A 115343-nucleotide genomic window follows, 5' to 3' on the forward strand; every position below is an offset into this window, starting at 1 on the left:
AGATAGCCACGCCCAATCAACAGCCCCTGCCCCCCTTGGTATGCATCATTTAGACGACGGCCATCTTTAATATACACGACCCGGTTACCGCCAATCCCGCGTACAGTAATCGCCTGCGCATTGCCCGCACTGCCTTGCGTGCTCATACCTGTCTGGTAGCGAAGCGCTGTTGCCAGGTCAATACTGGCTTCCTGTTCCATGGCCTGCTCTGTCACCACGCTGACGCTGCCTGTCACATCCGATAGCTTTTGCGCGATCCGCGAACCACTAACAACAATAACCTCAGCGGACTTTTCAAATTCATCGGCCTTTGCATCGGTTGTACCAAGAAGCGCCGCCACTATACCAAGCGCAATACTGCTGTGCTTTAGAGTCATAGAAACCTCATTCAGAGAATTGATCAGAACTATTTTGCTGTGCACTATAATGTCCCTATAACTCAATTGCAAATGATAATGGTTTTCATTTTTATATTTATATAGATTTAATTTAATTCATTCAGTAGAATCAACCCCTCGTGGGGGAGCGACCTCTTTATCAGCGCTCGCCCTGGCATTAAGAAAGTGTGACTTAGGCGATACTTTCGTTTAAAACCATTGAACTTAACGGGATAAATAATGCGTAAACTTGTATTCTTAATCTTAATACTGACAATCAGTCAGCCACTGCTTGCTGCGCAACGGATCGTCGTCGCTGGCGGTTCATTGACAGACATCGTATTTGCTCTGGGTGCCGGAGGAAATGTCGTGGCTGTTGACACCTCCAGCACGTCACCAATTGATGCAACTAAATTACCTAAAGTTGGTTATTACCGGGATCTGGCCGCTGAGGGCGTGCTGTCACAGCACCCCGGACTGATCCTGGCATTGGAAGGCAGTGGCCGACCCGAAGTATTAACACAGTTACGCAGTACCGGGGTACAGCTGAACCTGTATGACAAACCGAAAACTATCAACGAACTGTTCAACCTGATAGGTCAGCTTGGCCGAGATCTGAACCGCCAAAGTCAGGCACAACGGCTGATCACCGGCCTCAAAAAAACCTTACCAGTCAAAGCACCTGCCACCTCACTCAGTGCCCTGTTTATCTTATCTGCCGGCGATCGCGGCGTGACTGTAGCTGGCCCAGAAACAGTACCCGACCTCTTATTTGGCTATACAGGGATACGTAATCTGGCAACAGCACCCGGATATAAGCCCTTTAATCGTGAGGCTATGCTGGTCAGCGCCCCTGATTTTCTGGTTGCACCCAGTCATGTTGTCTACAGCCTCGGTGGACCCGAACAATTTTGTCAGCAAAGTGCGCTGGCCTTGTTACCGGCCGCACAGCAATGCAAACTGCTGGTCATGGACTCACTGATGTCGATGGGAATGACGACTCGCCTGCCTGAGGCGATTGCACAGCTTGCTACATACCGTGATCACTCAGCACTATGAGTCAGACTTTTGCGATTTTAACTGCGCGTCATCACACTGTCTGGCTGTGGTTATGCAGCGCTACACTCATTGCACTGGCCTGGCTGTCTCTCAGTAGTGGACCGGTTGGCTGGGACTGGCGCATCCCGCTGGCGGTCTTCCTCCCTGACTCGGCAATACAAGGGATCAGTGAAATACACATGACCGTCGTTACCCAAATCCGTCTGCCAAGGTTACTGCTGGCGCTGCTGGTAGGATGTGTCCTGGCCTGTAGTGGTGCAGCCAGTCAGGCGTTATGTCGCAATCCCCTGGCAGATCCGAGTTTGATGGGAGTCACAGGCGGTGCGGCTGTTGCAGCCATAGCAGTCATTGCACTGTCACCCAAGGTTGCTTTTATCAACGAAACAATGGTCGCACCGGCTGCCTTTCTGGGCGCCCTGGCTATCACTTCTTTGTTGTATCGTATAGCCAGTCATAATGGTCAGATCCAGATCACAGTATTACTGCTGGCCGGGGTGGCAATCAATGCCGTTGCCATGGCCCTGATAGGATTGTTCAGTTTTTTTGCCGATGACACGTCTTTGCGCCTGATGACATACTGGCAGATGGGTGCTCTGGCGGGAGCAAGCTGGTCTGCCATGCAATATGGTGCTCCCCTCATCCTTATTTGCGTCGTGATGCTGTTCATGCGACGCGAGCAAATCAATGCCCTGATGCTGGGAGAACGGGATGCAAGACACCTGGGTGTTAATGTCCGTCGGTTAAAAAACGAGGTGATTTTTCTGGTTGCGCTGGGCGTTGGTGGCGCCGTTGCTATGTCCGGCATGATTGGCTTTATTGGTTTGCTGGTACCTCACCTGGCACGCCTGCTGGTCGGCCCAGATCTGCGGCGTATGCTGCCTTTGAGCATGTTACTGGGCTGCGTAGTATTACTCATCGCAGACTGGCTGGCACGCCTGGTTGTTGCACCTTCAGAGCTGCCGATTGGTGTGATCACCGCCCTGTTTGGCAGTCCGTTTTTTGTCTATTTACTGATACAACAAAAGCGAGGTAGCCATGCTTGAATGTCGTAATCTGACTGTCACCCGTGCTGGCAAACTGGTACTAACAGACTTGTCGCTGACACTTGAAGCTGGCCAGTTCATCGTGCTATTGGGTGAGAATGGTGCCGGAAAATCGACTTTGCTCAGTGCAATTTGTGATGATATCCCCTACCAGGGTGCGATCTTATGGCATGGCGAACCACTCAACAAACACGACGCATTCACACTGGCCACAGAACGCGCCGTGTTATTGCAGCATAACCGGGTCAATTTTGCTTTTAATACCACCGAGCTTATCGCCATGGGCCGCTACCCTTATCAGGAAAGCACAGCTGAACAGGCTCGAGTCGTTGATGAACTCATCAAACAACTGGCACTAGAAGAGCTCGCCGGACGCGACGTTACCCAATTGTCCGGTGGCGAATTTCAACGTGCCCAATTTGCCCGCTGTCTGGCGCAACTGAATGCGCATGACCCGGCCACCCGTAACAAGCTGATGCTGCTGGATGAGCCCACTTCCGCACTCGATTTACACCATCAACACCGGGTGCTGAGTACCGCCCAACGCTTTGCCCAGCAGGGCAATACCGTGATTGCGGTATTGCATGATTTAAACCTGGCTTCGTTGTATGCTGACCGGATACTCTTGTTAGATCAAGGCCAGATCCGCAGTGACGGCACACCACAAGACGTACTCAGGCTGGATGTATTACAACCCATTTACCAAACAGGCATGCAGATTAACCTGCATCCCGGATATAATATACCTATGATATTCTCAGAACCGCTAACAGGAGCTCCCAATGCGTGAACAAGCTGTTTTTGAAGCGCGCCAGCTACTCAGACATTCTACCGTCTGTGTCATGTCGACACTCTCTAAAAATCTGGCGGGCTACCCGTTTGGCTCGGTCACACCGTTTATGAGTGACGATGAGGGTCGGCTGGTTTTTTACATCGCAGGCATTGCACAGCACTCGCGCAACCTGACAGAAGACAGCAGAGTTTGCGCGACAATTTTTGATGCTGCACAAAGTGGCGATCAAAATGAACATGCCCGTGTCACTATTGTCGGCGACGCCGCCCCGGTACCGGATGAGGAAGCAGCCGATCTACTGCTGCGCTATGAGCGTCACTTTCCTGAAGCCATCAGCTACCGGCAAGCACATGACTTCAAATTATGGCGTATGGAAATTAAACGCGTGCGCTATATCGCAGGCTTTGGGCAGATTTTCTGGTTAGAAGCAGACGAATGGACACAGCCAGCTGCGAATTGGGACCTGGCCAGTGAAGCACATATGGTCAAGCATATGAATGACGACCATCAGGATGCCAATCAGTTGATCCTCAAGTTGGTGCATAATGTTGATGCCGCAGAGGTGACTATGACGACGATCCTCAATGAGGGCTGCTATTTCAGAGCCAATGACAAGCCTTATTACGTACCCTTCGAAGCGCGCTGTGAAGACGCTACGGCGGTGCGTAAAGCGCTGGTGCGCCTTACCAAAGCCGCCCGCGCACAATTTGATGAAGCCGTAGAAAGCTAATACCAATTTGCTTAATTAAGTGGTCTATTTTGAGGCGAGAAAATAGGGTCGATAGCAAGGCAAAAATTCTGCTATTTAGTTGTTCTAAATGAAAAATTTTTAACGCTGTTAGCGTCCTATTTGCTTCTTCAAATAGACCAAGTATTAAGTGAAATTGGTATAAGCATTAAAAAAGGACAGAGTGATTTGAATCAGCCTGTCCTTTTCTCAGTTTGAGTCTGAATTAAAACTTCGGACCGCCGCCACCGAACATGCCTGGTGGCATCATGCCTTTCATATTCTTCATCATTTTCATCATGCCGCCCTTACCCTTCATCTTTTTCATCATTTTCTGCATCTGGGTAAACTGCTTTAGCAACTTGTTGATATCCTGAACCTGAGTACCGGAACCAGCCGCAATCCGCTTCTTACGTGAACCTTTGATCACTTCCGGGCGTGCACGCTCATGTGGTGTCATAGAATTAATAATCGCTTCCATCTGATTAAAGGTCTTGTCATTCACCTGACCTTTAACAGCATCAGGTAAGTTAGACATGCCAGGTAGTTTATCCAGCATCGACATCATACCACCCATGTTTTTCATCTGGCGCAGTTGCTCAGCAAAATCTTCGAGCGTGAAGCCATCGCCTTTAAAGACTTTCTCAGCAACTTTAGCTGCTTTGTCTTTATCAACCTTAGATTCAACTTCTTCAATCAAAGACAGCACATCGCCCATGCCTAGAATACGTGACGCAACACGATCCGGGTGGAATGGCTCCAGCGCATCCGTACGTTCACCCACACCAATGAACTTAATGGGTTTGCCAGTGATATGACGAATCGATAAAGCCGCACCGCCGCGCGCATCACCATCTGTCTTAGTCAGGATCACACCTGTCAGTGGCAAAGCTTCGTCGAATGCCTTTGCTGTATTTGCGGCATCCTGACCCGTCATGGAGTCCACGACAAACAGGGTTTCGATAGGAGAGATAGCTGCGTGAAGATCTTTGATCTCACCCATCATCTCATTGTCGACGTGCAAACGACCAGCGGTATCCACCAGCACCACGTCAATGAATTTTTTCTTTGCATGTGAAATAGCGTTGGTCGCGATGTCCACCGGCTTTTGTGAAATATCACTGGGGAAAAATTCAACCTCTACTTCCTGGGCCAGCGTTTCAAGCTGCTTGATTGCCGCAGGGCGGTATACGTCAGCACTGACTACCAGTACAGATTTTTTCTTGCGCTCTTTTAAAAATTTAGCCAGTTTACCCACACTGGTTGTTTTACCCGCACCCTGCAGGCCAGCCATCATGACGACTGCAGGCGGCTGCGCAGCCAGGTTAAGCTCCTCGTTGGCCTCACCCATGGCTTTTTCGAGTTCTTCACGAACGATCTTGATGAAAACCTGGCCTGGGCTAAGGCTCTTAGTCACTTCAACACCAACCGCACGTTCTTTAACCTGCTTCACAAAGTCTCTGACCACAGGCAAAGCTACGTCCGCTTCAAGCAGTGCCATACGCACTTCACGGAGCGTTTCTTTAATATTATCTTCGGTTAGTCGGCCACGGCCGCTGATGTTTTTAAGCGTTTTTCCTAAGCGTTCTTGGAGGTTCTCAAACATTTATCGCTTCCAGTATGTCGTAATTGCCCAGCATTATACTGATATGCGCGTCACTAATACAGTATTCAAGTCAGTTAAGAAACTTTTTCCCTGCCCCTATGCAAGAACCCGAGCTTAAAATACAATAGCCTACAAAAGGAGCATGTAAGTAGAAAGCCATTCATGTTGATCATCAGTTTATCGTTGTTTGCCAGTCTGTTTTATGTACTTGCCACAGGGCATGTATTGTCGCGCCTATTTCATAAAGAAGGCCCTAGCCAAAAGCTGACCATTATCTTCAGCACAGTGGCGATCCTCAGCCACATGCTGGTACTGGTAAACTCCGTGTTTACGCAGGATGGACAAGACCTCAGTACCATCAATGTTGCTCTGCTCACCTGCTGGGTCATTGTGGTATCAGTAACAACTGTCTCCTTAAAGTTCCCAGCCACTTTATTACTGCCCGTTGTCTATGGGTTCGCGGCGATACTCCTCGTTGCCAGTTTGTTTGTGCCCCACCACATTGTAATGAAGTCACTGGAAGTCGACATTGGCTTGGTGGTTCATATTTCTCTGTCACTTCTGGCATATTGTGTACTCATCATCGCCACGCTATACGCTGTGCAGTTTTATTTCATTGACCGTCGCCTGAAAGAAAAGGATTTGGCTATCATGCACAGCCACCTGCCACCATTAATGCAGGTTGAATCGCAACTTTATCAGCTGCTTACTGTTGGTACTGCACTGTTAACCCTGGCGCTGTTATCTGGCTTTGTGTTCCTTGAAGGCATGTTTGCTAAAGAGTTTTTACACAAAACCGTACTGTCACTCATCGCCTGGTGTATGTTCAGTGCTGTCACCATTGGCCATCATCAGTTTGGCTGGCGGGGTAAATCAGTGGTGTTCGCAGTATTAGGCGCCTCCGGTATCGTTACGTTGGCCTATTTCGGCAGTCGATTTGTTCAAGAAGTGATCTTAGGTAAGTTTTAATCTAAGTTTTAACTTAAGTTCATGCTTTTTGACTTGACTCTGAATTCTGGCTAACGCTTAATACTCCTTCGTAAGCAAAAAAGGGATCCTCTGTTGGACGACATATCAACCAGCGCCTTGTTTATTATTCTTGGCGTGCTTGTTCTGCTCTCGGGTTATTTTTCCAGTTCGGAAACCGGGATCATGTCTATTAACCGCTACCGACTGCGCCATTTGGTAAAAGAAAAACACAAGTCGGCACAGCGCGTAGACGAACTTCTGAAGCGCCCAGACCGCTTAATTGGTCTGATCCTGATCGGTAATAACCTTGTTAACATCGCTGCTTCTGCGGTTGCCACTGTATTGGGTATGCGCCTGCTGGGCGACGCTGGTATTGTTGTTGCCACCTTTGCATTGACCCTGGTTATCTTGATCTTCGCTGAAGTCACGCCTAAAACGCTGGCAGCGCTATACCCAGAGAAAATCGCATTCCCAAGCTCTGTGATTCTGAAAATTCTGCTAAAAATACTCTTCCCTGTGGTTGTTACAGTGAACTGGATCACCAATGGTATGTTGAAGCTCATTGGCGTATCGCCGGAGCAAATAGAAGAACACAGTCTGAGTAAAGAAGAACTCAAAACAGTATTAAATGAGTCCGGTGCCATGTTGCCAACCAATCACCAGGACATGATGACTTCTATTCTGGACTTAGATCACGTTACGGTTGAAGACATTATGATCCCACGCAGTGAGATCAATGCCATCGACATCAATGACGACTGGAAAGACATTTCTAAACAGCTGACCAATGCGCAACACACTCGGGTGCTGCTATATCGGGACCAAATTGATGATGCCGTTGGCTTTATTCACTCACGTGATGCATTACGCTTATTGACCAAAGAGCAGTTTGATAAACCGTCGCTGTTGCGTGCTGTACGAGAAATCTACTACATCCCGGAAAGTACCTCACTGAATACTCAACTTTTGAAGTTTCAGCAAAATAAAGAGCGTATCGGTCTGGTGGTTGACGAGTATGGTGACATTCAGGGCCTGGTGACTCTGGAAGACATCCTCGAAGAGGTTGTGGGTGACTTTACCACAACTAAAACACCTGCCCCAAGTGACGAAGTCGATGTACAGAACGATGGCTCGGTCGTGGTTGACGGTGGTGCCAATGTGCGTGACCTCAATAAAGAAATGCACTGGCATTTGCCAACAGAGGGGCCTAAAACACTCAGCGGTCTGATTGTTGAACACCTTGAAGATATTCCTCAGACTCAGCTTGGTCTGAAGATAGCAGGCTACCCAATGGAAGTGGTCGAGATTAAGGAAAACATGATCAAGGTGGTCAAGGTTTATCCCCAAAAGAAAAGTAAATCTGTCATCGCTGAATAATAAAAAAAGCCGCAATAGCGGCTTTTTTTATGTCCTATTTTTGATTACTAGGAAAACGCATGTTAAGAAAACAAGCGTTCAAACCAGTTCTTATCTAAGTCTGCTTCGCAGCGCTTGAGCTGAGCGCCATACCGCGAAGCCCGATGCTTCACTTTATTCGCCACTTGCATCAGCCACTTTTTCTTTTTGTAAGTGCCACGGCGATAACCGCCCCACCCTTCGTGATAGTTGAGATACTGTGCATAAGCGTCCCACTTGGAAACGCCATTAATTTTATGCGTTTTATAAACAAACCAGCCCATGAAGTCGATGGCGTCCTCAAAGTCGTCGCGATCTGCACCTGAGTTGCCGGTTTCACGAATATAGTCGCTCCAGGTGAGTGTTTTTGCTTGAGAATAGCCATAAGCACTGCTGGCACGACCGATGGGGATCACCCATAGAAAGTATTCCATTGGCGGTGCAGCATCATGTCTGAAGGAGCTTTCCTGATACATCATGCTCATCAACACATGTTTGGGCGATCCCCACTTTTCTTGTGCGTCTTTTGCATCAAAATACCAGTCGTCTTTTTCCTCAAAAATCTTACAAATATCATTCGGCTGCTTCGGAGGTGCCGTCGCACAGCCGGTTAGTGCAGCCAACAAAGGTAATAAAATTATTTTTTTTCTCATTTTTTTATGAACTCGTTGAACTTTTCTAAATTGTGCCGGTCTTACTCTCTGAATGCAGCAGTTTAGCATTGTTTCATCCCTGAAATTTATTTACGCAGCCTCTCGGCTGCGTTTTTTTATGCCCTAGAAAAATAATCCCGCAAAAACGCATTAAACGACACGCTATCGGCGGTAACTACGTCTTGTTCATCTAAAAATGACTGCGCACTCATGGTATCCAGCTTGTCAGCCCCAAAGGTCTGATAGTCATCCGCTGCATGGCTATGCTTGTATCGCTTTGCCAGCGACAACGCAAGTTCACCGCTGTCCTGATCCTGCTCAACCAGACTCGCAATAATACGGCCTGAGAACGTCAGCTCTGGCTGGGCTACCCAGGTATGCAACTTAGCAATCACCGGGGCATAGCGCTGTGAACCATGCGCTTCATCCATTAAAGCGGCCACTGCGCTCAATTGTGCAAAAATATCCTCACCCCATTGCTGTAGCGAGCACGCTTCACCATTTCGCTGTAACATGACCTGCGGATTTCGCCCTTCATTAATCACTTGTTGTAAGTTTGCGTCACAAGTTTGCTGCTCGTCCCAGCTCAACTCAGGAGAATCTTGAAGTAAACAGTAACTGAGGAAGACATCCAGGAATAGGATCTGGTCAAGGTCTATGCCCGTTTCGCTGAATGGATTCACATCCAGCGCTCGGATCTCAACGTATTCGATCCCCCCGCGGCTTAATGCCTGAGTTGGCGTTTCACCGGAGCGGCCGTTACGTTTTGGTCGGATAGGTGAGTAGAATTCGTTCTCAATCTGCAGAATATTCTTATTAAGCTGTTTAGGCGTTTCATGCTGATAATCCGGGATATGATCATATAAATCTGAGCGACAACGGATCGCTTTTTGCAGACCGGTAATATACTCGTCCAGACTATTATAAGTAACACGCAGCGAGGACTGCGCACTGTTGGTGTAGCCCAAATCTCCGAGCCTCAGCGCCGTGCCGTGTTCCAGATACAATGTACCTTGTCCCAACTCCTTGAAAGGCAATTGGCTGTTTTTCCCTTGCAAAAACGAGCTGCATAAAGCTGGTGACGCGCCAAATAAATAGCTAATAAGCCATAACTCACGCTTAAAATTACGGATCAGGCCGAGGTATTGGGCCGATATGAAATCCTGCAAAGAACCTGAATCACCTTCTAACTGTTGCAAACTCTGCCATAAGCTATCCGGAAAGGAAATATTGAAATGCACACCCGCAATGGCCTGCATCATACTTCCGTAACGATTTTTAAGACCTTCCCGGTATAGAGTTTTCATTCGGCCAATATTAGACTGGCCAAACTGAGCCAATACGATGTCGTCTTCTTGTTTGATGTAGCATGGCATGCTCATTGGCCATAACAGTTCATCGCCCATATGGCTTAGGGTATACTTTTGCAGATCTTTTAACTGAGCGAGTGTTTCTTCGGGAGATTCACTCACCGGCGTTATGAATTCTAATAAAGACTCGGAAAAATCAGTTGTGATTGCACCATGGGTCAAAGCATGACCAGCGCCCTTTGGGTGGGGTGTCTTTGCTATCTCTCCGGATGACTTAATTCTCAGCGCTTCCCGTTCAATCCCGCGCTTAATACCACGCAAAGACTTCAGATGTGCCGGTGTCGCAAGCGCTTTTAACTTGCCTTGTAAATTTAATTTGTTCAAAAACTAATACCTCGAAGCCCGGTGCTCAGTAATACACAATGCTACTGTCAATTGGGGCAAATTACGAATACTCAAGCGGTGATGATCACTTTGCCACAATGAATACCCTGTTCCACGTAATCATGTGCCTGCTGAATGTCATGTAATTCAAAACTCTGATCAACCACCACCTTTATCTGGCCAGCTTGTTCTGCATCATACAACCGGGTCAGTTGCGCCTGATTTGCTTCAACCAGTATTCCGCGCCCTGAAACCTGTTGCGCCCGGGCAGTTTCTAATACCTGATCTTTGGTGACTGTTGGCACAGTGACTAATTCAGAGCCCACCTGCAGGTTTTTAGTCATACGCTGGCCAAACTCTCCCCCTACCAGATCTATCAGGATCCCTTTGCGGGGCTGTGCCAAATAATCCGTAGGCGTGATAGCATGTATATCCAACGCTGCAAACAGCGCATGCTCAATACGACGGCTCACCGCAATAGCCTCGAAGCCGCGCAACTTGGCGACTTGCAACACAAGATGACCAACACCGCCTGTTGCAGCATTGACATACACAGGCCGGCCGTCTGGTTCGAATTCGGCCAGAGCCTGCCATGCAGTCAGCCCTGCCAAACACAGACCGGCCAAACTCGCATCCGCTTTCTGATTAACCTTAATTAACTCGCTGGCTTTGGCATAAGTATAGGTTGCATAACAACCAGGGTGTGCGGCGAAGCCAACCATACCTATTACCCGATCACCGGGGTGCAAGTCGGTCACATCGTCGCCAACCTGCACAACTTCACCCAGCACATCGTAGCCTAAGGGTAAGAAGGCGTCGGCAGGTTTTCCGGCTGCTACATAGCCCAGACCACTGCGTGTTTTGATATCGATAGGATTAACAGACGTTGAAATAACTTTGATTAGCACCTGCTGATTATCAGGTGATGTCAGCGGCAGCTCCTGAGCGCACAGTTCAGTGCAGCCACCAAATTGAAAGATGCCATACTGGCGAAAGTACTTTTCCATGGAAAATGCAGGTTTAGATGCTGATAAGATACTCTAACATATAGCAGGAAAAGCCCCAACCTCAGCACGTTGAAATTAGGAAAAGGACGGGCAGCTCGGCGCTGCCCGTTGCGTGATCCTTAACGCGTAAATACAATGTCGTCTGCATTTACATCCACTTTAATCACGTCGCCAGCGTCAAAGTCCCCTTGTAATAACTGCTGTGCCAGCGGATTCTCAATATAGTGCTGCACTGCCCGTTTGAGGGGGCGCGCACCGTATACAGGGTCAAAGCCACTGGCTGCTATTTTATCCAGTGCGGCATCGGTCAGTTCAAAACCAAACCCTTTTTCATGCAAACGTTGACGCAACTTCGCCAGCTGAATATCTGCAATTTGCTTGATATGTTCATTAATCAACGGGTGGAACACCACAGTTTCATCAATCCGGTTTATGAACTCAGGCCTGAACTGAGTAACCAGTACATCCATAACACGCTGTTTCAGCGTTGCATAATCATTGCTGCCAGCCTGCTCCTGGATCACATCTGAGCCCAGATTAGAGGTCATAATAATCACAGCATTTTTAAAATCAACGGTGCGGCCCTGACCATCCGTCAAACGCCCATCGTCCAGCACCTGAAGCAAAATATTAAAGACATCCGGGTGCGCCTTCTCCACTTCATCAAGCAATATCACAGAGTAAGGTCGACGGCGAACCGCTTCGGTCAGATAACCGCCCTCTTCATATCCGACATATCCTGGGGGTGCCCCCACCAGCCGTGCGACTGAATGTTTTTCCATGAACTCTGACATATCAATGCGTACCATGGCATCTTCGGTATCAAACATAAAGCCTGCCAGCGCTTTGGTCAGCTCAGTCTTACCTACCCCGGTTGGGCCCAGGAATAAGAATGACCCAATCGGTCGATTCGGATCGGCCAGACCCGCACGAGAGCGGCGAATGGCATTGGCCACTGCGCTCACGGCTTCATCCTGACCAATGACTTTTTTATGTAGTTCATCCTCCATCTGCAATAACTTATCACGCTCTCCCTGAAGCATCTTAGCCACCGGAATGCCAGTCCAGCGCGATAAAATTTCTGCAATTTCATCTTCTCCGACTTGGTTTTTCAGCAGGCTCATTTCCTGCATTTCTGCCTGAGATGCCAGGTCAAGTTTACGCTCTAATTCAGGAATACGACCATACTGGAGCTCTGACATACGTTGTAAATCACTGGCACGACGTGCGACCTCCAGGTCAAGCCTTGCTTGCTCAAGTTCAGCTTTAATCACCTGCGTGCCCTGCAACGACGCTTTTTCCGCATTCCAGACTTCATCCAGTTCACGGTACTCCGTTTCAAGCTGCTGGATCAGTGCCTGCATTTCACTTCGTCGCTTCTGACTGGCCTCGTCTTTTTCTTTCGCCAGCGCATTGTCTTCTAATTTTAACTGGATAATACGACGCTCCAGCTTATCCAATTGCTCTGGCTTAGAATCAATCTGCAAGCGAATTGACGAGCCAGCTTCATCAATCAAGTCAATCGCTTTATCTGGCAGTTGTCTGTCACTGATGTAACGATGCGACAACTGCGCAGCGGCCACAATCGCAGGATCGGTAATATCCACAGAGTGGTGCAGTTCATAACGTTCTTTTAAGCCACGTAAAATAGCAATGGTGTCTTCCACGCTGGGCTCTGCGACAAACACTTTCTGGAAACGTCGCTCCAACGCGGCGTCTTTTTCAATATACTGACGATACTCATCCAGCGTTGTAGCACCGACACAGTGCAACTCACCCCTTGCCAGTGCGGGTTTAAGCATATTGCCCGCATCCATGGCACCATCGGTTTTACCTGCCCCTACCATGGTGTGAATTTCATCGATAAACAGGATCACCCGGCCTTCTTCTTTGCCCAGCTCATTAAGAACCGATTTTAGACGCTCTTCAAATTCGCCACGGTACTTAGCGCCGGCGACCAGTGCCCCGAGGTCCAGGGACAATACACGCTTGTCTTTGAGTCCCTCAGGCACCTCACCATTGATAATACGTTGGGCCAGACCTTCAACGATCGCGGTTTTACCGACACCTGGCTCCCCGATCAACACAGGGTTATTTTTGGTGCGGCGCTGTAATACCTGTACCGTGCGGCGGATCTCATCATCACGACCAATCACCGGGTCAAGCTTACCCTGCTCGGCACGCTCAGTGAGATCTATGGTGTACTTTTCCAAGGCCTGACGAGTATCTTCCGCATTCGGGTCATCCACTTTCTGTCCGCCCCGAATGGCCTTGATGGCCTTTTCAATTTTTTCCTGAGTGATGTTCAGTGAACGAAAAATCTCACCCAGTGGCCCTTTGTCTTCGCATGCAGCAAACACAAACAACTCACTGGAGATGTACTTGTCCTTGCGCTTTTGAGCATATTTATCACATAGATTAATTAATGAGATAAGGTTATTCGACAGCTGTACGTCGCCACCGACCCCTTCTACCTTGAACAATTTCTCAATAGCCTGAGAGAGTTTAGTGTTGAGCTCATCAGCGCTCACGCCAGCCTGTGCAAACACGCCCGGACACTGGAACCCGTTTGTTGCAACAAGGCGTACATTAAATGTACAGGTTCAATAAACTGATGGTCACGACCTAATGCGAGAGACTGCGCATCAGACAGCGCCGCTTGAAATTTACTGGTAAATCTATCAATTCGCATACACGAAATAACCTTATAAATAACTTAGTTATCTATAAAATGGGTATCAGAGGGAGTTTGATCAAGGTGCAGATGACAAAAGAGCGGGATTTATACTAATTTGCTTAATCAAGTGTTCTATTTTGAGGCGAAAAAATATGTTCGATAACTAGGCAAGAATTTTGATATTTAGTTGTTCTAAATGAGAAATTTTTAACACAGTTAGCGTCATATTTGCTCCGTCAAATTGAACAGGTATTAAGTGAAATTGGTATTACTTGCGCCAAATCAAACTGGCCATGCGACCACACTGACCATCACGACGATAAGAAAAGAACTGTTGAGGGTTGGATACTGTACATTGCGCATGCACAGATACGGATTGCACGCCAAGCTGCGTTAATTGCTGTGTTGCCAGAGTATAAATATCAGCCAGATAGCGACCATTTGCTTGTGCTTTAAAGGCACTCAAATGCGCCTGCTGTCGGGCAACAAACTGCTCTCGCACTTCTTCGCCCACTTCAAAAGCCCGAGGGCCAATTGCCGGACCTAACCAGGCATGTATTCGGGACCTAGGTGCGCTGAAGAGTGCTATTGTCTCGGCAAGAATATCCGCCGCCAAAGGGCGCCAGCCGCAATGGACCGCGGCGACCTCCTGGCCATCGTCGCTGGCCAGCAGCACAGGCAGACAGTCGGCAGTCATAATTGCCAAAGCAATTTGACTGGAACGGGTAAAGATTGCATCGGCCTGAGGCGTATGAGTAATATCGTACTGATCTTCAGCCAGAACCACGGTATTTCCGTGTACCTGCTCAAGCCATACGATAGGCACCGGGACCTGGGCCTGCAACTGTGCTCTGTTGTGTGCGACAGCGTGCGGATTGTCTCCAACATGACAAGCGAGATTGAAACCATCAAAAGGGGCCGCCGAAACGCCCCCCTGACGCGTTGTTGACAAGGCGCCGACAACCTCTTTTAATGGCCAATCCGGGCGCAGCATATTAGTAATCTATCTGTGGATTAAGCTTAAAGTCTTCACGCAATGCAGCAGTCAATTGCTGCATATCTTCCGGGATAGGTGCTTCCCAGGTCATGATTTCGCCGCTCACCGGGTGCGCTATGCGCAGCTTGACGGCGTGCAGTGCCTGGCGCTTAAAGCCACGCAAGGTGTCGAGGAATTCCGGAGACGCATTGCGTGGTGGGCAAGGACGACCGCCGTAAAGCTGATCACCAATCAGCGGGTGCTTAAGATACGCCATGTGAACACGGATCTGGTGCGTACGACCCGTTTCAAGGCGTAAACGCAAGCGGGTGTGCGCACGAAACTTTTCGGCCACCCGGTAATGGGTAATCGCAGGCTTACCCATTTCATGGATAGCCATGTGCGTACGCTTTGTCGCGTGACGACCAATAGGCTTCTCTATCATCCCACCGGCAGTCATGGTGCCGTTACAGATGGCTTCATATTCACGGGTAAAGTTTTCACGTGCCTGCAGGTTTTTCACTAAGTGGGTTTGCGCCACTATAGTTTTGGCCACCACCATCAATCCTGTGGTGTCTTTATCAAGACGGTGGACAATACCCGCACGCGGCACATTGATGATCTCTGGGTGGTGATGTAACAACGCATTCAGTACAGTACCATTTGGGTTACCCGCACCGGGGTGCACCACCAGGCCCATCGGCTTATTAATAACCAGGATGTCATCATCTTCATAAACGATGTCCAACGCGATGTCCTGCGCTTCGTATTCCCGCTCTGCCTCAATTTGCGTTTCCACCGCAACGACTTCACCGCCCAGCAACTTTTCCTTAGGGATCGCCAGTACGTCACCATTGACGGTGACTTTTTCATCAAGGATCCAGGTTTTTATTCGAGAACGTGAAAAATCGGGGAACAATTGCGCCAAAATCTGGTCTAGACGTTTACCGCCCAGTTCCACTGGCACATCGGCTTGTAGAGAAATTTGCTCAGACATGTGTAACTTTACCTAAAATACCAGTGCAAGCCATGCTCGACTGGGTTAGAATCGCATAAATGCATAGTTTACTCGGTTTTGCCGACTTGGCCTAGCCTGATAACGAAGGTAGTAAAATAAAATGATAAAGACGTTGGGAAAACGCGCTTTTGCAATCGTACTGAGCGCATCTGTATTAGGATTAGCCGCTTGCTCATCCGCCCCAGAACAAGAAGAAATAGAACGCGTACCAAATAAATCTGTGCAGGCATTGTACGAAGACGCCAAGCAAACACTCGACTCAGGCCTGTATGCACGTGCCATCGAGCTCTTAAGCGCCATTAACTCCCGTTACCCATTTGGGCCATACTCTCATCAAGTACAAATGGACCTGGTCTATGCTTTTTATCAAACTGGCAATACCGAGCAGGCACTCGCGACAGTTGACCGCTTTTTGCGCCTGAACCCCAATCATAAAAACCTCGATTACATGTATTACATGCGAGGATTAATTAACATTAAAGCAGATGAGAACGGCTTTCAGGAATATTTCGGTATCGATCGCGCAGACCGCGACCCGAACCGTACCCGCGTTGCTTTTCAAGACTTATCAACTCTGGTCAAAAACTACCCGCAAAGCACCTATGTGCCTGAAGCCAAAAAACGCCTGGCATGGTTGCTTAACAAAATGGCCCGTTATGAGCTAAAAGTGGCCAACTATTATTTTGAGCGAGAAGCCTACCTGGCAGCAGCCAATCGAGGAAAATATGTGGTTGAGCACTTCTCACAGAGCAGTTATCTGGTCCCAGCGCTTGAAATGATGGAAAAGAGTTACGCCATGTTGGGCCTTGATGAACTTAGCGACAACGCGCGCAAAGCGAAAGAGTTAAATCAACAGCGCTAAAACACCAGTACTGAATACAACAACGCCGGATTGCACCAAGCATCCGGCGTTTTTTATTCTACAAATAAGCATCAGGAGATTAGATTGCTTCTTCGTCTTCTTCTCCGGTGCGAATACGGACAACCCGCTCCACTTCAGTGACAAAGATCTTACCGTCACCAATCTTACCGGTTTGCGCCGTTTTCAAAATAACGTCGATAGCCCGATCTACGTCTTCTTCAGCAAGCACAATATCAAGCTTCACCTTTGGCAAAAAGTCGACCATATACTCTGCGCCACGATACAGCTCAGTGTGCCCTTTTTGGCGGCCAAACCCCTTGACTTCACACACGGTCATGCCGGTAATACCTATGTCGGACAGCGCCTCGCGAACGTCATCCAGCTTAAATGGTTTAATGATGGCTTCTATCTTTTTCATGGTTGATTGTTATCCCTTTGGTAATGCGTCGATTTTAGACAATCCCACAAAACAAGGCAAACAAAGCGATTGAATAAATAAACAAAAAGACGCACTATATTAGGTAGTAGTTATTCTTGTCTTTGGCTGTATACCATGAAAAAAAATACTGGCTTTACACTGTTTGAGTTAGTTATCACTATTGCTATTTTAGGTGTACTGGCCACGCTGGCCTTTTCATTCAGCGGCAGCCTGACTACCTCAACCCGCGCAGAGTCCTATCTGAGAGAATTAAAACGCACAGTGACCTTTGCCCGAGCGCAAGCAACGGCGACTGATGAGATCATCATCCTGTGTCCGGCCACCGCAACCCTGGTTGAGACTAACAGTAGTTTTGTCTGTCAGGACAATTGGCAAGCTAACCGCGTTACCGTTTTTCTCGATAGAAACAATAACGGCACCTACAATACAGGCACCGATGACTTGCTACGTGTTATGGAGCAGGTTCCCAGTAATGATGGCCTGACATTCCCGGCGTCCAGCTTGCGTTTCGATTCGAGTGGTCGCACCGCCATGCTCCAGGCAAGCAGCTTTATTTATTGCCCAGCCGCCACGGACTTTCCTAATCAGCAGCTTGAGGTAAGTGTCGTTGGTTCAGCACTGTATCGCGGTGACACAACCCTCACTTGCAACTAAACTATTTGTAACCCGAACGCTCACCACTATGCCTATTAAACAGTGAGTTGCGCCCGTTAACGAGCCCCTCACCAAATAACGGGACTGATCAGCGACGTGATATTTATTCATAAGCCTTGCAGTTCAAGCCACGAAGACTAGGCTGACACTATGGCTGATGCACGGATGCATGCTCATGACATTATGGAATATACGCGGGTTTACCCTATTTGAACTACTCATTTGTATTGCGCTTTTTGGCGTGCTTTTACTACTCGCAGCCCCGGCTGTACACTCTATTACCGAATTGGACAGAGCTAAGCAAGCGCTAATAACGCTAGACAGACATCTGACTTTAACACGACTGCACGCAGTGACTCACCAGTTGCCTGTCACCATTTGCCCCTTGGTTAATAACCGATGTACGCACCTTTGGCATCAGGAGTTAACAGTATTCACAGACCGACATGAACGCGCGGCTTTTGACAAAAAAGACGTGAAACTGATGGTGCTCTCAGGGATCCGTGGCACTGACACCCTCGATTATCCGAGGTCGGCCATCACATTTAAGCACACAGGCACATTAAAAGGGTTTGGCAATGGTACCTTTGTGTATTGCACACAAAGGCTCTCAGGTGCGCCTATTGGACTCGCGCTATCAGTCAGTGTGGTAGGCAGAAGCCGACTCAGAGAGACCAATAAATGTATTTAAATACACAAGGCTACCAGCGCTCATTCACAGCGGTTGTGCTGGCGCCCTCCTTGACACGCTGGGTCTAACGACCCCAACACCGATCGGCAGTGAACGTGCCTGTGCTGCCACGGACATTAAGATTATTTATCGTGAGTGTTGTGCATTCAGGGTCATTTGCAAGCGGCCCTCCGGTTGCAGACGCCCTGATCACAAAAGTGTTAAGGTCATTGCCCAGTACAATTTCCAGCGAAAAGTAATCGTTTTCAGTTGTTGTGGGTAATCCCAGTGCAGCCAGAGAACTGGCATACTCGCGATTATCGACAAAATACTGCTCTTGCTTATTGGCAGCGTCGAGCAAAGTTGCCGCAGCCTCTGCCCTGGCCGCTCGCCTTACATACTCTGAATAACTGGGGTATGCGATACTGGCCAGGATCCCCAAAATAGCGATGGTGATCATCATCTCAACCAGGGTAAACCCCAGCACAGTGCGACTAGTTCTTTTCATCATGCTCTTCTTTTTTGTATATGTACAATAACCGCGTTTGCATTTTGATTTCTACTTCATTCTCTGCTTGTACGCCCCCGGTAGAGCCATCTGCTTTTTCGTATGGCGCTGCAGCAGATGGCTCTTTTAATGTCACTTTACCATCAACCACGTCCGAACCAGAACCGCCGCCAGAACCGCCGCCAGAGCCACCACCAGCGCCTCCATCAACAACAACGACTGGGCTGATCAACTGAGCTTTAATCGTGGTACTGCCGTCTTCATTGGCATGTTCACTGTAATGTACTCTGGGTGTATCCGGCACTTCAGCGGTGGTTTGATAGCTGCGCTGATCTAGCATCTGCATGCCATAGTTTAAATGCAAAACATACAATCTACCTTTACCCGCGGTAATCGAACATTCATTCACCTCGACACTGGCCGGTGTAAAAGTCGTGTAATAGGCCACGCCTGCAACGACCGTAGCAGCTGCCATAGACTTTTCTCCGTCGCCCAGTTTCAACTTCCAACCCTTGGCGGAGCCAAGCTCAACCTCTTTTTCGACAAAGCGATCAAAATCGTTTAGACGAGAATAAAATGGATCACTCGTCACATTCAGTAAGTCTGAGGACCGAATTACAGCCGGTGCCGTTTCATTATCAAAGGAGCGGGTTTTAGTATTTTCATCCCGAACCATATACAGAAAATCCTGCACTGAAGTTGACGTAGGCTTAGCCCGGTTACCACTGCCAATTAACAGGCCCTCGTAAGGAATATCCCGGCGTATGGTGATAGTCTGCCCGTTCACTGTTTCGGTTGATACCTTAGAAAAATAGGTACGCGCCACAACGGGACGATAGAAAAAGCGTCGTTTGTTGTTATCAGTGCCACCGCTCAGATTGGCCAACTGAAAATGCGTCCAAGGGTTATCTCTGTCGTTTGGATTGGTACCAGGCAGATCAAATCGCCACACACCGCCTCCGGTATCCGTGGCATAAATACGATCTGTATACCCGTCATAGTCAGAGTCAACCGTGCTCAGATCAGAGGCAATACTGTGTTTGCCCTTAAAGCCATTCTCTGCTGTTAAACTCCAAAACGGCTTTCCGGTTTCAATGTCAACAATGTAAATGCCGCGGCCTATACTGTCATTTGAAAACAAAGCATTGTCTTTATTGGTGTCATAACCGGCACCAAATATCATGACTGGCATATCAGGTTTAGCTTTGATGAAAGTGATCTGAGGCTTAGACCAGCTTTGTGCCAATTGTTCATAGGGTGCCACACCACCGCGGATAGGGCCGCCCCATAGCAGTCGGGGGCTGTCCGGGGAGGTAATATCAAACCCATAATATTCGTTACCCCCACGACGTAAGCCTACTATCAGCCAAACACGCTCACCGCTACCGACCTTGCCATTATCGTCTTTATCCCAAAAATAAACGGTAATGGGGCCATCGACCCCATAGAGCTTAGTGTCGTCCTGTCTGTCCATTTGCGGTTTGAGGACATCCAGCAAAGATCCAGGCACAAAAGCCCAGCTTTCATTCACTGTCTCCCCGTTGTCCTTAAACATGTGTAAAAAGCCAGCATTGGTTCCCACAATCACGCGCAGGTCGCCATTGCCATAATCTATGGTTACCGGCCTGGAATGCAACGGATCGCCAAAAATGGTTTCGCGTCTATCCTGTCTCGAGTTATTGCTATTTTCATCATTAACATCAATACCTCTGGCCCAGCTAATCACATTAGGCACAACACCTGCATTGTCCACGGAAAATAAAGTGCTGAGTTTCGACAAATCCCCGCCCGCAGCAATTAATGCTGTAGCATAGTCAAACGACATTAAGGTGCCTTTGCCATAATCTGAGTAGATTTTGCGGGTTGTCTGTCTGGAGAGCTGATAATTAACACCGCCCTCGCCGACCTTAGCGCCGTCTTTGGAGCCAGGCTGAGACCAGTACGTCGTCACATTGTCAGCGATGGTGCCCTCTTCATTGATAGCATGACTACTGCTGCCCATGCCATGTATCACCGAACCTTTTACTTTGAGCTTTTTCAGGTTGCCGCGCCAACGGGTATGGGTTTCCGGGTAAAACATGGTGTAATAGATTGAATCACCACTACGGCTCAGATCTGAACTGCTGGTCGACACCGAAGGTGACGAAAAACTATCGCTTTTTTCACGAATATTAGTGATGGTAGACTTTAATGCCTCTGACAACTGAGACGCTGTATTTGCATGTTTATACTCGCCCCCACCATCCAAAGCGGTTTGCTTCAATAAGGTGATACCCGCATCCGACATACCGGTACCAAACCCGATGGTATAGGTACGGGCAAAATCTTGTTCCTGAGGTGTGTTAGGGTAAAGATCGACCTGAGTTTCAGGCGTGCCTCTCATCACTTTAGCCAGTGAATTCAGATAGTTATTAGATACTCTGCTCGGCGCAGAGCCAAATGTGGACACATATTTATTGTAGATATCTGTGTTACGCGCCGAGTCACTCGTGGGGTCACCATCCGTCATCAGGATAATATTAGTGGAGGTATCACAGCGTTTAGGGGCAAGCGGGTCCGGCTTAAACGGCGAAATATACACCCCATTGCTTTCAATGCTGCGATCCCGATCACTCTTGTTCTGGCCATATAAAACTTTTTTGCCTGTCAAATAGAGGTATGCTTCCCATAAAGTCTCTGAAAGCGGTGTATTACCACTGGCGGGCAAACTGGCTATTTTACTATTCAAAGCAGCCTGACTAGCCCCTAGCCCATTCAGAACATACCCACCTGAACTGGAATAGAGCCGCATCAGACCAATATCAAAGTCGTCGTTTTCTTCCACTAGCTTGGTAATGGCATCCTGTGCAACCTTTAAACGGCTATCACCACAGTTTGATTCCCGATACCAACCATTACGTACCTTATAACAGCGTTTGCTGGTTTGTGATGAATCAAAGCAGTTGATACTGCGAAACCGACCACTACGATACTCGTAGCATCGCTTGCCATCTTTAACATCCCACGCCATACTGCCCGAGGTATCAAAGATCACCAGTACCCGGGATTTTTCTGAATTCGAAATATCGTGCTTTACAAATAACTCTATGTCTTCTGCCTGTGTGCTGAATACCAGTAAACCACTCAGGACCAGTATGATTCTATACCACATTATTGATTCCCCAGGTTACCAATGACTTCCTGCGCAACGCCAATCACCACAGTCACCTGATGTCGGGATTGATCGCCATACTGAACACTGCTTTCCACTTCGGTAATGACACAGCTGAGGCCCTCGGTAAAATTAAAAACACGTGGACATTCTAGTAATAACTGACCACTGTTGAGGTTTGCCTGCATACTCTCTAGTTCAAGCTCTTCGTCTATGTGGATGCTTCTTCGCACCATTTGACCGTCGTCGTTTGTGAACTCACCATTACGTGACTGAAACACGCTTTCATTTACACGTGCTTTCTCCTGAGAGATGATCCGCTGCACTTCGCCCATCAGTAAGGCCTCCGCGGCTTCTCGTTCCTGAGCTGCGTTTGTCACTTTAATATCTATGGTACTGCTGCTCATTAGTGTCACGGCAACGCTCATTACTGCCACAATCAATACCATAGAAACGATCAACACCATGCCGCGCTGTTTATGTGCCGTTACCATGTCGAGATCCCCATGTTGTACAGCTGAATGGTGGTCGAAAACACCGTACGCCGATAGTTATCATTAAAGGTCAGAGTACGCCTGTCCGGATCGTTACCAAGCGTATAGGTTTGACTTTTTAACTCCAGACCCGCATCGGCTTCCAATACCCGAACCAGTGCAATGATCTGCACTGTTAATATCCCACCTGAGCGTTCCCAATCACCGGCCGTCATATCCTGAGTACTGCGATAAGTATCTACACGACTGTCACCATTGGTATCTAACCCAAACAGATAGCGAATATCTTCAACCCCCTCTATCACGGCCTCAGTCGTCATGCCACCACCCACAGTTAAACGCCGGCGCATTAAAATTGGAGTGGTAATGGTTTGGCTATTAATCCGAATAGGTTGCTCTTCGATATAATAAGCATGGTGACTGTATGGCCACAAAGTCGAGTTATTCGTCGGCCGCCCGCCATAGCTATTCCCTGCCACAAATGTGCCCTGTTCCTGTTGGGCGATAAAGTAGTAACGATTACTTTCTACGTCGTTATCGTCTGTAATTTGTCGCCCTTCAAGAAACTTAAGTTGCAATACTTCGGTGTTGTTTTTGGCACCTGAGATGCAACTCAAAGCGGCACCACTGGTCTTTTCGGCGTAAATAGAACGAAAGTTGGTTTGCACCGCATTCGGGAAACTACCATTATTCAGACCACCAAAGCAGTCATTGCTTGGGTTTGCTGGGCTCACTGAATTGGCTGTCGTCAGGCCCTTGTCATAAAATGTGCCCCAGAACCCTACCTGCTCCAAGTCACGTCGCAATAAAGTCAGGGTTAAGCGCCCGACTTCCTGAAGTTCGCCGATGGCCATGGTATCTCGGGTGGTGACTTTCATGCTAACATAAGCAGTGATGACGCCGCCGAGCAAAAGCGCACCAATAAACATGGAGATCAGTAACTCGACTAGGGTGAAACCGGACCGTATCATCTCAATCCCTCACCAAAATATAGCTATTAATGCTCACTACTCGGCGATAATCATTATTCTCACCACAATTGATGGCCTGATTAGTCGCATTCATTTCAAATGCCTGGCGGCCAGCCCAAGCCACACTCACAGTTACATTGAACCCTCGGCCCTGAGAACCCGCAACTACCGCGGTGGTGATGCACACTGTTGTGTCATCGAGCGAGCCGGTATTTTCTTTAGCCTGGATTGCCATGATCCATTGCTCCAGATCCATTGCTGCAATTTCAGCATTGGAACATATACTGCTGAAACAGCGATTATTACCGTTCACAGTTGCTGTGCTACTAAACACTTGTTGGTACTGATTACCAAGATTGAGGGTATCATTACTGCGGATGCGCTGCATAATATCACCAGCCAGGGCGACTGCTGCAGCGCGTTGCATCGAATCAAAACTGGCTTGCTTCGCTTTCGCTTGCAGTGCCACAGCCCCAAGCAGACCAAAGCTCAGCACCATAAACGCGATAAGCGATTCTAAAAGAGTAAAGCCGCGATTTGTGTTAATACACACAGTGTTTGCCATCATTTTTCAAAGTCAGTTTGCTCCACTACATAATATAATGAATCACTTCGTCATGAACCTGATCGTGGGCTCAACGGTCAATCAGTCGGGTTTAATGGTCAGAATAGCGATTTAAAGTTGGCGGCAGCACGTCGGCTCACAGTAATGGGCTCAGCAAAGCCATCCAGCCTGACTCTGTGACCACCATCAACAGATTCCAGGCTCAGCACAGCCTGTTTTTTTACCAGGGTGTTTCTGTGCACCTGCACAAAATGCCGCGGATAAGTGGCCAACAGCTTCTTTAAAGGAATATCGATGAGCGCTTCACCGTCCTTGAAATAAATGTGTGTGTAGCGCTCGTCACTCCTGGCAACTAAAATATCAGATACGGCGACCCAACGCGTGTCATGACCAACCTGGTATTGCAAGCGCTGCATTTGTTCACCGTAAATATGTTCCAGTAAAGCAGCCAAACGCTCTTTGTCTATAGGCTTAACCAAATAGCCCTCAGCCAGCAAATCAAATGCCTGCAAAGCGTGTTCGGCAAAGGCTGTCACAAAAACGATTTTACAGTCTGGCATTTGCTGTCTGAGTACACCAGCAACCTCGAGTCCATCAATACCAGGCATCGCGATATCCAGAAACACCAATTCTGGCGCGGTGCGTTCGCATAACTCTATTGCCTGCGTGCCATCTGCGGCCTCCGCCACGCAATCAAAATGTTCAAACTCCGACATCAAGCGCCGTAATCGCCGCCTGGCGATCGGCTCATCATCCAAAATCAGATAATTCATAAGCTCCGGTGTCAGGTAAAAGGATGGTTGCTACGAATTTATCATTATCTTGTGCAATCCTCAAACTAGCCCTGCGTTGATAATACAGAGAAAGCCGTTTATCTATGTTTTTAGTTGCAATCCCGTTGCCATTGGAATGGTGGGTAGAATGAGGCAATGGATTGGTGACACGCAATGAAAACGTATCGCGAACCTGCTCAATTTGGATAGTAATGACGCCACCCTCAACGCGTTTCTCAATGCCGTGTAACACAGCATTTTCGACCAGTGGCTGAAGCGTCAATGTCGGGATCGGCACAGCCAGTAAAGCATCATCAATTATCCACTGCACCTGTAGCCTTTGCTCAAAGCGAAAGCGCTCCAGGCTGAGATAGTCTTTCGTTAAAGCCACTTCATCCGCAATGGTGTGCCACTTTTTTTCTGCCAGTGATACGCGCATCAGGCGTGCCAACAATAATGCTGCTTTTTCTGCGTCCTCAGCATTCTCGTGCGTCAACTCGGCAAGAGTGTTTAGAGTATTGTGCAAAAAGTGCGGCCTGATCCTGGCATGTAACGCGTCAATTTCTGCTCGAGCGGCCAATTCAAGTGCATTCACATTATCAATATAGATAGACATAAAATACAACAGGATTACCACCACAAAGCAGCAAATTGCGCTATGGCTAAACACCGGTCCCCAGTCTACAGCAACGTGAGAAGTTAAAGGGGTAAACTGGATCCCAATACTCAGCCCTATACAGACACTGATGAAAACCACAAAGACGATGCTCAGCTCAAGCACCCCATTGTGCTGTGGTTTAGACACATTTAAAACACTAATAAGTGAAATGATGGCCAAAGACAATAAGGCATTGCTGTGGGTGAATAAACTCACCAGGCCCAGGGTCAGCCAGAAATCATCATAATCGGCGAGTGTATAAATAAAAGAAAGGGACTGCGAGGCGATCAGCATAGCCAACACACCTCGCTCAGAAACCATGGCTTTTAACAGTCCCAGGCCAATCGCCTCTGACTTATCCATGGTCTGGGAATATTACCTAAGCTCTACAGGAACAGCGAAAACCACGTTTTCTTCCTGCCCAGGGTTTTCCACGACGGTTTGTCCACCCAGTGCTTTAAGGCGAGCAATCACTTGCTGTACCAACACTTCAGGTGCAGATGCGCCAGCGGTAACACCAACTTTGCCAACTCCTTCAAACCAACTTGCTTCCAGACACTGATCGTCGTCAATCAAAAAGGCCCGGGTGCCCATTTTGTCTGCCAGCTCACGTAATCGATTGGAGTTGGAGCTGTTCTTCGCTCCGACCACAAGTAGCAAGTCGACCTTGTTAGCCAAATCTCTCACTGCATCCTGACGATTTTGTGTGGCATAGCAAATATCATCTTTGCGGGGACCATGGATCTGTGGAAATTTCTCACGCAGTGCTTCAATCACATCTGAGGTATCATCAACTGACAAGGTCGTCTGACTGCAGTAAAACAGGTTACTGGGATCTTTCACCTCAAGCGTTGCAACGTCTTCTGGAGTTTCAACCAGGTAAATCCCGCCCGCCGAGTTATTGTATTGGCCCATAGTGCCTTCTACTTCCGGGTGCCCATGATGACCGATGAGGATACATTCAGTGCCTTTTCGGCTTGCACGTGTGACTTCCATATGTACTTTGGTGACCAGAGGACATGTTGCATCAAATACTTTCAGTTCACGACGTTTGGCTTCCTGTCGCACCTGCTGTGACACGCCATGCGCACTAAAGATCACAATACTGTCGTCAGGCACCTGGTCCAGCTCTTCCACAAATACCGCCCCACGAGCGCGCAATCCGTCAACCACATACTTGTTGTGTACAACTTCATGACGAACATAAATCGGTTTTTCAAAGATATCGAGTGCACGCTCAACAATACTAATAGCGCGATCAACCCCGGCACAAAAGCCACGCGGATTGGCGAGTAAGATCTCCATTAGTTTTTTACCTCTAAAATATCGACTTCAAAGGTCACCTTTTGCCCGGCCAGTGGGTGGTTAAAGTCGACTGTCACTGAATCACCGGCAACTTCACGTACCAGGCCAGGAAGCTCAGTGCCATCAGGCTGAGTAAACGCAATAATACTGCCTACTTCCGCAGGCGTATCAGCACCAAACTTACTGCGGTCAACATAATAGATATTATCCGGATTTGGCATCCCAAAGGCATCTTGTGGCTCAAGCTCGAACGATTTGCTGTCGCCCGCTTGCAGTCCTAATAAGCACTTCTCAAAGTTCTCCGTCAGGCTGCCATCGCCCATAAAGAGCTTTGCAGGCTTATCATGCACTTTCGTTGAGTCCGCTGCAGATCCGTCAGCCAGTTTTATCGAAAAATGAAATAAAACTTCAGATTGTGGGCCTATTAGCTGCTCGCTCATGCCTTTTTCTCCTGCGTATCCGCGTTGTCACCAAAAATGGCGTCAAATAACAATAAACCAGCACCGCCAACAATGGCCATATCTGCCACATTAAATGCCGGGTAATGCCAGTCTTGATAATAAAAGTGTAAAAAGTCAACCACATAGCCTAAAGTAACCCGGTCATACAGGTTACCTAAAGCACCAGACAAAACGAGCGCATATGCACTACACAATAACCAGTTATTGGCAGGTAACTTCTTCAACCAATACACGAGCAAGCCACTGATGGCCACGGCAATTGCACTCAAGAACCAACGTTGCCAACCGCCCGCCTCACTTAAAAAGCTGAACGCTGCGCCATAGTTGTGCATATAGGTAAAATTAAAAAATGGCAGCAACTCAATAGACTCATAGAGTCGCATATTTTCGACTACCAGTGCTTTCGTGCCGAAGTCTACTGCAAAAAGCAGTAGACTCAGCCACAACCACACCAGACCACTACGCTCGGTCGATTTGGTCATGTAATACTCCTAGGTTAAGCAAACTGACGCTGTTCACCAGCGCCGTCAACATTGGTCACACAACGGCCACACAACTCAGGATGCGCATCGTGCTGACCTACATCCTCACAATGGTGCCAACAACGGTCACACTTAGGTGCCTGTGTTGCCGTCACTGAGATAAACAAACCGTCAATCTCCGTTGAAACTGCGCCTTCTGGCTTAGCATTCACCACTTCCACCTGAGCTTTAGACGTTAGCAACACAAATCGCAATTCGTCTTGCAGGGTTTGCAGTTTCTCAGCCAGGTCACCCCCAGTGTAAAGTGTTACTTCCGCCTGTAAGGTCGCGCCGATGATCTCTTCTTTACGCGCACTTTCCAGCACCTTGTTCACTTCATCGCGAACGGCCAATAGCTCTTGCCAGAAATCATTACTCAGTTGACCTTCGCTCACCTGTGTCAGGCCATCGTACCAGACATCAGTAAAGACAAACTCGCCACGCTCACCTGGCAATACTTCCCAGATTTCCTGAGCAGTAAAGCTCATGATAGGCGCCATCCAGCGTGTCATGGCTTCCGCAATATGATATAGCGCACTTTGACAAGAACGACGCGCATGGCTGTCACTCTTAGCGGTGTACTGACGGTCTTTAATCACGTCAAGATAGAAAGAACCGAGTTCTCCGGTACAGAAATTCATGAGTTTCTGTGTTACAACCAGCATTTGATAGTTATCGTACGCCTCTACTATCTCCTGCTGTAATTGCGCTGCACGGCTAACAATCCAGCGGTCCAGCTCAATCATATCTTCAACAGCCACCAAGTCCGTTGCAGGGTTAAAACCGCTCAGGTTCGACAGCAGGTAACGACTGGTGTTACGGATACGACGATAACGGTCTGCGGCACGCTTGAAAATCTGATCTGAAACTGTCATTTCAGCCGTGTAATCAGTTGAAGCGACCCACAGACGAAGAATATCTGCACCCAGCTTATTCATGATGTCCTGAGGTGAAATCACGTTACCCAGCGACTTTGACATTTTGTGGCCTTTCTCGTCCACAGTGAAGCCATGTGTCAGAACCTGACGGTAAGGTGCATGGCCGTTGATGGCCACGGAAGTCATCATCGACGACATGAACCAACCACGGTGCTGATCCGATCCTTCCAGATAAAGATCAGCTGGACCACTCAGCTCTTCGCGCGCATCTACAACACAGGCATGAGTTACGCCTGAATCGAACCACACGTCCAGCGTATCCTGTACTTTGACATACTGTTGCGCATCAGCCTCGTTAAGCAAAGTTGCAGGCTCAAGGTCATACCAGGCTTGAATGCCTTTTTGTTCAACCAGCTTAGCGACTTCTTCAATCAAGGTCTCGGTGTGCGGGTGCAGTGCACCTGTATCTTTGTCAACAAACAAAGCGATTGGTACACCCCAAGTACGCTGACGAGAGATACACCAGTCCGGGCGTCCTTCAACCATGTTTGCAATACGGTTTTCACCCCACTCAGGGATCCACTGAGTTTTGCTAATTTCTGCCATAGAATCCTGGCGCAAGTTCGCCTGATCCATGCTAACGAACCATTGTGGTGTCGCACGGAAGATAATCGGCGTTTTGTGACGCCAGCAGTGTGGGTAACTGTGAGTCATAGCATGATGATGGACCAAAGCACCTTTTTCTTTTAAATGCTCAATAATGGCATCATTTGCTTTAAACACATGCTGACCGGCGAACACTGGCGTATCTGGCAGGAATACACCATTTGCCCCCACCGGATTTGCCACTTCCAGATCATAAGCCTGACCTGCTGCAAAATCCTCTGGGCCATGGCCAGGTGCGGTGTGAACAATACCAGTACCTGAATCAGTTGTTACGTGCTCACCCAGGATGACTGGTACGTCAAAGTCATAGAAAGGATGCGCAACACGCAGGTTTTCAAGCACCGCGCCTTTGGCATAGCCCAGCACGTGATAACGATTAAACCCAAACCGGTCCATCGCATCTTTAACCAGCTCTGAGCCCAAAACCATACGTTGCTCTTGGCCTTCATCTTCGATTTGTACCAACGCGTACTCAAGTCCACCATGAACAGCCACTGCGCGGTTGGCAGGCAGGGTCCAAGGAGTCGTTGTCCAGATCACAGTGCTGACAGCACCGCTACCCTGATGTTCGTCATCCAATGCAAAGGCGCTTACTAACGCCTGTTCATCGACAAAATCGAACTTAACATCAATCGCAGGAGATTGTTTGTCCTGATACTCTACTTCCGCTTCCGCCAAAGCCGAGCCACAGTCTGTACACCAATGAACAGGCTTAGCCCCTTTGTGCAGATGACCATTTTTAATGATGCGACCTAACACACGTAGTGCATTAGCTTCGAAATCAAAGTTCATTGTCAGGTAAGGGCGATCCCAGTCACCCAAAACGCCCAGACGTTTAAAGTCTGTCTTTTGTCCGTCTACTTGTTTACGCGCGTAGTCACGACACTTTTCACGAAACTCAGCAACAGATACTTTTTTACCTGGCTTACCAACTTTTTTCTCAACTTGTAGCTCAATCGGTAGCCCGTGACAGTCCCAGCCCGGCACGTATGGTGCGTCGAAGTCGGAAAGTGTCTTTGACTTAATAATAATATCTTTAAGAATTTTATTTACAGAGTGACCTAAGTGAATATTACCATTGGCGTAAGGAGGCCCATCATGCAAAATAAATGGCTTTTTGCCTTTTTTGGCATTGCGGATCTGACCATACAGGTCTTGCTCGTACCATTTTTTAAGCATTTTGGGCTCGCGTTGTGCCAAATTGCCACGCATTGGAAACTCAGTTTCCGGTAGATTTAACGTATGCTTGTAGTCGCTCATTTACTTTACTTTCCGTATCGGCTACTTAAAATTATTGAAAAAAGTGTTTTGCAGCAATGACGTCCTGAGCAATTTGCTCAGTTAACTGCTGCAATGACTCAAATTTTTGTTCATCACGGAGCTTATGGAGCAGCTCCACTTTTATGAATTGACCATAAATTTCCTGGTCAAAGTTGAAAATATGTACCTCTAGTAAGGCTCGCTTACCATTCAAGGTGGGCTTTGTACCAACGTTGGCAACACCACAGTAAACAATGTCATGCACCCTGACACGCACTGCAAACACGCCCTGAACAGGGCTAACCTGGCGTTTAAGCGCTACATTGGCGGTTTTAAACCCCAACTCACGGCCTTTTTTCCAGCCATGGATCACCCGCCCTGAAATCGCATAAGTGTGGCCTAGCATTTCATGGGCCAGCCCAACATCGCCTTCAGCCAGTGCAGCACGGATCAGAGTGCTACTGACCCGGCTATTCCTTTGTCTGAAGCTCTGCGTGTCCGTCACTTTCATGTTCAACTCACGACCCAGTCGCTGCAACATCGAAAAGTCCCCGACCCGGCCTTTGCCAAAGCGGAAGTCATCACCAACGGTCAGGGCTCTGACACCCAATTTTGCGCTTAGCACTTCACGGACAAACTCTTCGGCCTGAAAGTTAGCAAATCGCGCATTAAAACTGACACAAATCACACGTTCAATACCAATGTCCGCCAATAATGCGAGCTTATCTCTCAATCGGGTCAACCGCGCTGGCGCTTGCTGTTTGGCAAAAAACTCTTGTGGTTGTGGCTCAAACAGCATAACCGTACTTGGCAGGTTATGTACCCGAGCATCTTCCACCAGGCCTTTTAGCACTTCGGTGTGCCCCAAATGTACGCCATCAAAGTTTCCTATCGTCAACACACAGCCATAGTGGTGGGGTCGAATATTATGGATCCCTCTGATCAATTGCATACAACTAACACCTGTGATTACTAAAGCAGTATAAAAGCCCGATTATACCCAAGTTCCCGGCAAATGCGAATAATGCCTACGCAGTGCTTGCAGGAACGGCAGAACTATCCCTAATCGTACTCAGTCGAACCCCTGTAAGGTACATAACAACGAAGTAAGTCAGTATTGCGGCCATCAATTGTAGACCCAATATACCGATTTGCTCCATGAATGCTCGCCCCTGCCATGGCAACACTTTGTCCAGCCACAGTAAGACACCCGACATCACGACACTTGCGAGCAGACATTTAGCAGCAAATCTCAGGGTAAAGCCTGATACTCGATATACCCCAGCCTGATTGAGGTATCGATATAGCAACGCGGCATTACAGGTGGCTGATAATGCCGTTGCCAGTGCTAAGCCGAGATAGCCAATAAAAGGCGCAAGCATCAGGTTAAACAGCATGTTGAGTGACATCGCAATGATACCGATTTTTACGGGAGTTTTCGTATCCTGGCGGGCAAAAAAACCGGGGGCCAGAACTTTAATTAACATGAAACTGACCAGACCAACCGAATAGGCCGTAACGGCGCCGCTTACAGCACCAATGTTGTCCTGCTCGCTCTCAACAAACGCGCCATGACCAAACAAAACAGAGATAATGATCGGACTGATGAGTATCAAACCGGCCATCGCAGGGATCCCCAGAAACAGTACGAATCGAACACCCCAGTCCAGTGTTTGCTGAAATTCCTGAATACTATCTTTTGCATGGAGCTTAGACAATGCAGGTAAAATCACAGTAGCAATACCAATGCCGAACAATCCAAGTGGAAACTCAATTAGCCTGTCAGCATAATACAACCAGGCGATAGACCCGGTTGCCAATGCCGCAGCAATAATAGTATCAAGCAGCAGATTGATCTGACTGACAGATACCCCAAACATAGCCGGGAGCATCAGCTTACGAACTTTTACTACCTCAGGTGCATGCCAGGCAAATGTGGGCCTTGACAACATGCCGAGGCGGGCCAGAAAGGGCAGTTGAAATAAAAATTGCACCAGCCCGCCCAGAAACACACCGATGGCCAAAGCATATGCACCCTGCTCAAACTGGTCGTGGAGCAAAAGTGCACTGCCAATGATAGAGATATTCAATAACACAGGTGTGAATGCCGCCACAGAGAAGCGGTTATACACATTCAGTACTGCGCCACTCAGTGCAACCAAAGAGATAAAGAACAGATATGGAAAAGTCAGCTTTAACAAGGCACTGGCCAGCACAAACTTTTCTGCATTTTCACCCCCCTGCCACCAGTCAATAAACCAGCTTGTCCCGAACAGCCCGGCTATGACAGGTGAACCGATGACGCCAATCAAAGTCACCAACATGAGAATGGTACCCAAGGTCCCTGCGGCTTGTGCAACAAACAGCCGAACCTTGTCATCTCCATGTTGCTCTTTTATCTCAGCGAGTACTGGCACAAATGCCTGAGCAAAAGCACCCTCGGCAAAAAGGCGGCGCATAAAGTTCGGGATGCGATTTGCAAATAAAAACACATCTGCGGCAAGCCCTGCCCCGAGCAAGTTTGCCACTACCGCGTCTCTGACCAGCCCCATCACACGGGATATCATGGTCATCGCACTCACTATCATGCCCGATTTAAATAACCCCTTCGCCACTCGATTTCCTCACAGTATTATTTGCGCGGAATTATGCCATAAGCCAGTCCAGATAAATACTCACACACCAGTTAGACATAGCTAAGTAAACGCCACTCAGATGGGTATAGATATACATCTAACAAGTTCCCCTCAACGCGAGCCCGCCATAAAGGAACAACACAAACACTCTAGTAGAGTGGTGGGGGATTTGCTACAATGTCGGCAGTGTGCCAAGCGGTGTGCCCAGATAGGCGCTAACTTGGTATAAGATCTGAGATTGTGATTATCCCAATCGTTTCAGACTCGCTATCGTGCAACCCAACTAGCCGCTTATGGCTGCGAGGGGCTAGGGACAAGCACGATATGCAAACAAATTGACCAGCCGAGGGGAATTTTTATTGACTTTAAAGAATAAAAAGGGCATATTCCTCGGCCTTTAAACTAAGCTTATTTTAAGATTGTTAGGAGCATACCTTGGCTAACATCAAGTCTGCAAAAAAACGCGCTATCACTAGCGAAAAACGTCGTCAGCACAACGCAAGCCGTCGTTCAATGATGCGTACTTACTTCAAAAAAGTAATCGCTGCAATTGAAGCTGGTGACAAAGAAGCTGCACAGCAAGCTTTCGCTGTTGCTACACCTATCCTGGACCGTTACGCAACTAAAGGTCTTATCCACAAAAACAAAGCTGCTCGTCATAAGAGCCGCCTAGCTGCTAAAATCAAAGCACTATAATTGTGGATTTGGATATGAAAAAGCCGACGTAAGTCGGTTTTTTTATGCCTGAGAGTTAGCCCTGAAGTGGGCAAAAACACATAGCAGTCGCCGGACTGCCAAAACTACCCACGGCGGTATCACAGGGTGAATAATACACGCCACCCTGATTTCAACATAAGTTAGGCTAACTCGAGTTTGGGATAGAACTTTTTCAACATTGCGGCTATTTTCTTGGGTGAAAATGGTTTAACCACAAACCCCTTGGCTCCCCGTTCAATCGCATCCTTAACGTTATCAACCGTTGAGTGTGCCGACACCATAACCACATTAATATCCGGGTTAATTTCAGCCAGCTCAGCGATCAGCTCTTTGCCATCTCCATCAGGAAGTTCGATATCCAAAAACACGATATCGAAGTGCTGCTCTTCGCATGCAGCAATACACTGTTTCGCCGTTGACGCTTCTTTTACGTTATCGATGCCCAAGTGCATCAGAGTCTGATGCAAGAAACTGCGAACAGTGCCTACGTCATCAACAATTAATATAGAGATTTGTTGTTCCATATCCTTTCCCGTGGGCTAGTCAATTGAAATGCGCTATTATTAGCATAGAACTATTATAGAGTCCTGCAAACAAAAGGCTATAGCAAAGCATGGCACAAAGACCAAAAAAACAGGCATTGCTCAATCAGGTAGATGCCAGGTCCAAGAACAAACGACCGACACAAAAAAAACGCTTATCACCTCAACAACAAAGAGCATTACAACAACAGCAACTTCAACAACAAGCACAACTTGCCGCTGCACAACAAGAAGAAGCCAAACCAAACAAAACTCGCTGGATTATCGCCGCCGTGGTCTTACTCCTCATTATTGTTTTCCCCAAGCCTAAACTTATCACCTATGAAAAGCTCGGACTGGTCGCGCAAAGTGTCTATTGGCCCGGTTTACCAGGGATAGACCCTATTTTGTTTGACTCGAACCTGCACATCCGGCCGGCCTTAGAGCGAAACACGCTTTACTTGTGCCAGGATGAGCGTGACCCGGATTCTTGTCAGAAATACCAAATCATCGAACAGCAAGGTTTTATCTCTGCCGTAATGAAGCTAATTTTTGATTAGAAAAACTAATCCGAAAAATATAAAAATACTCGTTTGAAGAGACTGAGGTTGGGGCGCATAATGGCGCCCCTTTATTGAACAACCTGGAGTACTTTGACGATCATGCCGAACGAATTTGACTGGCTACTTAATTTATTACTGCTAGTGCTAGGATTTGGTGCCTTTTTTATTAACCATAAAACCTTGCTGCGTGGCGCGGCATTGGCGACCTGTAGCATCCTGTTTATTTTGTTCAGCCTCGATCTGATGAACACGTCGGTGATCTCAAACCTGGGTTTGATTCTGATTAATTCATTTTATCTGTTTAAGCTCTTTACCCACGAGCAGTATAATACGCCTTAGTGTAGGCAGTCCTGCCGCATCATTTTAACGGCAGGACGTAAACTGAGCAACGAGGCTTAAAGATATTTTCTAATTTCTGAGCCTGCGCTACAATCTGGCCACACCCATTGGTTTTGGAGACGCAGTATGGCCATGACAGATGAAGAACTTTTTCTCGCCTCAATGGGGGACGTCGTCCCCTTAGCACAAGACAAAAAAGCGGAGCTCAGGCGTCAACAAAACGAGCCTACACTGGCGCAGCTAGCACGTCGGGAAGCCGCTGAGCAGGAACAAGACTTCGATCCTAATTTTCTCTCCACTGAGTATGTAGACTTGCTTGATCCCCATGACCTGCTTAGTTACAAAAAAGATGGGGTGCAACAAGGTGTATTCAAAAATCTCAGGTTGGGTAAGTATCAAATTGACGCAACTCTGGATCTACACGGCAAACCTTTTCGTGAAGCCAGGAAGTCGCTCTTTGATTTCATCATCGACTGTCACCAACGCAGCATTCGAGTTCTGTTGATACGACACGGGATTGGTCTGAAAAGTAAACCCTTTCCGGCCATTCTGAAAAGCTATTGTAATAAATGGCTACAGGAAATGCCGCAAATACTCGCCTTTCATTCTGCGCTGAGTTGCCATGGGGGAAATGGTGCGACTTATGTGCTCCTGAAAAAGAGCGAAGAGAAAAAAGTAGAGAACCGAGAAAAGCATGCAAAACGATGATAGCAGCCAGCACTGCTATCTTTTGCTAGCTTTCAGAAGTCGTGATTACTGTTTCTTCATTATTCTGGTGGGTCGCCTGAGGGGAATCAGCATTGGCCTGATTAAACCACGCCATGACACCCAATATAATAACTGTAAATAAAACAACGGAGAGCTTAACGCCACCTTGATTACCATTCATGAAAAGCGACTCTTTATTATTATTTTTTCATAACTTACTGAATGTAATCAGATGTCACAATATGTTTTTTTATACAGTATTTTGTATCACGTCAATCCAGCATTCAATGACCCGGAAAATGAAGTGCGTCATGCTCCGGGTTACACAATAATTGATTATGTAGATCAATAACCCAGACTAATATCCACACAATGTGATAAAGGCCTGCCCAGTTGCATCGCTTGCATGTTAGAAACTATCTGGGCCATGGCCGTTTTCAGACTGGTCAACGCGGCCACATGAGGTGTCATTGTGATTTTCGAATGATGCCAAAACGCATGTTCTGGTTCGACCGGCTCTGATGCAAAAACATCCAGCGTAGCCGCTGCAATTTGCTCAGTATCCAGCGCATGGAGCAGATCGGTTTCATTGAGGTGCGCGCCTCTGGCAACGTTAATCAGTACGCCATGCGTTGGCATCGCCTCAAACAGCGTTTTATTTAAAATACCGTGTGTTTGCGCCGTCAGAGGCAGCAAGCAGATAAGGTAATCACACTGAGAGGCAAATCGAGTTAGCTGCGCCTGCCCGCAAAACGTAGTAATACCCGGTATCTTTTTTTCACTCCGTGACCAGCCCAGTACCTCAAAGCCATTTTGGCTCAGCTTAGTAGCGGCCACTTGACCAAGCTGTCCAAGTCCCAGTATACCCACACGACTCCCGCTACAGGCACGCTTAGGACGCCAGAGTTGGTGGTGTTGTTGTTGATAATATTGTCTCAATCGCAGCTTGTGAGCGAGCACATGTCCCAGCACATATTCTGCCATATCATCCGCAAGCGCAGGGTCTACTATTCGACACACCTGAACCCCTGATGGCAATGCAGCTAGCGGTATTCCATCTACACCCGCGCCAAATGACTGCACCACTTTTAAATTAGGCAGCTTTTGCCATAAAGACTCAGGCGCATTCCAGGCCAACACAAATTCAATCTCAGCCAAATCTCCCGATTGTGGCCACTCTCTGATATCAGTATCTGGCAGACTTTCTCGTAACCCTGCTAACAGTTTACTGTTGTCTCTGCCCGTTACACAGACTAATAATGCCATGTGCTCCCCCTTGTTCTATTTTTATCTTGCGCCACTGTATCAAAATTCTCGCCTACACGTGTACTTACGCGACGGCCATCAAACTGACATACAGTTGCAACTTGTTTGTCACAGAGAGTTTTTAATCTTGACGAAAAGCGGTTATAGAACTTGAGAATGAATATATGATCAGTGTTGACAAGGTCATTGAAGCAAACCTGCCTCAATTAGAGAACTCACCTAAGGTAAAAGGCCTGGTAAAAAAAGGCCTGGGTTACCTCCTCCATGAACAAGAATTTGTGGCATTTGCTGATACCTACCCACACCTGCAAGGGCTGGAATTTGTCGAGCAGGTGCTGGAAGAGTTAGATTTCGATGCGCGTTTTAAACCCAAACAAATAGAACATATTCCCAGCGAAGGCAGCGTTGTGATAGTCGCCAATCATCCAATCGGATCATTAGATGCGCTTGCGCTGATTAAGGTACTGGCTCAGGTACGCCCTGACCTGAAAGTCGTTGCCAACCGAATGTTAATGTCCCTCACGCCCATGCATTCCTTGCTATTGCCGGTGGACAATCTGTCTGGCGCGAGCCGCAAGCAGGAGCTGGCCAATATTCATCACCACCTCAAACAAGAGGGTGCCTTGCTGATTTTTCCTGCCGGAGAGGTGTCCCGGCTTGGACCAACCGGTATCAAAGATTGTAAGTGGAATTCAGGCTTTTTGCGCATGGCCAAAAAAGCGAACTGCCCTATTCTGCCTATTTTCATTAAAGCGAAAAACAGTCCGCTGTTTTACGGTACATCAATGATTTACAAGCCCTTGGCCAGCCTGTTGCTGGTCAAGGAGATGTTCAAGCAACGTCAAAAATCTCTCGAATTTGAAATTGGCGCAAGCATCCCACCGGCTTCATACTTGCTGGAAAACCTCAAAGATAAAGAGATAGTCGCGCTGATCCGCAAACAGCTATACCGGCTGGCTTCGAAAAAGTCGTTACCTCTGAAAACCCAGTCTCCCATTGCCGTGCCTGAATGCAAAAAAGAGCTGAAACAAGCGATTGAAACGTGTGAGCGACTCGGTGAAACCCAGGATGGGATGCAAATCTACCTTTATCAATATCAGGGGAGTTCGCCCATTTTTCGCGAACTGGGACGACTCAGAGAAATAGCCTTTCGTGCTGTGGGAGAAGGCAGTGGTAAGCGCCGCGATATCGACAAATACGATATGTATTACCAACATTTAGTGTTGTGGGATGCGAAACAACTTGAGCTGGTCGGTGCTTACCGATTGGCCAGTGCGCAAACCGTCATCAACGCACAGGGCGCGGAAGGCTTATACACTACCAGTTTGTTTAATTATTCTGAGCACATGCAACCTTACTTCGAGCATGGTCTTGAATTGGGACGCAGTTTCGTACAACCAAAATACTGGGGGCGCAAGAGCCTGGATTACCTCTGGTACGGGATTGGCGCTTTTGTAAAACGCTACCCACAACATCGCTATCTTTTTGGCGCGGTTAGTTTATCCAATGCATTGCCAGACAAGGCTAAAGCCATGCTGATTTACCACTATCAGCATTACTTCTCCAACCTGGCATCTCTGGCAACCCCTAAAAACGAATTTAAATTTACACCTTCGCAGCAACAAGACTTTGCTCAGCTATTTTGTGGCAATGACACTAAAGAGGACTTTGCAGAGCTAAAGCATATCATGGCCAATATGGGCGCCCAGGTTCCGACTTTATTTAAGCAATATACCGAGTTATGCGAACCTGATGGGGTGAACTTCCTGAGCTTCAGCATAGATCCCGACTTTAACAACTGCATTGATGGTCTGGTGCTGGTTGATCTGACCCGGATCAAGCCACAAAAAGCCAAACGATATCTGGGAGAGAATATCTACGACTGATTGTGTTGTTGCTGTTTTTTTATTTATACTCGCGCTCGGAGATTAAAATTTGCGAGCGCGCATGATAAAAACAATTCTACAACTCATTATTTTTGCCATTGTTTTTTTGACTATCACTGCCTACCAGGAACTGGGCATGCTGGCTGACGATGGCAAAGCCCCTGCTCCTTATTTCTCTTTGCCTCTACTCGAGAAACCCACCCAGCGAGTCACTATCAAGTCTCTGCAAGGGCAACAATCTGTAGTGTACTTTTTCGCCCCCTGGTGCAGTATTTGCCGCTACAGTATGCCGAACCTCAACAAATTACATGAGCAAGGCAAAGTCAACGCCGTCGCCATTGCGCTGGATTTTGACAATGCAGATGCGGTCAGCAGCTTTGTTAAAGATTTATCACTGAGTATGCCTGTACTGCTTGGCAACAGTCATACCGCTTCCGATTATAAAGTTAAAGCTTACCCCACCTATTATGTGTTATCTGATGACCTGAAAGTAGTCGAACGCTCTGTCGGTTACTCCAGTGAGCTGGGAATACGTGCCAGACTCTGACATTCTCAAACTACGAAGCTAAGTGTAAGAAAGTGTAGGGGTAATCGACAATTTCTTACCCTTAGATAAAACAAAGGTACGATTTATTCTCATACACTAGTCCCTATTCTTATTCAGCTTAGATTCAACAAGGGACTACCATGACGCGCTCGTCACTCAACAAACCGTTTGCACTGTCGCCTATCATGCTTTGCATGGCACTGCAGGCACAAGCAAACACCAGCACAGACATGGAACACATTGAAGTGCATTATAAACGCAGCTCAATCACCTCTGAGATCACAGAAGACACAGAAAAACTAATCGAAATGCCGGGGGCTATGGGCGACCCGCTGCGGGCAGTGTATGCACTACCGGGCGTGGTTGCTGCTGGCGGCTCGATGAGTGAACCCGCCGTGCGTGGCTCAAGCCCCAGTGATAATATGTTCGAAGTGGACTTTATGCCTGCGGGCTATATTTTCCATGATTTTGGCAGCTCGATATTTAACCGCTATATCATTCAGGATTTCCAACTTTACTCTGCGGGCTACGGCAGCAGCTACAGTAATGCAACGGGCGCAGTCTTTGACGTAACGCTACGCAATCCCAAATATCAGCCAATCACCACTACGCTGGACCTGACCATGTTCAACGCTGGCGTGTTTGTGGAAGGCCAGCTCAGCGACAGTACGGCTTTCTATGTATCAGGGCGAAAAAGTACCCTGCCCTTATTCTTTGAAGAGGGCGAAGAACTCGAAGATGACGATGGTGAGCCAACCGGCGTCACCATCAATGATGCACCGGATGACCATGATTATCAGGGTAAATTCCTGTGGGACATCAATGCCAACAATACACTAACTTTTAATTTTACCGGTGCGGAAGACTCGGCGGCCGCAGGCTTCAATGAACGTTCTGAACTAGCGCAAAAAACACCGGAGTTCCAGGGCGATGCGCGCTTTATCAGGGAGTTCAATAGCCAGAACGTATTGTGGGACCACTACAATGACAAGTTTCATCTACGTGTTGGTGTTGGTGCGCTCGACCACTCAGGCCGGCTAGAGTATGGCCGCCGTGCGACCATTTCCAACGGTTATTTTGAAGAAGAATCGGAGAAACAGTACACCTACAAGGCTCGTCTGAACTACCGTATCAACCCAGCTCATCAGCTTGTTTTAGATGCTGCTTACTTTGATAACGAAACAGAATATAGCTACGACACCTTCCAGTACTTGTGTACTGAGCTGGATCCCGATTGCGATCTTAAAAAAGGTGAGCGGATCAGCGGCAAGCGAACCATAGATATCGACAGTGGATTTGTTGGTCTGGCGCATATCTGGCAACTGAGCGATGACTGGCAGACAGAGCTGGGCGTGCAGAGCCAACACAACAAATACACGGATGAAACCTTCACCTCACCTCGTCTCGCAATCAGTTACTACGTGACGGAAAACAGCACCATCAGTGCCAAGGCGGGTCGCTACAATCGCATGCAGAATGTGGAGTACATTTTGCCAGAAATTGGTAACCCTAAGCTGAAATCTCAGGTGTCAGATCACTATACACTGGGCTTCAGTCAGCAACTGGAGAATGAGTGGAGCTGGTCAATTGAGGGTTATTATAAGACCATGGATGATCTGCCGCTTGCCATCGACGACGGTCCCAATGCAGTTGATTTGTATAGCAATGACGTTGAAGGACGTGCCTATGGTGTAGACCTGCTGATCAACAAGAATAAAACCGATAACTGGTATGGCTGGGTAGCATTGAGTTATGCCAAAAGTGAGCGCACCGATCTCAGCCAGAATATCACCCGCGACTATTTCGCCGATACGCCGCTGGTGTTTAATGCGGTATTCCACTATGAGATCAATGAGAAGTGGCAAGGTGGTTTTAACTTTACCGCACGCAGCGGCCAGGCTTATACCCCTATTGTCGGCGTCAGAGAAAATCCCGACCACGATGGCCGTTTCTTACCTGTGTATGGCGAGCCCTTCTCAGAGCGGTTCAAAGTGTATCACCGCCTGGATATTCGCTTTGAACGTAAAACCGAGATATTCGGCAACGATGGCAAGCTGATCTTTGAACTCATGAATGCCTATGGCCAAAAGAACATTGCCTATATCGACCTGGATTACGACAGAGTCAAATCCGTTAACGACCTGTATATAGAAGAAGAGGAAGACGATTTTTCTATCCGCCCTTCTATTGGGTTTAGCATGACTTTCTAAGCGATTCCCCTGAAAAGGCCGGACGCAGACAAATGAGACTTGCGTTTTCGGCCTTCTCCTTGCATGATCTGCGCCTTTGATTGTCCGGAGATCCTATCCATGCCAAAAGCCTGCGCTTACCACATTTTAGTTAAAACCGAAAAAGAGTGCCTGGCTATTAAAGCCAAACTTGCCAAAGGCGGCGATTTTAACAAACTGGCCAAACAACACTCATTATGTCCATCGAAAAAGCGCGGTGGAGATTTAGGCGAGTTTAATAAAGGCGACATGGTCAAGGCATTCGATGACGTGGTCTTCAAAAAGCCACTGTATGAGGTGCACGGTCCGGTCAAGACCAAGTTTGGTTACCACCTAATTAAAACCGTGTATCGCTCCTGAGGCATCATCGGTTTTCTCAATCACAGCCATCGGTTTTTGGCGGTTTCATTTTACACGCAGGCCGATATACTGATTATCAAACAAAATGATATGGAGAAACCGATGTTTACTGTAATTTTTGGCCGTGAAGGCTGCCCATACTGTGTCCGAGCTAAAGACTTGGCCGAACGTCTGACGAATGAGCGTGACGATTTTAAATTTCGCTACATTGACATCATTAAAGAAGGCGTAAGCAAGGCCGATCTGGAAAAGTCCGCTGGCAAGCCTTGCCCGACGGTACCACAAATTTTTGTTGACCAAAGCCATATTGGCGGATTTACCGAGTTTGAAGCCTATGCCAAAGAAAACCTGGGTCTGTATCAGTAACACAGCCCCCTTATCAGTGCCTGAATCACCTTTAAAGTCGCCATTCAGGCATGATTTCCTTCTAAAAATAGCCACTTATCAGCCAATCTAATGAGCAAAAAAATAAATAAGTTTATTTTTTGACCAATATCAAACACCTACAAAATTAGTGCCAATTTATGCAAGCAATTGTTTTTTCTTTGCTGTACAATGCCGCCTCTTTTAACTTGTTGAGGCGCATTAATGTCAGAACCAGTCACGTTTGAATCTTTAGATCTTTCTCCTGCAATTTTGAAGGCAGTCGAAGAGCTGGGATATCAATCACCTTCTGAGATCCAGGCTCAATGTATACCGTTATTGCTAGAAAGAAAGGACGTGCTGGGACTAGCGCAGACGGGTACGGGCAAAACGGCGGCGTTCGCGTTGCCGCTATTAAACAATGTTGACGCATCCGTTAAGCAACCACAGATATTAGTATTGACTCCAACACGCGAACTGGCTTTACAGGTCGCTGAAGCCTTCAACCAATACGCTAAATACACCAAAGGTGTTGAAGTATTGGCTCTGTATGGCGGACAAAGCTATGGCGTGCAACTAAGCGCACTACGCCGTGGCGCACAAATCATTGTGGCAACACCGGGTCGTTTGATTGACCATATTAACCGTAAGACCATTGATTTGTCGGATCTGAAAGCCTTAGTGCTGGACGAAGCTGATGAAATGCTACGCATGGGCTTTATCGATGATGTTGAAAGCATCATGGAAAAAACCCCCGTAGAGAAGCAAACCTGTTTGTTCTCTGCAACTATGCCAAAGCAGATCCAATCTATTTGTTCTAAGTATTTAGATAACGCAGAACAAGTAAAAATCACACCACGTAACTCGACTGTTGACACTATTGAGCAAGTTTACTGGCGTGCAACAACGCATAAAAACAAAGCCATCGTACGTTTCTTAGAAGCGGAAGATTACGATGCGTCTATCGTGTTTGTGCGTACTCGTAACGATACTGTTCAGCTAGCTGAACTACTTGAGCGCGAAGGTTTCTCTGCGGCACCACTTAATGGTGACATGAACCAGCAAGCCCGTGAACGCACAGTAGAGCGTCTGAAAAGCGGTCTGTTAGACATCGTTATCGCAACTGACGTTGCGGCACGTGGTCTGGACGTAGATCGACTGAGCCTGGTTATCAACTATGATATCCCCCAAGACAGCGAAGCCTATGTTCACCGCATCGGCCGTACAGGTCGTGCTGGTCGTAAAGGTAAAGCTATCCTGTTTGTTAAAGGTAATGAGCGTTATCTGCTACGTAACATCATGCGCCACACTCGCTCAGACATCGAGCAAGTGGAACTGCCTAACGCGAAAGTTGTTGAGCAAAAGCGCATTGAAGCACTACAAGGCAAGCTAAGCCTCGCGCTTGATCACAAAGACATTGAGTTCTTCAGTGAAGTGGCACAAGGCATGGCTGAAAAGCTAGAGCTAACTCAAACAGAGTTGTCCGCTGCACTACTGTGTCTGGCACAGCAGCAGTCTCCACTGAAAGTGCAAGAGATCCAGGTACAACGCGAACGTCGTGAGCGCGATGGTAATCGTGACGGTAACCGCGAACGTCGTGGTGAGCGTGGCGAACGTAAAGGCAATGCACGTCGCAACACCGGTCCTATGGATACCTATCGTATCGAAGTAGGTCGTGAGCACGGCGTACAGGTCAAGAACATCGTTGGTGCGATTGCAAACGAAGCAGATATCTCAAGCAAGTTTATCGGTGAAATCCGTTTGTTTGATGAGCACAGCACAGTGCAGCTGCCTCAGGATATGCCAGCAGATACTCTGTCTCACTTCCAGAGCGTTTACATTTGTCAGCGCCCAATGAAGATGAGCAAGAGCACACACCCGGCCGATCAGGGCAATGGTGGTGAGCGTCGCGGTGGCGAACGTCGTTCAGGCGGTCGTGATGAGCGTCGCTTTGAAGGCCGCAACGAAGGCCGTGGCGAAGGTCGTGGCGATCGCAAGCGCAGCTTCAAAGACCCACGTGGTGACAAGCGTGATAACAGACGCAAAGAGCGTGGTGAGATCAGCTTTTCATAATCTGATTTAGATGAAAAACCGCTTCAGCTGAAGCGGTTTTTTTATGCCTGAGCCTTGATACACCTCAACCAGATGACGCGCACCATTACTTGATCCAATCGCGCGGATCAAAGCGGTAGTAGTCACTCAGCAAATAGAATAACTCCGGATTTTCCTGCTTTAGTTGTAAAGGCTTTTCAATAAACGTTTCAGTTATCACCGCAAAGAACTCCGCTTCATTGGTTGCCCCATATTCGTGTACGACATGTGGCATGTGGTAAGCCAATTGCGTTTTTAACTGCTGATACGCCCGCGATAATACCTCTCCCCACTTTTTGTAACTCATCCCTTTTGGTAACCGGGGTGTGCCATTTGTCTGGCCTGTCTGTTGATCGAGCTGATGCGCAAATTCATGAAACACCAGATTATGGCCATCTTCAGGTAAGCGGTTACCCTCAAGCACATCGTGCCAGCTCAAGACCAGCGTGCCACCAGGCCAGGACTCGCCCTGACGCACCACGGTATGAAAGCTCACCAGCCCCGCACTGTCACGATTATTCTGTCCGGCATAATAACTGCTGGGGTACAACAAGATCTCTTTCACATTGGGATACAGCGGCCAGCGTTGATTAAGTACCAGCAGGCAGGCATCAGCCGCGATGATCAGCGCCATAGCCCGATTGGTTTTCAATCCATCTCGACCAAGCAGCCGCTTTTCTCCTAAAAACCACACGATGTGCCGCTCCAGCCGAGCCCGATCATGATCGGTCATATTGCGATAAATTGGCATATATCGCAGCAGCACCTGCCTGTCCAGCTCATTCAAAGTTTGCGTGCGATATTTACGCTGCCAGTAAGCGCGCTTGATATCGTCGAGTCGCCAGTAAATGATACAAAATACCACCAGAGCGACGAGTAAACTGATTTCTGTCATTGATTATTACGCGTTGATATTTTATTCAGAGATGCGCACCACGGGCAGTCTTTTCAAGCGAGATTTGTTAAAATCCTCGACACTTTAAAAAATATCTAACAGTATCAAGTCCGTATGTCCTTGCCCATCGAACAGATTAAAGCCCAATTTTGTGACCATTTAACCGCTGGCAACGTAATTGTTGCCGCCGCCACTGGCTCGGGGAAATCAACGCAGCTCCCCGTCTGGGCCACCCGGCAAGGTCGGGTCCTGGTGATCCAACCACGTCGCATAGCCTGCACTTCACTGGCTGAGTATGTTGCCCGGCAACAAGGTTGCAAGCTCGGTGAACAAGTCGGGTATGCCATTCGTTTCGAAGGCGTGTTTAGTGATAACTCGCAAATCGTATTTGTCACACCTGGTGTGGCGTTACGCTGGTACTTTGAAAATAAGTTGACCGACTATGACACTATCATGCTGGACGAATTCCATGAGCGACGCTGGGATATGGACCTGTTACTTGCCTTGTTGAAACAGCAAGCTGCGCATCATCTGATAGTCACCTCTGCCACTTTGTCAACACAGCGACTAGTGCGTTACCTAGATGCTCCCTTACTGACTTCCACAGGCAAGATGTTCGACGTTGAAGAGCGCTTTCTTGCCAAAGATATGCGCGCTATGCCAAGTAAAGACGACCTGAGTGAAAGAGTTAAGGCTGCATGTGATTATGCCCTGCAATATACCAATGGCGACATCCTGGTGTTCCTCCCTGGTAAAGGAGAAATCGTACAGTGTGCTGCGCAGTGTAAATCACTTGATGCGCTGATAGTCCCGTTATTCAGTGGCTGTGCACCAGATGATCAGCACCGAGCTTTACAACAGCAACCACAACAACGAATCATTCTGGCCACTAATGTGGCAGAAACCTCACTGACCATACCCAATATTACCTGCGTGATCGATTCAGGTCTGGAGCGACGCACCCACTTAAGAAATGGTAAAACAGTACTGGGCCTAGATACAATCGGCAGAGATTCTGCAAAACAACGTCTGGGCAGGGCCGGACGCACCCAGGAAGGGCTCTGTCTGCGCCTGTATGGGCAATATGCGCCGTTGATAGACACTACCCCGCCAGAAATACACAGAGAGGCCCTCACTGAGCTGGTATTGGCTGCTGGCTGTGCCACTGATGGCATAGACACACTCAACTTTATTGACCCGCTGCCTGCAAGCTCCGGGCAACGCGCACTCGACCTGCTCAGGAAAATAGGTGCGCTAGACGAACATAGCCGTGCAACTGAACTTGGCAGACAGCTCTACCCTTTGCCCGTCGATGTCGAATTGGGCCATCTCATCACCTGTATGCCGGATAACCGTCTACGTCAGGCGATGATTGATGCCGTGGCCATTATGTCGGTACCGGCACGCGTATACCGGCTGCCGGGGTCAACGGAGCAACTTGAGGCACTCAGTAAGGCACTGCCCCACAATTGCGACCTGGAGCTGGTCATTGCATTACTGCGCGGAAAAGCCCCTGGCGTGCTGATTGAGGACGAAGCCATTCGTGAAGCTCGGCTATTCAGCCAGCAACTCAGAGACGCCTTTGCGTTACCACCGCTGGATAAAGCCGCCAGTTATGACCGAAATGCGCTACTTAGCGCCATTGCATCTGTCCGCCCGGACTGGTTGTTTATTAAAAAGGATAACCGTCGCGGTGGTTTTGGTAATGGCCACAGCGAAGTGGTACCGGCAAAAGAATCTCGTATTTGTGACACGAGTGAAGCTATCCTGGTGCTTGATACCTATGCGCTGGCAGGAAAAGGCGTAAAGCAGGCAACCACGCTGGCGACTCTCGCAGCCCCTATTTCGCGCGCCTTACTCTCCCAATATGCATCAACAGACGCCAGGCTTGAAGGCGCATACCTGGAAGACGGCAAAATATGGGCTGAACTGACGCATAACTACGCCGGGGCAGTATTGTCGCGGCAACAGCAGCTTGCTGAAGGACCACACCTGATCCCCGCGTGTGTTAAATTAATCGAACAAGCGCTGCTTTTTGACGGTGTCTGGCAACAAGTAAGTATGATGCTGGACTACCAACACCTTTACCACCAGTATGAACAAAGTGAATTACCGATACTCCCGAATACAACCCAGTGGCTAACACAAACCCTCATGGATTTAGGCGTTGAAACACAGGATGACCTTGAATTAATTGAAGCACAGGATTTATTTTATTTTCCCATAGAGGCCTGGATAATCGACCCCTTTATTGAGAAATACCCACTAAGAATCACCTTGCCTGAACTAACGATGGCAGTCACCTACAGCTTTACCGCCAAGCGCATTGTACTCGAGTATATACAGGGTAATCGTAAAGACGCCCCGAAACGCTGGGAGCTTCCTGCCTGGGCAGGATTTAAAATTCGCTATAAAAAGGCCAGTAAGGTAGTGGATGTAAGGTAGCCGAGGAAAGTTTTATGGCGAGTCTAATTTAACTAGTGGTATAAGGTTACTTAAAAAATGTGCTTCATCAGCACTGGTTTTTAATACATATACAGACTTATAAACTGCGTAAGCCTGTATATGTGCTGGGAATTACTGCGTTACTACTGTCGGTTATTTGTTAAGCCACGCTGATTTTCTCGCATTGCATCTTGTGCATTCTTACGAGCTTCTGTTCTTTGCTTGGCGGTTGAACAACTTGTTTTGGGAATATTTGACCCCAGAGAACGAACTTGCTTACAACGATACCCGTTATTTGCCTGACTGCCGTCGTCTTTCGAGCTGCTGGTACTATTACACCCTGTCAAAAGTAAACCCAATGTAGAAACGAGAATTAGTGCTTTGGTTTTCATGACTTCTCCTTGCTTTAAGCAATCTTTTATAATTTCATTACAAGGTATATAACAAGTACCCAAAAAAGTCAAACCATGTGAGGGTTATTAATATATTAATGTTTTTTGATGACTTTCACTACATGATAAGCGATTTTTTCGCAACCCCCCATATGTATACCGTTAAACCAAGCATTAACTATTAGCGTTGGAATTTAATAAATATAATTTATAACCTTCAGCACCATTATAAACACAAAAACAACATAGATTTAAAAGCCATTAAACAATCAAATAAACCCATATAAATAAAAATAAACCAAATAAAAATAAACCGATATAAATACGAAAAGAGTTATAAGTTAGCAATGCTTTCTTATTATTAGGAATAAAGGCTATCCGACATAAATACATTCAGGTAAATAACGAGAGAAATAATCACCACCCTCGCAAGCAGGGGATAAAAACTAGCAATAAAAAAGGCCGCAAAAGCGGCCTTTTTTATCTCTATACTACTTAGAAGCTGTAATCTACGCTCAGGTAGTATGTACGTAGTAGCTGGTCATAGTAACGACCTTCGTAGCCTACTACGTGACCTTCTGGATCACCCAGTGAGAAAGGTGGCTCTCTGTCAAACAGGTTGTTGATACCGAATGTAATAACAGTGTTTTCAAAACCGAAGTAATCGATCTTGTAGTCTGTCTTAACATATGAAGGAATCTTCAACTGTACATGCTCTGTCACAAATGCTTGTGAACCTACACCTTCTTCGTTGTACACAGTTTCCATCACTGGATTAGCAATAGTACCACGAACAACTTCTACGCGGTCATCTGAATAGCTAGACTTGTAGCTAATACGAAGAGAGTGTGAGAAATCACCATGTGTCAGAGTATTTTGGATCTGAGCAACGTTGCGGAATACAACTTCTTCGTCAGTACCATACTTACCAAGGCTAGATTCCCACTCATAAGGTACAACACCCGGCGCTGTGTACTGTGAGTCAATGATATGAGTGCCCTGAAGTGTCGTCTTCAACTGACCAAAGCTCAGCTCATTGTTGAATTCGAATTTCCAGTCAATACCTGACGTTTCTGTTTTACCCAGGTTCAAGTACTCACGCTCAACCGACAGAAGTCTCTGAGTGTCATCCGCTGTACTAGTGTGGATCTGGAAGCTATCGTTAAACAGGTTAACATTTTCGAACATGTAGTCAAAGTCAGGGGCTTCTACCTTACCTTCGATTTCAATGCTCCAGTAGTCCAACTGAATCGTTGTATCTGACGTAGGCGAGTAAACAAAACCGATTGACGATTGCGTTGACTCTTCAGGTGCCAGAGTTGGGTTACCTTTCAGGAATGCTTGATACTGTGTACTACCTGTAGGACAGAACGCTTCACGGTTTGCATCACCCAGATTTGGACACGTATAGCTTGCACCGGTTACACCATTGTAAGCCAATGGTTGAGCGTAGCTACGAAGAGACGCAACTTTGAAGCCAGTACCATATGAACCACGCAGAACCAGGTTATCGGTCGCGTTATAACGCAAGCTCAGCTTGTACGTAGTATCGCTGTTAGACTCATATGTTTGCGTGTCTGAAGGATCGTTATTCTTAACTTTACCGATGCTGTCGTAACGTAATGCCAGGTTTGCACTCAAGTCTTCCAGAATTGGTACCTGGAATTCGGTGAACGCACCGTACTGACTACGCTCCAGGTCATAACCTGTATCGTTTGCTGGTGCATTTGATTCACGATTGATCTGTGCTTCGGTCAGGATAAGTGCATAGCTGTTTTCACGGTAGTCAATACCGTAACCTACATACACTTCACCTGCAGGTAATTCAAACAGCGGCTGAGACGCACGAATATCGAAAGACAACATTTCTGTTTCTACGGTATCCCAAAGACCACGCCACTGAACGCTCTCGATTGCATCTTTTGACGCCTGGTCACCAGCAAATTCTTCTGCCGTGGCAAATACGTCAATAGAACCACCAGCGATTGTCGGTGCAAAAGTAGAACGGTTGTAGTAACCGTTTTTAACGTGATCTTCACGCTCGTTCTTCGAATAAACAACAGCAGTGTTGAAGTCGATATCGTTCAATACCGTACCTTCAAGGCCTAAGATAACATTGATAGCAGTGTTATCGTATTGGTTGGTACGGTTACCACCTGGTAGAGCACGCCATGCAGCACGGAACTCTGATGCATTAGCTTTTTCTTCTTCTGTCAGGTGCTTTTCAACGTATTTTGTGTAAAGTACGCTGTTTGCTGAGTCACCATTAATCGCACCCAAGTTCAACTGACCTGTTGGGTTTGGAGCAATACGTGACGTCATTGTGAAGTCGGTATAAGAAAGAGTTGAGAACGCTTGGATATCGTCAGTGATTGCAAAATCACCTTGTAGGATGAAAGCTGTACGCTCTGTCTCAGGGTAGATCTCTAGTGTGCTTGTGAAGTCGAAAACACAGTCTACACCGCCAGCATTACCAAATGGAGAGGCTGCTGTGTCTGGTGCACAAGAACCATTTTCGGCATAGTACGGGCTGAAGCTTTTAGTGTAAGCGCCGTTAATTGGACGACCTTCTTCATCACGCTCACCAATGAAAACGTGCGCAATTGCAGGGATCGCGTTACCAGAACCATTCAGCTGGAAGTAAGAGTTACCATCTACTTCAAACTCAAGGAAACCTGTTTTAGCAAAATCACGATCTTTAGAGCGAAGCGTTTCAGATTTTTCATGGCTAAGTGAAGCTACTAAGCTGAAACCATCTCTGTCGAAGTCACCAAAACCAGTTGTGAAGCTCAGGTTGTAAGACTCTGCGCCGTCTTTTGGACGGTCCATACGTGCTGATACTGTAGACTCATCAGCCTGATCTTTAAGGATAAAGTTAATTACACCAGCGATCGCATCCGAACCGTATAGTGCTGATGCACCATCAGTTAGAACTTCAACACGCTCGATAGCAGCAAGAGGGATAGAGTTTAAGTCAACCGCGTTGCCTGAGTCAAGAGGTGCAAGACGACGACCATTTAGAAGTACTAGTGTGTAGTCTTCACCAATACCACGTAGTGATGCTGTAGCCTGACCAGTACCGCCGCCACCAACAGAAGAAGTTGGAGTTGTGAAACCCTGCATCGATGGGATTTGTGCAACCAGGTCACCAACATTAGTAACACCAGTGTTTTTAATATCTTCTGCAGAAATGATATCAACAGGAAGTGCACCCGCAAGGTCTGTGCCTTTGATGCTTGAACCTGTTACTTCGATTTTCTCGATTTTCTCTTCTGATTCTTCTGCATTTACTGCAAAAGCTGTAGCAGATACTGCACCGTACATCAGTGCTAAGCGGACCGCTTTCGAGATCTTGCTATTTAACATTTGTTTTCTCCCTGGCTTTAAATAAATCTTTTAAAGCATTGTTTTTATGTATTTTCTTGATTTTATATGGGTAACAAGTGCGTACACTTTTAGCCATATTGGTGAAACATACTAATCGCATGAAAAACAAAAGGTCAACAACCTTTTTTAAAACGGAAACAAAAAACCCAAAAAAGAAACAAAAAAACACATTAAAAACAAAGAGTTATAGGGATTAAATTATCTGACTCATATCTGTAGTGATTTTAGAGCCTTGTTACATGTTAATTTGACGTTTTTTTAATCGCACAGATGGTTTTAAGACGACGCATCTAAAAGTGAATGACTAGAACCGCACGGGGTGGAACTTGACTGAACGTAAGCACTTTGTAAATAAAAAATTGTTGCAAAAAACACAACAGGTATAATTGCGATTATTTGCAACAAAAAAGCCCCTGCAATTAGCAGGGGCTTGTTAGTTGTGTCTACTTAGTCAGGCAGAATTAGAATGTGTAATCTGCTTGTAGGTAGAAAGTACGACCATACGGGTCAGCATAACGCGGGTCGTAACCAACCTGGTGACCAGCTGATGCGTTCAGAGTGAACGGAGGCTCTTTGTCAAACAGGTTCTTAATACCGAATGCAATGTTTGCATTGTCGCCCCAAGCGTAAGCAAGACGATAGTCGAAAGTCATGTAAACAGGGATGTGTTTCTGGATAACACTACCGTCTACCGCTGAATCCCAATCATCAGCCTTAGCAACATAGAAGCTCACGTCTGCGCTTGCATCTGTGTAACCGCTACGCGCTTTAAGGTTCAGGCTGTGCGTGAAGTCACCATGTGTGAACGTGTTGTTGAAGTTAATGATGTTGCGGAAAGCCACTTCTTCATCTGTACCTACTTTACCAAGGCTAGTATCCCAAGTATCTGTAGTACCTACACGCAGACTCTCATCTTCGATTAGGTATGTACCCATCAGGCTAGACTTCAGCTCACCAAACGAGAAGTTGGTTGTGAAATCAACATGCCAGTCGATACCTGAAGTGCGAGACTCACCAACGTTACGCGCAGGCTGGATGATAGCAAGAACGGTATCGCCCGTACCTCTGTCAACTTTAGTTGTGAACAGCTCATCGTAAGTTACCGGATCGTCGAAGATTTGGTTCTGAGTCAGACGGCGAACCTCGTTCTCCATCTTGATGTTCCAATAGTCAACACCAAAGCTTGTACCTGTGTCACCAGCCCATACAAAACCGAACGTGTACTGCTTAGATGTTTCAGGCTGAAGGTCTTTTTCACCTTCACGGTATACATCATATTGCAGTTTATCCTGGTGACAGTATTGCGCCTTTTCAGGAGCCAAGCCAGCCGGACAATCGTACGGTGATGCAGTTACACCAAACTCAAGACGAGGTGCCGCAATTTGACGCATGGTCGCAGCCTTAAAGCCAGTACCGTAGCTTGCACGTAGTAGCAACTCGTCAGTTGGGCGGTAAGAAAGGCTTATTTTATAAGTTGTATCGTCAGCACTGTCGTTAACAGTCTGGTTGCCAGTGCGTTTTGAATCAGTGATTTCACCAATTTCATCGTAACGTAGTGAACCAGTTACTTCTAAGTTTTCCAGTACTGGCACGATTACTTCTGCAAATGCACCGTAGCTGTCACGCTCAAGGTCAAACTCAGTACCAGCAGCTTCAAACAGAACAATCTCAGCATTTTGACCCGCACCATTGGTCAGTGAATAGCTTGACTTGCGATAGTCGAAACCAACACCTAAATAAACAGTACCAGCATCCAGCTCAGCGATTGCGCCTGAAGTCTTACCTTCAATTGCGAACAAATCAGTGTCAGTGGTATCCCAAAGGCCATTAAACATGGTGTTTGCTACCATCTGGTTTTGCTCGTCAGAAAGGTTTTCTGGAGCATCAAAGATGTTAATCTGACCAGACGTGACCAGCTCCATGAACTCTTTCTCTAACGGATAACCAGTAAGACGAACCTGCTCACGCTCAGCGCCTGAGCTAGTGATGGCGAAGTCGTAAGACCATTCGTTAAATTCACCACGCAGACCAGCAACGATGTGTGACGTAGTTGCAGTCCACTCATCAGTACGGTTACCACCTGGAAGTACACGCCAGCGTGCTGACACACCACCTTCAACCATATCAGCTTTAACAGCGTCAGGCAGGTGCGTAATTACGTTGTCTTGTACAAACTGGCTATTTTCATCAAGAGAGAAACCACCAGTTGGGTACGGAGCGATACGCGTAATCATTTCAAACTTAGATGCAGACGCAGTTACATATGCTTCCATATCGTCGTTAATGGCTGCAATCGCTTGTAGGAACAAGTTGTCACGAGTACTTTCTGGTTGAATTTCTAGCGTGCTGGTGTAGTCAAATTGACACGCGTTACCAGAAGGTGCACTTGTTGTGTGACATGAACCGTTCACTTCTTTGTACGGGTTCAAAGAGTACGTTGATGTTTTACGGTTACCGTTGTCATCCAATACATATGCACCAGCATCATCGCGCTGATAGTATTTAACGTATGCATTACCTGGGATCGCGTTTGAAGAACCAGCGATCGCAACTAGGTCCTGACCAGCGTGCTCAAACTCAACGAAACCTGTTTTTGCGAAATCACGGTCAACTGAACGTAGGTTGTCCTGCTCATCGCGGCTGTAGCTCACCATAACATTGAAGCCATCACTGTCCAGGTCACCGAAACCTGTTGTGATAGAGAAGTTTGAGCTAGACGTATCTGAAGGCTTGTCATAACGAGCGCTTACAGTAGTCGCTTGAACGTCATCTTTCAGAATGAAGTTAACAACACCCGCGATAGCATCAGAACCATATAGTGCAGAAGCACCATCTTTCAGGATTTCTACACGCTTGATCGCAGATAGTGGAATTGAGTTGATGTCGATGCTCGAACCTGAATCCGAAGAAGCCATACGGCGACCGTTAACCAGAACCAGCGTGTATTCAGCACCAAGGTTACGAAGTGACGCAGTTTGAATACCACCACCACCACCACCTACTGACTCACCAGCAGCTGTGAAACCCTGCATCGCAGGCAGGTTAGCAATTAGGTCTGGTACACTAGTAACACCAGATTTTGCGATATCAGAAGCGTCGATTACATCGATAGGCAAAGCTCCTTCCAGGTCTGTACGCTTGATAGCAGAACCGGTTACTTCAATCTTTTCGATTTTCTCTTCGCCTTGTTCAGCATTGGCTGCGAACGCAGTTGCTGACACAGCACCAAACGCGATCGCTAAGCGAACCGCTTTTGTTACTTTGTTATTTAACATTGGATTCTCCCTGGACCATACAAGATGGTTATATTTATTTTTTGCGTTAACAAACGCTTTGTATTTTTACCAAAACGGTAACTTAGTGATGCATCTTAAACAACAACTAGACACTAGGTCAACATAGTCTGATGTGTTTTTTGCAATTACCTGAGCGAGGAACGACCTTATTTAACATTTTTTACATCATTTGATGATCTTAAATACACAGATAAGCACATATTAAACATGGGTTTGTGAATGGAATGTGTGAAATGGGTACAATTTTTCCAACCCGTCACACAAGTATTAAAAATGGCAGATTTAGAGTAAACAGAGAGCACTTATCCGCCTGTCACAGGCCGCTTTATAACCAAAGAAGATGTGAACGAGAAATGTTCACGAAAGTAAGGGGCAGAATACCAGACTCGTAATTGACTTAAGAAGGTGGCAAAAAAAAAAGCCCCTTACGGGGCTTTTACTAAATTAGTTCATCTGCAAATTAGAAGCTGATGTTATAACCTGCAAAGATTTCACGACCAATGTGGCCCGTGTTATAGATTGAGTAGTCTTCATAGACACCCTGACTATTGAACACAACACCTTTGTCAAACAGGTTACGTGCACCCAGAGTGAATGTACCGTAGCCATCGCTGTAGTACTTCATATTCAGGTTATGAGTCACGTAAGTTGGTAAAGAGCCACTGTAAACATTGTACGGTTCTTTCCCATCTACTTTCACTACAGACTGAGTCTCGTAAGTATCAGCAATAATGTCTGTAGTCCAGTTCACTGTGTAGTTATCAACTGCGTAGTTGATAGTGAACTGAGAACGCCACTCAGGTGTTTCCGGCGCACCCTTCTCATCTTCTTTTGGACCAGTGAAGTAGACATCTTCACCTACCTCTGTCAGTAATGTGGTTACATTTCTGAATTTGAAATCACCAAAAGAAGTTTCTAGCTTATATGACAAGTCAATGTCGAAGCCTTTACGAGACATAAAGGCGCCGTTAGCATATTGCGTATTGGCTTCAACGATTGCACCATCTGCACCTCGCGTAATACCAACTTCTGGGTAAATAGCCTGAATTTCATCTAACTTACCGGCGTTTTCAATGTGGATAAGATCCTGAGCAGTGATTAGTGAAATAACATTGTCGATTTCAAGCTCAAAGTAGTCGACTTTAATTGAGACATCTTCAAAACCAGAGTAAACCACACCCAGGTTCATATAGCTTGACTCTTCTGGGCCTAACTCGTCATTACCTTTACGCATTTCATCGAATTGACCTTCAGGACAGTCAACAGCCGGGGTGCCCTGCGCTGCACAGCTTACATAGTCATATGCATAAGGACTGCCTTTAGAGTCTTTGGCATTTAACTCTTTAAGAGACGGTGCACGGAAGCCTTCAGAATATGAAGCTCGAAGCAAAAGGTCATCCATCGGACGGTAGTCAAGCTTAACGCTTGGGTTACCCTCACCACCAAAATCACTGTAGTCGTCATAACGGTATGCCGCGCTCAGCGTCAGGTTATCAAGAAGAGGGAAAGCCACCTCATAAAATACTGCCGTTACATCACGCTCACCAGCACCTGAACCACCAGCATCACCACCAACGAGTCCTGCTTCATTTTGCGCATCATAGCGCTGGTTCAGAGTCATATCAAAGTATTCAGCACCAACGTAGTGTGCAATAGCGCCCGCCTCTAGTTCACCCAGTTCAAAGCCCAGGCCAGCAAACACATGATCCAGCTCACTCTGACTTTCTGTGTAGGTAGTCGCACGCATATTGTTGATCCCTTGCTCAGAGTCCAACGCTATATCTCGAGACTGGTTGTAGGCCAGACCAGCCCAACTAACGTAGTAACGACCAGCTGTTCTGTAGTCTAGCTTCGCTTTATGATATGACACTTCCCACTCAGCGGTGTCACCGAACATACCTTTCAGACCCAAGGTGTAATCTTGCTGATAATCGGTTACTTCACCGTCACGGTTACCCAATTGATACCAACGGAAATACCCGTCTTGCGCTACGTCTGTTGGGTTATGCTCATTGCTTGCAGGCATATCTGCCCAAACAGCAGCAGCAGGTGCGTAACGACCAAACGAATCATTACGGCTAAACATAGCCCGACCATAAAGTTCCAGATCGTCTGTTAGCTCATAGGTAATGCTCGTCATCGCAGAGTCACGTTTTGTTGACGCCATGTTAGCTGAAACATTGGCGTAGGCGTAACCACAAACTTGTCCTTTACCGATCCCGCCTTTAGAGGTACCTTGGTCAAGTACGCCCACGAAACCAGGAACGCTTTTGGTCAATTCATCACATTTTGGAGACGCTAAAAATCCATCTGCTGTTCTGATAGAAGCGCCATACAGACTAATTCCAACCGTTTCATCACCCAAAGAGATCAAACCATCTTTATTTTTGTCTTCCATTGACGCGGCTGTGTAGCTGCGGTCACGGTCAAAAATTGGGTTACGCTGTTGGTGGTCGTAAACAAAAGTAATGTTACCTTTGTCAGAACTTACACCAAATGCCATTGACATTTGTTTAGTGTCAGCACCTTCTGCTTCAGGGCGTCCAACCTGAATATCGAAAGACACACCTTCAAAGTCTTTTTTCAGGATAACGTTGATAACACCAGCAATGGCGTCAGAACCATAGATAGCTGAAGCGCCATCTTTCAGAATTTCAATACGCTCTACCGCCGCCATAGGGATTGAGCTCAGGTTAGCACCACCACCATTCAGTGAAGGAGAGCTACCCATACGCTTACCGTCAATCAGTACTAGAGTACGACCTGCACCGGCACCTAATAAACTTACTGTAGCTTGTGACTGACCGCTGTTACCTGAGCTTGGGATAACAGAACCAAAGCTGTTAGACGTCACGCTTTGTAGTGCTTCGGCCACAGAAACACGGCCCTGGCCTTCGAATTCAGCGGTAGAGATTACTTCAACCGGGCTTGCACCTTCCATGTCGACACGCTTGATACGCGAGCCTGTGATTTCAATGCGTTCTACTTTTTCAGCACCTTCCTGAGCAGTTGCAGACTGTGCGATCACAGCCGTAGACGCAGCACCAAATGCCAGTGCTAAACGCACGGCCTTAGTTACTTTAGTGTTCAACATGTGTTTTCTCCCTGGGCTTACACGTGGCGGTAAGCATGAGTATTGTTGGTATTTATAACGAGCTTGCCGAGTAAATTTCAGCAGTCTCTGAATTTTCGCGACGGATACTAATCGCGACCTGTGTTAAGCGTCAAACCGCCCAGACTTAACAGACAGGCACACCAATAAAACAAGGAAAACCCAAGCTTTTAACAGGGCTTTAAAGTTAATTACTACTCACTTCAAAATAAATGTATTTTTTAATTGAATTCACATGAAGACTGTACACAAAGAACACAAGGACCAATATCAGGAAAGAAATGCAAGTCGCATTTTAGTTAAAAAAAATATTTTTAAATTTGGTTTGTTTGCTGTTTTTTTATGCGAAAAATAACACCCAAACAAACCATTACCAATTTTGTTAGTATGTATTTACATTCAAATAAAGCTTTGTTTCACTTGCTTTTCTGTGATGAGCGTCAAATAAACGGAAAAAAAAATTTGCTTACAAGCAGCTAAAAAACCGCTTGCACGCTATTACAAATCTGACGACCAATCCAGCGTTCGCTGACCATTTAAGGTAATGGCATCCAGGTCAACATCCGGTAGCATCTGGTAAATGGGTAAAATCTGTTTTTCTATATAGTGGCTGTAATCCGGGTTAGATAACACCCCCTGTATCAGCCTCGGACCTGTTGTACTTATATAGTAGGCAACCTGACTCCCCTTACCCAGGTTTCTCGCAGACCCACGACTATGTGCTTCTTTCGCAGCCCTGACATGAGGCGGAATATTTTTAACATAGGCATTCAGCGGTTTGCCCAGGCGTTTTTTGTAGACCAACTTATTATCAACCTGACCGCTGTTGATCAATGCGATGTATTGCTCCGTTACCGCAACCACATTTTCATTATCAAATAAGGCCCGGATCACCGCCTGCTGATACTCTTTGGCAATCTCAGTCCAGTCACTGCGCACCGTCTCCAACCCTTTGAACACCAACTCAGCCCCCCGCTCGGTTTGGATCTGACCGACATAACGCTTTTTGGATCCCGTTTCCTGACCTCGGATGGTCGGCATAAAGAACGGGCTATAGTGGGTTTCAAACTCAATTTCCAGATAACTGGGTAAACTAAACTGGCTGTCAACCTGCTGCGTCCAGCGTTGATTAATCTCTTTCATCAGGCGCTCACCGAGCTGCTGGCACAGCGCAGGAGACAAAGACTCTGGTACGCATACAAAGGTTGAATCTGTATCACCGTAGATCACCTCGTAGCCCATTTCTTCAATCCAGCGACGTGTGGTCTGCATAATTTCGTGACCACGCAGGGTGATGGAGCTAGACAAACGCGGATCATAGAATCGGCAACCTCGAGACCCCAGCACCCCATACAAGCTATTCATAATGATCTTGATGGCCTGTTGCAGCATTTTTTCGCCACGATCTTTGGCTTCCTGTCGGGCTTGTGCCAGCTGGGCTACCAGCTTAGGTAAATGATGATAGGTTCTGGAAAAAGTGCCTTCATTGAACCCGCTAATTGCATTGTCAGGAGAGTTGAGCCCTTCGATGAGCCCCATAGGGTCAATATGGAATGTACGTATAATAGAGGGGTAAAGGCTTTTGAAGTCCAGCACCAGCACATTTTGATATAACCCTGGCCGCGAATCCATCACGTACCCTCCAGGGCTGTCGAATGTCAGGCCATGCTCACCCAAATTGGGCGCGATATAACCGCTGCGATGTAATAGTGGCAGATACAAGTTTGTAAATGCAGCTACGGAGCCACCCATACGTTCCAGCTCAAGGCCGGTTAACTGAGTCCGGGCAATTGCGAATTCAAGCAAAGACAACTGAGTAAAAATGTCCCATACCAACACGCAATCTTGCAGGTTATAGGCTGCAAGCGCAGGCTTATCATGATGGAACAGGCGGATGATCTCTTCCAGCCTGTCATCCTGAGTGAGTAACTTGCTTTCTCCAAGTACCTGCTGGGCCACGTAGCTCAGCTTAAACGTTTCAAAATGGTAGGTGGCATTTTTCATCGTATCTATGCCATCCAGCACCACCCGACCTGCTACCAGCACGCGGGTAAAATTTCCTTTGGATACTTGTATCGGGGTGCCATCCCGACCGATACTCAGCGAGACACCCAATGCTTCTGAACGCTCATGAAGTACCACACAATCGAACTCAATCACGTTCCAGCCTATAATCACGTCTGGATCAAGGCGATTGATTTCCTCGACCAATGCCTGCAACAGAGCCAATTCATCATCAACCCAGCGTACATCCACATCGCTTGTCTGAGGGTCTCCAATCATGATGACGCGCCGCTGCGTTTGCGTCACCAGCCCAACTGAAAACAACACCCCCTCACCACTACATTCTATATCCAGCGACAACATAGACAACTCAGGAACATAATGCGGTGCCGGTTTCAGGCGCGCTTGCTGGATCTCAATATAGCCAGCTTTGTTTACTGCATGACCGGATACCCAGGCACCACCGCGTATAAAGCGCTCCATCAGATAACGATCCGCATGACGAATGTCAGCTTCATATAAGGTAACCTGAGAGCCCAGGTGCTCCTTGCACTGGTAGTAGCTACTCAATGTAGGGCAATAGAGGCCCGTCACAGCAGATTGATCAAAGTGTTTAAGTGCAAGCGGTCGGAACTCCACACCCTTGACTTGCCCAGCCAGGAGAGCCTGCGCCTTTTCAGCCTCCTCTGTGCGAAGAAACAGCACCGCTTGTTGTGCTTCGGTGATCACCTTTAACAAGCCTTCGGCAGATTTCAGCCAATAACAGAGGTGTAACCGGTTGTTAAGGTGGATTTGCTGCCGTGAAAGGATAAAGCCCTGATATACCGCTTGTGCCAAAGGGGATCCCCGCCTAGAATAGAATACCTGTAATTATATCCATACTTTTTTGCTTAAGCGATCCTACATGCTGTCAGATTCTTTAAAAAAAACCATCCGCCAGGCGCACACCAACATTGCTGAACAACTGGAAGGCTATCGCCCTCGCGCCGGGCAAAATTATCTGGTCGCAGAAATCGCTAAAACACTGGGAGGCGACTACCACAAGTCTCAGCGTGTTTGCGTCATTGAAGCAGGAACCGGCACAGGTAAATCGCTGGCTTACTGCCTGGGTGCACTCCCCATGGCGTTGGCAAAAAAGAAAAAGCTGATCATCTCGACTGCAACGGTGGCGCTGCAGGAGCAGTTGCTGAATAAAGAGCTGCCTTTTTTTAGAGAGCACTCCGGGCTCGACTTCAAATTTGACCTGGTTAAAGGGCGCCAGCGCTACATCTGTGTACAAAAACTACTGGCTGCCGTGAGCGGCGAAGAAACACAAATGTCCCTGATGCCCACCACCAGTGCACCTCTATCTGCCATGGAACAACGCTGTTTACAGGAACTGGCGAAAGCCTATCAGGATAAACGCTGGCAGGGAGACAGAGATAGTTGGGCAGATACCATTCCCGACAAAGTCTGGAACCTCATTGCCTGTGATAAGCATGCCTGCCAACGACAATTGAAATCTCATAATCTGTGCCCTTTTCACCTTGCTAGACAAAAAATTGCCCAAATGGATGTATTGGTGATCAATCACGCCTTGTTACTGGCTGATCTGGAACTCGGAGGCGGTACAATTTTAAGCGATCCCGAAGATACCTTTTACGTCATTGATGAAGCCCACCATTTGCCGCATATTACCCGCGACTTTTCATCGGCTGCCGCAACCATTAAAGGCACCATAGAATGGCTCGATAAGCTACTCAAATTCAGCGGCAAAATGGCCAATGTCGTGGTCTCTCAAAAAGCCATCGGACAGAACTTTAAACTTAACGATGCCGCCAATGACGCCAATAAGGTGTTACGTCAGGTCAGAGACATGCTGGATCAATCTGACTACAGCTATAATGATGATGACACGCACCGCTTCTTACATGGTGAAGTGCCAGAGCAACTCAAAGAACGGGCCAAAGACATTGCCGATGCAACTCAGGATGCACTTCGGGCACTGAGCAAGATGCATGATGCGCTAACACTGGATGTGAATGACGGAGATATACAGGGGTTCATTGCCGATCCCATCTTGGCCGAAAGCGGCCAGTATATTAATCGTCTGGAGCAGCTCAACAAGCTGTGGTTCAGCTACGCAACAAAAGGCGAAGGCACTCCTCATGCTCGCTGGATCAAACGTCTCGATTACAAACATCACCATGACTATCTATTGTGCGACTGCCCGATAGAAGTTGGATTTTACCTCAAAGATCACCTCTGGCGTGAGTGCGCCGGAGCCGTGCTGTGTTCTGCTACCCTCAGTGCCATGGGCAACTTTGATCACTTCGCGCGCGAAAGTGGGCTTAGTAATGAGCCCGGCGTCAAATACATCAAAGCCGACTCACCATTTGATTATGCCAAACAGGCGCAGCTGCATATTCCCCAAACTAAAACCGATCCCACCGATAAAGCGTTTAGCGACTATCTGGCCGAGGCTCTGCCTGATTTCCTGGACAAGAAGAAAGCCAACCTGGTGCTGTTTGCTTCCTACTGGCAGATGGATCACGTGGTAGCTAAGCTGCGAAAACAAGACTGGCAGATCCTGGTACAAGGCGAACTATCACGGGAAGAACTATTAAAGCGTCATCAGGCATCTATCGACCTGGGCGCGGGCAGTATTTTATTTGGTACTCAAAGCCTGTCAGAAGGACTCGATTTGCCAGGCAAATATCTCGAAAACCTGGTAATCACTAAAATCCCCTTTGCAGTGCCAACCTCTCCGGTTGAAGAAGCGCAGGCTGAATTTATTCAGTCAAAGGGCGGCAACCCGTTTTTATCTATCACTGTGCCGGATGCTGCCAAGAAATTAGTCCAAAGCTGTGGTAGACTGCTGCGCAAAGAAACGGATTCTGGCCGCATCACCATACTTGACAGACGCCTGGTTACTAAACGATACGGCAAGGCGATGCTGGATACGCTGCCACCCTTTGCGAAACAAATAGACTAATCCATGCTCGAATTTGCTTTAGACCCAGCTACCTGGGCGTTACTATGTACAGTTGCACTAGCCGCTGGTTTTATTGATGCGATTGCCGGTGGTGGCGGCATGCTCACAGTACCTGCCTTACTCACCGCAGGCCTGCCACCTCACATGGCACTGGGCACCAACAAATTGGCAGCCAGCTTCGGCTCGTTAACCGCCAGCTTCACCTATTACAAACAAAACCTCTTCAACCCAAGGTTTTGGGCCGCCTCCGTATTGGCCACGGCCATTGGTGCTGCACTGGGCACTTTACTGGTTGATTCACTGAGCATCGAATTTCTCAATAAGCTCATTCCGGTCATCATTTTGCTGGTTGCTTTGTACAGCCTGTTTGGCAAAATGAGTCACAGCGACTCCATCGATTTACCGAAAAAAACCGGCGTGCTGAAAGTCAAGCAGTGGCTACAAGGCTTGTCTCTGGGCTTTTTCGATGGTCTGGCTGGGCCCGGCACCGGCACTTTTTGGACTGCATCTAATGACATGCTATACAAAATGAGTCTATTACTTAATTGTGGCCTGGCACGTTCGATGAACTTTGTCTCGAACTTCATTTCCCTGATCACGTTTGTCGCGTTGGGCCATGTCAATTTTCTGCTGGGACTGACCATGGGCACATTTCTGATGCTGGGCGCCTGGCTTGGTGCACATTCAGCGATAAAATTTGGCAGCCGACTGATTAAACCCTTGTTTAATGCTGTGGTGATCGTGTTGACCGCTAAGTTGATATTTGAGGCATACATGGTATGAGTCAACCACTGGATAAACTCAGACAACGCGTTAACGAGTTACAACATCATGCTGAGCAGTTTGATAAAGCTAAGTGGTTTGATAAGAACCGCTATATTCAGTCGCAGCCCAGCTTGTTTGACAGCCATGTGTTTCGTAGTAAAAGCCTGAAGCTCGGTGACTATGTAGACGAAGTGAAAGAGGCGCTCGTAAACTTGCCCCCACAATCGCAGCGTCATGCTTTACAATATGCGGTGGAGCACATTGGCGAACAAATTGAAGCCATTATTAAAGTGCTTAAATCAACCCCAGTCTGGGCCAAGGAAAACCGCTTTCGGCCGCATAAAAAAGCAAAAGTGTACCGCCAGGCTGTGAAAAAGATCATGCAACCTTCTCATGAACTCTATCAGGAGTTGTCTCAAAATCATGAATTCGAGCGACGACTGCAAGAAATGATATCACTGCGTCAGGACCAACTGATTAAAGCCTCGCCCGAGCAGGCAAGCCAGCTAAACAAAGAAATCCTTGCCCTGCATGGTCGACTTGGACGGTGCCGAAAAGCCATCAGTGCGACCGAGGATAAGATTCAGCTACAAGAAAAGCAGAATCGCTCCTGATCTGGGTGGTGTCGTTATGTTGTTTTATCACCCCAGCTACAGTGCGCTCTCATTGCCCCCAAAGCACAGGTTTCCGATTGAGAAATATCGCCTGCTCTATCAACAACTGTTACAAACTCCTTGTGCTAGCTGGCTGACACAACCTAACTTAGTCGCCTCACCTGCACAAATCACGTTATGTCATGACCCCGAGTATGTCACAGCGTTTCTCAGTGGTACCTTACCCGACGGCGCAGTCAAACGAATGGGGTTTCCCTGGTCAGAGCAATTAGTGGAACGCACTTTACGCTCTGTGGGAGCAGCATTAGAAGCTGCTCAACAAGCACTCCGCGATGGCTTTGCAGCCAACCTGAGCGGTGGTTATCATCATGCTTTTAGCGACCGGGCTGCCGGTTTTTGTATTTTCAACGATTTGGCGATTGCTGCCAAATATCTCATTCAAACCGGACAGGTCGATACAGTGTTAGTGCTGGATTGCGATGTACACCAGGGTGACGGCAGTGCTGAAATTCTTGCTAACGATACACAAATAATCACGTGCTCGCTGCATTGTGAGCAGAACTTTCCCAAGCTGAAACGTCAATCCGACTACGACTTTGCCTTGCCTGTGGATTGCTCAGATGCCATCTATCTGGCAACACTCAACGACGCCCTGTCGCTTTGCACCCGACTCCATCAGCCAGACATCATCCTTTACAATGCTGGGGCAGATATATATCGCTTGGATGAACTTGGGCACTTAGCGGTTAGCCTTGACGGCGTGCTGGCAAGGGATACTCAAGTACTACGCCATGCCAGGCAGCTGGGGATTCCTTTGATGGCAGCACTTGGCGGCGGTTATCAACGTGCGGTTAGCCGTTTGGTCGATGTGCATATGCAGCTCTTTATCGCATTGCAGCAGGTCTGGCCAGAACGTTTTGTAGCCTCCCAGTCCCAAACATAACACCCCATATGCTTATGCACCAGCCGTTAAAAATTGCCGCTAGCATTAACCACTGAGGTGGTTTATGTTGTACAATTACAATAACTTCAAAATGGAGCATGACAATGAAACTTCATGATGATTTGCACAATTATTACGAAAAAATTGTGCTCGAAAATATTGAGGAACGCGGCCTTGACCACAAGTATGATGAAGATGTCATGGCTGACCTGTGTTGTACCGCGTTAAACCGGTTACCTGCCCGCTATATCCGCTTCGATGTAGACATGGAATTTTATCTGCCGACAGACGAAAGAACCGAGATGGAAGCACGCGTTAAGGACGCCGTTGATTATGCGCTTTCACAAATTTCGAAAAAGAAACAATTTCAGCCATGACTCAAAGCACCTTAGAACACGCACCTGAGCACATTAAACTGGCCGTCGATCTGATCATGTTGCTGGAAGAAAATAATGTCCCGGCAGAGCAGGTACTCGCCGCACTGGAAATCGTTCAGGCAGATTTTGCCAAAAAGCTGGATACAGACAACTTACTCTAAAAAACAAAAAACTTCACATCACATTTACCCTTGTGTCATATTGTCGTCTCACAATGACGACAATTTATGATGTAAGGAACAAACATGACAACACTAAACTTACGTGCACTCACTCTGGTCACATCCAGCCTGCTGAGCGGCGGGGCGCTGGCAAATGACTTTGCGGCACTCGATCAAGCCTTACCTTCTGGCTATGCAATCAATGGGACCGAACCTGTATTTGATTTTGATGGTGACGGGTGCTTGCCCAGTGCTGGGATCAGCCGCAGCGGACAGCAAAATGCAGGGTTAAAAACCTCAGGCAGCCTGGGCGGCAATTGCCGTGACAGCCAATTCTTAAACACGTCAAACACGGTTCATCGCCATGCCTGTAAAGAAACCGACCAGGGTCGTTTCTGTGGTCACTTCTATGCCATGTATTTCAAAAAGGATCAGGTATTCCCATACTTCGGCGGTGGGCACCGCCATGACTGGGAATATGCAGCGGTATGGACTAAAGATGGTCAGGTAACCCATGGCAGCTACAGCGCCCATGGTGACCTATATACAAAACCAGCCAATGAATTACCTTTCGAAAACGGCCATCTGAAAATTGTCTACCACAAAGATGGCATTCTGACCCATGCATTTCGTTTCGCCAAATCGAATGAGGTGGCTGAGAACGGTTACAACCGCTTTGTGACACCAAATATCATCAGTTGGTATACCATGTCGGGAGATGGCATAGACAATCAGGGTTTGCGTGACAAGCTGAACCAATATGACTACGGCTCAGCAACTTTACCGGTAAAAGACAGCCGCTTTTTGACTAACCTCAATCGATTCAAGCCTTCAGGCTATCCGACCTATAGCACGGCTGACGTTTTAGCGGCTCAGTAACCTGAGCATCTGGCCCACGGCAAAGGTGGGCCACACCACTAGGCTGATTTCGCGAGTGTCTCAGCGGAAGTTTGTAGTTTATACTGGGCGAAAAAGCGACTGTCTGCCTCTGAGTCTTTAGGGCAGGCAAAATAGGCGATATCATCGCGTACCGGCTCTGGCCGGGCGTGCTTACCATCTTCCCAATACAATACCGCATGTTTGACCAGCTCTTCCAGATAAGTGTGATCCCAGCTGTAGTGGCAGAAACCATGGTGATCAGACAGATAGGGCGCGTAATCGCCACTGGTTTCAATACCGATTACACCGTTTTTATAGTCAGCGAATGCTTTTGCGTCTTCCTCAGCAGTGGCAGGGTCGACAAAATAGGCGACATCACGACGCGGTGGCAGGGCCTGAGGCAAGCCAAATTTTTCTCTTACGGCCGAACACTCAACGACAATCCAGGAAACAAAATGGGCCCCTATTTGGTGATCCCACTTCAACGCAACAAACATCTCAACTCTCCTTCTAAGCTCAATTCATCTTGGTCCGTTCGGTCTATCCCATACTAAATTAGGATTGTACCTAGGAATGCGCGCGAAGCTTACCGGAAATTATTGTCAAAAAGTAGTCAATTCACCGTTTTTTTCATGACATTTTCTGATCTGGATTAGGAAATCAATGACTCATTCAGTACAGTTTCACGCTCACAGAACGAAGTATGCTTCATCTGAACTCCGTTTAAAAAAAACCCAGAGCCTACCCGGATGTGGTGGTTTGAAATGTGTCTAAATCGATGAAATCGTTACAAGGTATTACAGCTTGGTCAACCACCGCTAATATGTTGCTATTTGTCGTGAAATTCAAAAACTCCAGCTTACCTAACGCTAGCAGTTTTTTGTCATTTCATTAAACTGCACAGTGAAGCTCAACACTTGGACGTTGTTATGAACCTGACACGCAATTCACTGAAAAACCCCGCTGCTGTCGTCGTGATCCTGGTGCTGCTAATACTGTTTGGTATTCTCAGTATTTTTAAGTTACCGATCCAACTTACGCCGGATATAGAACAACCACAAATAACCATATTTTCTGGCTGGCGGGAAGCGGCTCCCGAAGAAATCGAATCAGTGATCATAGAACCACTGGAAAACGCAGTTAAAAATACGCCAGGCGCGCTGGAGGTAAACACCACCATCAATCGCGGCAACGGCTTTATCTCCTTAACCTTTGCCGTCGGAACTGACATGCAGCAAGCAATGCTGGATGTACTAACCAACCTAAATCAGGCGCCGCCACTACCATTAGATGCCATAGACCCGGTTGTCAGTGCCGGTGGTAATGGTGGTCCTGCCGGACCTAATGCCGCTTCTTTGCTCGTCACCCCGCTACACTTCAAAGGTGATGGTTTAGACCTGGATATGGCACAATACCAAAAAACCATTGAAGAGCTCATCGAGCCACGCCTCGCAAGCATTCCGGGGGTTGCCCGAGTCAACCTTGCCAGTGAAAGGCCAAAAGAGCTTCGTATCACGTTTGACCCTCATAAAGCGGCTGCTTTGGGGCTCACTTTAGGTCAGATCCGACAAACTCTGGCCAGCTCCAGAGATACCTCAGGGGGTCTGGCCGATGTTGGGCGACGTCAATATACAGTGCGCTTTACCGGTCAGTACGATCTCCAAGATATGCTGCAAATGCGTATTGGCTATTCTCAGGATCGCCCCATTTACCTGGGTGATGTCGCCACCGTTGCCGAAACATACTCCGACCGACGGGCGATGAGTGGCCGTAACGGCAAACCGGCCTATTATATCACCGTCTCCCGGGCTAATGGTGCCAACACAGTGGCCCTACTTGACGGTATCAACCAGGCGATAGCCGAACTAAATGCAGGTCCACTGCCAGAAGCAGGCATTGCGATTGAGCTCAGCTACGATGCCTCTATCCATATTCGAAATGCGCTACTCTTGGTAAAAAGCAATCTAGGGCTAGGCGTACTGTTATCCCTTGCCATTCTCTGGCTGTTCTTTAGAGGGATAAAAACCACACTGATCATCGCAGCGACGATCCCAGTCTCTTTAATGGTCGCCTTTTTAGCACTCAATGCGTTCGAGCGCAGTCTGAATGTGATTTCTCTGGCAGGTCTGGCCTTTGCTGTCGGGCTCGTACTGGATGCAGCCATCATAGTGCAGGAGAATATCGCGCGTCTAAAGTCCAACGGGTTCGACGACTATAAGGCGGCTTTGCGTGGTGCAGGACAAGTTGCCGGTGCACTGTTTGCCTCAACGGCGACCAGCGTCGCCATCTTTCTACCCATCTTGTTCATGGCGGGTATTGAAGGGCAGTTATTTTCCGATCTGGCATTGACCCTTTCCATCGCCGTTGTTGCTTCATTGTTATGTGCCCTGACCATTATTCCGGTCGCCAACCGTTATTTGCCTGATAGCAAAACACAAATCGACCCTTACAAACACTATTGGCACAAACTCACCGCCCTTATCATGCATCTGACCAACAGCAAGTTGAAACAACTCAGCTGGGTTTGTGCTTTACTCGGCGGCTCCGCACTCGTCACATTGACTATGTTACCAAAAACCGACTTTATGCCGCGGGCCCCAACAGATGGCTTTTTCTTCAACCTGATCACGCCGCCAGGTGGCAATATGGCCTACATGGAAGAAGAGCTGCTAAAACGTGTCAGAGCACGACTGATGCCTTACTATCATGGCGACAAACAACCTGGAATAAAAGACTTCAACTTTTACATTTTTGGCGCCAATGCCGGTGGTTTTATTTACTCCGCAGATCCGCAGCGCGTTGAGGAGTTGATGCAAGTAGCCCGGGAAGAAATCTTTGTCGACCTGCCGGATACTCAGGTGTTCTTTTTCAGGGGGTCTATGATTAACATCGCTAATGGCGGTGACGGTCGCGATATCAATATTGAACTCACCGGGCCAAATATGGACGACCTGGTTGCCGGGGCAGAAGTTGCGCTACAAGCAGTAAAAACAGCAATGCCTGATGCCACAGCTCGCCCACAGCCTCGTCTGGATATGGCAGAGCCAGAACTCAGACTCCACCCCAATGACCGTCGAATTACGCAGGCGGGACTGACTCGTCAGGATGTCTCGCAGGCAGTACAAGCGTTTACCGGTGGGCTATTTATCAATGAGTACTTTAACGGTAATGAACGAATGAACGTTATTTTACGTGGCCAGTCGTGGCAAACACCAGAAGAACTCAAAGCCTTACCTTTGTTTACGCCAGATGCCGGGATCCAGACACTAGGCGAGCTTGCGCAGGTCACCCGTACTGTAGGACCCAGCCAACTTCAAAGGATCAATGGCCGTCGCACAGTCAGCATCATAGTTACTCCACCAGCAGAGATGAGCCTGCAACAAGCACAGGCTATCCTGACCGAGCAAGTGATGCCCAAAATCAAAGCACAGTTGCCAGAAACGGCAGGTGTTATCCTTGGCGGAAATGCCCAAAAAATGAACAGTGCCATAGAAGAAATGACCCTCAACTTCTTCCTCGCTCTGTTTATTCTATTTTTATTGATGACCGCATTATTTAAATCAGTCCGGGACAGTGCATTGGTGCTGCTCGTGATGCCACTGGCCATTGCCGGTGGTGTTGTCGCACTCTATGTGCTCAACCTGTTTGCTTTCCAGTCTTTAGACTTACTCACCATGATCGGCTTTATCATCTTGCTCGGCCTGGTGGTCAACAACGCTATTTTGCTGGTTGACCAGACCCGTCATGCACAAGCGCAGGGCTTGAGTCGCCGCGATGCCGTCGAGCAGGCAGTGCTGATGCGCGCCCGACCTGTCTATCTCAGTACGCTGACCAGTCTATTCGGCATGTTACCACTGATGTTGATGCCCGGCGTTGGGTCAGAGATTTATCGTGGCCTTGCCACGGTTATCGTTGGTGGCATGGCCATCAGTGCCTTGTTTACGCTGGTCCTGATGCCCAGTCTGTTACAACTTGGCTCAGATAAGAAACCAACCCCCAAGGTCAATAACAATAACGACAAACCTCAGTTAAATTTGGTCGCGAATCAGTAGGAGCCCACTATGTTTGCAAGTCAATATAAACGCGCTTTAGTCACCGCCCTTGTAGCCAGTGCCGTCAGCTTCAGTCAGCTGGTTAATGCAGCCCAGCCCGTGACAGTTGAGCCTGTATCTCAGGGCCAGCTTACCAGTCAGCTGGCCGTCAATGGAACCTTACATGGTAAGCGTGATATGGTCATCACGGCTGGTGTGTCAGGCCGATTACACTACGTTGCAGAGCCCGGTTTGGAGGTTGCGCAAGGTGATGTTCTGGTGCGCATGGATACCCTGCCACTTGAGCTTGAAAAAGCACGCCAGCTAGAGATGCTCAAACGCGCTCGAGTGAATTTACGATTTCAGAAACAAGAACTCGCACGCCTGACTGAACTGGCTAAAACCAGCAGTGCTGCAGCCAGTCAGGTAGACAAAGTACAAAATGCCCATGATTTGGTGCTCTCAGATATCGCGCTGGCGCAAGTTGAGCTCAGGGTGATTGAAGATCAACTCAACCGGGCAACGGTAACAGCCCCATTCTCAGGCATCATTAGCAAACGTTACCATCGTGCCGGGCGAGACGTCAGCCGGGCTGATGAATTACTGAACCTGGTAGACATCCACCAGCTTGAAGCGCGCTTGTATGTGCCCGTGAAATACCTGAGCTACGTACGCACAGGCCAATCCTTACCTGTTAGTGCCGGTAATCTGGATGCCCCGCAAACCACAACCGCGCAGGTCAGTGCCGTGATCCCTGCCACCGATCCGCGCTCGCAAACCTTTGAAGTGCGTGCAATGCTCGACCAGCCGGGAGAGTCAGAGAACCAGCAACACTGGGCAGTCGGACAACTGGTAGATGTATCAGTGCCACTGGCAGCCAGTAACCGGGCATTATTAGTTAATCGTGATGCACTGATCTTGCGAAAACAAGGTATTCATGTGGTCAAAATTGATGCCAGTAACACGGCAACACAAATCCCCGTGACAGTCGGCCAGGGTCAGGGCCAGCGCGTGGCCATTACCCCTAAGCCAAGCCATCAGCTTATCGCAGGAGACAGAGTTGCGGTACGCGGCGCAGAGCGACTGACCGATGGTCAGGAAGTTGAGGTACAAAATTAACACAGCTTACTAGCCCAATGAGCCTGCTTAAGGAAGAGCTAAGGCTCATTTTTAAATTCAATCTAATAAAATCAAACATTTAATATTTTTTAATAAACGCATTTTTATCAATTTAAGCGTTTTTAACTGGTATATCCTGTTGTTTCGGTCAACGCTGGTGCTGTCCAATAACAACAAGGAATACGCGATGAAAAACCCCGTCTTTTTTTCTTTTTCAGTCTTAGGTGCCAGCATGCTGATTGCCTGTACCAGCCAACCTCTGGGTGCTCAGCCGGTCCAAATCATGTTTGACGATTTCACTTATACGCGTTTTGAGCAAGCACAAGATAATGGCTGGCAACTGCGCTCAGATGTCGGCCATCCCGGCATAAAAAATGCCACCTGGTGGCATGAAGGGGTGAGCTTTCATGCTGATCCACACAACCCGGAAAACCAGGTCATGCGCTTAACCTCAAAAACTGATGGCAGTGCCGAAAATACCCGTCATGTACAGGTGTGCCATAAACGAAAATACCTTGAAGGGACGTATGCCGCGCGGGTCTATTTTACAGATAGCCCCCAATATGGACCAGACGGTGACGGGGTGATCCAGACTTTTTATGCGATCAGCCCACTGGCTGCCCCCATGGACAAGAACTACAGTGAAATGGATTTTGAGTACCTGCCAAATGGAGGATGGGGCACCGACCGCCATGCCTTATTCGCAACCTCCTGGGAAACGTTTCAGCTCACGCCCTGGACCAAGGTCAACGCCTATGACTACGACATCAATCCACTGCAAGGCTGGAACACGCTGGTGTTACAAGTTGGCAACGACACGCTGAAATACTACATTAACGGCAAACTGTACGCAGAGCATGGTAGCGACGTATACCCGGAAGTGGCGATGTCGATAAACTTCAACCAGTGGTTTGACCCTAATAAAATCGTCAATTCCAACGAAATGCGCCAGTACTATCAAGATGTCGACTGGGTTTACTTCGTCAAAGATAAGATTGTCGCAGTCAATGAGGTCGGCAAGCAGGTTGAGCAATTACGCAAACAGAATGTGCGCCACAAAGATACCGTGCCATCCTCTGGGTATGATGACTATTGCAGCCTATAAAAGCGCGGCACTGTGCCTTTAGTTAACCGTGTAAATTGGCGCTTTGGCAAACCAGGCCTCAACCCGCTCAATCAGTACCGGATCATCTGCATTTTTAGCCAAGGCTTTGGCACGTAATGCAAGCTGATTTGCCTGCTCAACCTGACGAGCCTGGCGCAGCAAATCAGCCTGTGCCAGCCAGATCCAAATCTGGTTAGGAACGGCGTTACTGGCCTCAGCAACCTGGTGTGCCTGTGCAAATAAACGCGTTGCTTCCTGATGCTCTCCCTGCTCAGTTGCAATCCGGGCCAGCTCAATCAATGCATTGGTCTGGCCATAAATCGCATCAAAGCGTTGATGATAGCTCAGCGCTGAGTGCAATAAACGAGAAGCCTCGCTATAGCGACCCTGAATGCGTTTTATCTTACCCAGCTCTTCCAGCGCGTAAGCAATAAACAAATGATCCGAATTATCACTGGCCTGCTCACGCGCAGTCGCTATATACTTTTCCGCCCTGATCAGTTCCTGCTCACGATCTGTTTGCTGAGGCCAGTTAATGAGCAAATAACCCATCATAAGATTGGCACGCATGCGCTCTCGCTCAGTCACGACGTCATCGCCGGTTGCCACAATATTTTGCTGCAACAGGGACAGCGCTGCCGCTACGTCGCCATTATTTGCCAGACTTGCGGCAAGGTAACGCCTGACCGTCAAGGGATCAGCAGCGTGACGCAAGGCAGAGCGCAACAAAGCAATCGCTTCCTGATAGTTACGCAATAAATACATCTGCAAGCCCCGGGCAAAGGCCTCATTGCTGAAATCCAGATTGCTTTGTATGTCCAACCTCTGATCATGTTCGCCGTATCGCGTCGCGAGCCGTGCTATCAATGCCTGGTAGGCCAGTTCAGGCTCTGACGCAAAGACCACCCCTTGTTCAGCCCCGCGATTAAAGTGCAGCGTGTATTGCAACTGCATATCTTGTGGAAAGCCACTGAGGCGGGTTTCGACCAGTAAATCCGCCCCCAATCGCTCCTGGAGTTGCAACACATCCTGGCGTCGGGATATTCGGATCTTCGCAGTATCGTTAGAATACCAGGGGCTGTGAGATAACGTTGTTAACACATGCTCTGCCGCAACGACGGGCAACCCCCCTTCTGCCTGAGTGTGTTCACTTAAATAGGCAAGACCATGCAAAGGCACAGCAGCATGCACATCGTCGAGCATGGCATTCTCTACCGGCAGAAACGCAATGGTTGGATATCGCGTCTCAGGCTGATTGACTGCGCGCATCCCATTTAGCCACAACCCGCTGATGATAAGCATAAGCACGACTGACACCACAGCAAAACGCCACTTGTCGGTCACTTTAGACCCCTGAATGGGAATTGGCGCCACAGCCAGTTGATAACCAATTCTGGGATGTGTTTTGATGCAATCTGCGCCCAGAATTTCACGCAGTTCGCGGATAGACTGAACCAACACTTGTTCCTGAACCACCACGCCCTGCCAGACAGTTTCCAGCAGCTGTGTTTTGGTCACCACCTGATCTGAATGTTGGATCAATATTTTCAGCACTGCCAACGTCTTAGCACGAATATCGTGCGAAGCTTCGTGTGTGGTTGCGGTGCCTTTAAGTAAGTCTATTTCAACCTGGTTGAGCAGATAACGCATCGTTCCTTCTCTTGCAAAAACAGTTCTGGCACCGGACAGCACGGTGTTCCCGTCATGAGTGTGCAATATTTCTTTAACGGGCTCAAGTCCCCTAAAAGCAGACATAGTGGATAGGGCTAGTGAGGTGACAAATTTAACTGTTTTATATTCAGCGACCTAGTGTAATTACTGTGATTTTTTGGACACAAACCATATAAAAATTAACCCCTGTGCTACATTTTATGTGGATTATGTCTTTTTGGTGTCAGCATTGTAATAAGGCTGCTCTCTATTTTTGGCTCGTGCCTGTCAGGCCTTCACCAAAAGACAGCGATAACAAGCCCACACAACTGAACAGAAGTCGTCGTAAAGATTGTTGCCGTCGTTTGTGACAAAAAACGGTAAATAACGAATTAAGGAACTACTATGACGCATTATTCTTTTGGCAATGAGATCAGCGACAAAAGCCTCCCTAAGCATCTGAAAGTGGCCATTGTAGGGGCTGGTATGGCCGGATTATACAGTGCATGGCGGCTACAAAATGAATCAGGCTGTGACAACCTGGCAATCTTTGAGCGATCTAATCGCACCGGCGGTCGACTGGATTCAGATTTAATTCAATTCAAAAATCAACGCAGTGATACGCCCCCCACGATTACAGTAAAAGAAGAACAAGGTGGCATGCGGTTTTTATTCGATGGCATGGATGACTTGATGGCGCTGTTCCTCAACCTGGACCTCCAGGATCAGATAGTGCCCTTTCCCATGAACAGCGGCGGCGATAACCGATTATTTTTCCGCGGTAAAAGCTTCAGCGTTAACACCGCAGCACAAGATAACTATCAAATTTGGTCTGAACTTTACAATCTGGCACCGTCTGAGCAGGGCGTTAATCCAAAGGACATTGTCAATGTGGTCTTCAACCGAATCCTTCAGGCTAATCCTCAGTTTAAGGCCCGCCCAGAAGTAAGGGGCCCGGAATTCTGGCAGGCATTCCGACTGGAATGCCAATGGCAAGGCAAAACGCTCAATGAATGGACGTTATGGGACCTTTACACGGCCATGGGTTACTCTCAGGAATGCATAAACATGCTGTACCGTGTACTTGGCTTCAATGGCACTTTTCTGTCACAGATGAATGCCGGGGTGGCCTATCAGCTACTGGAAGATTTTCCGGCAGGTGTGCAATTTAAAACCTTTAAAGACGGATTCAGCACACTGCCAAATTCACTCGTCGATAAAATAGGCACCGACAACATTCACTTGCAAACCAGTATTGAAGAGATCTCTTTTGTAGAAGAGAACAATCACTACGAACTGCACTACCTTCACACAGACGACAACGGACGCAGCCACAAAGGCAAAGTCACTGCCGAAAAAGTCATTCTTGCCCTGCCCAGATTAGCACTTGAGAAGCTTTTTGTTCGCTCTAACGCGTTTAACACGCTGGATAAAGAGCGCTCAGAACAATTATGGAACACTTTGCAATCCACCTCAAACCAGCCACTGTTGAAGATTAACCTCTATTACGACACTGCCTGGTGGGGACGCGGCACCACCGGACGTCCGGCCGTCGAATTTGGACCCAACTTTGCCGATCTACCGACAGGTTCGGTATACCCATTTTATGCTGTAAATGAAGAGTTGGTCGCGGCCCTGATGTATCAGGAGCGTAAAACCGAACCTTCACAAAGCACCCAGGCTAAACTGGATCACATTAGCAGTGAAAAATACGAGCGCCCCGCTGCATTGACGATATATTGTGACTACCTGAACATTAATTTCTGGAGCGCACTGCAAAATATTGGAGAGACCTATCACCACCCACATCAGGACGACTATGTTACTGACGTCCCAGGTGATATCTATCCCGCATCAACCGCAGTGGTTGAACAAGCCACTCGTTTCTTCAAAGACATTTTCAATACACACTATGTGCCAGAACCAATCCTGACCAGTGCGCGGATCTGGCAAGGTGGTGTCCGTTTTGATGTGCCACCAAGCCAACAATTTGGCTTTGGTGTACACCAATGGGCGGTGGGTGCTGATGACAAGCAAGTGATGGCTGAACTCACAGAGCCCCTGCCAAACTTGTTTACTTGTGGTGAAGCCTTTTCTGACTACCAGGGTTGGGTAGAAGGTGCATTGCGCTCTACCGATCTCGCACTCAAGCAAGGATTTGGACTCCAGCCGCTAAGCGAAGTGTATGAGCAAACGACACACATCAGCTCATCTGAAGCCATTAAAGTTGCCTATGAAGAAAACGCCAGCAAGCTTATTAATCACTATATTGAGCCAAACTTCTCAGCAGGCAGCGCCCCGATTGAGAAGCCATCAGAGGTTGAAAACGTACTGGGTGTGAACCTCAGCTACTTCGACCTTAAGTGATCCTGCTTTGGGCACCTGTATCGGGTGCCCTCACTACCTACTGGCAGGAGACAACCTGCCAAGCTTGCTCTGGAGAGAATCAATGACTCAAATTACGCACCATTTTACAGTCGCGGACTATTTCAAAGCACGACTGGAAGAAATTGGCGTCGATCAAATGTTTGGTGTCGCCGGCAACTACACCGCGGCTTTACTCGACACCATACTGGCTGACAGCCACTCACCGATTAGAATTAACGGCAATGCCAATGAAATTTGTGCTGGGTTTGCTGCCGATGCATATGCCCGATTAAAAGGCCCAAGTGCCTTGTACGTTACCTACAGCGTAGGTGCATTCAGCCTACTCAACACCATTGCCGGCTCTTTCGTTGAGCAGGTACCGGTGATCTTGATCAACGGCGCCCCCACCAACAAAGAAGATCAGATCTCAAAGAATGCCGGACTGCTCTACTCACACACGACCGGCTATGAATTTGTCGATATTCACATGTTCAGACCAGTCACCGTCGCGGCTGAACGTATCACCAATGCCAATCAGGCGCCTTATCAGATTGATTCAGCCCTAGCGGCTCTGCTGTCAGAGCGCCGACCTGTGTATTTCGAAGTCAGTGAGGATGTCTGGCGGGCAGAGTGCATCAAACCTGGTCAGCCTCTTGCACTGAATAATCCAACCAGCGTCACCGTCAGCGAAGCACAGCAAGCAGCTAAAGCAACGGTAGAGCTGATGCTTAGCCAGCCAAAAAGTATTTTTTGGGCAGGCGCAGAGCTGCAACGTTTTGGCCTGCAAAATACCTTTTTGGAATTGCTTGAAGTGATCAATCGCAGTCATACGGTGCCCGAAGGACATATTCACTTTGTCACCTCTGCCTTAAGCAAATCGGTTATTGCTGAAACCCACCCGTGGTTTGAAGGCTGTGTCACTATGAGTCCCTCCGAAGTAGACTCCCTGGTTGGAGACGACGGAGTTTTAGTTGGTGTTGGAGCCTGGACGACAGGCAAAGATACTGGCAATCAGGATATTCGCAGCAACCGCACTGTGCTCGCTGCGCAAGGAGGGGTATATGTTGGTGCCAACTACTACGCCTCTGCGACCCTTGAAGATTACTTACAGTGTCTGATTGAGGAGTTCACTGCACTGGCAAAGCAACAACCTGCCAGTTTAAGAGGGTTACGTATGCAACAACCGCTTATGAAGCGCGCAACAGCGGATGCCCAACTGGGCTATGACAGCTTCTTTGCTACCCTCAGTCAATGGCTTGATGAAGATGATGTTCTGGTCGTCGATGCCGGCTTCCCGCTAATTGGCGCACAGAGTGTAAAAATACCAGCACAAGATGGCTTTGTTGCTCAGGCAGCCTGGCTGTCCATCGGCTACTCTGTACCTGCCGGCACGGGAATTAAATGTGCCTTTCCGGATAAACGTTCGGTTGTTGTCGTTGGTGATGGCGCTTTTCATGAAACCTGCCAGGCCGTTGCTGACCAACATGCTTATGGACAAAACACCGTTGTGTTTGTATTGGCAAACGGTATTTATGGTATCGAGCAATACCTGGTCAACCCTAACCCGTTCAGAACGCCGCCTGTTGATTATCAGGACAAGCTACTCGACACTGTCTACAGCTACAATGACTTACCAGCCTGGAAAATCGCCAATATTACCCAGGCTTTTGGTGGTGAAGGACGGCGAGCGAATACCCTGAGTGAGTTGATGGCTGTGATGGAGGAGATCAGGACCGATACACACAACAACTATGTTGTAGAAGTATCCATTCCTAAAACAGATACACCTCACTCTATCAGCGTTGAAGCTAACAGCGCCGTCGGGGAAGACGAAATCGCGAACTCACAGTGGCCACCTGCCAACAAGTTCTGAGTCAAGTAAGCATTGGCCTCCGGATGCGGGGGCCAATATCAGGGCACAGACATCATAAAGCCCACTCCCTATGCGGCACTTTATTAACATAGCGTACGCCAGATACGCCGAACACGCTCAGGAACAGTTAAACGCATTATCTGAGTCGATTTTTCCCCAATCGTCGCAAATTGAACAATAATAAAGTTAGGCAAAGTCAGGCAGGGAAAAGAAATGGATATCCAGAGTTTGGATCTCGCGATACTTACCGTAAATAGCCAATGGCAAGTAATTGATTTCAATGAGGCTACAGAAACACTCCTGCAATTGAGCAATCATAAAGCGCAACCTGTCTGCTTTTTTGATCTGTGCCAAATTGCAGAACGTGGCGAAGCAGACAGTGACTTTCTCAGCCAGACAGCTGGTAGCACTGCGCTGGCCATCTTACCCTCGGGCATGCGGCTCAATATTACTGTCAGTAACCACCTCAGCGCTGATACCTGCCTGATTATTAATCCTATTAGCCATCACCACCTGCCACATCTCGGTGAACTGGCTGAACTGGCACTACAATGTGGTGATATAGGGGTCTGGCAGGTTGATACCACCTTCGAACGTCCTTACTTTTCTCAGACTTTTTGCGCACTCCTACACTGCCCATCCTTAACCGACTGGCATGATTTTACCAATTTGATTTATGAAGATGACCGTCCACTGGCACTGAGTTTCATTGAGGAGCATATTCAGTCTAACGTCAGGCTAAAATTTGAATTTCGTGTATTAATAGACGCTGTGCCACACTGGTTTGAACTCAGTGGCGACCAGCGCCATGGCTGCGGTGATCATCTGAGCTTGTTTGGTACCTTGCGTGAATGCACTCAGGAAAAACAGATGCTCATCCACCTTAACAGCGCCCATGAAAGCCGTCGTATTGCCCTGGAAGCTGGCAAGGTCGGCACCTGGAGTGTGCTCAGAAAAAGCGCTCAGTGGTATTGGGACTGGGACCCGCAAACCAGTAGTATCTTTGATTTGGCTGCACAGGATACCGGCCGCTATGAGAAGTGGCTTGAACGCATTCATCCGAAAGACCGGGAGCGAGTCTCAAATGGACTCAAAGAAGCCCTTGAAAGCGGCGATGATTTTGAACAGGTATTTCGGGCTATCCTGCCTAGTAACGAGGAACTGCACATATTCGCTAAAGGCGTGGTTGCACAGGATGATTACGGTAACAACTATCGCCTTGATGGTGTCTGCGTCGATCAATCCGAAGTATATCGTGCCAACATGGAGCTATCCAAATTAAATGCCGAGTTGGAAACCCGCGTCAAAGCCCGCACGTCAGATCTGAAATGTGCCGTCACTAAAGCCGAGCGCGCAAGCCGTGCAAAGTCTGACTTTTTGGCGATGATGAGCCATGAGCTAAGAACACCGATGAATGCCATCATCGGCTCACTAGAGCTGCTCTCACTGCAAAAGCATGATCCTGAAGAGATGGAGCTGCTCGAAACCGCATCCGTCTCAGCAAAGAATCTAGTCGACATTCTGAACGATATTCTGGATATCAACAAGATTGAAGCGGGCAAGTTAGAATTAGAGTTCAGGGAGTTTGATATTTCAAAAACGCTGCATAACGTACTGCTGACCTTTGCCTCCAATGCCGAAAAACGCCATGTCAGTCTCAAAGTCGTTGAATCACCGCAGCTTCCCACAATGCTTTATTGCGACGAAAACCGGATCCGTCAGGTACTCTTTAACCTGCTCAGCAACGCCATTAAGTTCAGTGGTCCCCCAGCCAAAGGCAGTGGTAATGTCGTCATTGAAGTAGATTGGCAGCTCCAAAGTCACAGTCAGGGCGAGCTCTCTATTTTAGTGAAAGACAATGGTATCGGTATTGATGAAAAAACCCAGAGAAAGCTCTTTCACCCCTTTACCCAAGCCGATAAATCAACCACTCGGGTATATGGTGGAACGGGTTTAGGGCTCGCCATTTCAAGAAACATAATCAACTTGATGGGTGGGCGAATAGGACTAAAAAGCAAAGTGGATCGCGGCAGTATTTTCAGAGTCAGTATTCCAATCCACCGATTCTCACATCACTGTGACACCGCTTTATTCCAGGACATTTATGTCACGCCAGATCACCATAATCCGCCAGAATCATACCCATATTCAGTACTAGAAAGGCTAGCGGTACACATGCACCAGGTGGACTTAGAACAGCTTCCTTCTCCTATACCGGACAAGGCACTGGTGTGCTGCTTTATTAAGTCAGAACAGGACCTTACGGAATTATGTAACTATCAGGAAACACTTAAAACGCATCGGGTATTAATCTGCCACCAAACAAGTTTTACCGAACAACTGAAACACTTGCTACCCGATGCAACATTTCTGAATATCGACCTGGCAACCCGCTATGGCATCACACGCCAGGCGATGCATTTACTCACCTATTTAGCAGATAAACAACCTGTCTCGAGTGTTCCCCAGTCATCAATTCCCAACAGTTCATGCTCAGGTACTGACGAAACTGGTGCGGTAGCTGACCTTCGCCCTGGAATTTTGCTGGTTGAAGATAACACTTTTAATCAAAACCTGATGGTGAAACAGCTGGCGAAGCTTGGCTACACCTGCACACTCGCAGAAAACGGCCAGCAAGGATTCGAAAGCTGGCGTCAGAAAGAGTACAAATTGATCCTCACCGACTGCCACATGCCTATCGTTGATGGATATGAAATGGCGAAGCGTATTCGCCAAACCGAAAAGCAATTGGCGCTCAAGGCCATTCCAATTGTGGCAGTGACTGGCGCAGCGGTTAAAAATGAATTAGAAAACTGCCACTTGTACGGCATTAATGATTGTATTGGCAAACCCGTTCAGCTCGAACGTTTTAAAACCGTCATAGAGAAATGGTATGGAAAGTAACAACACACACCTAACCAGACTGAATCAACAAACGCTGATAGACTTAATCGGCGAGGACCTGCCCACCATAGCAAAATTTCAACGCGATTTTGTCACTCAGGCAGAGTCCAGTTGCAAGCTATTTTTAAGCGCCTACAGCAACGCAGCATATTCAGAACTAAAAGAACATGCGCACTTTCTTAAAACGTCCGCCCGGGCCATAGGCGCAGAGCGGTGCAGTGAATATCTGGCTCAGCTAGAAGAGGCAGCCCTGTCAGCTGATCGTCAACATTGTCGCTCGCTGTTGATCAATATAGCGCAGGAAGTCAAAGCCCTTAACGCGTTAATTAATTGAACTCAATTACACAACTCAACATTTGAAACCTGACAGAGTATTATACCAATTTGCTGCATTAAGTGTTCTATTTTGAGGCGAGGAAATAGGCTCGATAATCAGGCGAAATTTTGCTATTTATTTGTTCTAAATAAGAAATTTTTAACGCCGTTAGCGTCATATGTACTCCTTCAAATAGAGCGGGTATTAAGTGAAATTGGTATTACGCACACTCCGTGCCTAACAACTTATTTACCGCATCCAGAATACTGCGCTTTGTTGATGGCTTCACAATATAGCCACCTAGGCCCAAAGAGGCCCATTTCCTGATCAGGTCTTTGTTGCGATTACTGGTGAGCGCCACAATGGGTATGCCATGGCAATGTTCGATAGCCCGGACATTCTTTGTGGTATTGTAACCATCTAGACCCGGCATAAATAAGTCCATGAAAATCATATCATAGCGATGCTTTCTTAGCTCTTTGATCGCGGCTAGCCCGTTTTCCATGCCATCCACCGAAAAACCCTGCTCACGAAGTATGCCTGAGATCATTTCTCGATAGATTTCATTGTCTTCAACTATCATAATCCGTTTATCCTTGGGCATCACGGGCTGAGACACCTGCGCAGCATCAAAGGCGTGATCGTGCTCTGAGTGTTCGTCATGATGATTCCCCGACACATGAGACGGTGCTATGGACTCGTGTGCATCAGGCTCACGTACCTCATGCTCAATGTGCGCCTGCTCGGCGTGTTCTAGCGCTTCTTTGTGCGCACCACCGTGGTCCAGAACAGACGTAAATGCCGACGCCTGTGAGCCACTGAACATGTCAACAAGTTCATTGAGGGTAAAATGACTGTCATTAAGTTGCTGAGTGATCTGTTGAATGTCTTTGATCAACTGTTGCTGCAACATGTCCAGTAAAGGTAAGACGTGTTTTTCTTTTAACTGCTGCAACATTTGCGCTTTTATTTCGTCTTCTTCTTGCGCTTCGTTTAATGATGCTCTGGCTTGCAGAAAAGACTGTTCAGTGTTAACCCGGTAGTTAGCCGCCTGATCAATCAATTGTTTCAACCCGTTATCAATTCGGCCGAAGTGCTCTTCTTTTAGTTCAGTGATCTGCTGCGTGTCTTCGGCTTGCTGCAACATATTATGTAAGATCATCCTGAGCCGATAATTTTCATACATAGGTTTAAAAACAAAGTAATCATTAAATATGTCTTTGATGCAGCACCGAAAAGCGACCCCCGATTCTTTATTTTCGCATAACAAGATACTCTTATGCGGGTAATCTAGCACGCCCCTGCGCGCCAAAGCACTGTATGACTCGATGCTTGCCTTAACGTGCAACATAGCAAAAATAAGCACAGGCGGCTTACCCGATTGGATTACTTTATATGCGTCTTGGGTCCCCTCCAAGGTTCTAAACGCTGTAACCTGAGAACTGATAACCTTGCAAACACCCACCATTTCGTGCGCATCATCACAAATCATTATCACTTTTGGATGTCGCTCTCCGTAATCCACCTCACCTTTATGCATACCTGTCTCCTGAGCCTCGGTGACCATCAATTCATTGACTGCACTTTAAGGATAGTCCAAGCAGAGGTGTTTATACTAATGCCTGTGCACGGCATTCATATATGAGATGTTTGCGCGATCAGCTACGCACAGGTGGTGGTATTAACTCGGCTTCGTTCAGCACCAATTTTTTGTTCATTTCTCGACGCAGTAGCAGATAGCTGATGACAGCCTGACAATATACAGTCGTTACAGAAAATACCCAGATCTGCTCAATCTCAAAGTCGTGCTGCCCTGCCAGCCAGACAACGGGCACCGCAAACAACACAAATCGACTGGCGGTGCTGTATAACGCCGGCCAAGTATTACCCAGCGCCTGAAACATACCCGAGGCTGTAAAGGTGTAACCTGCTGGGACAAAGTTCAAACACACATATCCTAAAAACGTCGCGGCAACCAATATGACCTGAGGTTCATCACTGAATGGAGCAAAAAACCAGCTTGCATTAACCAGGCATGCAAGCGTGAGTATGGTCATCAGCACGCATGTCAGTATACTGGTATAGCGGTAGGTTTGCTGTACCCGGTCATATTTACCAGCAGCATAGTTTTGGGCGGCAATTGCAGGGGCTGCAAATGCAACGGCCATAACGGGTAAAAAAAGCACTTGCATGATCCGGACACCCAACCCAAATCCAGCCTGAGCGCTCGCGGCAAACTGACTAAGTGCCCAGTAAATCACTGACATGTACATGAAAGTAAGTAAAAACTCGCCGCCTGACGGTAATCCCAGATTAATTACCTGAAGGATCCGTTTGCGATCAGGGCGCAATGCTTTATTCGGCAGACTCAGATAATCGACTTTACTGATGAAGTACCACAGTGTCATCACCATAGCAGCGAACGCAGACAGAGAACTGGCCAGTCCTGCCCCTGTCACACCCAGGGCATTGCCCGTCCCCCAACCGGATATCAAAATGGGCGACAAAATAATATTCAGGACCACCGCCAGCATCGAAATCAACATAACGGGCTTAACAACTCCCGCTCCGCGCAGTGCAGCTGCCGTGACGGTGAGCCCAAACTGTAGTAATAAAGCGGGCAGAAACCAGTAAAAGTATTCTGTTGCTGCTTGGCGAGTCGCGGTGTCAGGCGTCATAAACTCGAAAAAAATGTGCCCAAATACATAGCCAAGCAAGGCAAACGCCACGGTGCAAAATCCGGCAATTAACATACTCTGATGGAATAATGCGTTTGCCTCAGCACGGTCCTTTTTACCAACCGCATGAGCCACTAAAGTGCCACACCCAATGTTTAGAACCTGAGTCAGGGCCATGATAAAAAAGAACACACTGCCCGCATTACTCACGCCTGCCAGCGCTGTTGCCCCCAACGCCCCAACAAAATACAGGTCAACCAGAAAATACAGCGTCTGGATAAACATGCCAATCGCCATCGGAACGGCCATAGTAATAAGGTGGGTAACGATTTTCCCCTGAGTCAGATCCTTCATTAAAATCATTCCTGTATGATTAATTTATCCATTGTACCGTTTATTTTTAACTCGTCATCGACTATTTTGCGTCTCATGTGGGATAGCAAAAGGTGTAGCAGGCAAACTATGTCACTGTCATATCTATACAGACGATGAGTATGTGGCATACTGAACACTCTGTTGGTAAAGGTAATATTTATGGCAAAGTACACTAACAAAGCGCACACATCTCAAGATGCCACTGTGGCGGTGACAGACATGATCCAGGCGATACATAGTCACAATCTGGCGCGCATAAAACACTGCTATGAACAAGCCACTGATACGCAACGCACGGCTCAGCTCAGGCACTGCTTTGAAGCAGCCAGCAATCACACATCAAACTATGAACATTACCAAAATATCACTGCCCACTGTATCAGCCAACATGGCCTGCCGACAGGAGTGATTGCGGGGATCAATACCACAGAGCGAGTCGACTTTTTTATGCCAGCGCTGCAGGCTGCAAGTGCATTTAACGCAACAAATCATCAAGGCAATACATTTTTGCACTGCCTGTTTGCCAATCCTGCAAACCCGCTTCCCCCATTTAATTACATCCGCTCACTGCTCCTTTTTGAGCGCAATGAATCTTTGGCCGAAGCATTAATTGTACGCAATCATCAGGGATTCAATGCACTGGAAGTTTATTTGAGTTTCAACCCACTCTCCCACGAACTCCCTCAGCACGAACTGACTGCCTGGCTGGCGTTATGCGAGGCCCTGCGCACATTAAATGGGGTAAACAATGACAACCTGAATAAAGTGATGGCTCACCTGAGTGGTCCAAACATGGAAGGGATGCCAGGTAACCAGCATCGCCTCACGCTTATCGCCAGTTATTACCAGGTGCCAGTGAGTTCACTATCAAGGATGAATTAGGCGTTATCGGCGTGTGTAGCCAAAGTGATCTTTCATCATGGCGGTAAGTCATGACAGTCCCACCACTGGATTTGTCACGCAGGCAGGCGTATTCCACGGCCTCAAATGCAGAGCGGCCAAAGTCCATCGCAGCGATTGCCCAGTTGGCCCCACTGCCAATTGCCCAGTTTAAAGACAAGGGCTCCAGAAAACGACGGCCATGGCGAATTTCGCCAAAGAATACAGCCCCCTCATCATCAACAAAAAAGAAGGTGCAAGTGATTTTATCAAACTGATTAGCGTGCCAGTGAGCCAGCAAATGTTCAATTTCGGCGCAGTTGCCTGATGCAAACACATAGCCATCGTCTACGCGATGGCACTTGCGTGTTGCCCAGGACACAATAGTTTGGCTGGTCGAGGTAAGGCTGTCAGTGCAGATGGTTCTTGAGTCATGATGGTAGGCGATGGTTGTCAAATGCGCTCCTTAGTGATGTTCCTTCAATTCAAAAATAACCTAATCTTATTGCTATGACCGGGCCTTTTTGACCTGATAATCACAATAAATTGCTGAACATCCGGTTTAAACATCAATATAAGGAGTAAAAAATTAATACAACATTAACAACCAATACATCATTGAAGACGAGTTGTCTGCATTTGACTTCACAAGCCCTACACTAGGGTGCGGCCACACCAGCGTGACAACAGCAACCCCTCATCGCCCGGCTAGCTTAAAACGCAGCCATACAGCGCTGATAATCAAGGGTAAAAGTATAAACTTAAGCTTAAACCATCAGCGCAACAACACCTACCCCGATAATCAAAACTGCCAAAGGCGCCAACCATTTCCAGGGTAAACTCTGCACGTCTTCTGAAAGCTGTTCAGCGCTTGCAGCACTCGGCTCAGTCACAGGTTGAGCTGGCTTTTGCTCGGCTTCGAGTTGTGCTTCAACGGGCTCGGATGGCTGTACTGGCAGTTGCCACTGGTAACCCTTTTTGGAGAAAGTCTTAATCGCGTCATCACCAAACAGCGCTCGCAAGTGGCCAATATTCTGGAACACTACTTGTTCAGTGACCGTTCTGCCTGGCCATACATGCTCAAGGATCTCAGCTTTGCTATAGATCTTCTGAGGATCAGACAAAAACAACCCCAGCAACATGGCTGGCTTTTCTTTTATACTTATTTTTCGGCCTTGTTTTGACAATGCCAGGTTCTGGCAGTCAAACTCAAAATCTTGGAATGTTAACTTCATCGTCCTTCAGCTTTATAATTATAATAATTGTCACATTACAGGGAGCACATGACCATCTGATCAACGACATGTCCCTTTTGTTAGTTCAACAAGCTTAACATGTTCCCAACCTCGGATCAGTACTCCAATGTAACGATTTATAACATTTGCCTTTTTAGCTTATTGGTCAGGCTTGCCCAGCCGCTTTCACCAAACTGAAATACTGCCAGACTTACCATAATCACTGATGCCCCGACCAGTAAAGTCAGTGTGATCTGTTCATTGTTGATCCAGGCACCTAACAGCATGGCAAACCCCGGAGTGATTAACGTAGTCAACGCAACTGTGCTGGCTTGAAGTTTCTGCAGCACGTGAAAATAAGCAATAAACCCAACCAAAGAGCCAAAGACACTGAGATACACAGTGGCCAAAATGGAGCTGACTTGCCAGCTTTGCACATTCAGTTGACCATCGCTGAACCACCACACCAAACCAAACATAGGTGTTACCAGTAGCAATGCACCAAAGGTAGAAGCCAGTGGATGGATCGACAGTTGCACGCGTTTTATCATTACACCACTGAGACTAAAACAGCTCACGGCCCCAAGTACATACATCAAACCTTGAGGTGCCAGAGCCAACTCATTGAGTTGTGACATACAGACCAGGTACAAACCAACCATAGACAGAGCTAATCCCAGCCACTTGATGATACTAAAACTGGCCTCCCTCAGTAATCGCTGTGCCAGCAAACCAGATAACACAGGCGCAAGACCAAATATCAAGGAGATCACACCCGATGGTACGGTTTGTGCGGCGAGGTAACTCAATAACATACCGCCAAAAATACCTAAACTTGAATAGCTATATAATGCCCAGGCCTGCCTGGATACGGGAACCCGGTAACGACCAATCAATACGATGATAAAACACAACACCAGAGCGATGGCCATGCGCAAGAAAACACTCAGCGTTGGTGACATTCCCGCGCTGCTGATCACAATGCCCAACGGCGTTGTTGACCAGATGATGATAACCAGAATGTAAGATGCCTGAACTGGCATAATGAACTCCCCAAATCGGGGCAGTATAAGAGGCTGGAAATACACAATGATGACTAACCGCTGATACTGCCGCGGTTAGTAAGTGACTCCTACAAACCGCAAACAACACGCCACACACAGGCCAAATTATTCAGCCAGGTAGTAAGCGATGTAGACACGGTGATAAGAGTCATGAATTTATTCTTATTTATTAATGAATAACCTTTTTATCATGCCAGATACCAAAGTCAATGGCTGATATCCAAAAAATATTGTCTGTCGGCTATCTCGCCAATCACAGTGGCAAAAAGTCAGCCTCCCACCTTTATACAAACTCAAAACCCAGAACAGCCCTACTGAACAAATTTTACTCGTTTCTCTAATCCCGCCACAGTTAAAAAAGTACAAAACAAACAATAATTTAACAATAAAAGTTTACAACCCAGTCCTGACCCTGTTATAAATACATATAACAATAAAAGAAAATAGCCTTAAAAAACATATTGTTGAAGCATTTACCATAAAACCATGTAGAAAATGTGAACCACAAAATTAAAACTTAAATAAAACATTTAAAAAACACAAGTTAACAGGATTGACAGGTACATTAACAAGTCTCCATAATAGCGTTTAATGCAAAAGCAGTATTTCAACCAACTCAAAGTGCAATATTATGGATTTTCAGCTTTCCGACTATCAAACCGAGTTATACGATTCCGCGCTTCGCTTTGCTTCAGAGGTGCTCGACAAGGATGCGCACCAGCGTCAGCGCAATCATCACTTCGCACCTGAGCTTTGGCTGCAGGCTGCCCAATTTGGCTTCACCGGGCTGGCAGTAGACGAAACCTATGGCGGTGCAGATCTGGGGGCACTCAACACCATGTTAATGGTAGAGGCACTGGGCAAAGGCAGCCGCGATCTCGGTTTATCATTCTCCCTGTGTGCTCATCTATTTGCCTGCGTGATGCCCCTCGCACGTTTCGCTAGTGACCAATTGAAGCGGGACTTTCTTGAACCACTGGTTGCGGGAAAATTGATCGCAGCCAATGCGGCTACCGAACCTGGTGCTGGCTCAGATATCTACAGTATGAAAACGACTGCCGTCAAAGAAGCGGGTGGCTACCGGCTTAATGGCCAGAAAACCTACATCACCAATGCGCCTGTTGCCGACGTGTTCGTGGCCTACGCACGAACCAATCCCGACCACGGTTTTATGGGGGTGTCCGCTTTCATCATTCCCAAGGACACGCCTGGGCTGTCAACTGGTGCCAGTCAATCTAAAGACTGTCTGGCCAGTTGCCCGATGGGGGATGTGTTTTTTGACAACGTGTTTGTCAACGAATCACAACGCATCGGTTTTGAAGGAGCTGGCGGCGCTATCTTTCATGACTCTATGATCTGGGAAAAAGGCTGTCTGTTTGCACTGTTTGTTGGTGCCCTGGACAGGTTACTTGAGAGCACACTGAACTATGCCACTGAGCGCAAGCAGTTTGGTAAAAAAATCGGTCATTTTCAGTCGGTTTCTAACCGTATTATTGATATCAAACTGCGCCTTGAGCAGTGTCGCCTGATGCTCTATCGCGCAGGCTGGAAATACGACCAGGGACAAGATGCTGAGATTGACATTGCTATGAGCAAGCTGTTGATTTCGGACTACGCCGTCCAGTCTTCACTGGATGCCATTGCCACTTTTGGTGGCGCTGCAATCGATGCGGATATGGGCATTGTCCAGGTGCTCCTGGATACGTTGCCCAGCCGTATTTTCTCCGGCACCAATGATATTCAACGCGAGATCATCGCCCGAAAACTTGGCTTAAGAGGAGCCTGAACATGCTAGTTCAACGGATCTTTGCAGTACTCTATATGCTGGCCGGACTGGCCAAAGCATTTCCACAATTAGAAAATGTCCCCGACATTCTGCGCCAAGCAGCCGCAGCCAATCAGGGCACCTGGTATGCTGGGATCAGTAATCTGTTAGCCCAGTATGGTGATATCACCAATGTAGTTGTCGCAATCGCACTATTTGGCTCAGGTCTGGTGTTATGGCTCAATCCACGCTGGACGCGCTTTGTGATCTACGGCCAGCTTGCCATGATGGCAGTCTTCATCACCTTACTGCATCGCTCTCAGCCACAAGTGATCCCGCTGGATGCCATTTTTATCATCGCAGCACTGGCGATGTTACGTCAGCAATTTCGCCGTACTGCTACTAAACGTGTATTTGCCAGCCAGGATTTTGCCAAGCCCAAAGCGCAAGCAAAGTCACCCGACAAACCGAAGCTGGCAGATGAGTATGACGTGATCATCATAGGTGCTGGTGTCTCTGGCCTGACCGCCGCCAGCGAATTTACCACAGAGCGTGTACTGGTACTGGAGAAAAGCCCCACCTTCGGCGGTAATGCGCGCTGTAACAGTCATCGCTCACTATCGCATCCGATTGCCGGGGTGTGTTTCCAACAGCCCGTGCCAGGCTCAGATATGGATCAGCTGCTGACTAAACTGGACCTGCAAAATAAATTTAAAACCAATGCCGAAGATACGTTAGTTTTCTTCGATACAGTTCTACTGCTCAAGTGTCTCAATGAGATCACTTTAGGCTTTATAAAATTTCCCAGCTACCTGCTTAAACCATCAGTTTGGGGGTTAACAGGCCAGCTACTGCTGAACGCCTTGATTGGAAAGCCTTATGTTGTTGCCGCCAAGCAACTGGGCGATCCCATCTTCGCTGACCTGTATCAGTTTCTTGACGAATTTGCTGCCACTACAGATCGCTTCCCACACGTGCCCTGGCATGAACAAACTGGCTGGAGCAAAGAAGAAATGGTGCAGCTGGACAGCCTATCTTTATACAGTTATCTGTTCGAGCCGGAAAAAACCGCATCATTCCCAGCGCATTTACAACCACCTCGTAAGCTCGGCAAGCTGGTTGAAAATGCGGTAACAACCACGCTCAGAGTCGAGTGTCTGGATATCCATGAAGTTTCGGCCTACGTAGGCCTGCACTTTCTCGTTGGTTATCTGCGTGGCAATTTAGTCACCCTACCAGGCGGTAATGGCCATATCAGCGAAGCATTGGTTGCCCACCTGCACAAACAAACGAACATCACACTATTGAGCGATGTGGTACTGACCAATCTGGACAATACCGAAGCGAGCGTGCAACTGACCGCCAAAGTACAGCACCATAATATCTCGGTCAAAGCCAAAAAGCTGATTTGGGCCGCGCCCAAGCATCACGTGACAGATTGGCTCCCAACGCTACCAGAAACCCAGATCAAGGCCATCAAAGCCATTCGTCACGAAGATTATTATCTCGCCAATGCACTGTTATCACGCCCGGTGCTCAGCCATTCCTTTGGCGGTTACCTGATTGAACCCGACCGCCCAGAGAAACCGTACGCCTGGTGTAAAGCTGGTACCTGCCTGGTCGCTAACTGGATGGACAGCGATAGCCGCAGCGAAGGCGGCGTGCTGACCTTGCTCAAACCAACGACACGCGAAGAACGACAAGGGCGCACAGCAGAAAACGACTTTACCGGATTGCAGCAGCAGACCTACCGCGAAATCTCACTGATGTTAAATAATATCGGTGTTGACCCGCGCATCGTTGAAGACATTCAGATCTGGTACTGGCCTGACGCCTTGGTCACTTCGGTCATTGGGCAACAGGCCAGCGGCCTATTTCAAAGTGCCTCACAACCACATTTTAGCGTGCACTTTGCCAATCAGGACAGCGTTGGGATAGGTAACCTTGAAAGTGCCATCTTTGCCGGCAAACAGGCTGCAACACAAATTAAACGCGCATTACAACATACGGATACAACCGCCATTTCGCGTAATAAGGAGACGGTATAATGAGCCAATCACTCGTCGTCGCCCTCAGTGGCAACGAACAACTGGAATTAGGTCACCTAGGCGGCAAAGGCCACTCACTGAATCATCTGATCCGTGCAGGCCTGCCCGTCCCACCTGCTTTTTGCATCACTGCAGAGGCCTATCAAACCTTTGTTAACACCGCATTGCCGGATGACTTGCTCAGTGCGCCTGAGCTGGATAAGGTGCGAGATACTATCCTCAGTGCCGATATTCCTGAGCAGTTACGTACTGCCATTGCATCAGCCTATCAGGGACTGGGCGACAATGCACAAATAGCCGTTCGTTCGTCGGCCCTCGACGAAGATGGCCAGAGCCAGAGTTTTGCTGGTCAGTACGAAACTTACCTGCATGTGCAGGGTAACGACAGTGTGATGGAAAAAGTTCGCGCATGCTGGGCTTCATTGTGGGCAGAACGTGCTGCCGGATATCGCAACAGCAGTGCTGCGGATACCGCCATTGCCGTGGTGTTACAAACTATGGTGGATGCTGATGCTGCCGGCGTCATGTTCACTCAGGACCCGCTCAGTGGCGACACCAATAAAGTGGTCATAGATAGCTGCTGGGGCCTGGGTGAAGGTGTGGTATCCGGGCAAGTAAGTACCGACAGCTTTATCCTCGACAAAGACAGCGGTGAGCTGCTGCAACAAGAGATCCGCGTTAAGCCTCAATATTGTCAGCGCAACGCACAAGGCCAGGTTACCTTGCTAAGTACGCCAGAGGCGCAACAGCAGTCAGCCAGCCTGAACGAAGCTCAGCTCGCACAGTTGCTCACTTTGGCTAAGCAGGCACAGGCACTCTATCAGACCGAACTGGACATCGAGTGGGCCCTGAAGGATGACAAGATCTGGCTACTCCAGGCTCGCCCGGTCACCACTCAGGCCAGTAAAGCAGAACCCATTTATGCGAACCCCTGGGAGCAGGATCAACGTATTAAAGAGGGGGCATTTTTTTCTCGTATGGACACCGGTGAAATCGTCACTGGACTCATGACCCCACTCGGCCTGTCATTTTGTGAGTTCTATCAGAAGCACATTCATGGCCCGGCCATCAAAACCATGGGCCTGGCTGACATCAGCGACTGGCAAGTTTATATGGGCTATATTCAGGGTCAGGTATATCTGAATATCTCCGGCTCCGCACACATGCTGCGCCAGTGTCCCCCCACCCGGGATGAGATGAAGTTCACCACCCGCTATGCGACGTCAGATATCGATTTCAGCAACTACCGTAACCCTTACGGGCCAGGTGTAGAGGGCTGGGATTATGCGAAAAGTGCCTGGCACTGGTTAAAACAGCAAGTTCACAATATGCGCAATGCCGGTAAAATCGTGGATGACATGATTGCACTGCGCGAAAGCGAAACGAAGCGCTTTTTGGCGCTGGATTTGCCCAGTATGTCACTCAGTGAGCTGGACAAAGAGCTGACCCGAATCGACACCTACTTTTTGGACTCCTGCGCCGCTTACATGCCTTTCTTTTTACAGTCGTTTGCGCTGTACGATGCACTGGCTGAGACCTGTGAAGAACACTTCAAAGATCAAGGCGAGGGGCTGCAAAATCGCATTAAAGCCTCCATGAACAACCTGCGAACCATAGAAGTGACACGGGGGATCCTGGATCTTGTCGAACAGGTTCAGAGTAATCCTGAGCTAAAAGCCGTGTTTGAACGTTTTGAGGCTGAAGAACTGGTAAGCATCCTCCCCGCGCATCCGCTGGGGCAACCATTCTGGCAGGGGCCATTTGAAGCCTTTTTGCTCGAATTTGGCGCCCGTGGCCGTCAGGAGTTTGAATTGAGTATTCCACGCTGGCGTGACGATCCCAGTTACTTGTTACAGGTCATGAAAATGTACCTGAAACACCCGGTCGATCTGGAGAAGAAGCTCAAAGAGACCGAAAGCTTGCGCGAAGCCGACAGCGAGCAACTCTTTAAAGCTTTACCCGCTGGTGCGCGCTTTAAACTTAAGACCATTATCAAACTATATGGGGTGATGGCAGAGCGCCGTGAAGCGACTCGCCCTACCTTTATTACAGAGACCTGGTTCTATCGCTGCATCATTCTTGAAGTACTGTCGCGCCTGGAGCGAGACAATCTGGCGAAAGTAGCCGACTTGCCTTATATCGATTTCAACCGCCTGCGTGATTATGTCGCCGGACGCATGGGGGCCGCTGAGGCATTCAGCGAATCTCTGCTCAATGCCAATCGCCACAGTCACTTGTTCAACTTGCATGCTGAAGAGCCACCAATGGCAATCATTGGCCCATATACGCCAAAAATGAAGACCACGGCACAAACACACAGCGATTCGATGAGTGGCCTGGCCGCCAGCCCCGGCAAGATAGTCGCCAAGGCACGGGTTATTACCGATCTGCAAGCACAGGCTGGTGAACTGGAGCCTGGAGAGATTTTGGTCGCACGCTTTACCGATGCCAGCTGGACGCCTTTATTTGCACTCGCCAGCGGAGTTGTCACGGACATCGGGTCCACACTATCTCACAGCTGTATTGTGGCACGTGAATTTGGCATTCCGGCTGTCGTGAACTTACACAGTGCAACCCAGGCGATTAAAAGTGGCGACACGCTGATCCTCGACGGAGATCAGGGCACGGTGATCATTCAGCGGGAATAATCTAATCCATCGCGGGCCACAGGCCCGCATCTCATCATTCAACTTAACAATACAACGGCAAGTAGCGTGCTGCCGCCGTTGCGGGTCGTTGCGTGCAGTTTTTTATGGCGAACCGAATTTTAGCAGGCAGCAGAAGGAATAAATTATGACAAGCATTACAGGATTAAGCACTCAGTCGAGCGCATCCGGCTTTGAGCATATTTGGCAAGCCGAGACACAGCGCAGTGGTGCAAAGCAGGATACCATCACCGTGGGTGTGATTGTCGTAACCCGAGATGAGCAATTCTTCCATACCGGGTTAAGTGTACTCAGCGACATTCGGGAGTACGTCTTTAACCGAGTACATATTCAATCAGAGCTGGCGTTGAAAAACCCGTCTTTAGTGCCTTGCTCGCTGTATGACGAAGTGAGAGACAAAGCCATCCACTTTTTAAAGGGACAAAAGAAAGCCATCAATATCCAGGTGATCCAATGTGCCAGCCTGGCTGAAGCGACCGGAAAAGTCATTCACAGTAACGCGCTCAATGAGCAGCCCGATTTTCAGGTCGGCATGCTGTTTTATGATCAAACCTCAATGGGGTTTCAGGACGACAGCATAGATCAGATAGACCGGGACCTGGATGCCTTTTACCGGGCGATGCAGAAAATCGGCATTCCTGCTTTTTATACCAGCTTCTCGACCGTCACCTTTATTCGCTCACTGCGAACGCCCTACAGCTACCTCCCTCAGCAATATAGAGAGATAGTGCGCAGTACCGATCCGGCGACATTCCAGACCGAACTATTGCGTCTGTGGATGGATTTTTTCGAAATGAACTATGCCAATCGGCGGGTCAAGCCTGTCGGCTCGCTGGCGCTACACAATACCCTGGGCGACCAGCTCATCAACTTCTTTGCCCGTACAGCACCAGAGCACTGGCTGATGTCTTATTATACCGGCTCCGTCGTATCTAATTTGATCGGTCACCTGGACCGCCACGCCGAACAACAAGGCGCACTGGTGCTACGTGGTCCAAATGAACATGCAATTGCCTGTGGTGCCATGGCGAACTGGCAACTCTACCGCATGCCATTTTTGGCGGTCGTCACCTCTGGCATGATGGACGAATTCAAAGGCACGCTGGCGAATCTGAAAGAAACCGCCGCGCAGGGGATCATCGTCGTTGCAGAAAATCGCCTGAGTCAATGGTATAGCTTTCAGGGCACCATCACGGCCAGCGAAGATATGCGCGATGTATTGGCTGCTAAGCGCATTCCCTATGTATATATGGATGAAATCGAGCAGATCGGTGAAAATCTGGCTGAGGTATATCGTCTCTATCACCAGGGTCAGGGACCAGTGGTGATCCTGGCAACGCAAAATGTGCTGGAATCTTCGATAGAGCTGGACCTGCCAGCACTTGAGGCCTTGCCAGCCAGCCCCAGCGATGAACCTGTTGAAACCATGACAGAGGAACTCCGTCAGGCCATCGACCTCATCAATCACGGGCCTGAAAAATTGGTCTGGCAACTCGGCCCCGTCAGTGATGACGAGTATGCCCTGATCCATGAAATTGCCCAGCAAGCAGGTATTGCACTGGTAGACAGCCTCGCCCACCCAGGCACTGCCCCTAAATACTATCAGGGTAAGCGCAACGACAATTATCTCGGCACCCTGGCTATTTATGGTTATACTCCGAGGGTTTACAACTATTTTCATACCAATGACAAGCTTAACAGCACCGATGAACAGTGTTTGTTTATGCTCAAAAGCCGTGTCGCACAAATAGCCACACCATTTTCCGATGGTCGCCTTGAACGTAAGGTTCATCTGGTCCAGCTAACCCAGGAACAAAGCCATCTGTCACCCTTTGCTGACCTGCATTTACACATGCGCTGTCGCGATTTTCTGCAGGCGGTCAAAAAGCACCTGAATGTCAGTGAGTCATTACGTGCCAGGCGTATGGCTAAGATCATGGCTTACCCGGATACGCAATCTGATGTACTCAGTAAACTGCCCAGTCTGCCCATGTCGCCTAACTATTTCTTCTGTCAGCTTAACCGCGTGATAGAAGACTTAATCGAGCACGAGGACTATGACTACACCGGGGTGTACGATGTTGGCCGCTGTGGCATTTCTGCGGTGCGCAATGTGGCAAAAACACGTCGCGGCTTTTCCGGCTGGTATGGCCGAGCATTGATGGGCGATGCCCTGCTAGCCAGCGGTTATCTGGCTTACACCAGCCCAACCAATGTCATTGCCTTTATCGGCGACGGGGCCAAAGGCATAGTGCCGGATATCCTCCCGGCATTTATCGACAATATTCTGACCCACCCACAGCTACTCGATAAGAGCATCAGTGTGTTTTATTTCTGCAATGGTGGCCTGTCAGTCATTAACACCTATCAGGAGCGGATCCTGTTTAATCGCACCTCGCGCCAGATGCGCCTGGTTAACCTGGCGCAGTCACAATTTGAACAACAAATTGGCGACTTTGATATTTCTGCGCAAACCCTGACCCAGTTCGACGAAACCGCCGTTCGCACAGCGCTCACGGCACAAAAACGCCTGACCCTGTTCTCTGTGGTCCTCGGCCACAACAATGAAGGGGATGGTATTTCTCTGGCCACAGCCAAAGGCTGGCAACGCGACAGTGCCGATCCCGTTATGCACAACACAGATTCTGATACGCCACCAGCACAGGAAGTTAACTCATGAAGTTTGGATTTATCGCCCACCCGACGTCAGTCGGCCTGAAACGTTACGTCAAGATGCTCGATCTACTACAACGTAACACCCAAGATCAGCACACTGGCTATAACCGCGAACTGTGGGGCAAAGCAAACCTGGTTCCCTTTATGAACTTTGCCAAAATCACGTCCGCCAGCGGCGCAACCTGTGAGGGCATGATCAAATACATGCCACTGATCGCTGAGGAGATGATAGCCGATCCCAGAGCCATTGCTGAGCGTGTCGTTGCGGGCGTAGAAGAGTTTGTCGCCGACGGTGCTGAATTAGTTGGCCTGGGTGGATTTACCTCGATAGTTGGTCGTCGTGGAGAAGCCACAGCCGCCAAATCCCCCATTCCCATCACCTCAGGGAATTCACTGACCACCTATGCCGGCTACAAAGCCCTGATGCAAATTAAAGAGTGGTTGGACATCAATCCGGAAAAAGAAACCGTCGCTATCGTGGGCTATCCGGGTTCCATTTGCCTGGCACTCAGCCGGTTACTGCTCGCAGAGGGCTTTAACCTGAAACTGCTGCACCGCGCCGGTCACAAAGACAAAGCGGAAATGCTCAGTCACCTGCCCGAGCAGTACCACCACCGAGTTACTCTGACTGGCGACCCGGACGACCTGTATGACGAGTGCAAACTATTTGCCGGTGCCACCTCAGCCGGTGGCGTGATTGATGTAGCCAAGCTACAACCTGGTTCCATTTTCATCGATGTGGCACTGCCACGCGACGTCAATGTCGATGCCCGTCCTGCCCGCGATGACATTTTGATCATCGATGGTGGCTGTGTCACAGCCACCGATGCAGTCAAATTGGGAGGCGAGTCACTGAATGTCACCATTAAACAGCAGCTCAATGGGTGTATGGCCGAGACCATTGTCCTGGCCCTGGAGCAGCGCCGGGAGAATTACTCTCTGGGCCGTTACCTGGAACCGGTCAAAGTGCTTGAAATTGGTGAGCTGGCTGAGAAACATGGCTTTTATGCCTATCCGCTTGCCTCATTCGGGGAACGTATTGACCGCCAGCACGTCACCAACCTGAAGCGCTACTATCATCAGGACATCTATGCCATCGACAAGGGTGACACCAGTCAGCGTCTGACCTTTATCGACAACATCATTGCCCAGGACCCGGCCAAAGAAGACACACTGGACCGCCACCACCAGTTTATTAACCCAATGATGGTGGAGTTTTTAAAACAACAACGCTGCGACAATGTGTTTCGCAAGGCACAAGGCACCATGCTCTACGATAACGACGGCACAGGCTATCTCGATATGGTCGCGGGCTACGGCTGCCTTAATCTGGGTCACAACCCCAGCGCCGTCAGCCAGGCAGTCAAAACCTTCCTGGATGAGCAAGGTCCCAATTTCATTCAGTATATCTCCGTGCCGGAGCACACCGCCAAACTGGCTGAGGTCCTTTGTCACCTGGCTCCCGGTGAGATGGGACGCGTGTTTTTCAGTAACTCAGGCACAGAAGCCGTAGAAGCCGCCATTAAACTGGCCAAAGCCGCCACCGGCAAGCCAGGCATTGCGTATCTGAAAAACAGCTACCACGGTAAAACACTCGGCGCCTTGTCCATCACAGGACGGGAAAAACACCGTAAATACTTCCAGCCGCTGATCCAGGCCATGGTCGAAGTGCCCTTTGCCGACCTCGACGCTTTACGCGAAGCACTGCAAAGAGACGATGTGGGTGCATTGATGCTGGAGCCCATTCAGGGGGAAGGCGGTGTCCACGTGCCACCAGCCGGATACCTCAGCGCAGTGCAACAGATCTGTCGTGATACCGGTACCTTGCTGATGGTCGATGAGATCCAGACTGGCCTGGCCCGCACCGGCAAACTCTTTGCCTGTGAGTGGGAAGGCATTGAGCCTGACGTGCTGATGCTGTCCAAGTCACTGTCCGGTGGTTTACTGCCCATTGGCGCCACTTTGTGTCGCAGCGATGTCTGGCAGCGTGCCTACGGCACCTCAGATCGCTTCTTAGTCCATACCTCCACCTTTGGCGGCGGTAACCTGGCTTCTGTCGCCGCACTCACTGCACTGCGAGAGATAGTCGCGCAAGATTTGGCAGCCCGTGCTGATGAGCTGGGCAGCTATTTTAAATCTGAACTACAAACCATCGCCGACCAGTACCCCTTTATCGCCGAAATTCGGGGTCAGGGCCTGATGTTGGGGATCCAGTTTGAACAGACCTTTGACGGCGCTGTTGCGGCTTCTGCCAGAGAGTTTGCCACCCGTCTGCCGGGTGACTGGCATAGCACCTGGAAGTTCTTACCTGATCCGGTGCGGGAGCATCTGCAAGCTGCCATGACACGCATGGAACAAACACTGGGAGAAATGTTCTGCCTGAAGTTTGTCACTAAGTTCTGCCTGGATCATCAGATCCTCACCTTTGTTACTGCCAACAGTTCAACGGTGATACGGATCCAGCCGCCATTGGTGATCAGCAAACCCGAGATTGACCGCTTCGTCAGCGCCTTCGCCAGTGTCTGCGAAGAACTTTCGACCTTTTTAGACTAAGGAAAACGGGTCGCGCAGCCGAGCAGGCCCGACCCTAAACGTAATACATGATTGATAAGGATTACTTATGACTCTCAACAAACAAGATGTCGTTAACCATATGATGGGCTTCTTTCAGGCCAAAGCGGTAACCGCTGCATTATCACTCAAACTGTTTGACCATTTTCGCGACATCGACCTGAGCGCTGCGCAACTGGCCGACAAAATCGACGCGCCGCTACGCTCAACGGAGCAAATGCTGATTGCCCTGCATGCCATGGGGTATCTCACCAAACAAGATGACCTGTATCAATTACCGGCTGAGCATCATACCTTTTTGTTAAGTGATGAACCCATGTGGCTGGGCTGGCTGGGTCGTCATATCGACACCTTTCTGTATCCGCTGTGGGGCGAGCTGAGCAGCGCCGTGAAGAGTGACACCAATCAGCGTGAAGCCGTCTTTGGTGACAACCGCAGCTGGTTCGACATCCTGTATCAAAACCCGGATGACGTTGCTGATTTTCAGGAGTTTTTGGGTAAATTTGCCGCGCCGTTCATCGAAGGCTTTGTTAAAGACTATGATTTCTCGCAGCATCACTCCTTTTTAGATATCGGTAGTGGGATTGGCACCTTACCCATTGCTGTAGCCAATGCACACCCGGGCGTGTCGCTGGCGATCTGTGAACTGCCGCAGGCGTCGGCTTTTTTACGAGATAAGCTGGGTGAGCAAGGCTACGGCGACCGCATTGAGGTGGTCGAAGGCGACGTGATCGCCGGCAACCTGCCAATTGGCAACTATGATCTCATCCACCTTGGCTGGATGTTGCATGACTATGCGCCAGAAACCCAGGTCACCATCCTCAAAAATATCTATAACGCCATGCCTGCCGGTGGCCGCTTTATTGCGTCAGAAACCCCGTTGAATGATGACAAGTCAGGCCCAGAGTTTACCGCTTTGCTGTCATTAAACATGCTGGTATCCACCGACGGCGGTATTGAAAGCAGCAGTGAAGAATATCTGGCGCGTTTCCATGAAGCCGGATTCAGCAATGCCCGTATTCTAGAGATCCCCGGGCCACGGACCCTGATTGTCGGCGAAAAAGCCTGATCAGACACGAACAGAAGGAGTAGCAGGATGTTAGTCACTAAATTACTAGAGCATATCGCCGAACAGTTTCTCGACGGCGAGCAAGACGGCCTTGAGTCGCAGACCCCCTTGTTGAGCTGAATATCGTTGATTCGGCGGCCATTTTTGACCTGGTCGATTACCTCAAACAAGAAACCCAGTTAAACATAGGTATGCAGGAGATCCACCCAGGCAACTTTGCGTCAGTCGATGCCATGGTCACCCTGGTTGAACGCCTTCAAACAGAGCAAGCATAAGGAGGCTTGATATGAGTGCCACAAACCCAAAAGTAAACCCGGATATTATGGAAACTCTGCAACAAGAAGTTCTGAAGACCTTTACTGAACTGACTGAGTACCCTGCTAATACTCTGGATCTGACCAGCCACCTGGAGAACGACTTCGGGATAGATTCTATTGCGCTGGCCGAAGTCACCGCGGCATTGACCAAGCAGTTGCAACTCAAAAACCCCCTGTCCATTCAGAACATTCACTGTATCGCTGACGCGGTTAAGCAAATCGCCGCACAGGAATTTCACCTCAGTGAAACCAAAACAACAGGAAGCAGTGATGGTAAGCAAAATGCACACAGCTGGTTGCGCGAACAAGTGATTGCTGTGTTTGCCAGTTTCAGTGGCTACAATGCCACGGAGCTGAGTATGGATGCCGAAATTGAAAGTGATCTGGGGATAGATTCAGTCACCGTGGTTTCAGCACAGGGCGAGCTGCTAAAAGCACTAGGACTGAGAGACAACCTGAGCATCCCGAGTTGTAAAACCCTGGCGGAACTGGAACAGGCTTTTGCTAAGCTACTGGTTGAAGAAAAAGGCACACAGTGGGCCGATGAGCTGGTCACCAAAAACCCCTTAATTGACGAACTGCTCAACCCTGCGACCCGCAGTGACGACGTGCAACATCAAATCGACAGTGATGATGGCGATAACCGCACCATGCGCGACTTTGTCGGGATCCAGCACGGCGATCTGTTTCACAAGGCCCGTGAGTTCAAATCCTTTTACGACAAGAAAAAAGCGCAGCAACTTTACTGGTATGGTATGCCGCTGGAAACGCCCTGTAAAAATCGCGCCGTTATGTTCGATGAAGTCACTGGCACCAGTCGCGAATTTCTGATGTTTGGCTCCAACAGTTATCTGGGTTTGTCGAATCATCCGGAAGTGATCCAGGCGATCCAGGACGCCGCTGCCCAATATGGCGCAACCAATACCGGTTGTCGGATCATTGCAGGCAGTAACGTTCTGCATCTAGAGCTGGAACGTAAGCTGGCCAAACTAAAAGGCCGTGAAGCCTGCATCGTTTACCCTTCAGGTTACTCGGCTAACCTGGGCTGTATTTCTGCACTGACCTCTAAACATGACCTGATCTTTACCGATGCCATTAACCATATGAGTATCACCGATGGCTGTAAACTGGCAGGTGCCCAGCGCAAAATTTACAATCACTCGCTGAACAGCCTGGAAAAATCGCTGGCCAAGTATGCCGACCATCCCGGTGGCAAGCTGATCGTCACCGATGGCGTCTTCAGTATGCACGGTGATATCGTCGACTTGCCGCGTCTGACTAAGCTTGCTAAGCGTTATGGCGCACGCGTGCTGGTTGATGATGCCCACTCCACTGGCGTACTGGGTAAAACCGGTTCCGGTACCACAGAGCATTTCAATATGAAAGGCGAAGTTGATCTGGAGTTAGGTACCATGAGTAAAGCCTTGTCCGGTCTCGGCGGATTTGTCTGTGGTGATGCTGATGTGGTGGAATTCCTGCGCTTCTATTCTAACTCTTATGTCTTTGCCGCAACCATTCCAGCCCATGTTGCAGCTGGTGTGATTGCCTCAATCGATGTGATGTTGCGCGAGCCAGAGCGTCTGACCAAGCTGTGGGACAATATTTATTACTTCCGCAATCTGTTATTACAGGCAGGCTTTGATCTGGAAAACTCCGATTCTGCCATTGTGCCTGTGGTTGTTGGTGATGATGCTAAAACCCTGGCGCTTGGCCGTGCTGTGCGTGCCCGAGGCCTGTACTGTCAGACCGTGGTCTTCCCGGGTGTGGCAGTTGGCGACGCACGATTGCGTCTAAGCATCACCAGCGAACACACTCAGGCCGACCTGGATGAGGCCTATCGTATTTTGGTTGAAGGCGCGCTGGAAGTAGGCGTCCCACTCAATCAGGATGTTAAAGCGGGACTGGCGGAGGCCTGAGTATGACGAAAATTCCGTCATCAGCCCGTTTTGCACTGAACCTGCTGAGCCATGCTCAGCAGACCCCGCATAAAACGGCGCTGATCTGTGCCGATCAGCAATGGGATTACGCCCGACTCGCTGCACGCGCCTGCCAGATAGCCAATGCATTGTGCGCACTGGGACTGGATCAGGCACCGGTGTTGTTAAACCTGCCAAAGCACCCAGACACCGTTGCCGCCATTTACGCCTGCTGGCTCAGTGGTAACCACTATATTCCCATTGACTACAGCCAGCCTGAAGCCCGGGTTGAACGTATTATCTCTGCAGCAAAACCTGCATTAGTACTCGACCTGGATTGGCTGAATACACTCGATAGCCTGAGCCATAACAGCGACTACGAGCAAGACCTGAGCGCTTACATGTCACGACTGCGTCAGTACCGGGATACCACGGTTGCCGCAATCCTTTATACCTCGGGCTCAACTGGCACGCCCAAAGGGGTACAGATAAGTCATGACATGTTGGACTTTTTCATTGACTGGGCGGTGCACACAACTTGCATTGACAGCGAAGACATCCTGGCCAATCATGCCAGCTTTGCCTTTGACTTAAGTACTTTCGACCTCTTTGCCACCGTGCGCACCGGTGCCTGTGTGTGGTTGATCACCGAGCAGGAGCAAAAAGATCCCCTGGCCCTGATCAGCGGGATCAAGAAGCACCAGGTGAGTATCTGGTACAGTGTGCCTTCAATCCTGTCTATGATGGTGCGCAGTGGAGAGCTGAGCAGTCACAGCACCGCGACCCTGAAGCAGGTCATTTTTGCTGGTGAACCCTTTGCTGTGGCAGCATTGCAACGCTTGATCACTTGCCTGCCCACCAGTACCGTGCTGCATAACTGGTACGGCCCGACCGAAACCAATGTGTGCGTAGCCTGGCAAGTTGACCGCTCCCAGCTGAACGGACTGCGTCATTTGCCTATCGGGTCCTTATTACCCGAATTACAAGGCTGGCTGGAAGATGATGCAGGAAAGCAAACACCACTGTCTGAAAGTCTGGGTCGATGTGGCGAGCTGATTATTGGCGGGCGCTGTGTTACACCCGGCTATGCCAATGTGGACCTGCCCAGGGCCACGGCACTGCACCAACAAAACTGTCATGCCACAGGCGACCTGGTTGAACTGACCGAGGCCGGGCTCATCTATCGTGGCCGTATCGACGATATGGTAAAGCTGAACGGTTATCGGGTTGAGCTGGGCGAAATCGAATCCCTGCTACATCAGCACCCGGCCATAGAGCAGTCTGCATTACATCTCTCGCTGGGCGAACAGCAGCATCAGCTTATTGCCGTGATCGTTCTCAAAGACGGGGCAGAAAAACCCTCGCTACTGGCATTAAAGCAATTTTTAAAACAGCAACTGCCAGCCTATATGTTGCCACACAAAGTGATAGTCACAGCACAGCTACCACTCAATGCCAATGGCAAAGTTGACCGTAAACAACTGGCAGAGCTGATGTAATTATGAGAGGCGTATTATGAGCAGACCCCCAACTTCCCCTTTAGCCATAGTCGGGATCGGCTGTGCCTTGCCCAACGGCATAAACTTTGCCGACCTGGCAAAACAGGGGACACTCAATCCGAGTCAGTTTACTCACCCATTTGGCTGGTCGGTCGCTGCTGAGCCACTCAGAGGTGGGCAAGTGCACACCGATAACTTTGATTACAAGAAGTTTTCTATTCCCCCTTTGTTTCGCAAAGCGGTCAGTCGAGAAACCCGAATGGCGCTGCTGGCTGCTGAAGAAGCACTGAGCCAGCTGACCCTCAGTGAAACGCTGCGCGATCATTGCGATCAACTCTGTGCAACACATATGGCCAGTGACGCGGCTTATCGTAATGCCACCAAAGTAACTGCATTGCGGACTTTGAGTGAACAACTGGCTGATACTGACAGTGCGCAAATGCGCATCGATGAGTACAAGCAGGCGCTGGCAGGTACCTTTGGGGCCACCTCTCACGATCGGGTTGGAGAAATGGCCTCAACCATACCCGCCCGGATAGCACATTTTGCCCACACACGAGGGAAATGCCAGACCCTGGATGGCGGTGATCTTGGCGGTTTGCGTCTGTTACAGGCAGCGCAGGACAACTTTCGCTATGCAGACAGCCAGCTCGCTGTCCTCACCAGTATTCAATGCTTTCACCACCAGCCACAAGCTGAAATTCTCCATCATCAGGGCATTTCAACTCAGCAACCCTGGCTCGAAGGTGCCATCTCTCTGGTGGTCTGCCCTGTGACCACGGCCGAACAACAAGGCTGGCCGGTACTGATGCAGCTAGGGACTATCACCACCACAGCCACAGAGCAGGAAGCCACGCGCTATTTCGCCGGTGCAAGTCAGGTCTTTTATCAGTTACTTGAAATGCACCTGGGCCAGGAAACTCACTGTGCCAGCGCCGCAACTTTTGGACCACACTGGCAAATAAATAAGGCTGTATCACACGAAGACACCGACGCGAGTGACGACCAGGTGGCAATCACTCAATATTGCCCCATCACTGCACTGGGTGACGACAAAGCCCGTTTCTGGCAAACATTGGCCAATGGGGATGACCTGTTGCGATCGCAATCGGCACAGCAACTCAATGCATCGGCATTTGTCAGGGCAACCCCTCAGAAACTGAGCACCTACATAGACCAAGCAATGAGCTTTGAAAGCCATAATCCGTGCGACCAGGTCCTGAATAAACCTATGATGCCGGCCAAAAAAGCGCGCCTGGATGTGTCCCAGCTGCGGCTGTTGAACGCCACAGAGTCTGTCGAGATTGGGGAATTCAAACGCCCGGCAGTGATCCTGGCATGTAACCTGTCTCTGAATGCCGATCGTCAATTAGGCGCGTGTGCACTGTGGGATCAGTTACCAGCAGCCCCGACACATTTACCTCAACCCACGCCACCGCCAATCAATCGCTGGAGCTGGTATGGCGCAACAGGATTAGGGGGTGCCCGGTTGTTGGCAGAGCATCTGAAGATCCCACATGCCGACTGTATCGCCATTGAGGCGGCCTGTGCCAGTTCTATGGCCGCACTGCACAATGCTGTCAGAGGGCTGCAATCCGGGCGCTATGACGGCATTGTGCTGGCCGGGATTGAAACTGCCACATTAGAGCGAGATCTGGTGCTGTGCGGCGCACAGATGATGCTCTCAGCTACCCGCATTCGGCCTTTTGCTAAGGGAGCCGATGGCTTCACCCCTGGGGATGGCGGTGGTCTGTTTGTCCTGCAGGCTAAATCGGACGCACCCAATGCCATTGCCCATGTTGATGCCATTTCAGGTTCCTGCGACAGTCGCTCTATGACCGCGCCCGACCCACAAGGGCAGGCACTGGCCATGTATAAAACCTTACAACTGGCATCGGTCAACCCGGAACAAGTACAATATCTTGAAACCCATGGCACTGGCACCACGCTCGGCGACCAGGCTGAGCTGGAATCACTCTGTGCAGCCTATCGTCGTGAACACATGTCCCCCCTCTATCTGGGGTCTGGAAAATATAACTTTGGCCACTGTTTTGCCGGTGCCGGCGCCATTAGCCTGGCAAAAATGCTCGCAGCGCTGGAACATGGCTGCATGCCACCCACCCCAATCCTGGGGGAACTCAATGATGCTCTGCCATTCGATAGCATTCCGGCTGAGGTGCCACAACAAGCGCAACCCTGGCCATTACTGGACACCCAACAGCGCATTGGTGCCATCAATGCCTTTGGGACCGGCGGCATCAATTATCACCTGACTTTAATACACGCTCATTCACAGGAATCATTATGAAACTTATCGTACACAAAATTCGCCTTAAGCACATTCAGCACCTGGGCGCCTTTCGCGACTGGGTCGAAACCACGGACTACAAGGCCTGCGAACAGCTTGATTCAGTCAAAGCCTTCGCGGTGTTTGAAGCGTCCGCCGAGGCAGATGCCCCGTTCCACTTTGTAGAAACCATCTACTTAGAATCCGAGCAGGCGTTTGAGCAAGATATGACCACCCCGCTGTTCCAAAGTCTGGTCAGTCGCTTTGACGAGATGGCCGAAGTCGTCGAGGAGTTTAAAGGCGAGCGTATCGCACAGGGTTATCAGCAGTGATCACTGAACACTGTATTACGCCTGAGGGAGAGACACTTGTCTCGCCCATTTTGTACATCAGGCAGTATACCGACGCTTTATTATCCGCCCGCGCTCGTCTGAGCCAGGGACTTGCTGTCAAGCAGCAGTGCCGGGCACTAGCCAATTTCGCACTACAAAGGGCCTGCGCCAACCCCTCAGTCAGGCTCAATCATACAAAGTACGGGCAACCTTATGGCGACCAGGGCCAGGGAAAGCCTGCTCAGCCTGTGTCTACTAGCCACAGCCATAATTGGTATGCTGTCGCCACTGCCCCCGCTCCTCTTGGTATCGACATTCAGGTTTATCGCCGCTTTTCTGTCACCAACCAGCAGCGCCTGTTTCACCATCACAAGGTGTTGGCCGACATAATCACCCAAACCACGCGATGGTCTTTATGCGAGGCCTATCTCAAATCCCAGGGCCGGGGCCTGCCGTTTGATTTACGTACTATCCACATCCAGCAATATGCAAGCCAAGGTGCCACCTCATACGGACGCATAACAAGCAAAAATGATACGCTGGCACCTGCCAGTTACTGGCTCTGGCAAACACTCTATTTTTGCTGTGCCGTCTGTATTGCGAGCGACCAGGAGGTCGTCCCCATACTCTCTTTACACAATGGAAAACCATCATGACACACACTGCATTTGAACAGACACTGGCAGAGGCTGTCGCACTGGCACGACTCGCCCCGTCTTCACACAACTGCCAGCCCTGGGCCGTTCACTTCGACCCCGTAATACACTGTGGCTACCTGGCCATAGACAACCGCCGTAAACTCACCGGTCTGCCGTCATTAGAGCGGGAAATGCTGCTCAGCTGTGGTATTTTCTTCCACTTTCTTGAGCAGCTGATATGCCTGCGCGGGTATCAGCTGCACTGGCGCTGGTGCGATGAGCAAGAACAACAAGTATTGGCGGGCGAAGACAGAGCGCTCATCCGCTTTATGCCTGGACCTGAGCAGGCGCATCAGGCAACCGCATTTGCCACTTTATCTGAGCAGCTACAACAGCGTCATACCGTACGTTCAGCCTACCGCAACACGACGCTTAGTGAACAACAGCGTAACGAGCTAAGCTCGGTGCTAAAACCCTATCCGGTGACACTCGGGATTTATTACCAGCAAACCCATGGCAAAGCGCTGAGTCAACTGACGCAAACTTATGCCGGACTTGATTTTGCAAACAAAGCGGCATGGCGCGAAACCTACAGCTATATTCGCTTTGATGAAAAACGCCAGTACGAGGACGGCTTTTACCTGCACAATCTGTTTGGGCCGGTTTCTGGCGGTTTCAAAACCTTTTTTAAAGTCGCCTTTCACCCTTACCTGAGTGGCCTGAACAAATTGCTCAGATTGCCAACCAAAATGGCTCAAGGTCTTGCTGAACTGGTTGAAGCCGGGCCGCACTACCTGTCGCTAAATATGAGTAAAGAAGGCGATGAAGCGCTTTTTCGTGCGGGCTTAGGATTGGGTGCTTTATGGCTTAAACTACAACAGTGGGGATGGGCTCTGCACCCAATCAGTGTGCTTGTGCAACACGATACTGCCAGGCAAGCTTTAGCAGCCAGTCTAAGCCAGTCAGAATTACCCGTTTTTTTTGCCCGATTCGGTGAACCTCAGCAATCCGGCAGCCCGGCTCCGAGGCGACATTGGCAGAGCATTCTGGTTTCAGACACCCATAGCCTGACTAAACCCGCACCTAACCAGCGCGGATAACAACAGGAAAAGAATAAAAACCAAATCAAAATGCTCTCTAAGGGGACTGCGCATCTGCCCGTACTGATGACAGCAAATGTCGCAAGTGGCAGACGCCCTCGTGGCAATGAGATAGACAACACAGAAGAACGCATTTGCACCGCGAATACACTTGTTTTTGCAAACGAAGTCAAAAACTCTGCCCAGAGCATTTGTGCGGCCTACTGCAAATTACCACGCCATACATAACACAAAGGCGTCAGCGTAAGCATGCTTTGTGCACTACAAAAAAGCAGTTGACAAACGAAATTTATTTCAGGTAGTTTGAAATTGACCCATTGTTAAAACAAAAATAATTCAACAGGATATGAATATGAAACTAGCACTTAAAAAGAAACAACTAAAACATCTAGACAACACTATGCTGCTGGACAATCAAGCCACACCTCAAATTGGCGGCGCTGGTGAGAGCTCACCACCGAGAGCATGCCTCCCAACCGGGCACATTTGTGATCGTCTCAGTGGCAAAAGCGACCACACTTGCTGGTGCTAATTAAATCGCGGCAGTGCTACTGCCGCACTCAAACCTCTTAACTTAACCAAAAATGCGTCAGACGCAGCAAACGGACTAATATTCTATTACCGTATTTTTCCTTCTTACTTGCCCTCACTTCAGCAAACAACATGACCAACACGGTTCCGCTCACACTTTCCTGGCTACCATTTACATAGCGTATTTTAATGCCATCCGGGCATAGCAATAAAAAATTTCTTGTTCCGGCGCTTTGTCCTGTCTTTTTTTCTTAGGATCCCTACAATACCCGCCATAAGGAGACAGCATGCAGCAAAAAACCAGCAAACTATTGATTTTTATACTCGCTCTACTAGTGGTGTTTTGTCCACTGGGGATCGACCTGTACTTACCCGCATTCGTCAATATGCAACAAGACCTGGCCGTCAGCGAGGCCCGCATTCAGCAAACAGTGGGTATCTATATGTTGGCAGTGGGCCTTGGACAGCTACTTGCCGGTCCGCTTGCCGACAAATATGGCAGACGCCCGGTTGCTTTGTCCGGCATTCTATTGTTCGGCATTGGGGCGCTGCTGGCCACCTTGCTGGATGAATGGCACTGGATCATGCTTGCTCGTGTATTGCAGGGCTTGGGGGCTTGTGCCACTTTTGTCAGCGCCTTCGCAATTGTACGGGATAGTTTCGGTCACAAAGGCAGTGGCCAGATGATCACCTACCTTAACGGCATTGTCTGCTTTATTCCGGCACTGGCCCCTATCCTGGGTGCCTGGCTGACCATAGAGTTTGGCTGGCGCAGTAACTTTACCTTTCTGACGGGCTTTGCCGCTGTTGGCCTGGTATTGGTGCTGGCACTGTACCGGGAAACAAAACCTGACACCACCGTTTACTCTGGCCATTTACTTGATTTTCGCCGCTTCCGCCCCATGCTGAGCAGCCCTCAGTTTATGTTCAACGCCAGCATCACTATGGTGTGTATGGCGGCTATGTTGGTATTTGTCGTCGGCGCCCCGGGCTGGATCATGACCGGGCTTAATCGTCCCGTTGAGGAATTTACCATGTGGTTTACCATCAACGCCGCGATTAGCATTGCTGCAAGTTTTACTGCGCCCCACTTCATTAAACGCAACTCGCAGCAGGCACTGAGATTTGGCCTGAGTTTATTTACCCTTGGTGGGATCTTGTTGTTAATCACACCGCAAACTCACCCGCTGGCGTATCTGTTACCTATGTACATCGCCTCTGTCGGTTTTGCCTTTACGCTGGGGGCTGCGGCGGGCAATGCCCTGGCTCCTTTTGCCAATCAGGCCGGGACAGCTTCCGCCCTGATCGGAGTTATGCAAATGAGTGGCGCCGGGCTATTAGCGATGATCAGCCAGCCACTGACGTTACCCGCTCCGGAGCAGTTAGCCATGCATATGCTCATCGGACTGCCTTTCTTATGTTTACTGTTCAGTCGTTGCAAAGATAATTTGCATAACCCTACCTAGAAAAAATACTTAAGTGGCAGGTTTAAAATAACTAAGCAAATTTTTTGCGAATGACATTTTTTGGTTAGTAGTAGGATTGTCATATTTAAATTAGATACTGAAGCTAACAGCATCGGTGATCATAGCCTGAATAAGTGTTATGCATCCGCTTTGTTAAAGTGGTGACGCTGATATGCTCTATCCCAACCAATTAATAACCAATTTTTATGCGGGCGTATGCCCGCATTTTTTATAGGTTTTTTTATTTAAGCTGGTTACACTAAGTGCAATTATGTTGAACAGAGCCCGTCATGCTAAACCCGGAATTACTCGCCTCTTTTTTATTTGCCAGCTTTATTATTGCCATTGCCCCAGGCCCTTCCAATGCCTTTTTAATGGCTCAGACCTTTACCAACGGCCGCACAGCCGGAATGCAAAGTGCTTTTGGTTTTGCGCTGGGAGGAGTGGTCCATACACTGTTTGCGGTGATTGGTTTGTCGGCTATCCTTAAGGCCTCAGAAACCGCCTATACCACAGTGCAATACCTGGGCGCGGCATACCTTGCCTACCTTGGGGTACGCACTTTCAAAGACACTCTGTCTCAGCCAGAGAACAACGACGAAGAAAAGCCCCATGTCAGCAATAAGAAGCAACAAAATGTCATGTTTCAGGCTATGATGACAGAAGTGCTCAACCCCAAAGTGGCATTATTCTTTATTGCCTTCATTCCTCAATTTGTGGATCAAAGCCTGACAACGTCTACCACAGTGCAGCTTGCCATGTTCGGGTTACTCTATCCAATTCTGGCCTTTCCCATTGATTGTGTGTATGTTTACAGCGGCGATAAAATCGCCGGCTATTTTCGCGCTCATCCCAGTGCACCGATTTGGATAGACAGGATCTCAGCCTTTATCTTCGTCGCACTGGCAATTAACTTATTATTATGAGGTAAGTATGGATACCAAGTCGCAGGTCATTCCGGCTAAAAAACGCATCGCACTGGTCGCGCATGATGGCAAAAAACAGGCTATGGTCAGCTGGTGTCAGGGGCACCTGGATAAGCTTGCTATGCACCAACTCTATGCAACAGGAACAACCGGTCACCTCATTGAAAAAACCTCTGGGTTGGAAGTCACTAAGTTACTCAGCGGCCCCATGGGAGGCGACCAGCAACTCGGTGCTAAAATCGCTGAGAACGAAATTCACATGTTGATTTTCTTCTGGGATCCGCTTGCGTCACAGCCGCATGATCCGGATGTCAAAGCGCTGTTGAGGCTTGCGGCAGTGTGGAATATTCCGGTAGCCTGTAATGAGACCACCGCAGATATGTTGTTGTCATCCATGATGATGACCACTCCGATTGAGCGCCAACTCCCCGATTATGAGCAGTATCTGGCGCATCGTATGGCGCTATAGCACCCAATACACTAGCAGTATAATTGACTCGCCCACTTGGTCAGACCGGCGGTAACACTACCAAAATTATCGCCATTGACCATAGGGATATCGCCCAAGCGTTGCTGTAGTGCCAATTTTAACAGTGGAGACTGGGCGCTCCCGCCTGTCAGATAAATCACATCGGGACGCGTGCCTGCCTCAGCTATTGCCTGCTCAGCCAGCACCGCGGCTTGCTCAAGACAGCTTGCCACCGACTCAGCCATAGTCTGCGCACTAATATCGACGCTCAGCTCGCTATCCAGAAAGTCCAGTATTGCCGTATGTGAATCCTGATCAGACAGCGCAATTTTTGCCAGCTCGCCCTGGCGCACGAATTGATGCGTCATCTTGCTGCGCTGGATCTTCAACAATCGCTCGAGTTTTTCCGGCTCACAGACATCTCTCAGCATACCGCTCAGCTCGCGCGCCATTTGCGCACTGTAGAAGTCACTTTGCATCTGAATATCATTAATTTTACATGCCTGCCAAAACAAGGGATTGGGTAAAGGCAGGCCAGATGTAAACTGACTGCCCAGCCCACATACTGGCATCAAGGTATGAAATGCCAGTGCAATATCGAGATCATTCCCACCTATTCGCTTACCGGTATGGGCCAGAAAGTCATCACTGCGATCCGCCTTAGCACGAAAGCCCGGCCCCATCTGCACAAAAGAGCAGTCACTGGTACCACCGCCAATATCCACCACCAGCACTTTCTGATCCTGGGTAAGGCGGGACTCATAATCAATGCCCGCTGCCAACGGCTCATATAAAAAGGCCACGTCTTTAAACCCGGCACGCTTCGCGGCGGTCGTCAAAATATCAATCGCCTGGCGGTTGCTGTCCTCACCCCCAATGGCCTGGAAGTTGACCGGCCGACCAATGACCGTTTGGCTGAGCGGCTGCTCCAGATGACGCTCAGCACGGCTTTTTAGCTCCATGATCATGGTCGTTGCAATGTCTTCGAAAAATGCCAGCTGAGCTGGTTTCAGACCAACCGCACCAAAAAAAGACTTGGGCGACTTCACGAAGTACCCTTCTTCAGGAAACGCGATGTATTCTTCTATGGCTTGCTGGCCGACAAACACCCCTTGCTCGTCAGCCGCCAGGTCAAGCTCACGCCGTGCCATAGCTGCACTGCCTAACAAAGGCTTACGCGCTGCCTGGTAGTCCGTAGCAAATGCAGAGCCTGCCAGATTGTGCGCGACATACTCACTCACCAGGCTGTTGTGTAACGCGTACAGAGTTGACGGCAGATAAGGTTTGCCCTGTTCCAGAGGCACCAGTGTGACATCGCCTTCGCGCATTACACCGATTGCGCAATTAGAACTACCGTAATCAAATCCTGCTATCATTTGTCACCTCACAACCATAAAAAGGTCGCGCACTGTATCACAGCAAAGTGGCAAGTAAAAGTCTCAGCGTGCGTCTATCACACAATCCTTAAAGTGATTGCCTGACACGCAAAAAGCGGGCAAATCGTGGTTTACCAAATTTTGTGACTCCCTGATATCGGTAGGTCACCTGACTGCCAATTGGGGGAGGCTCGCGACGCTGGTCATCCGTGAAACCCGAGCCTATTTTAAAGACAATGCCCTGTGGCGTTTTAACCCGGATTGCGCCCATCATGCCCTGATATTTACCCTTACCGGGCAGATGTGCCAAGACCTCAGCTTCGGCGTCGAAATAAGGTTTGTACTTCAAAATGGCCGAACTACGGCCAGCCTGGTGCAGTGCCTGACGTTCATGAAGCATGACCCCTTCGCCACCGCGAGCCAATACCTGCTCAAAAAATTCATCCAGTTCAGCCTTGGTTGTAAACCGATACTGAGGTACTGCGCGGACATGGGGCTGTACCAGCTGATCGATAAGCTGAGAATAGACGTCATACCGCTGTGCAAAGGGCACAGCCACGCTGGGCGCATCAAAGATCAGATAGTGGATCTGCCGCCAGTCCTGCTCGGATGCCTCATGACGCCGCACCACCGCACTGACAAATTCAAAGTTCTGATAGCCAGCCCACAGCTCTCCGTCCAGTGCCATATCTGGCAATTCAGAGGTGAACCAGGCGGGCGCATGGATCACCTGACCCGTGCGGGTAAGCAGCTGCTGACCATTCCATACCGCTCTGACGCCATCAAACTTTTCACT

At 48.5% G+C, this 115343-nt stretch carries 89 protein-coding genes and 1 pseudogene (2 of these 90 only partly in view); 50 read left to right on the plus strand and 40 right to left on the minus strand.

All coding sequences use genetic code 11. The features are described from left to right. Positions 1–377 carry the start of a TonB-dependent hemoglobin/transferrin/lactoferrin family receptor gene (locus IY568_RS04390; RefSeq protein WP_194866860.1) on the minus strand. It extends 1714 nt beyond the left edge of the window, so only the first 377 of its 2091 coding nucleotides appear in the window; the start codon lies at positions 375–377; its stop codon lies off the left edge, out of view. A 240-nt stretch (positions 378–617) separates the two neighbouring features. On the opposite strand from IY568_RS04390, the gene IY568_RS04395 reads away from it, so the two are divergent. Genes IY568_RS04395 through IY568_RS04410 form a run of 4 tightly spaced genes read left to right on the plus strand, consistent with a single transcriptional unit; the run spans position 618 to position 4002 of the window. After that, complete coding sequence (locus tag IY568_RS04395; RefSeq protein WP_194866861.1) at positions 618–1436, plus strand: heme/hemin ABC transporter substrate-binding protein; 819 nt, start codon at positions 618–620, stop codon at positions 1434–1436. Continuing rightward, positions 1433–2479 carry a FecCD family ABC transporter permease gene (locus IY568_RS04400; RefSeq protein ID WP_194866862.1) on the plus strand — a complete coding sequence of 349 codons (1047 nt, stop codon included), beginning with the start codon at positions 1433–1435 and terminating at the stop codon, positions 2477–2479. Before IY568_RS04395 ends, IY568_RS04400 begins: the two co-directional genes overlap by 4 nt. Next, a complete protein-coding gene (locus IY568_RS04405) occupies positions 2472–3269 on the plus strand; it encodes a heme ABC transporter ATP-binding protein (RefSeq protein WP_194866863.1) in 798 nt (265 codons plus the stop codon). Before IY568_RS04400 ends, IY568_RS04405 begins: the two co-directional genes overlap by 8 nt. Beyond that, entirely contained in the window at positions 3262–4002 is a 741-nt protein-coding gene (locus IY568_RS04410) for a HugZ family protein (protein ID WP_194866864.1), read from the plus strand. Before IY568_RS04405 ends, IY568_RS04410 begins: the two co-directional genes overlap by 8 nt. 223 nt (positions 4003–4225) lie before the next feature. Here IY568_RS04410 and ffh read toward each other — a convergent pair whose 3' ends face one another. After that, the gene (ffh, locus tag IY568_RS04415; protein WP_138537603.1) at positions 4226–5605 is read right to left on the minus strand and encodes a signal recognition particle protein; all 1380 of its coding nucleotides are present in this window, start codon (positions 5603–5605) and stop codon (positions 4226–4228) included. Between the two features lie 162 nt (positions 5606–5767). Between ffh and IY568_RS04420 the strand changes: the two genes are divergently transcribed. Then, entirely contained in the window at positions 5768–6574 is an 807-nt protein-coding gene (locus IY568_RS04420) for a cytochrome C assembly family protein (RefSeq protein WP_010382431.1), read from the plus strand. Between the two features lie 93 nt (positions 6575–6667). Then, entirely contained in the window at positions 6668–7951 is a 1284-nt protein-coding gene (locus IY568_RS04425) for an HlyC/CorC family transporter (RefSeq protein ID WP_125560056.1), read from the plus strand. 62 nt (positions 7952–8013) lie between these two features. On the opposite strand, the gene IY568_RS04430 is transcribed toward IY568_RS04425, so the two are convergent. From IY568_RS04430 to rluD, 6 genes and pseudogenes are all read right to left on the minus strand, one after another. Further along, entirely contained in the window at positions 8014–8622 is a 609-nt protein-coding gene (locus tag IY568_RS04430; RefSeq protein ID WP_010382435.1) for a hypothetical protein, read from the minus strand. 116 nt (positions 8623–8738) lie between these two features. Next, complete coding sequence (gene gshA / locus IY568_RS04435) at positions 8739–10316, minus strand: glutamate--cysteine ligase (RefSeq protein ID WP_194866865.1); 1578 nt, start codon at positions 10314–10316, stop codon at positions 8739–8741. A gap of 71 nt (positions 10317–10387) precedes the next feature. Beyond that, positions 10388–11323 carry an NADP-dependent oxidoreductase gene (locus IY568_RS04440; protein WP_125560052.1) on the minus strand — a complete coding sequence of 312 codons (936 nt, stop codon included), beginning with the start codon at positions 11321–11323 and terminating at the stop codon, positions 10388–10390. A gap of 119 nt (positions 11324–11442) precedes the next feature. After that, a pseudogene (gene clpB, locus IY568_RS04445) lies at positions 11443–14015 on the minus strand (ATP-dependent chaperone ClpB). Between the two features lie 253 nt (positions 14016–14268). Next, positions 14269–14994, minus strand: a complete 726-nt coding sequence (gene pgeF, locus IY568_RS04450; protein WP_194866866.1) for a peptidoglycan editing factor PgeF — start codon at positions 14992–14994, stop codon at positions 14269–14271. A gap of 1 nt (position 14995) precedes the next feature. Continuing rightward, on the minus strand, positions 14996–15973 hold the full coding sequence (gene rluD / locus IY568_RS04455) for a 23S rRNA pseudouridine(1911/1915/1917) synthase RluD (protein ID WP_010382447.1): 978 nt from the start codon (positions 15971–15973) through the stop codon (positions 14996–14998). A 121-nt stretch (positions 15974–16094) separates the two neighbouring features. Here rluD and IY568_RS04460 point away from each other — a divergent pair, with 121 nt between their 5' ends. Beyond that, positions 16095–16856, plus strand: a complete 762-nt coding sequence (locus tag IY568_RS04460; protein WP_194866867.1) for an outer membrane protein assembly factor BamD — start codon at positions 16095–16097, stop codon at positions 16854–16856. 79 nt (positions 16857–16935) lie between these two features. Here the strand turns inward: IY568_RS04460 and glnB are convergent, their stop codons facing one another. Further along, a complete protein-coding gene (glnB, locus tag IY568_RS04465; protein WP_010382451.1) occupies positions 16936–17274 on the minus strand; it encodes a nitrogen regulatory protein P-II in 339 nt (112 codons plus the stop codon). A gap of 135 nt (positions 17275–17409) precedes the next feature. Between glnB and IY568_RS04470 the strand changes: the two genes are divergently transcribed. Together IY568_RS04470 and IY568_RS04475 are read left to right on the plus strand one after the other, a co-directional pair. Continuing rightward, a complete protein-coding gene (locus IY568_RS04470) occupies positions 17410–17949 on the plus strand; it encodes a GspH/FimT family pseudopilin (RefSeq protein ID WP_125560046.1) in 540 nt (179 codons plus the stop codon). A 175-nt stretch (positions 17950–18124) separates the two neighbouring features. Then, positions 18125–18640: a GspH/FimT family pseudopilin gene (locus tag IY568_RS04475; RefSeq protein ID WP_171045027.1), complete on the plus strand. Its 516-nt coding sequence runs from the start codon at positions 18125–18127 to the stop codon at positions 18638–18640. Positions 18641–18704: 64 nt separating this feature from the next. Here IY568_RS04475 and IY568_RS04480 read toward each other — a convergent pair whose 3' ends face one another. The 13 genes from IY568_RS04480 to murJ form a co-directional block, all read right to left on the minus strand. After that, a complete protein-coding gene (locus IY568_RS04480; protein WP_194866940.1) occupies positions 18705–19127 on the minus strand; it encodes a type IV pilin protein in 423 nt (140 codons plus the stop codon). Next, positions 19114–22278 carry a pilus assembly protein gene (locus tag IY568_RS04485; protein ID WP_194866868.1) on the minus strand — a complete coding sequence of 1055 codons (3165 nt, stop codon included), beginning with the start codon at positions 22276–22278 and terminating at the stop codon, positions 19114–19116. The genes IY568_RS04480 and IY568_RS04485 overlap by 14 nt, the downstream gene beginning before the upstream one ends. Beyond that, positions 22278–22772, minus strand: coding sequence for a pilus assembly protein PilX (locus IY568_RS04490; protein ID WP_194866869.1), 495 nt, complete (start codon positions 22770–22772; stop codon positions 22278–22280). Before IY568_RS04490 ends, IY568_RS04485 begins: the two co-directional genes overlap by 1 nt. Continuing rightward, positions 22766–23743, minus strand: coding sequence for a PilW family protein (locus tag IY568_RS04495; RefSeq protein ID WP_171045028.1), 978 nt, complete (start codon positions 23741–23743; stop codon positions 22766–22768). Before IY568_RS04495 ends, IY568_RS04490 begins: the two co-directional genes overlap by 7 nt. Before the next feature lies 1 nt (position 23744). Next, on the minus strand, positions 23745–24311 hold the full coding sequence (gene pilV, locus IY568_RS04500; protein WP_125560036.1) for a type IV pilus modification protein PilV: 567 nt from the start codon (positions 24309–24311) through the stop codon (positions 23745–23747). 95 nt (positions 24312–24406) lie between these two features. Continuing rightward, on the minus strand, positions 24407–25081 hold the full coding sequence (locus tag IY568_RS04505; RefSeq protein WP_125560034.1) for a LytR/AlgR family response regulator transcription factor: 675 nt from the start codon (positions 25079–25081) through the stop codon (positions 24407–24409). Continuing rightward, the gene (locus tag IY568_RS04510) at positions 25059–26102 is read right to left on the minus strand and encodes a sensor histidine kinase (protein ID WP_138537613.1); all 1044 of its coding nucleotides are present in this window, start codon (positions 26100–26102) and stop codon (positions 25059–25061) included. The genes IY568_RS04505 and IY568_RS04510 overlap by 23 nt, the downstream gene beginning before the upstream one ends. A 12-nt stretch (positions 26103–26114) precedes the next feature. Next, complete coding sequence (gene ispH, locus IY568_RS04515) at positions 26115–27044, minus strand: 4-hydroxy-3-methylbut-2-enyl diphosphate reductase (protein ID WP_125560029.1); 930 nt, start codon at positions 27042–27044, stop codon at positions 26115–26117. Then, the gene (fkpB, locus tag IY568_RS04520) at positions 27044–27484 is read right to left on the minus strand and encodes an FKBP-type peptidyl-prolyl cis-trans isomerase (RefSeq protein WP_010382474.1); all 441 of its coding nucleotides are present in this window, start codon (positions 27482–27484) and stop codon (positions 27044–27046) included. The genes ispH and fkpB overlap by 1 nt, the downstream gene beginning before the upstream one ends. Continuing rightward, entirely contained in the window at positions 27481–27987 is a 507-nt protein-coding gene (gene lspA, locus IY568_RS04525; RefSeq protein WP_125560027.1) for a signal peptidase II, read from the minus strand. Before lspA ends, fkpB begins: the two co-directional genes overlap by 4 nt. A 14-nt stretch (positions 27988–28001) precedes the next feature. Next, positions 28002–30830 (minus strand): isoleucine--tRNA ligase, encoded by a 2829-nt coding sequence (ileS, locus tag IY568_RS04530; protein WP_138537614.1) that lies wholly within the window; start codon positions 30828–30830, stop codon positions 28002–28004. Positions 30831–30861: 31 nt separating this feature from the next. Continuing rightward, positions 30862–31782, minus strand: coding sequence for a bifunctional riboflavin kinase/FAD synthetase (gene ribF, locus IY568_RS04535; RefSeq protein ID WP_125560023.1), 921 nt, complete (start codon positions 31780–31782; stop codon positions 30862–30864). 76 nt (positions 31783–31858) lie between these two features. Beyond that, entirely contained in the window at positions 31859–33445 is a 1587-nt protein-coding gene (gene murJ, locus IY568_RS04540) for a murein biosynthesis integral membrane protein MurJ (RefSeq protein WP_323744714.1), read from the minus strand. A 456-nt stretch (positions 33446–33901) separates the two neighbouring features. On the opposite strand from murJ, the gene rpsT reads away from it, so the two are divergent. Then, positions 33902–34162, plus strand: a complete 261-nt coding sequence (rpsT, locus tag IY568_RS04545; protein WP_010382487.1) for a 30S ribosomal protein S20 — start codon at positions 33902–33904, stop codon at positions 34160–34162. A 161-nt stretch (positions 34163–34323) separates the two neighbouring features. On the opposite strand, the gene IY568_RS04550 is transcribed toward rpsT, so the two are convergent. Next, the gene (locus IY568_RS04550; protein ID WP_049864014.1) at positions 34324–34707 is read right to left on the minus strand and encodes a response regulator; all 384 of its coding nucleotides are present in this window, start codon (positions 34705–34707) and stop codon (positions 34324–34326) included. An 89-nt stretch (positions 34708–34796) separates the two neighbouring features. On the opposite strand from IY568_RS04550, the gene IY568_RS04555 reads away from it, so the two are divergent. From IY568_RS04555 to smrA, 3 genes are all read left to right on the plus strand, one after another. Then, positions 34797–35264, plus strand: coding sequence for a hypothetical protein (locus IY568_RS04555; RefSeq protein WP_125560021.1), 468 nt, complete (start codon positions 34797–34799; stop codon positions 35262–35264). A gap of 102 nt (positions 35265–35366) precedes the next feature. After that, complete coding sequence (locus tag IY568_RS04560; RefSeq protein ID WP_010382493.1) at positions 35367–35606, plus strand: hypothetical protein; 240 nt, start codon at positions 35367–35369, stop codon at positions 35604–35606. A gap of 126 nt (positions 35607–35732) precedes the next feature. Further along, positions 35733–36314 carry a DNA endonuclease SmrA gene (smrA, locus tag IY568_RS04565; protein ID WP_125560019.1) on the plus strand — a complete coding sequence of 194 codons (582 nt, stop codon included), beginning with the start codon at positions 35733–35735 and terminating at the stop codon, positions 36312–36314. 25 nt (positions 36315–36339) lie between these two features. On the opposite strand, the gene IY568_RS04570 is transcribed toward smrA, so the two are convergent. After that, entirely contained in the window at positions 36340–36495 is a 156-nt protein-coding gene (locus IY568_RS04570; RefSeq protein WP_164517523.1) for a hypothetical protein, read from the minus strand. A gap of 164 nt (positions 36496–36659) precedes the next feature. After that, positions 36660–37580: a 2-hydroxyacid dehydrogenase gene (locus IY568_RS04575; protein ID WP_194866870.1), complete on the minus strand. Its 921-nt coding sequence runs from the start codon at positions 37578–37580 to the stop codon at positions 36660–36662. A gap of 164 nt (positions 37581–37744) precedes the next feature. Between IY568_RS04575 and IY568_RS04580 the strand changes: the two genes are divergently transcribed. The 6 genes from IY568_RS04580 (at position 37745) to IY568_RS04605 (ending at position 45037) form a co-directional block, all read left to right on the plus strand. Next, a complete protein-coding gene (locus IY568_RS04580) occupies positions 37745–39466 on the plus strand; it encodes a GNAT family N-acyltransferase (protein ID WP_125560015.1) in 1722 nt (573 codons plus the stop codon). 61 nt (positions 39467–39527) lie between these two features. After that, positions 39528–40013 carry a TlpA family protein disulfide reductase gene (locus IY568_RS04585; RefSeq protein ID WP_194866871.1) on the plus strand — a complete coding sequence of 162 codons (486 nt, stop codon included), beginning with the start codon at positions 39528–39530 and terminating at the stop codon, positions 40011–40013. Positions 40014–40153: 140 nt separating this feature from the next. Then, a complete protein-coding gene (locus IY568_RS04590; RefSeq protein WP_194866872.1) occupies positions 40154–42223 on the plus strand; it encodes a TonB-dependent receptor plug domain-containing protein in 2070 nt (689 codons plus the stop codon). A gap of 99 nt (positions 42224–42322) precedes the next feature. Continuing rightward, positions 42323–42601 carry a peptidylprolyl isomerase gene (locus IY568_RS04595; protein WP_010382504.1) on the plus strand — a complete coding sequence of 93 codons (279 nt, stop codon included), beginning with the start codon at positions 42323–42325 and terminating at the stop codon, positions 42599–42601. A gap of 102 nt (positions 42602–42703) precedes the next feature. After that, positions 42704–42967, plus strand: a complete 264-nt coding sequence (locus tag IY568_RS04600) for a GrxA family glutaredoxin (RefSeq protein WP_049866370.1) — start codon at positions 42704–42706, stop codon at positions 42965–42967. A 222-nt stretch (positions 42968–43189) separates the two neighbouring features. Further along, the gene (locus IY568_RS04605; protein ID WP_194866873.1) at positions 43190–45037 is read left to right on the plus strand and encodes a DEAD/DEAH box helicase; all 1848 of its coding nucleotides are present in this window, start codon (positions 43190–43192) and stop codon (positions 45035–45037) included. A gap of 85 nt (positions 45038–45122) precedes the next feature. On the opposite strand, the gene IY568_RS04610 is transcribed toward IY568_RS04605, so the two are convergent. Continuing rightward, positions 45123–45950 carry a M90 family metallopeptidase gene (locus IY568_RS04610; RefSeq protein WP_194866874.1) on the minus strand — a complete coding sequence of 276 codons (828 nt, stop codon included), beginning with the start codon at positions 45948–45950 and terminating at the stop codon, positions 45123–45125. Positions 45951–46064: 114 nt separating this feature from the next. Between IY568_RS04610 and IY568_RS04615 the strand changes: the two genes are divergently transcribed. Beyond that, positions 46065–48395, plus strand: a complete 2331-nt coding sequence (locus IY568_RS04615) for a helicase-related protein (RefSeq protein ID WP_194866875.1) — start codon at positions 46065–46067, stop codon at positions 48393–48395. A 143-nt stretch (positions 48396–48538) separates the two neighbouring features. Here the strand turns inward: IY568_RS04615 and IY568_RS04620 are convergent, their stop codons facing one another. The 5 genes from IY568_RS04620 to IY568_RS04640 all read right to left on the minus strand — a co-directional run bounded on the left by IY568_RS04620 (position 48539) and on the right by IY568_RS04640 (position 61423). Beyond that, on the minus strand, positions 48539–48787 hold the full coding sequence (locus tag IY568_RS04620) for a hypothetical protein (protein WP_125560003.1): 249 nt from the start codon (positions 48785–48787) through the stop codon (positions 48539–48541). Positions 48788–49282: 495 nt separating this feature from the next. Next, the gene (locus IY568_RS04625) at positions 49283–52153 is read right to left on the minus strand and encodes a TonB-dependent receptor domain-containing protein (protein ID WP_138537619.1); all 2871 of its coding nucleotides are present in this window, start codon (positions 52151–52153) and stop codon (positions 49283–49285) included. 482 nt (positions 52154–52635) lie between these two features. Beyond that, a complete protein-coding gene (locus IY568_RS04630; RefSeq protein ID WP_194866876.1) occupies positions 52636–55449 on the minus strand; it encodes a TonB-dependent receptor in 2814 nt (937 codons plus the stop codon). A 481-nt stretch (positions 55450–55930) separates the two neighbouring features. After that, positions 55931–58564 carry a TonB-dependent receptor plug domain-containing protein gene (locus tag IY568_RS04635; RefSeq protein ID WP_194866877.1) on the minus strand — a complete coding sequence of 878 codons (2634 nt, stop codon included), beginning with the start codon at positions 58562–58564 and terminating at the stop codon, positions 55931–55933. A gap of 516 nt (positions 58565–59080) precedes the next feature. Next, entirely contained in the window at positions 59081–61423 is a 2343-nt protein-coding gene (locus tag IY568_RS04640; RefSeq protein ID WP_194866878.1) for a DNA polymerase II, read from the minus strand. A 67-nt stretch (positions 61424–61490) separates the two neighbouring features. On the opposite strand from IY568_RS04640, the gene dinG reads away from it, so the two are divergent. The 7 genes from dinG (at position 61491) to IY568_RS04675 (ending at position 67299) form a co-directional block, all read left to right on the plus strand. Then, a complete protein-coding gene (gene dinG / locus IY568_RS04645; RefSeq protein WP_194866879.1) occupies positions 61491–63560 on the plus strand; it encodes an ATP-dependent DNA helicase DinG in 2070 nt (689 codons plus the stop codon). Between the two features lie 3 nt (positions 63561–63563). Beyond that, positions 63564–64343, plus strand: coding sequence for a TSUP family transporter (locus IY568_RS04650; RefSeq protein WP_194866880.1), 780 nt, complete (start codon positions 63564–63566; stop codon positions 64341–64343). Continuing rightward, complete coding sequence (locus IY568_RS04655) at positions 64340–64939, plus strand: primosomal replication protein (protein WP_194866881.1); 600 nt, start codon at positions 64340–64342, stop codon at positions 64937–64939. Before IY568_RS04650 ends, IY568_RS04655 begins: the two co-directional genes overlap by 4 nt. 16 nt (positions 64940–64955) lie before the next feature. After that, positions 64956–65882 carry a histone deacetylase gene (locus IY568_RS04660; RefSeq protein ID WP_138537625.1) on the plus strand — a complete coding sequence of 309 codons (927 nt, stop codon included), beginning with the start codon at positions 64956–64958 and terminating at the stop codon, positions 65880–65882. A gap of 104 nt (positions 65883–65986) precedes the next feature. Beyond that, on the plus strand, positions 65987–66259 hold the full coding sequence (locus IY568_RS04665; protein WP_125559987.1) for a late competence development ComFB family protein: 273 nt from the start codon (positions 65987–65989) through the stop codon (positions 66257–66259). Beyond that, the gene (locus tag IY568_RS04670; protein ID WP_138537626.1) at positions 66256–66420 is read left to right on the plus strand and encodes a YbaM family protein; all 165 of its coding nucleotides are present in this window, start codon (positions 66256–66258) and stop codon (positions 66418–66420) included. The genes IY568_RS04665 and IY568_RS04670 overlap by 4 nt, the downstream gene beginning before the upstream one ends. A gap of 84 nt (positions 66421–66504) precedes the next feature. Further along, entirely contained in the window at positions 66505–67299 is a 795-nt protein-coding gene (locus IY568_RS04675; protein ID WP_125559983.1) for an NPP1 family protein, read from the plus strand. A 38-nt stretch (positions 67300–67337) separates the two neighbouring features. Here the strand turns inward: IY568_RS04675 and IY568_RS04680 are convergent, their stop codons facing one another. Next, the gene (locus IY568_RS04680) at positions 67338–67796 is read right to left on the minus strand and encodes a hypothetical protein (RefSeq protein ID WP_194866882.1); all 459 of its coding nucleotides are present in this window, start codon (positions 67794–67796) and stop codon (positions 67338–67340) included. A 432-nt stretch (positions 67797–68228) separates the two neighbouring features. Between IY568_RS04680 and IY568_RS04685 the strand changes: the two genes are divergently transcribed. The 3 genes from IY568_RS04685 to IY568_RS04695 all read left to right on the plus strand — a co-directional run bounded on the left by IY568_RS04685 (position 68229) and on the right by IY568_RS04695 (position 73554). After that, entirely contained in the window at positions 68229–71351 is a 3123-nt protein-coding gene (locus IY568_RS04685; protein WP_194866883.1) for an efflux RND transporter permease subunit, read from the plus strand. A 9-nt stretch (positions 71352–71360) separates the two neighbouring features. Next, on the plus strand, positions 71361–72449 hold the full coding sequence (locus IY568_RS04690; protein WP_194866884.1) for an efflux RND transporter periplasmic adaptor subunit: 1089 nt from the start codon (positions 71361–71363) through the stop codon (positions 72447–72449). A 187-nt stretch (positions 72450–72636) separates the two neighbouring features. Beyond that, positions 72637–73554 carry a glycoside hydrolase family 16 protein gene (locus IY568_RS04695; RefSeq protein ID WP_194866885.1) on the plus strand — a complete coding sequence of 306 codons (918 nt, stop codon included), beginning with the start codon at positions 72637–72639 and terminating at the stop codon, positions 73552–73554. A gap of 18 nt (positions 73555–73572) precedes the next feature. On the opposite strand, the gene IY568_RS04700 is transcribed toward IY568_RS04695, so the two are convergent. Continuing rightward, positions 73573–75309 (minus strand): winged helix-turn-helix domain-containing protein, encoded by a 1737-nt coding sequence (locus IY568_RS04700; RefSeq protein WP_228553130.1) that lies wholly within the window; start codon positions 75307–75309, stop codon positions 73573–73575. 300 nt (positions 75310–75609) lie between these two features. Here IY568_RS04700 and IY568_RS04705 point away from each other — a divergent pair, with 300 nt between their 5' ends. The 4 genes from IY568_RS04705 (at position 75610) to IY568_RS04720 (ending at position 82682) form a co-directional block, all read left to right on the plus strand. Further along, on the plus strand, positions 75610–77571 hold the full coding sequence (locus IY568_RS04705; protein WP_194866887.1) for an FAD-dependent L-amino acid oxidase: 1962 nt from the start codon (positions 75610–75612) through the stop codon (positions 77569–77571). A gap of 82 nt (positions 77572–77653) precedes the next feature. Next, on the plus strand, positions 77654–79444 hold the full coding sequence (locus IY568_RS04710; protein WP_194866888.1) for an alpha-keto acid decarboxylase family protein: 1791 nt from the start codon (positions 77654–77656) through the stop codon (positions 79442–79444). Between the two features lie 213 nt (positions 79445–79657). Beyond that, the gene (locus IY568_RS04715; protein WP_194866889.1) at positions 79658–82348 is read left to right on the plus strand and encodes a PAS domain-containing hybrid sensor histidine kinase/response regulator; all 2691 of its coding nucleotides are present in this window, start codon (positions 79658–79660) and stop codon (positions 82346–82348) included. Then, entirely contained in the window at positions 82338–82682 is a 345-nt protein-coding gene (locus IY568_RS04720) for an Hpt domain-containing protein (RefSeq protein WP_125559964.1), read from the plus strand. The genes IY568_RS04715 and IY568_RS04720 overlap by 11 nt, the downstream gene beginning before the upstream one ends. A gap of 202 nt (positions 82683–82884) precedes the next feature. Here IY568_RS04720 and IY568_RS04725 read toward each other — a convergent pair whose 3' ends face one another. Together IY568_RS04725 and IY568_RS04730 are read right to left on the minus strand one after the other, a co-directional pair. Beyond that, positions 82885–84204: a response regulator gene (locus IY568_RS04725; protein ID WP_194866890.1), complete on the minus strand. Its 1320-nt coding sequence runs from the start codon at positions 84202–84204 to the stop codon at positions 82885–82887. A gap of 118 nt (positions 84205–84322) precedes the next feature. Next, positions 84323–85696 (minus strand): MATE family efflux transporter, encoded by a 1374-nt coding sequence (locus IY568_RS04730; protein ID WP_194866891.1) that lies wholly within the window; start codon positions 85694–85696, stop codon positions 84323–84325. A 180-nt stretch (positions 85697–85876) separates the two neighbouring features. Between IY568_RS04730 and IY568_RS04735 the strand changes: the two genes are divergently transcribed. Next, positions 85877–86599 carry a hypothetical protein gene (locus tag IY568_RS04735; protein ID WP_194866892.1) on the plus strand — a complete coding sequence of 241 codons (723 nt, stop codon included), beginning with the start codon at positions 85877–85879 and terminating at the stop codon, positions 86597–86599. Here IY568_RS04735 and IY568_RS04740 read toward each other — a convergent pair. From IY568_RS04740 to IY568_RS04750, 3 genes are all read right to left on the minus strand, one after another. Next, positions 86547–87053 carry a proteasome subunit alpha gene (locus tag IY568_RS04740; protein WP_194866893.1) on the minus strand — a complete coding sequence of 169 codons (507 nt, stop codon included), beginning with the start codon at positions 87051–87053 and terminating at the stop codon, positions 86547–86549. The two genes, IY568_RS04735 and IY568_RS04740, sit on opposite strands and share 53 nt — an antisense overlap. A 310-nt stretch (positions 87054–87363) precedes the next feature. Next, entirely contained in the window at positions 87364–87831 is a 468-nt protein-coding gene (locus IY568_RS04745; protein ID WP_125559956.1) for a winged helix-turn-helix domain-containing protein, read from the minus strand. Positions 87832–87968: 137 nt separating this feature from the next. Then, positions 87969–88874: a DMT family transporter gene (locus IY568_RS04750; RefSeq protein WP_194866894.1), complete on the minus strand. Its 906-nt coding sequence runs from the start codon at positions 88872–88874 to the stop codon at positions 87969–87971. 652 nt (positions 88875–89526) lie between these two features. On the opposite strand from IY568_RS04750, the gene IY568_RS04755 reads away from it, so the two are divergent. The 15 genes from IY568_RS04755 to IY568_RS04830 all read left to right on the plus strand — a co-directional run bounded on the left by IY568_RS04755 (position 89527) and on the right by IY568_RS04830 (position 113171). Continuing rightward, complete coding sequence (locus IY568_RS04755; protein ID WP_125559952.1) at positions 89527–90681, plus strand: acyl-CoA dehydrogenase family protein; 1155 nt, start codon at positions 89527–89529, stop codon at positions 90679–90681. Between the two features lie 2 nt (positions 90682–90683). Then, the gene (locus IY568_RS04760) at positions 90684–92708 is read left to right on the plus strand and encodes a DUF6041 domain-containing protein (protein ID WP_194866895.1); all 2025 of its coding nucleotides are present in this window, start codon (positions 90684–90686) and stop codon (positions 92706–92708) included. Beyond that, on the plus strand, positions 92708–95356 hold the full coding sequence (locus tag IY568_RS04765) for a PEP/pyruvate-binding domain-containing protein (RefSeq protein WP_138537641.1): 2649 nt from the start codon (positions 92708–92710) through the stop codon (positions 95354–95356). Before IY568_RS04760 ends, IY568_RS04765 begins: the two co-directional genes overlap by 1 nt. Before the next feature lie 145 nt (positions 95357–95501). After that, positions 95502–98054 (plus strand): biosynthesis protein PigD, encoded by a 2553-nt coding sequence (locus IY568_RS04770; protein ID WP_194866896.1) that lies wholly within the window; start codon positions 95502–95504, stop codon positions 98052–98054. Beyond that, positions 98051–100603, plus strand: a complete 2553-nt coding sequence (locus IY568_RS04775; RefSeq protein WP_125559943.1) for an aminotransferase class III-fold pyridoxal phosphate-dependent enzyme — start codon at positions 98051–98053, stop codon at positions 100601–100603. Before IY568_RS04770 ends, IY568_RS04775 begins: the two co-directional genes overlap by 4 nt. A gap of 67 nt (positions 100604–100670) precedes the next feature. Continuing rightward, positions 100671–101690 (plus strand): methyltransferase, encoded by a 1020-nt coding sequence (locus IY568_RS04780; protein ID WP_194866897.1) that lies wholly within the window; start codon positions 100671–100673, stop codon positions 101688–101690. A gap of 286 nt (positions 101691–101976) precedes the next feature. Then, positions 101977–103923 (plus strand): aminotransferase class I/II-fold pyridoxal phosphate-dependent enzyme, encoded by a 1947-nt coding sequence (locus IY568_RS04790; protein WP_125559938.1) that lies wholly within the window; start codon positions 101977–101979, stop codon positions 103921–103923. Positions 103924–103925: 2 nt separating this feature from the next. Next, on the plus strand, positions 103926–105422 hold the full coding sequence (locus IY568_RS04795; protein ID WP_194866898.1) for a D-alanine--poly(phosphoribitol) ligase: 1497 nt from the start codon (positions 103926–103928) through the stop codon (positions 105420–105422). A 16-nt stretch (positions 105423–105438) separates the two neighbouring features. Continuing rightward, positions 105439–107730, plus strand: a complete 2292-nt coding sequence (locus tag IY568_RS04800; RefSeq protein ID WP_194866899.1) for a polyketide synthase — start codon at positions 105439–105441, stop codon at positions 107728–107730. Continuing rightward, positions 107727–108041: a RedY gene (locus IY568_RS04805; protein ID WP_010382568.1), complete on the plus strand. Its 315-nt coding sequence runs from the start codon at positions 107727–107729 to the stop codon at positions 108039–108041. Before IY568_RS04800 ends, IY568_RS04805 begins: the two co-directional genes overlap by 4 nt. Then, positions 108038–108697: a 4'-phosphopantetheinyl transferase family protein gene (locus tag IY568_RS04810; protein WP_194866900.1), complete on the plus strand. Its 660-nt coding sequence runs from the start codon at positions 108038–108040 to the stop codon at positions 108695–108697. The genes IY568_RS04805 and IY568_RS04810 overlap by 4 nt, the downstream gene beginning before the upstream one ends. Beyond that, a complete protein-coding gene (locus tag IY568_RS04815; protein ID WP_194866901.1) occupies positions 108694–109779 on the plus strand; it encodes a prodigiosin biosynthesis protein PigM in 1086 nt (361 codons plus the stop codon). Before IY568_RS04810 ends, IY568_RS04815 begins: the two co-directional genes overlap by 4 nt. 818 nt (positions 109780–110597) lie before the next feature. After that, complete coding sequence (locus IY568_RS04820; protein WP_194866902.1) at positions 110598–111776, plus strand: multidrug effflux MFS transporter; 1179 nt, start codon at positions 110598–110600, stop codon at positions 111774–111776. A gap of 290 nt (positions 111777–112066) precedes the next feature. Further along, a complete protein-coding gene (locus tag IY568_RS04825; RefSeq protein ID WP_010382579.1) occupies positions 112067–112702 on the plus strand; it encodes a LysE family translocator in 636 nt (211 codons plus the stop codon). 7 nt (positions 112703–112709) lie between these two features. After that, positions 112710–113171, plus strand: a complete 462-nt coding sequence (locus tag IY568_RS04830; protein ID WP_125559923.1) for a methylglyoxal synthase — start codon at positions 112710–112712, stop codon at positions 113169–113171. A gap of 11 nt (positions 113172–113182) precedes the next feature. Here the strand turns inward: IY568_RS04830 and yegD are convergent, their stop codons facing one another. Both yegD and IY568_RS04840 read right to left on the minus strand, forming a co-directional pair. Further along, complete coding sequence (gene yegD / locus IY568_RS04835) at positions 113183–114547, minus strand: molecular chaperone (protein ID WP_194866903.1); 1365 nt, start codon at positions 114545–114547, stop codon at positions 113183–113185. Between the two features lie 88 nt (positions 114548–114635). Next, positions 114636–115343, minus strand: the 3' portion of a protein-coding gene (locus tag IY568_RS04840; protein ID WP_194866904.1) for a DNA ligase. The gene runs 132 nt beyond the window's last position; 708 of the gene's 840 nt are visible here — the last part of the coding sequence; its start codon lies off the right edge, out of view; its stop codon occupies positions 114636–114638.

Source organism: Pseudoalteromonas sp. PPB1 (assembly GCF_015356275.1).
GTDB classification, from domain to species: domain Bacteria; phylum Pseudomonadota; class Gammaproteobacteria; order Enterobacterales; family Alteromonadaceae; genus Pseudoalteromonas; species Pseudoalteromonas rubra_D.

What these genes read in the sequence shown, in the direction of transcription:
- IY568_RS04585 (WP_194866871.1), top strand. Translation starts at nt 39,528, where the DNA reads ATGATAAAAACAATTCTACAACTCATTATTTTTGCCATTGTTTTTTTG.
- IY568_RS04615 (WP_194866875.1), top strand. Translation starts at nt 46,065, where the DNA reads ATGTCCTTGCCCATCGAACAGATTAAAGCCCAATTTTGTGACCATTTA.
- IY568_RS04395 (WP_194866861.1), top strand. Translation starts at nt 618, where the DNA reads ATGCGTAAACTTGTATTCTTAATCTTAATACTGACAATCAGTCAGCCA.
- IY568_RS04490 (WP_194866869.1), bottom strand. Translation starts at nt 22,772, where the DNA reads ATGGTAACGGCACATAAACAGCGCGGCATGGTGTTGATCGTTTCTATG.
- IY568_RS04400 (WP_194866862.1), top strand. Translation starts at nt 1,433, where the DNA reads ATGAGTCAGACTTTTGCGATTTTAACTGCGCGTCATCACACTGTCTGG.
- IY568_RS04790 (WP_125559938.1), top strand. Translation starts at nt 101,977, where the DNA reads ATGAGTGCCACAAACCCAAAAGTAAACCCGGATATTATGGAAACTCTG.
- IY568_RS04575 (WP_194866870.1), bottom strand. Translation starts at nt 37,580, where the DNA reads ATGGCATTATTAGTCTGTGTAACGGGCAGAGACAACAGTAAACTGTTA.
- pgeF (WP_194866866.1), bottom strand. Translation starts at nt 14,994, where the DNA reads ATGCTGCGCCCGGATTGGCCATTAAAAGAGGTTGTCGGCGCCTTGTCA.
- IY568_RS04570 (WP_164517523.1), bottom strand. Translation starts at nt 36,495, where the DNA reads ATGAATGGTAATCAAGGTGGCGTTAAGCTCTCCGTTGTTTTATTTACA.
- IY568_RS04775 (WP_125559943.1), top strand. Translation starts at nt 98,051, where the DNA reads ATGAAGTTTGGATTTATCGCCCACCCGACGTCAGTCGGCCTGAAACGT.
- IY568_RS04670 (WP_138537626.1), top strand. Translation starts at nt 66,256, where the DNA reads ATGACTCAAAGCACCTTAGAACACGCACCTGAGCACATTAAACTGGCC.
- IY568_RS04830 (WP_125559923.1), top strand. Translation starts at nt 112,710, where the DNA reads ATGGATACCAAGTCGCAGGTCATTCCGGCTAAAAAACGCATCGCACTG.
- IY568_RS04690 (WP_194866884.1), top strand. Translation starts at nt 71,361, where the DNA reads ATGTTTGCAAGTCAATATAAACGCGCTTTAGTCACCGCCCTTGTAGCC.
- IY568_RS04795 (WP_194866898.1), top strand. Translation starts at nt 103,926, where the DNA reads ATGACGAAAATTCCGTCATCAGCCCGTTTTGCACTGAACCTGCTGAGC.
- IY568_RS04735 (WP_194866892.1), top strand. Translation starts at nt 85,877, where the DNA reads ATGGCAAAGTACACTAACAAAGCGCACACATCTCAAGATGCCACTGTG.
- IY568_RS04635 (WP_194866877.1), bottom strand. Translation starts at nt 58,564, where the DNA reads ATGTTGAACACTAAAGTAACTAAGGCCGTGCGTTTAGCACTGGCATTT.
- IY568_RS04720 (WP_125559964.1), top strand. Translation starts at nt 82,338, where the DNA reads ATGGAAAGTAACAACACACACCTAACCAGACTGAATCAACAAACGCTG.
- glnB (WP_010382451.1), bottom strand. Translation starts at nt 17,274, where the DNA reads ATGAAAAAGATAGAAGCCATCATTAAACCATTTAAGCTGGATGACGTT.
- IY568_RS04480 (WP_194866940.1), bottom strand. Translation starts at nt 19,127, where the DNA reads ATGAAAAGAACTAGTCGCACTGTGCTGGGGTTTACCCTGGTTGAGATG.
- IY568_RS04825 (WP_010382579.1), top strand. Translation starts at nt 112,067, where the DNA reads ATGCTAAACCCGGAATTACTCGCCTCTTTTTTATTTGCCAGCTTTATT.
- ribF (WP_125560023.1), bottom strand. Translation starts at nt 31,782, where the DNA reads ATGCAATTGATCAGAGGGATCCATAATATTCGACCCCACCACTATGGC.
- IY568_RS04770 (WP_194866896.1), top strand. Translation starts at nt 95,502, where the DNA reads ATGACAAGCATTACAGGATTAAGCACTCAGTCGAGCGCATCCGGCTTT.
- IY568_RS04595 (WP_010382504.1), top strand. Translation starts at nt 42,323, where the DNA reads ATGCCAAAAGCCTGCGCTTACCACATTTTAGTTAAAACCGAAAAAGAG.
- IY568_RS04700 (WP_228553130.1), bottom strand. Translation starts at nt 75,309, where the DNA reads ATGTCTGCTTTTAGGGGACTTGAGCCCGTTAAAGAAATATTGCACACT.
- IY568_RS04460 (WP_194866867.1), top strand. Translation starts at nt 16,095, where the DNA reads ATGATAAAGACGTTGGGAAAACGCGCTTTTGCAATCGTACTGAGCGCA.
- IY568_RS04420 (WP_010382431.1), top strand. Translation starts at nt 5,768, where the DNA reads ATGTTGATCATCAGTTTATCGTTGTTTGCCAGTCTGTTTTATGTACTT.
- IY568_RS04495 (WP_171045028.1), bottom strand. Translation starts at nt 23,743, where the DNA reads ATGATACGGTCCGGTTTCACCCTAGTCGAGTTACTGATCTCCATGTTT.
- IY568_RS04805 (WP_010382568.1), top strand. Translation starts at nt 107,727, where the DNA reads ATGAAACTTATCGTACACAAAATTCGCCTTAAGCACATTCAGCACCTG.
- IY568_RS04600 (WP_049866370.1), top strand. Translation starts at nt 42,704, where the DNA reads ATGTTTACTGTAATTTTTGGCCGTGAAGGCTGCCCATACTGTGTCCGA.
- IY568_RS04470 (WP_125560046.1), top strand. Translation starts at nt 17,410, where the DNA reads ATGAAAAAAAATACTGGCTTTACACTGTTTGAGTTAGTTATCACTATT.
- IY568_RS04675 (WP_125559983.1), top strand. Translation starts at nt 66,505, where the DNA reads ATGACAACACTAAACTTACGTGCACTCACTCTGGTCACATCCAGCCTG.
- IY568_RS04485 (WP_194866868.1), bottom strand. Translation starts at nt 22,278, where the DNA reads ATGTGGTATAGAATCATACTGGTCCTGAGTGGTTTACTGGTATTCAGC.
- IY568_RS04760 (WP_194866895.1), top strand. Translation starts at nt 90,684, where the DNA reads ATGCTAGTTCAACGGATCTTTGCAGTACTCTATATGCTGGCCGGACTG.
- lspA (WP_125560027.1), bottom strand. Translation starts at nt 27,987, where the DNA reads ATGACCAAATCGACCGAGCGTAGTGGTCTGGTGTGGTTGTGGCTGAGT.
- IY568_RS04755 (WP_125559952.1), top strand. Translation starts at nt 89,527, where the DNA reads ATGGATTTTCAGCTTTCCGACTATCAAACCGAGTTATACGATTCCGCG.
- IY568_RS04620 (WP_125560003.1), bottom strand. Translation starts at nt 48,787, where the DNA reads ATGAAAACCAAAGCACTAATTCTCGTTTCTACATTGGGTTTACTTTTG.
- IY568_RS04695 (WP_194866885.1), top strand. Translation starts at nt 72,637, where the DNA reads ATGAAAAACCCCGTCTTTTTTTCTTTTTCAGTCTTAGGTGCCAGCATG.
- IY568_RS04725 (WP_194866890.1), bottom strand. Translation starts at nt 84,204, where the DNA reads ATGCATAAAGGTGAGGTGGATTACGGAGAGCGACATCCAAAAGTGATA.
- IY568_RS04560 (WP_010382493.1), top strand. Translation starts at nt 35,367, where the DNA reads ATGCCGAACGAATTTGACTGGCTACTTAATTTATTACTGCTAGTGCTA.
- IY568_RS04780 (WP_194866897.1), top strand. Translation starts at nt 100,671, where the DNA reads ATGACTCTCAACAAACAAGATGTCGTTAACCATATGATGGGCTTCTTT.
- IY568_RS04750 (WP_194866894.1), bottom strand. Translation starts at nt 88,874, where the DNA reads ATGCCAGTTCAGGCATCTTACATTCTGGTTATCATCATCTGGTCAACA.
- ffh (WP_138537603.1), bottom strand. Translation starts at nt 5,605, where the DNA reads ATGTTTGAGAACCTCCAAGAACGCTTAGGAAAAACGCTTAAAAACATC.
- IY568_RS04655 (WP_194866881.1), top strand. Translation starts at nt 64,340, where the DNA reads ATGAGTCAACCACTGGATAAACTCAGACAACGCGTTAACGAGTTACAA.
- IY568_RS04555 (WP_125560021.1), top strand. Translation starts at nt 34,797, where the DNA reads ATGGCACAAAGACCAAAAAAACAGGCATTGCTCAATCAGGTAGATGCC.
- IY568_RS04590 (WP_194866872.1), top strand. Translation starts at nt 40,154, where the DNA reads ATGACGCGCTCGTCACTCAACAAACCGTTTGCACTGTCGCCTATCATG.
- IY568_RS04505 (WP_125560034.1), bottom strand. Translation starts at nt 25,081, where the DNA reads ATGAATTATCTGATTTTGGATGATGAGCCGATCGCCAGGCGGCGATTA.
- IY568_RS04680 (WP_194866882.1), bottom strand. Translation starts at nt 67,796, where the DNA reads ATGTTTGTTGCGTTGAAGTGGGATCACCAAATAGGGGCCCATTTTGTT.
- IY568_RS04510 (WP_138537613.1), bottom strand. Translation starts at nt 26,102, where the DNA reads ATGGATAAGTCAGAGGCGATTGGCCTGGGACTGTTAAAAGCCATGGTT.
- ispH (WP_125560029.1), bottom strand. Translation starts at nt 27,044, where the DNA reads ATGGAGATCTTACTCGCCAATCCGCGTGGCTTTTGTGCCGGGGTTGAT.
- IY568_RS04610 (WP_194866874.1), bottom strand. Translation starts at nt 45,950, where the DNA reads ATGACAGAAATCAGTTTACTCGTCGCTCTGGTGGTATTTTGTATCATT.
- IY568_RS04580 (WP_125560015.1), top strand. Translation starts at nt 37,745, where the DNA reads ATGATCAGTGTTGACAAGGTCATTGAAGCAAACCTGCCTCAATTAGAG.
- IY568_RS04475 (WP_171045027.1), top strand. Translation starts at nt 18,125, where the DNA reads ATGACATTATGGAATATACGCGGGTTTACCCTATTTGAACTACTCATT.
- IY568_RS04665 (WP_125559987.1), top strand. Translation starts at nt 65,987, where the DNA reads ATGAAACTTCATGATGATTTGCACAATTATTACGAAAAAATTGTGCTC.
- IY568_RS04660 (WP_138537625.1), top strand. Translation starts at nt 64,956, where the DNA reads ATGTTGTTTTATCACCCCAGCTACAGTGCGCTCTCATTGCCCCCAAAG.
- IY568_RS04765 (WP_138537641.1), top strand. Translation starts at nt 92,708, where the DNA reads ATGAGCCAATCACTCGTCGTCGCCCTCAGTGGCAACGAACAACTGGAA.
- dinG (WP_194866879.1), top strand. Translation starts at nt 61,491, where the DNA reads ATGCTGTCAGATTCTTTAAAAAAAACCATCCGCCAGGCGCACACCAAC.
- IY568_RS04410 (WP_194866864.1), top strand. Translation starts at nt 3,262, where the DNA reads ATGCGTGAACAAGCTGTTTTTGAAGCGCGCCAGCTACTCAGACATTCT.
- IY568_RS04430 (WP_010382435.1), bottom strand. Translation starts at nt 8,622, where the DNA reads ATGAGAAAAAAAATAATTTTATTACCTTTGTTGGCTGCACTAACCGGC.
- IY568_RS04650 (WP_194866880.1), top strand. Translation starts at nt 63,564, where the DNA reads ATGCTCGAATTTGCTTTAGACCCAGCTACCTGGGCGTTACTATGTACA.
- IY568_RS04625 (WP_138537619.1), bottom strand. Translation starts at nt 52,153, where the DNA reads ATGTTAAATAGCAAGATCTCGAAAGCGGTCCGCTTAGCACTGATGTAC.
- IY568_RS04405 (WP_194866863.1), top strand. Translation starts at nt 2,472, where the DNA reads ATGCTTGAATGTCGTAATCTGACTGTCACCCGTGCTGGCAAACTGGTA.
- IY568_RS04730 (WP_194866891.1), bottom strand. Translation starts at nt 85,696, where the DNA reads ATGAAGGATCTGACTCAGGGGAAAATCGTTACCCACCTTATTACTATG.
- IY568_RS04705 (WP_194866887.1), top strand. Translation starts at nt 75,610, where the DNA reads ATGACGCATTATTCTTTTGGCAATGAGATCAGCGACAAAAGCCTCCCT.
- IY568_RS04710 (WP_194866888.1), top strand. Translation starts at nt 77,654, where the DNA reads ATGACTCAAATTACGCACCATTTTACAGTCGCGGACTATTTCAAAGCA.
- rluD (WP_010382447.1), bottom strand. Translation starts at nt 15,973, where the DNA reads ATGTCTGAGCAAATTTCTCTACAAGCCGATGTGCCAGTGGAACTGGGC.
- IY568_RS04685 (WP_194866883.1), top strand. Translation starts at nt 68,229, where the DNA reads ATGAACCTGACACGCAATTCACTGAAAAACCCCGCTGCTGTCGTCGTG.
- ileS (WP_138537614.1), bottom strand. Translation starts at nt 30,830, where the DNA reads ATGAGCGACTACAAGCATACGTTAAATCTACCGGAAACTGAGTTTCCA.
- smrA (WP_125560019.1), top strand. Translation starts at nt 35,733, where the DNA reads ATGGCCATGACAGATGAAGAACTTTTTCTCGCCTCAATGGGGGACGTC.
- IY568_RS04745 (WP_125559956.1), bottom strand. Translation starts at nt 87,831, where the DNA reads ATGAAGTTAACATTCCAAGATTTTGAGTTTGACTGCCAGAACCTGGCA.
- yegD (WP_194866903.1), bottom strand. Translation starts at nt 114,547, where the DNA reads ATGATAGCAGGATTTGATTACGGTAGTTCTAATTGCGCAATCGGTGTA.
- IY568_RS04820 (WP_194866902.1), top strand. Translation starts at nt 110,598, where the DNA reads ATGCAGCAAAAAACCAGCAAACTATTGATTTTTATACTCGCTCTACTA.
- IY568_RS04605 (WP_194866873.1), top strand. Translation starts at nt 43,190, where the DNA reads ATGTCAGAACCAGTCACGTTTGAATCTTTAGATCTTTCTCCTGCAATT.
- fkpB (WP_010382474.1), bottom strand. Translation starts at nt 27,484, where the DNA reads ATGAGCGAGCAGCTAATAGGCCCACAATCTGAAGTTTTATTTCATTTT.
- pilV (WP_125560036.1), bottom strand. Translation starts at nt 24,311, where the DNA reads ATGATGGCAAACACTGTGTGTATTAACACAAATCGCGGCTTTACTCTT.
- IY568_RS04440 (WP_125560052.1), bottom strand. Translation starts at nt 11,323, where the DNA reads ATGGAAAAGTACTTTCGCCAGTATGGCATCTTTCAATTTGGTGGCTGC.
- IY568_RS04715 (WP_194866889.1), top strand. Translation starts at nt 79,658, where the DNA reads ATGGATATCCAGAGTTTGGATCTCGCGATACTTACCGTAAATAGCCAA.
- IY568_RS04630 (WP_194866876.1), bottom strand. Translation starts at nt 55,449, where the DNA reads ATGTTAAATAACAAAGTAACAAAAGCGGTTCGCTTAGCGATCGCGTTT.
- IY568_RS04815 (WP_194866901.1), top strand. Translation starts at nt 108,694, where the DNA reads ATGACACACACTGCATTTGAACAGACACTGGCAGAGGCTGTCGCACTG.
- IY568_RS04800 (WP_194866899.1), top strand. Translation starts at nt 105,439, where the DNA reads ATGAGCAGACCCCCAACTTCCCCTTTAGCCATAGTCGGGATCGGCTGT.
- IY568_RS04550 (WP_049864014.1), bottom strand. Translation starts at nt 34,707, where the DNA reads ATGGAACAACAAATCTCTATATTAATTGTTGATGACGTAGGCACTGTT.